Source organism: Jiella avicenniae (genome assembly GCF_021390325.1).
In the GTDB taxonomy this organism is placed as follows: Bacteria; Pseudomonadota; Alphaproteobacteria; order Rhizobiales; family Rhizobiaceae; genus Jiella; species Jiella avicenniae.
Genome location: NZ_JAJUWU010000006.1, coordinates 113,648 through 196,645, shown reverse-complemented (window position 1 = coordinate 196,645; position 82,998 = coordinate 113,648). Strand labels below are relative to the sequence as shown.

73 protein-coding genes, 1 tRNA gene, 1 pseudogene and 1 other annotated feature (1 of these 76 running past the window's edge) are annotated in these 82,998 nt (G+C 65.9%); of the genes and pseudogenes, 28 read left to right on the top strand and 47 right to left on the bottom strand.

What is annotated here, in order from left to right; all coding sequences use genetic code 11:
• Positions 1–127: 127 nt before the first annotated feature.
• A pseudogene (locus LZD57_RS07765) lies at positions 128–1,057 on the top strand (integrase core domain-containing protein); the annotation flags it as partial.
• Between the two features lie 44 nt (positions 1,058–1,101).
• Here the strand turns inward: LZD57_RS07765 and LZD57_RS07760 are convergent.
• Positions 1,102–1,178, bottom strand: a tRNA-Arg gene (locus LZD57_RS07760).
• 158 nt (positions 1,179–1,336) lie between these two features.
• Between LZD57_RS07760 and LZD57_RS07755 the strand changes: the two genes are divergently transcribed.
• On the top strand, positions 1,337–1,897 hold the full coding sequence (locus LZD57_RS07755) for a DUF1499 domain-containing protein (RefSeq protein ID WP_233719040.1): 561 nt from the start codon (positions 1,337–1,339) through the stop codon (positions 1,895–1,897).
• A gap of 221 nt (positions 1,898–2,118) precedes the next feature.
• Here LZD57_RS07755 and ureG read toward each other — a convergent pair whose 3' ends face one another.
• From ureG to LZD57_RS07740, 3 genes are read right to left on the bottom strand one after another with little or no spacing between them, the layout of a single operon-like run.
• Complete coding sequence (gene ureG, locus LZD57_RS07750; RefSeq protein ID WP_233719039.1) at positions 2,119–2,751, bottom strand: urease accessory protein UreG; 633 nt, start codon at positions 2,749–2,751, stop codon at positions 2,119–2,121.
• Positions 2,748–3,488, bottom strand: coding sequence for an urease accessory protein UreF (locus tag LZD57_RS07745; RefSeq protein WP_233719038.1), 741 nt, complete (start codon positions 3,486–3,488; stop codon positions 2,748–2,750). Before LZD57_RS07745 ends, ureG begins: the two co-directional genes overlap by 4 nt.
• Positions 3,489–3,507: 19 nt before the next feature.
• Positions 3,508–3,948, bottom strand: coding sequence for an urease accessory protein UreE (locus LZD57_RS07740; protein WP_233719037.1), 441 nt, complete (start codon positions 3,946–3,948; stop codon positions 3,508–3,510).
• Positions 3,949–4,170: 222 nt separating this feature from the next.
• Here LZD57_RS07740 and LZD57_RS07735 point away from each other — a divergent pair, with 222 nt between their 5' ends.
• The gene (locus tag LZD57_RS07735; protein ID WP_233719036.1) at positions 4,171–4,677 is read left to right on the top strand and encodes a putative pterin-binding protein; all 507 of its coding nucleotides are present in this window, start codon (positions 4,171–4,173) and stop codon (positions 4,675–4,677) included.
• Positions 4,674–5,807, top strand: coding sequence for a GGDEF domain-containing protein (locus tag LZD57_RS07730; RefSeq protein ID WP_233719035.1), 1,134 nt, complete (start codon positions 4,674–4,676; stop codon positions 5,805–5,807). Before LZD57_RS07735 ends, LZD57_RS07730 begins: the two co-directional genes overlap by 4 nt.
• A 75-nt stretch (positions 5,808–5,882) precedes the next feature.
• On the opposite strand, the gene ureC is transcribed toward LZD57_RS07730, so the two are convergent.
• Positions 5,883–7,595 carry an urease subunit alpha gene (ureC, locus tag LZD57_RS07725; protein ID WP_233719034.1) on the bottom strand — a complete coding sequence of 571 codons (1,713 nt, stop codon included), beginning with the start codon at positions 7,593–7,595 and terminating at the stop codon, positions 5,883–5,885.
• A 182-nt stretch (positions 7,596–7,777) separates the two neighbouring features.
• Here ureC and LZD57_RS07720 point away from each other — a divergent pair, with 182 nt between their 5' ends.
• On the top strand, positions 7,778–8,209 hold the full coding sequence (locus tag LZD57_RS07720; protein ID WP_233719033.1) for a hypothetical protein: 432 nt from the start codon (positions 7,778–7,780) through the stop codon (positions 8,207–8,209).
• Between the two features lie 178 nt (positions 8,210–8,387).
• A complete protein-coding gene (locus LZD57_RS07715) occupies positions 8,388–8,846 on the top strand; it encodes a hypothetical protein (protein WP_233719032.1) in 459 nt (152 codons plus the stop codon).
• A gap of 16 nt (positions 8,847–8,862) precedes the next feature.
• Here the strand turns inward: LZD57_RS07715 and LZD57_RS07710 are convergent, their stop codons facing one another.
• Together LZD57_RS07710 and LZD57_RS07705 are read right to left on the bottom strand one after the other, a co-directional pair.
• Positions 8,863–9,168, bottom strand: a complete 306-nt coding sequence (locus LZD57_RS07710) for an urease subunit beta (RefSeq protein WP_233719031.1) — start codon at positions 9,166–9,168, stop codon at positions 8,863–8,865.
• A 143-nt stretch (positions 9,169–9,311) separates the two neighbouring features.
• Positions 9,312–9,887, bottom strand: a complete 576-nt coding sequence (locus tag LZD57_RS07705) for a HupE/UreJ family protein (protein WP_233719030.1) — start codon at positions 9,885–9,887, stop codon at positions 9,312–9,314.
• 393 nt (positions 9,888–10,280) lie between these two features.
• Here LZD57_RS07705 and LZD57_RS07700 point away from each other — a divergent pair, with 393 nt between their 5' ends.
• On the top strand, positions 10,281–10,568 hold the full coding sequence (locus LZD57_RS07700) for a hypothetical protein (protein WP_233719029.1): 288 nt from the start codon (positions 10,281–10,283) through the stop codon (positions 10,566–10,568).
• A gap of 113 nt (positions 10,569–10,681) precedes the next feature.
• Here the strand turns inward: LZD57_RS07700 and LZD57_RS07695 are convergent, their stop codons facing one another.
• Positions 10,682–12,046, bottom strand: a complete 1,365-nt coding sequence (locus LZD57_RS07695; RefSeq protein ID WP_233719028.1) for an aspartate aminotransferase family protein — start codon at positions 12,044–12,046, stop codon at positions 10,682–10,684.
• Between the two features lie 390 nt (positions 12,047–12,436).
• Here LZD57_RS07695 and LZD57_RS07690 point away from each other — a divergent pair, with 390 nt between their 5' ends.
• Positions 12,437–13,159, top strand: a complete 723-nt coding sequence (locus LZD57_RS07690) for a hypothetical protein (RefSeq protein WP_233719027.1) — start codon at positions 12,437–12,439, stop codon at positions 13,157–13,159.
• A gap of 104 nt (positions 13,160–13,263) precedes the next feature.
• Here LZD57_RS07690 and LZD57_RS07685 read toward each other — a convergent pair whose 3' ends face one another.
• The 4 genes from LZD57_RS07685 to argH form a co-directional block, all read right to left on the bottom strand.
• Positions 13,264–16,101, bottom strand: coding sequence for a TIGR02302 family protein (locus LZD57_RS07685; RefSeq protein WP_233719026.1), 2,838 nt, complete (start codon positions 16,099–16,101; stop codon positions 13,264–13,266).
• A gap of 36 nt (positions 16,102–16,137) precedes the next feature.
• A complete protein-coding gene (lysA, locus tag LZD57_RS07680) occupies positions 16,138–17,412 on the bottom strand; it encodes a diaminopimelate decarboxylase (protein WP_233719025.1) in 1,275 nt (424 codons plus the stop codon).
• Between the two features lie 26 nt (positions 17,413–17,438).
• A complete protein-coding gene (locus LZD57_RS07675) occupies positions 17,439–17,705 on the bottom strand; it encodes a hypothetical protein (RefSeq protein WP_233719024.1) in 267 nt (88 codons plus the stop codon).
• A gap of 89 nt (positions 17,706–17,794) precedes the next feature.
• Complete coding sequence (argH, locus tag LZD57_RS07670; protein ID WP_233719023.1) at positions 17,795–19,198, bottom strand: argininosuccinate lyase; 1,404 nt, start codon at positions 19,196–19,198, stop codon at positions 17,795–17,797.
• 31 nt (positions 19,199–19,229) lie between these two features.
• Between argH and tlpA the strand changes: the two genes are divergently transcribed.
• Positions 19,230–19,901, top strand: a complete 672-nt coding sequence (gene tlpA, locus LZD57_RS07665; RefSeq protein WP_233719022.1) for a thiol:disulfide interchange protein TlpA — start codon at positions 19,230–19,232, stop codon at positions 19,899–19,901.
• A 3-nt stretch (positions 19,902–19,904) separates the two neighbouring features.
• Here tlpA and LZD57_RS07660 read toward each other — a convergent pair whose 3' ends face one another.
• Complete coding sequence (locus LZD57_RS07660) at positions 19,905–20,360, bottom strand: MarR family winged helix-turn-helix transcriptional regulator (protein ID WP_233719021.1); 456 nt, start codon at positions 20,358–20,360, stop codon at positions 19,905–19,907.
• Between the two features lie 193 nt (positions 20,361–20,553).
• Here LZD57_RS07660 and LZD57_RS07655 point away from each other — a divergent pair, with 193 nt between their 5' ends.
• The 3 genes from LZD57_RS07655 (at position 20,554) to LZD57_RS07645 (ending at position 21,815) form a co-directional block, all read left to right on the top strand.
• Positions 20,554–20,979, top strand: coding sequence for an organic hydroperoxide resistance protein (locus tag LZD57_RS07655; protein WP_233719020.1), 426 nt, complete (start codon positions 20,554–20,556; stop codon positions 20,977–20,979).
• A gap of 84 nt (positions 20,980–21,063) precedes the next feature.
• The gene (locus LZD57_RS07650) at positions 21,064–21,414 is read left to right on the top strand and encodes an AbrB/MazE/SpoVT family DNA-binding domain-containing protein (RefSeq protein WP_338034689.1); all 351 of its coding nucleotides are present in this window, start codon (positions 21,064–21,066) and stop codon (positions 21,412–21,414) included.
• Positions 21,411–21,815 carry a type II toxin-antitoxin system VapC family toxin gene (locus LZD57_RS07645; RefSeq protein ID WP_338034688.1) on the top strand — a complete coding sequence of 135 codons (405 nt, stop codon included), beginning with the start codon at positions 21,411–21,413 and terminating at the stop codon, positions 21,813–21,815. Before LZD57_RS07650 ends, LZD57_RS07645 begins: the two co-directional genes overlap by 4 nt.
• 11 nt (positions 21,816–21,826) lie before the next feature.
• Here the strand turns inward: LZD57_RS07645 and LZD57_RS07640 are convergent, their stop codons facing one another.
• From LZD57_RS07640 to LZD57_RS07610, 7 genes are all read right to left on the bottom strand, one after another.
• Positions 21,827–22,708: a 3-hydroxybutyryl-CoA dehydrogenase gene (locus LZD57_RS07640; protein WP_233719019.1), complete on the bottom strand. Its 882-nt coding sequence runs from the start codon at positions 22,706–22,708 to the stop codon at positions 21,827–21,829.
• Positions 22,709–22,786: 78 nt separating this feature from the next.
• On the bottom strand, positions 22,787–23,716 hold the full coding sequence (locus LZD57_RS07635; protein ID WP_233719018.1) for an electron transfer flavoprotein subunit alpha/FixB family protein: 930 nt from the start codon (positions 23,714–23,716) through the stop codon (positions 22,787–22,789).
• A 145-nt stretch (positions 23,717–23,861) separates the two neighbouring features.
• Entirely contained in the window at positions 23,862–24,611 is a 750-nt protein-coding gene (locus LZD57_RS07630; protein ID WP_233719017.1) for an electron transfer flavoprotein subunit beta/FixA family protein, read from the bottom strand.
• 262 nt (positions 24,612–24,873) lie between these two features.
• Positions 24,874–25,878, bottom strand: a complete 1,005-nt coding sequence (locus LZD57_RS07625) for a hypothetical protein (protein ID WP_233719016.1) — start codon at positions 25,876–25,878, stop codon at positions 24,874–24,876.
• Between the two features lie 115 nt (positions 25,879–25,993).
• Positions 25,994–26,566: a cob(I)yrinic acid a,c-diamide adenosyltransferase gene (locus LZD57_RS07620; protein ID WP_233719015.1), complete on the bottom strand. Its 573-nt coding sequence runs from the start codon at positions 26,564–26,566 to the stop codon at positions 25,994–25,996.
• A gap of 40 nt (positions 26,567–26,606) precedes the next feature.
• Positions 26,607–26,798: a twin transmembrane helix small protein gene (locus tag LZD57_RS07615; protein ID WP_233719014.1), complete on the bottom strand. Its 192-nt coding sequence runs from the start codon at positions 26,796–26,798 to the stop codon at positions 26,607–26,609.
• A 90-nt stretch (positions 26,799–26,888) separates the two neighbouring features.
• On the bottom strand, positions 26,889–27,785 hold the full coding sequence (locus tag LZD57_RS07610; RefSeq protein ID WP_233719013.1) for a DMT family transporter: 897 nt from the start codon (positions 27,783–27,785) through the stop codon (positions 26,889–26,891).
• A gap of 250 nt (positions 27,786–28,035) precedes the next feature.
• Here LZD57_RS07610 and LZD57_RS24235 point away from each other — a divergent pair, with 250 nt between their 5' ends.
• The 3 genes from LZD57_RS24235 to LZD57_RS07595 all read left to right on the top strand — a co-directional run bounded on the left by LZD57_RS24235 (position 28,036) and on the right by LZD57_RS07595 (position 30,648).
• Positions 28,036–29,436, top strand: coding sequence for a methyl-accepting chemotaxis protein (locus tag LZD57_RS24235; protein ID WP_233719012.1), 1,401 nt, complete (start codon positions 28,036–28,038; stop codon positions 29,434–29,436).
• A 253-nt stretch (positions 29,437–29,689) separates the two neighbouring features.
• Entirely contained in the window at positions 29,690–30,085 is a 396-nt protein-coding gene (locus LZD57_RS07600; RefSeq protein ID WP_233719011.1) for a hypothetical protein, read from the top strand.
• A 119-nt stretch (positions 30,086–30,204) separates the two neighbouring features.
• Positions 30,205–30,648 carry a hypothetical protein gene (locus tag LZD57_RS07595; protein ID WP_233719009.1) on the top strand — a complete coding sequence of 148 codons (444 nt, stop codon included), beginning with the start codon at positions 30,205–30,207 and terminating at the stop codon, positions 30,646–30,648.
• A 99-nt stretch (positions 30,649–30,747) separates the two neighbouring features.
• Here LZD57_RS07595 and mfd read toward each other — a convergent pair whose 3' ends face one another.
• Together mfd and LZD57_RS07585 are read right to left on the bottom strand one after the other, a co-directional pair.
• Positions 30,748–34,260, bottom strand: coding sequence for a transcription-repair coupling factor (mfd, locus tag LZD57_RS07590; RefSeq protein WP_233719007.1), 3,513 nt, complete (start codon positions 34,258–34,260; stop codon positions 30,748–30,750).
• Positions 34,257–34,592 (bottom strand): FAD assembly factor SdhE, encoded by a 336-nt coding sequence (locus LZD57_RS07585; RefSeq protein ID WP_233719006.1) that lies wholly within the window; start codon positions 34,590–34,592, stop codon positions 34,257–34,259. The genes mfd and LZD57_RS07585 overlap by 4 nt, the downstream gene beginning before the upstream one ends.
• A gap of 404 nt (positions 34,593–34,996) precedes the next feature.
• Between LZD57_RS07585 and LZD57_RS07580 the strand changes: the two genes are divergently transcribed.
• Positions 34,997–36,076 (top strand): jacalin-like lectin, encoded by a 1,080-nt coding sequence (locus tag LZD57_RS07580; protein ID WP_233719004.1) that lies wholly within the window; start codon positions 34,997–34,999, stop codon positions 36,074–36,076.
• A 169-nt stretch (positions 36,077–36,245) separates the two neighbouring features.
• Positions 36,246–38,351: an ATP-dependent DNA helicase RecG gene (gene recG, locus LZD57_RS07575; protein ID WP_233719002.1), complete on the top strand. Its 2,106-nt coding sequence runs from the start codon at positions 36,246–36,248 to the stop codon at positions 38,349–38,351.
• A 19-nt stretch (positions 38,352–38,370) separates the two neighbouring features.
• Here the strand turns inward: recG and LZD57_RS07570 are convergent, their stop codons facing one another.
• The gene (locus LZD57_RS07570) at positions 38,371–39,348 is read right to left on the bottom strand and encodes a hypothetical protein (RefSeq protein WP_233719001.1); all 978 of its coding nucleotides are present in this window, start codon (positions 39,346–39,348) and stop codon (positions 38,371–38,373) included.
• Positions 39,349–39,480: 132 nt separating this feature from the next.
• Between LZD57_RS07570 and LZD57_RS07565 the strand changes: the two genes are divergently transcribed.
• Positions 39,481–40,128, top strand: coding sequence for a hypothetical protein (locus LZD57_RS07565; protein ID WP_233719000.1), 648 nt, complete (start codon positions 39,481–39,483; stop codon positions 40,126–40,128).
• Between the two features lie 253 nt (positions 40,129–40,381).
• On the opposite strand, the gene LZD57_RS07560 is transcribed toward LZD57_RS07565, so the two are convergent.
• Positions 40,382–40,648 carry a helix-turn-helix domain-containing protein gene (locus LZD57_RS07560; RefSeq protein WP_233718998.1) on the bottom strand — a complete coding sequence of 89 codons (267 nt, stop codon included), beginning with the start codon at positions 40,646–40,648 and terminating at the stop codon, positions 40,382–40,384.
• Between the two features lie 1,419 nt (positions 40,649–42,067).
• Between LZD57_RS07560 and LZD57_RS07555 the strand changes: the two genes are divergently transcribed.
• The gene (locus tag LZD57_RS07555) at positions 42,068–43,015 is read left to right on the top strand and encodes a glutaminase (protein ID WP_233718997.1); all 948 of its coding nucleotides are present in this window, start codon (positions 42,068–42,070) and stop codon (positions 43,013–43,015) included.
• A gap of 3 nt (positions 43,016–43,018) precedes the next feature.
• Here LZD57_RS07555 and LZD57_RS07550 read toward each other — a convergent pair whose 3' ends face one another.
• From LZD57_RS07550 to LZD57_RS07490, 13 genes are all read right to left on the bottom strand, one after another.
• Entirely contained in the window at positions 43,019–43,714 is a 696-nt protein-coding gene (locus LZD57_RS07550) for a DUF502 domain-containing protein (protein WP_233718995.1), read from the bottom strand.
• Between the two features lie 136 nt (positions 43,715–43,850).
• Positions 43,851–45,677, bottom strand: coding sequence for a glutamine--fructose-6-phosphate transaminase (isomerizing) (gene glmS / locus LZD57_RS07545; protein WP_233718994.1), 1,827 nt, complete (start codon positions 45,675–45,677; stop codon positions 43,851–43,853).
• A gap of 180 nt (positions 45,678–45,857) precedes the next feature.
• Entirely contained in the window at positions 45,858–47,240 is a 1,383-nt protein-coding gene (glmU, locus tag LZD57_RS07540) for a bifunctional UDP-N-acetylglucosamine diphosphorylase/glucosamine-1-phosphate N-acetyltransferase GlmU (protein ID WP_233718992.1), read from the bottom strand.
• Between the two features lie 190 nt (positions 47,241–47,430).
• Positions 47,431–48,093 carry a cytochrome c biogenesis CcdA family protein gene (locus LZD57_RS07535; RefSeq protein WP_420844770.1) on the bottom strand — a complete coding sequence of 221 codons (663 nt, stop codon included), beginning with the start codon at positions 48,091–48,093 and terminating at the stop codon, positions 47,431–47,433.
• 456 nt (positions 48,094–48,549) lie between these two features.
• A complete protein-coding gene (locus LZD57_RS07530; protein WP_233718988.1) occupies positions 48,550–51,420 on the bottom strand; it encodes a valine--tRNA ligase in 2,871 nt (956 codons plus the stop codon).
• 131 nt (positions 51,421–51,551) lie between these two features.
• On the bottom strand, positions 51,552–52,424 hold the full coding sequence (locus LZD57_RS07525) for a PopZ family protein (protein WP_233718987.1): 873 nt from the start codon (positions 52,422–52,424) through the stop codon (positions 51,552–51,554).
• 349 nt (positions 52,425–52,773) lie between these two features.
• Positions 52,774–54,207 (bottom strand): TolC family outer membrane protein, encoded by a 1,434-nt coding sequence (locus LZD57_RS07520; RefSeq protein ID WP_233718985.1) that lies wholly within the window; start codon positions 54,205–54,207, stop codon positions 52,774–52,776.
• Between the two features lie 184 nt (positions 54,208–54,391).
• A complete protein-coding gene (locus tag LZD57_RS07515; protein WP_233719046.1) occupies positions 54,392–55,045 on the bottom strand; it encodes a protein-L-isoaspartate O-methyltransferase family protein in 654 nt (217 codons plus the stop codon).
• A 266-nt stretch (positions 55,046–55,311) separates the two neighbouring features.
• Positions 55,312–56,652 (bottom strand): dicarboxylate/amino acid:cation symporter, encoded by a 1,341-nt coding sequence (locus LZD57_RS07510; RefSeq protein WP_233718984.1) that lies wholly within the window; start codon positions 56,650–56,652, stop codon positions 55,312–55,314.
• Positions 56,653–56,960: 308 nt separating this feature from the next.
• The gene (locus LZD57_RS07505; protein ID WP_233718982.1) at positions 56,961–58,742 is read right to left on the bottom strand and encodes a B12-binding domain-containing radical SAM protein; all 1,782 of its coding nucleotides are present in this window, start codon (positions 58,740–58,742) and stop codon (positions 56,961–56,963) included.
• Positions 58,743–58,903: 161 nt separating this feature from the next.
• A complete protein-coding gene (locus LZD57_RS07500; protein WP_233718980.1) occupies positions 58,904–60,316 on the bottom strand; it encodes a cytochrome P450 in 1,413 nt (470 codons plus the stop codon).
• Positions 60,313–61,536 (bottom strand): hypothetical protein, encoded by a 1,224-nt coding sequence (locus LZD57_RS07495; protein ID WP_233718979.1) that lies wholly within the window; start codon positions 61,534–61,536, stop codon positions 60,313–60,315. The genes LZD57_RS07500 and LZD57_RS07495 overlap by 4 nt, the downstream gene beginning before the upstream one ends.
• Positions 61,537–61,744: 208 nt before the next feature.
• The gene (locus tag LZD57_RS07490; RefSeq protein WP_233718977.1) at positions 61,745–63,118 is read right to left on the bottom strand and encodes a cation:proton antiporter; all 1,374 of its coding nucleotides are present in this window, start codon (positions 63,116–63,118) and stop codon (positions 61,745–61,747) included.
• Positions 63,119–63,395: 277 nt separating this feature from the next.
• Between LZD57_RS07490 and LZD57_RS07485 the strand changes: the two genes are divergently transcribed.
• Positions 63,396–63,830: a DUF4112 domain-containing protein gene (locus tag LZD57_RS07485; protein ID WP_233718975.1), complete on the top strand. Its 435-nt coding sequence runs from the start codon at positions 63,396–63,398 to the stop codon at positions 63,828–63,830.
• 92 nt (positions 63,831–63,922) lie between these two features.
• On the opposite strand, the gene gor is transcribed toward LZD57_RS07485, so the two are convergent.
• The 4 genes from gor to wrbA form a co-directional block, all read right to left on the bottom strand.
• Positions 63,923–65,311, bottom strand: coding sequence for a glutathione-disulfide reductase (gene gor / locus LZD57_RS07480; protein WP_233718973.1), 1,389 nt, complete (start codon positions 65,309–65,311; stop codon positions 63,923–63,925).
• A 326-nt stretch (positions 65,312–65,637) separates the two neighbouring features.
• Positions 65,638–66,219, bottom strand: coding sequence for a DUF2059 domain-containing protein (locus LZD57_RS07475; protein WP_233718971.1), 582 nt, complete (start codon positions 66,217–66,219; stop codon positions 65,638–65,640).
• 199 nt (positions 66,220–66,418) lie between these two features.
• Complete coding sequence (gene rpiA / locus LZD57_RS07470; RefSeq protein ID WP_233718970.1) at positions 66,419–67,114, bottom strand: ribose-5-phosphate isomerase RpiA; 696 nt, start codon at positions 67,112–67,114, stop codon at positions 66,419–66,421.
• A gap of 177 nt (positions 67,115–67,291) precedes the next feature.
• On the bottom strand, positions 67,292–67,891 hold the full coding sequence (gene wrbA, locus LZD57_RS07465; RefSeq protein ID WP_233718969.1) for an NAD(P)H:quinone oxidoreductase: 600 nt from the start codon (positions 67,889–67,891) through the stop codon (positions 67,292–67,294).
• 212 nt (positions 67,892–68,103) lie between these two features.
• On the opposite strand from wrbA, the gene LZD57_RS07460 reads away from it, so the two are divergent.
• Complete coding sequence (locus tag LZD57_RS07460) at positions 68,104–68,853, top strand: competence/damage-inducible protein A (RefSeq protein ID WP_233718967.1); 750 nt, start codon at positions 68,104–68,106, stop codon at positions 68,851–68,853.
• A 302-nt stretch (positions 68,854–69,155) separates the two neighbouring features.
• On the opposite strand, the gene LZD57_RS07455 is transcribed toward LZD57_RS07460, so the two are convergent.
• Positions 69,156–69,539: a DoxX family protein gene (locus tag LZD57_RS07455; protein WP_233718965.1), complete on the bottom strand. Its 384-nt coding sequence runs from the start codon at positions 69,537–69,539 to the stop codon at positions 69,156–69,158.
• A 220-nt stretch (positions 69,540–69,759) separates the two neighbouring features.
• On the opposite strand from LZD57_RS07455, the gene gpt reads away from it, so the two are divergent.
• A complete protein-coding gene (gpt, locus tag LZD57_RS07450) occupies positions 69,760–70,260 on the top strand; it encodes a xanthine phosphoribosyltransferase (protein WP_233718964.1) in 501 nt (166 codons plus the stop codon).
• A 77-nt stretch (positions 70,261–70,337) separates the two neighbouring features.
• Here gpt and LZD57_RS07445 read toward each other — a convergent pair whose 3' ends face one another.
• Positions 70,338–71,471, bottom strand: a complete 1,134-nt coding sequence (locus LZD57_RS07445; RefSeq protein ID WP_233718962.1) for a sensor histidine kinase — start codon at positions 71,469–71,471, stop codon at positions 70,338–70,340.
• Positions 71,472–71,987: 516 nt separating this feature from the next.
• Here LZD57_RS07445 and LZD57_RS07440 point away from each other — a divergent pair.
• Positions 71,988–75,920, top strand: a complete 3,933-nt coding sequence (locus LZD57_RS07440) for a vitamin B12-dependent ribonucleotide reductase (RefSeq protein WP_233719045.1) — start codon at positions 71,988–71,990, stop codon at positions 75,918–75,920.
• Positions 75,921–76,034: 114 nt separating this feature from the next.
• Here LZD57_RS07440 and LZD57_RS07435 read toward each other — a convergent pair whose 3' ends face one another.
• Positions 76,035–76,652 (bottom strand): Uma2 family endonuclease, encoded by a 618-nt coding sequence (locus tag LZD57_RS07435; protein WP_233718961.1) that lies wholly within the window; start codon positions 76,650–76,652, stop codon positions 76,035–76,037.
• A gap of 244 nt (positions 76,653–76,896) precedes the next feature.
• On the opposite strand from LZD57_RS07435, the gene LZD57_RS07430 reads away from it, so the two are divergent.
• Together LZD57_RS07430 and LZD57_RS07425 are read left to right on the top strand one after the other, a co-directional pair.
• The gene (locus tag LZD57_RS07430; RefSeq protein ID WP_233718960.1) at positions 76,897–77,208 is read left to right on the top strand and encodes a hypothetical protein; all 312 of its coding nucleotides are present in this window, start codon (positions 76,897–76,899) and stop codon (positions 77,206–77,208) included.
• Positions 77,209–77,554: 346 nt separating this feature from the next.
• Entirely contained in the window at positions 77,555–78,046 is a 492-nt protein-coding gene (locus LZD57_RS07425; protein WP_233718958.1) for a cupin domain-containing protein, read from the top strand.
• Positions 78,047–78,095: 49 nt separating this feature from the next.
• Here the strand turns inward: LZD57_RS07425 and LZD57_RS07420 are convergent, their stop codons facing one another.
• From LZD57_RS07420 to LZD57_RS07410, 3 genes are all read right to left on the bottom strand, one after another.
• Positions 78,096–78,566 carry a ribonuclease toxin HepT-like protein gene (locus tag LZD57_RS07420; protein WP_233718956.1) on the bottom strand — a complete coding sequence of 157 codons (471 nt, stop codon included), beginning with the start codon at positions 78,564–78,566 and terminating at the stop codon, positions 78,096–78,098.
• Entirely contained in the window at positions 78,563–78,889 is a 327-nt protein-coding gene (locus LZD57_RS07415; protein ID WP_233718955.1) for a nucleotidyltransferase family protein, read from the bottom strand. The genes LZD57_RS07420 and LZD57_RS07415 overlap by 4 nt, the downstream gene beginning before the upstream one ends.
• 75 nt (positions 78,890–78,964) lie before the next feature.
• Entirely contained in the window at positions 78,965–79,981 is a 1,017-nt protein-coding gene (locus LZD57_RS07410; protein ID WP_233718953.1) for an LLM class flavin-dependent oxidoreductase, read from the bottom strand.
• 191 nt (positions 79,982–80,172) lie between these two features.
• Positions 80,173–80,225, top strand: a sequence feature (sul1 is cis-regulatory element that is thought to sense ions involved in sulfur or methionine metabolism; They are found in Alphaproteobacteria).
• Positions 80,226–80,284: 59 nt separating this feature from the next.
• On the opposite strand from LZD57_RS07410, the gene LZD57_RS07405 reads away from it, so the two are divergent.
• The 3 genes from LZD57_RS07405 to LZD57_RS07395 all read left to right on the top strand — a co-directional run.
• Positions 80,285–81,766: a SulP family inorganic anion transporter gene (locus tag LZD57_RS07405; protein WP_233718952.1), complete on the top strand. Its 1,482-nt coding sequence runs from the start codon at positions 80,285–80,287 to the stop codon at positions 81,764–81,766.
• A 10-nt stretch (positions 81,767–81,776) separates the two neighbouring features.
• Complete coding sequence (locus LZD57_RS07400) at positions 81,777–82,628, top strand: universal stress protein (protein WP_233718950.1); 852 nt, start codon at positions 81,777–81,779, stop codon at positions 82,626–82,628.
• A gap of 357 nt (positions 82,629–82,985) precedes the next feature.
• Positions 82,986–82,998: the beginning of a TSUP family transporter gene (locus LZD57_RS07395; protein ID WP_233718948.1), read on the top strand. 731 nt of this gene lie beyond the right edge of the window; the window shows 13 of its 744 coding nt (coding positions 1–13); it begins with the start codon at positions 82,986–82,988; its stop codon lies beyond the right edge, outside the window.

Sequence of the window (82,998 nt, the reverse complement as noted above, 5' to 3'; positions counted from 1 at the left end):
TAGCAGCGGCTCGATCACCGCCCATTCCTGATCCGTGAGTTCATGACGACGCATGGCATTCTCCTTTCAAGGAGAATGAATCAGATCGTGCCGCTCAGATGAACCCGTTTATGGAGACGCTCTCTAGGGCGCCAGAAAGATCAGGGAGCTGCTCGTCAGGAAGCTCGCCGGCGATGTGCGCATCCCCGCCACCTCGACAGTCCACGCGGTGCTCGACCGGCACGGCCTGGTGAAGCGCGCCCGTCAAAGGCGGCGCTTCACCGCCACGGGCACCGCGCTGTCACAGGCGCTCCAGCCCAACGACCTGTGGTGCACGGATTTCAAAGGCGAGTTCAAGACCGGCAATGGCCGATACTGTTACCCTTTGACGGTCACCGATCAGGCTTCCCGTTCGATTCTGTGTTGCGAAGCCTTGGAAGCGACGAAGGAAGATCCCGTCATCGAGGCCTTCGTGCGCCTGTTCAAGGAACGCGGCCTGCCGCAGGCGATGCGATCCGACAACGGTCTGCCCTTCGCCTCACCCAACGGGCTCTACAATCTGTCCAGGCTTTCCGTCTTCTGGCTGCGCCTCGGCATCGCGATCGAACGGATCAAACCCGGCCATCCGCAACAGAACGGCCGCCACGAACGCATGCACCTGACATTGAAGAAGGAGACGACACGGCCGCCCGGTGCAAATAGCCTGCAACAGCAGGCCCGCTTCGACGAATTCGTCAGAGAGTTCAACACCGAACGCCCGCACGAGGCTCTCGCAATGAAGACGCCGAGCGACGTCTACGCCCCTTCTTCAAGGGCCTATCGGGGCCTGCCCGAAATCGACTACCCGTTCCATGACAGGGATGTTCTCGTCACCGCCTGTGGCCGCATCTGCATGCACAGAAAGAAGATCAACGTCTCGACCGTCATGGCCGGTCAGAGGCTCGGAATAAAGGAGATCGAGGAAGGCATTTGGATCGTCAGCTTCATGAGCTACGATCTGGGATATATCGACCTGGAACAGAGAACCTTGCAAACTATCGACAATCCGTTCGGCACGAGATTGTCACCCTTGTCTTAGGAACGTTCTGTTACCCATGTGTCCGGGTCGGACAGAAAAAGGAATGGCGCACCCGACAGGATTCGAACCTGTGACCTTCGCCTTCGGAGGGCGACACTCTATCCAGCTGAGCTACGGGTGCGGATCGGCGCAGGGCGACGACGTGTATGGGGAGGTTCCCTATCGCATCTGGCCGGCGGCGGCAAGAGCGGGATTTGGGCGAGGTCGGCGCCATGGGAGAGGAACCCGGTCGACGCGCTGCCGTTCAGGGTCGGCGATGGCAAGACGACGGAGGGTTCCATGGGCCGGCTCAAGACGACGCGAAAGGGTCATGCGACCCGCCGGATCCTGATCGGCGTCGCCGCCGCGGCGGGCGTCGCGATAGCCGGGTTCTTCGCCATCGGGCCGCGGCGGATCTGGCGGTGGGCGGCAGGCCCGGCCGATCAGGGGCCGGTCGATTTCGCCCGCCTGCGTCGCCGCGACGCGCCGAACGACGCCCTCGCCTGTTCGAAAGGCGCATGCACCCAGCCCGTCGACCTGATCCTGCCGACCTATCGGACGTCCCCTGCGGCCCTGATCGAGGCGCTGGACGATGCCGCCCGATCGAGCGGACGGGCCGAACGCGTCGACGACGGCCGCGATCCGGCCTATCGCCGCTACGTCTTCCGCAGCCAGGTGTTCGAATTTCCCGATACGCTCGACGCGAGAGCCGTCACCGTCGCCGGCGGCCAGACCGCGCTGATGCTCTACTCCCGGTCCCTCGTCGGCCGCGGCGATTTCGGTGCCAACCGCGCCCGGCTGGAGGCGATCGTGCGGGCGCTGGGCCGCATCCCGGCGGTGGAGGCGATCACCGCGGAATGATGCCCTGGGCTCCGACGGCGCAGCCGCTTCCCCGCGTGTCGACGCTTGTAAGGGCGTCCGGTTCGAGGTCCGGCGGATCGGGATCCGCCGCGCGGCGCGCATGCATCGGGGGCCTGCGGCGGCCGGCGAATTGCGACGCCGCCAGCGCCTTCCGCCGGCCGGACCGGCATTGAACCCTCGCGGCGGCGGGACCTCGACCTCGACCTCGACCTCGAAGAAGATCAGGCCGCAGCCTCGATCCTCGCGAGCCCCCCCATGACGGCGAGGAAATCGACGATTTCGGCAAGGCCCTTTGCTCGCGACAGGTCGGTGAACACCGTCGGCAGGACGCCCCTGCCCGCTTCGGCGTCGCGTCGCATCCGCTCCAGATCGGCGCCGACGTAAGGGGCGAGATCGGTCTTGTTGACCACGAGAAGGTCCGACCGGGTGATCGCCGGCCCGCCCTTGCGCGGAATGTCGTCGCCCTGGCAGACCGAGATGACGTAGATCGACAGGTCGACGAGGTCGGGCGAGAAGGTCGCGGCGAGATTGTCGCCGCCTGATTCGACCAGGACGAGATCGAGGTCGGCGTGGCGCCGCTTGAGTTCGGCGATCGCGGCGAGATTGATCGAGGCGTCCTCGCGGATCGCCGTGTGCGGGCAGCCGCCGGTCTCGACGCCGATGATCCGGTCGGCGGCGAGCGCCTGCAGCCGGACGAGCGCCTCGGCGTCCTCGCGGGTGTAGATGTCGTTGGTGACGACGCCGATCGACCAGTTTTCCCGCGCCGCCTTGCAGAGCTTTTCGGTGAGGGTCGTCTTGCCCGAGCCGACCGGGCCGCCGATGCCCACGCGCAGGGGGCCGTTGGTGGAAATCATGACCGAAAGAGCCTCGTTGGGAGCGTTTCGTGCCGCATCGCGGCGATCTCGGAAACTAATGCGGACGAGCCCAGATCGTCCAGCGTCGCGGTGCGGGCGCGCCCGGCATTTCCGACGATCGCCGGCGCCAGGGCATGGATCACCCCGACCCATTCGCCCTGTCCGAGCGGCACCAGACGCACGGCGGCCGAAACCAGCGAATGCGCGAAGTTCTGGGCATGGGCGGTGAGCGTGTCGCCCTTGCCGAGACCGGCCAGCGCCGCGACGGCGCCGGCCGCGACGGGCATCGGCATCGCGTCGATCTCTTCGAGGACCGCCAGCCGATGGCCAGCCGCTGCGATCCAGGGCCGCGCGGCGGTGAGGAAGGCGCTGCCGAGGCCGACGGTTTCCGCCCGCCGCTCGGCGCTGCCGGACAGGGCGCTCGCGAGTTCGGCGAGGTCGGCGAGCGCCGCGTCGTCGCCGGTGGTGACCGCGCCATGGGCGAGAGCCACGAAGACGAGGTCGTTCCAGCCGCTGCCGCGCGACATCAGCACCTCGACCCAGCGCTCGACGTCCCGCGCGCGCTTGACGCGGCACTCGCGGACGGCCGTTTCGAGACCGTGGGAATAGGCGAAGCCGCCGATCGGAAAGGCCGGCGAGAACAGCGTCAGCAGCGTCGCGAGGTCACCCGGCGAGGCCCCGGCCGCGGCCCGGCTGCGGTGCGCGCCGTCTTCCGCCTTGCAAATTTCGCCCGGCATTCCCGGCGCACCCTTTCTCTCAATCGTGGTGATGGGCCTGATACGCCCCGCCTTCCGGATCGAAGGGTGCCTCGATCTCCTCGACCTCTGCGCCGAGACCGAGCAGCATGTCGCGGATGACGGGATCGCGGCGGATCGTCAGCCGGTCGGCGAAGATCTGCGCCGCCAGATGGCGGTTGCCGATCTGCCAGGCCAGCGCGACGAGATGGGCCGTGTCCCGGCCGCGCACCTCGTGGAGCGGCTCCGGCTTGGCCCGCACCGCAATCACCGCGCCGTTGTCGAGAAGGATGCCGTCGCCGTCGCGCAGCAGCGTCGTTTCCGGCAGATCGAGAAGAAAGGCGATGCCGCCATCGGAGACCATCGCCATGCGGCGGCGATGCCTGAGGCTCTCGTCGAGGGTGATGGTGTCCGCCGCCTCGGTCCAGTCCCCACGCCGCAGAACGGTGTTTCCGACGATCATGGGAAGCCCTTTCGATCCTGAAATCCCGGCAAGCCGGATGGAGCGCTTGCGGGCGGAAGATAATGCGCAAAACCGACCGGCGGTAGTCGGCACCCGCCGGTCGCCCGCCCGGTAAGCCGACATTTCGCACGGATTGCAATGCGCGGCTTCACGAAAATTTAGCTCCGAAACGCCAAGCTCTCCGTAACGTCAACTGCGGAAAGAAGCATCGTCGTGAGAAGCATGAGCCGCCGTTCCGTTCTCCTGGCAATCTCTGCGGCAGCGGCCCATCCGTTCTCTTTCGTGTCGGCGCATGCCGCCGGCGACTTCGACGATCCCGCCGAAAAGCTCGTTTCCGTCACCGCCGGCCGTGGCAGGACGACGCGCTTCAGTCGCGACGATCTGGCGGCGCTGCCGCAGACCCGCTTCGAGACGAAAGCCCCGTGGATCGCGACGCCCGCCGTCTTCGAAGGGCCGTCGGTCGCGCAATTGCTGCGGGCTTTCGCGCCCGAAGCGGCGTTCGAACGGGCCGAGATCGCCGCACTCGACGAATACGCGGCGACCGCAGACGTATCCCGGCTCGTCGCCGACGACGCGATCTTCGCCATCAGGCAGAATGGGGCGTTCATGTCGGTGGCTGACAAAGGCCCGGCCTTGCTCATCTTTCCCTTCGACGACAGGCCCGAGCTCAAGGACAAGCCGCATTTCGGCCTCTGCATCTGGCAGATATCGCGGATCAGGCTGTCATGATCAGGCGGTGGTGGACGACGATCCGCAACTTCGATCGCTTCACGGGCGCGTTGCTGCTCGCGACCTGCGCGCTTGCCGGGTTCGCCGCCGTGACGAGCGTGCAGATTCAGCGCTATCAGGGTCAGATCGTCGAACTCTCGAACTACAATCTCTCCTACGTCTATGCGCGAACGCAGATCGAGATCCTGAGGCTGCATGCAGCGATCAGCGACGCGATCCTCGACGACGAGGGCACCGGCGCGGCGAAGCTCAGATGGGCGATCGTCAAGGGCCGGATTTCCACGATACCGATCGCCTACGGGCCGATCGACGTGCCCGAGGCGGCGACGGCGCGCGACAACCTGGAAAAAACGCTCTTCGCGATCCGGCCGCTCATCGCCGCGCTCGACTCGACGGAGAGCGGCATCGAGGCGCTCAACGCCCTCGATCGAGCGGCCAACGAATTCACCCGGCTGACCGCCCTCGCCAACGTCCGTCAATCGGAAGTCGCGCAACACGAGCAGGAGCTTCTCGCCGCGACGATGGTCCGCCTGAGCTCGGCCATCTTCCTGACGTGCTGCATCGGTCTCGCTCTCCTCGTCGTCGTCTTCCGCCAGAAGCAGCGGCTGCGGCAGGCAGCCGTCACCGACGTCCTGACCGGTCTGCCGAACCGGGCGGCGATCTACGATTGGAAGCCGGCGGGCGGCAAGCCCGTGACGATCGCGCTTGCCGTGATCGACGTCGATCGCTTCAAGGACGTCAACGACGAACTCGGCCATGCGGAGGGCGACGCTCTCCTGCGCTGCCTCGCGGACGTCCTGCGCGACCAGGCCGGCGACGACGCGCTGGCGGCGCGGCTGGGCGGTGACGAATTCGTCGTGATCTTCACCGGCAAGGACGCCTGGAAGCGGGCGGAGAGTCGCTGTGCGGCAATCGAAGACGCCTTTCGCTCGGGTTGCCAGACGACCGACTTCGCCGGCGCGACGCTCTCGATCGGCATTTCCGTCGGAACGGTCGCATCGAGCGCCGACATCGAACTGCTGATGACCCAGGCCGACGGCGCGATGTACGGCGCCAAGCGCGACCATCGAAATGCCGTTCCGGATCTTTCGGGCCGCTTCCATCGGCCCCCGCAACTCGCCTGCGGCTGATGCCGTTCATGGCTGGCAGGCAGGGGCGCCGAAGCGCTCTCCGGACGGTCGCGCCGCGATGGCCGCCGCCTGCCCTCAGAAGAGGAAATAACGCTGCGCCATCGCCAGTTCCTTGGCCGGCTCGCAGGTGAGCAGGACGCCGTCGGCCCGCACCTCGTAGGTTTCCGGATGCACGTCGATCCTGGGCGTCGCGGCATTGTGGATCATCGCCGACTTGCCGATGCCGCCGCGGGTGTTCTTCACCGGAAGGAAGGTCTTCTCGCAGCCGAGCGCGTCCCGGAGGCCCCGGCCCATCGCCGCCTGTGAGACGAAGGTGACCCCCGTCGCGCCCACCGCCTTGCCGAAGGCGCCGAACATCGGCCGGTAGTGCACCGGCTGCGGCGTCGGGATCGAGGCGTTCGGGTCGCCCATCGGGGCGGCGGCGATCATGCCGCCGAGAAGCACCATCATCGGTTTCACGCCGAAGAAGGCCGGGTCCCACAAAACCAGGTCGGCGCGCTTGCCGACCTCGATCGAGCCGATCTCGGCCGACATGCCCTGCGCGATCGCCGGGTTGATCGTGTATTTCGCGACGTAGCGCCTGGCCCGGAAATTGTCGTTGTCGCCCGTCTCCTCCGGCAGCCGCCCGCGCTGGCGCTTCATCTTGTCGGCCGTCTGCCAGGTGCGGATGATCACCTCGCCGACGCGGCCCATGGCCTGGCTGTCCGAGGCGATGATCGAGAAGGCGCCCATGTCGTGGAGGATGTCCTCGGCGGCGATCGTCTCCTTGCGGATGCGCGATTCGGCAAAGGCGATGTCCTCGGGGATCGACGCGTCGAGATGGTGGCACACCATCAGCATGTCGAGATGCTCTTCCAGGGTGTTCACCGTGTAGGGCCGGGTCGGGTTGGTCGAGGACGGCAGGACGTTTTGAAGCCCGCACACCTTGATGATGTCCGGCGCATGGCCGCCCCCGGCGCCCTCGGTGTGGAAGGCGTGGATGGTGCGGCCCTTGAAGGCGTCGACGGTGTTCTCGACGAAGCCCGATTCGTTCAGCGTGTCGGTGTGGATCATCACCTGGACGTCGTGGTCGTCGGCCACGGACAGGCAGTTGTCGATCGCCGCCGGCGTCGTGCCCCAGTCCTCGTGGAGCTTCAGCGCGCAGGCGCCGCCCTCGATCATCTCGACGAGCGGTGCCGGCAGCGAGGCGTTGCCCTTGCCGGAAAAACCGAGATTCATCGGAAAGGCGTCGGTCGCCTGGAGCATTCGGGCAAGATGCCAGGGGCCGGGCGTGCAGGTGGTGGCCAGCGTCCCGTGGGCCGGGCCGGTGCCGCCCCCGAGCATGGTGGTGACGCCGGAAAACAGCGCCTCGTCGATCTGCTGCGGGCAGATGAAGTGGATGTGGCTGTCGAAGCCGCCTGCGGTGACGATCTTGCCCTCGCCGGCGATCGCCTCCGTCCCCGGCCCGACGACGATGGTGACGCCGGGCTGCGTGTCCGGATTGCCGGCCTTGCCGATCGCCGCGATGCGCCCGTCCTTCAGGCCGATGTCGGCCTTGTAGATGCCGGTATGGTCGAGGATCAGCGCGTTGGTGATCACCGTGTCGACCGCCCCGTCGGCGCGCGAATGCTGGGACTGGCCCATGCCGTCGCGGATCACCTTGCCGCCGCCGAACTTCACCTCCTCGCCATAGGTCGTCAGATCCTTCTCGACCTCGACGAAGAGTTCGGTATCGGCGAGCCGCACCTTGTCCCCGGTGGTCGGGCCGAACATGGCCGCGTAGGATGCGCGCGTGATCTTGGCTGGCATGGCGTGTCTCTCGTGCGAGCGGGACTGTCGATCGGGTCGTGAAGACGCAGCGCGGTGACGCCACGTGATCGGATCACCATATGTCGGTCGAGAAAGCTTGTCTTCACTCGAACCGGAGGATGCGCGCGGCTTTTCCATCCGACCGCGAGCCGGAGCCCCGCAGCGCCCTCGAAGGAAATCCGATGCGACGCCCGATCCCCCTCCTCGCCGTGGCGGCAGCCGTCCTCGCCGCCGCGCCCGCGGCAGCCCAGCCCTTCGATCCCGGTCCGGGAATCAGCGTGCCGGGCTCTTCCATGGCCGGCGCCAAGATCGGCGGCGCACCGCCGCGGCCGAACGTCGGCATCGAGAACGCGCCGGTCTTCGGCGATACGGTCGAGGAGCGCTATTACGGCCGCGACTACGACAACAGCTATCTGCGCCCGAAGATTCCGAACGGCGCAAGCGGCGCCGGCGAGACCGAGCGGCGGGCGACCGAGGGCAATTCGCGGCTGGACGGCATCAATTCCGGCACCTTCGCGCGGGAAGGGCCCGGCGCCATCGGCTCGAGTTCGGTGACCCGCGGCCGTTCGAACGGCTCGCACCGGGCGATCATCCGGCGCGCTCCGCCCCGCTGACGGGCGCTGGCGTCCAGCGTCCGCCTTTTTTCGCCGCCTAGCTGGCTCCAATCGATCCGGCAGCGCCGCGAAGCGGCTGGCGGGGGATGGAAATTTCCCTGCCGAAGGCCAGTTAGTTCGAAGGAACGACCGGAGCGTTCCGGCTGCTCCGATCGATCAGCTCCAATGGAGAACCGTCATGCGTATCTCAAGCTCCGCCCGCCTCTCGGCCGCGCTCGTTCCAGTGGCGCTCGGTGCCGCCATGGCGCTCGCGGCGCCGGCTTCGGCACAGTCGATTCGGACCAGTCAGCTCTCGGGGACGACGTCCACGACGGGCGGCATCGCCGGCACACCGACCGGCACCTCCTCGGGCGGCACCTCCTCGAGCGGCACGCAGCTTCGGGCGACGGAGGGGTCGTCCTCGATCGGCAGCACCAATGTCGATGCGCTCGCCCGATCGGGAGATATCGGGACGTCCCCCGTCGACACGCTCGGCACGTCCGGCGACCCGATGAACTCGAACTATTCGGCGCAGCTCGCGCCCGTGCAGACCCCGGCGCCCGAACTGCCCACCCCTCGGGTCGGCATCGACCTCGAGGCGATCCAGCGCGGTCTCGCCTCGGCACCGAGCGCGACGCCGGACGCGGCCGGGAACTGAGCGCCCCGGCGAGGCCTCAGAGGCTTCCCATCACCTGACCGTTGAAGCCGAACACCTTGCGGCTGCCCCCGAGCGGCACGAGTGTGACCTCGCGGGTCTGACCCGGTTCGAACCGCACGGCGGTTCCCGCGGCGATGTCGAGCCGCATGCCCCGCGCAGCCTCCCGGTCGAAGGACAGGGCCGGGTTGGTCTCGGCGAAATGATAGTGGCTGCCGACCTGCACCGGCCGGTCGCCGCCGTTGCTGACGACCAGCGTCAATGCGTCCTGGCCGGCATTCAGCGTCAGTTCGCCGTCCATGGTGATGATTTCGCCGGGAATCATGGGCGATAGGCCTTTCGCAAGATGGAGGCGTCCGCCCCGCGGCGAACCTCGAACCCGGACACCATCAAATCACGGGCGAGGCCGCAAGGCCACCTGCCCCCGCGCCGGCCTGCGGCACGGGGACGTCGTTCGGCCTTGGCCGCTCAGGCGGCGAACAGCGCGAGGCCGGCCACGGCACCGAAGAGGCCGGCGGCGCGGATCGCCATCGGCTGGGCATGACGGACTGCCGCCGAGCCGAGCCAGAGCCCCGCGCCGTGAAGGGCCGCGGTCGCCACCGCAAAGCCGCAGGCATAGGAGACGGCGCCGGCCGCGCCCAGTTCCGAGCCGTGCGCATGGCCGTGGAACACCGCGAAGACGCCGACGATCGCAGCGGCCGCCAGCGCCGGGACACGGACGGCGAGCGCGATCAGAAGACCGACGGCGACGAGCGAGGCGATGATGGCCGGCTCGACGAAGGGCAGCGCGACGCCGGCCATGGCGAGCCCGAAGCCGACGAGCATCATGCCGACGAAGGCGGCGGGGATGGCGAAGCGGGCCGGGCCCTTGAAGGTCGCCGCCCAGATGCCGACGAGCAGCATGACGACGATGTGGTCGACACCGGTGAGAGGATGCGACACGCCGGCGAGCAACGAGCCGTGTTCGGCCGGGTTGAGATGGGCAAAGGCCGGCAGCGGCGTTGCCAGGATGGCAGCGGCTGCCAGGAGAGTGCGTTTCGGCATGTTGTCCCTCGATGTTGGTCGACCGGCGCCCCGACTTGGGTCGCGCCCCAGCCGTCGAACGTATTGGAAATGACCCGGCCGTGCCGGCGGAGCCGACCACGGGCCCGGGCGGCGCGATGATGTTTCCGTGAGCTGCCGCTGTCAAAGGCTTTTTCGCAAATGCACAAGCCACGCCGCTCCGGGCGACGCGAGGCCCGTGATGGCACGACCGACGGCTGATCGCCGCCGACGTCGGCCCGACGCCGCCGCATGCGGACGTTGCGGGTGAAACCACTTCCTCACATTTTCGTTTTATTGCCATTGAGCCGCCATGACGGCAAAATGACGTATCGGAAGGTCAAGCACCGGCGGAACGGATCGGGGCAGCCTTCCACGACAGGTTGGAGCAATTCGATGACGCGACCAATCCTTTTCGGGATGCTCGCAGCGATCGCCGTCGCGGCCTTTGCAGTCCCGGCCGGCAACGATCAGCCGCTGATCGTCCGCGTGGTGACGATCGGCGACCGGACGGGACCGGCATTCTATTCCATGATCGAACAGGGCTATCGGTTCATCGGCTCGCCGGAACTCTTCGCCGCCGACCAGGTCATGGCCGGCGGATTCGCCGGGACCGGCAGGGCCGCCGGGTCTGCCGAGACGTCCATGGTCACGGCCGAGGTCGAGAACCGCCCGGCGCGATAGAATCGCGCCGACGGACGGGGCGACCGGCGAGGTTTCCCAACCGTGTGCATCTGCCGACCGCGGCAGCCGCCGCTCCGCCCGGGACGATCCCGAAACGGAGCGCGACACGTCCTCTACAGAGACGCCTGAAGCTCGTCGAGGCCGGCGCGGGTCGCCTCGACGATGGTGTCGACGTCGTTCCTCTGGACGATCAGCGGCGGGCAGAAGGCGAGCGCGTCGCCGATCGCCCGCGAGATCACGCCGTTCTTCTGCACCATTGCGAAGGCGGCGCCGGCCATCGAGCCCGGCGGCTGCATGGCGACCTTCGCCTGCTTGTCGGTGACGAGCTCGACGGCGGCGATCAGCCCGACGCCCCGCACCTCGCCGACCAGCGGGTGCTCGCCGAGAGACGCCAGTTGCTCCTGGAAATAGGGTGCGATCTCCGCCGCATGCTCGATCAGGCGCTTCTCCTCGATGATGGCGAGGTTTTCGAGCGCGACGGCGGCGGCGACCGGATGGCCCGAAGCGGTGTAGCCGTGGCCGAAGGTGCCGATCTCGGAGGATTGGTCGGCGACCGGCTGATAGACGCGATCGTTGATCAGAAGCGCCGAAATCGGCAGGTAGGACGAAGACAGCGCCTTCGACACCGTCATGATGTCCGGCTCGATCCCGTAGGTTTCGCAGCCGAAGGCCCGCCCGGTCCGGCCGAAACCGCAGATCACCTCGTCGGCGACGAGCAGGATGTCGTATTTCTTCAGGACCGCCTGGATCTTCTGCCAATAGGTCTTCGGCGGCACGATGACGCCGCCCGCCCCCATCACCGGCTCGCCGATGAAGGCGGCGATCGTCTCGGGACCTTCCGCCTGGATCATCGCCTCCAGATCGGCCGCGCAGCGGCTGGCGAACGCCTCCTCGCTCTCGCCGTCGCGGCCCTCCCGCCAGTAATGCGGGCAGGTCGTGTGGAGAATCCCCTCCATCGGCAGGTCGAAGGCGCGATGGTTGTTCGGCAGGCCGGTCAGGCTGGCGGAGGCCAGCGTCACCCCGTGATAGCCCTTGATCCGGCTGATGATCTTCTTCTTTTCCGGCTGGCCGAGGGCGTTGGAGCGATAGCGTACCAGCTTGATCATCGTGTCGTTGGCTTCGGAGCCGGAATTGGTGAAATAGACCTTCGACATCTTCACCGGCGCCATGGCGATCAGCTTCTCGGCGAGTTCGATCGCCGGGACGTGCGACTTGTGGGTGAAGGTGTGGTAGTAGTTCAGCTTCTCCATCTGGCGCGCCGCCGCAGCCACCAGCCGCTTCTCGCCGAAGCCGACGGCGACCGACCAGAGACCGGCCATCGCCTCGACATAGCGCTTGCCGTCCGTATCGGTGACGTACATCCCCTCGCCGCTCTCGATGACGATCGGCCCGATTTCCTCGTGCCGGCGGGCATTGGTGTAGCTGTGCAGGTGATAGGCGACGTCGCGCGCCTCGATCGAGTTGGGGTTGAGCGTCATCGACAGGCCTCCGGAAACAAAAACACCTACGACATTGAACGTCGTCGGACCAAGCAATCGACTGCGGCGACAACGCTGCTAGCAAAGCCGGCAAATCACCTTATAGGCCGCCCCGACGGGCTTCGCCACGGCCGAACCTCAAGCGACTTGCACGCTTCTCGTGGGTACCCACGTTTCCGAACCGCAGTCGATTAAAAATTTTGGCGGGTCAAAGCACCTGCGGCGGGAGACCTTGCGGGCGGGCCCCTGCCAACTCTTTCCGCATTGCTAGGATCGAGCGCTCGGTGATCGGCCTATTGATATGTTTCCCAAGGGAATTTTCTAATTTTACAACTCTGATGTATAATCATACGTTCAATAAATTCAAGCTGATGATCAGAGGCATATGCCATGGAACCATCGTTGCTAAACGCGGCGTCTGCGTCTTTGAACAAGACGGTGCCAACACTCGCTCGCGCCATGCAATCTTGGCTTGAGTCTGAAAATGGCGGTAAAATTACAGTCAATTCCGAAGATAAAGTACAAATTTCAGAAATTACACCTGATAATGTGTCCGACGTTATAAACATCATAAAGAATGGCATTCTGAGCGGCGTTTTTCAACCACAAGCAGACAACAAAGAACCTGGCAGGACATTCGATCACGATACTGAAATATTGAAGATTGCTCTGATTGAAGCGACTCTCAATCGGATGCAGAGTCGACTGACCGTGGAACTCCCTCGTGCTCGGTCCCGTGTAAAAACGGCCAAACGACTGAAATTGTCTGCTTCTCTTGTGGCCCTAGTCAGCAACGTGAGTGTGCTCGGGGCTCTCGGACTTGGAAACTCATCCGCATCGGTTGTGGCGGCAATCATTGCGCTTCTCGTTTCCGGCTTCAAAATCGTGGAGGATCACTTGATCGCTGGGTTTACGGGCAACGAGCCACATAAGTTACAGGAATTTCTTATCGAAACGAATCGCTTGCTCTTAGAGTGCGATAATGTCTCCCGGATTTTCGCCACCTTGAATCAAGCAAATGCATCCCCGAACGCATACCCCATCCAAGACGCAGAGAGAATCTGCAAAGATCTCATGAGAATAATTCCAGAAATTGAGTTGAAAGGAGATTGATTTACATTAGATTTCTACAAAGGCGAAATATTTAAAAAATCACGATTTTCTTAGATACATTAATTCACAGAAAAAATATCGGAGCCGATAGCACAAGCTGTTAATCACGGCGTCTGCAGCAGCCGCTCCAGATACTCCCGCTCCTGCTGCGGCGAGAGCTGGTTGCCGAGCCGCTTGCGGATCTGGTCGAGGATCCGGCGGGCGCGCTGGGTGTCGATCTCGTCGGGAATGCCGACGTCCTCGCCGAAATCGGGACCTTGCGAATTGCGCTGTCGGCCGAGCGGATCGCGGCTCGACTGGTTCATCTGCCGTCCGCCGAAACCCTGGCCCATCTGGCCCTGGCCGGGCTGCTGGCCCTGCTGCATCGCCTGCTGCATCTGCTGCATCATCGACTGCGCGCCGCGCCGCAGCGCTTCGAGGGCCTTGCCCTGATGCCCGAAGGCCTCGCCGTCGCGGCCTTCGCCGAGCGAGCCCTCGGCATTGCCCATCTCCTCGCCGGCCTCGCCGAAGTCCTCGGAGGGCTGCATGCCCATGCCTTCGAGTTCCTGGCGCATCGCTTCCAGCTGCTGCTGCAGTTCGCCCTGCTGCTGCTGCAGCTGCTTCATCATCTCCTGCATCTGTTCGGCGGTCATCTCGCCGCCCGGCTGCTGGCCCTGCTGCCCTTGCTGGCCCTCCTGGTTCTCGCCCTGCTGCTGCTCGCCCTGCTGCTGCTGGCCCTGCTGCTGCTGGCCTTGCCGACCCTGCTGTTGCTGCTGGCGATACATCTGGCGGCCGAGATCGTAGGTCTGGTCCCGCAGCTGCTGCTGGCGCTGCAGCATCTCGCCGAGCTTGTTCATCTGCTCCTGCATCGGGTTCTGCTGGCCCTGCCCCTGCCGCTGCTGGCCGGGCCGCATGGCCTGCAGGTTGTCCATCATCTGCTGCAGTTCCGACAGCAGCTGCTGGGCGGCGTCCTTGGAGCCGGATTTCGCCAGATCCTCGATCCGGTCGAGCATCTTCTGCAGGTCCTGGGGACGGATCTCCTGGAAGTTCTGCGACTGCATCTCCTCCTGGCTCATCGGCGGCATGTTCTTCATCTGCTCGGCGAGCGCCTGCATGTATTCCTGCATCGCCTCGCGCAGTTCCTGCATCAGCTTGTCGATCTCCTCGCCAGACGCGCCGTTTTCCAGCGCCTCGGCGAGCCGTTCGCGCGCGTCCCGGAGCCGGCGCTCGGCGAGCGACAGGTCGCCGTCCTCGATGCCGAGCGCGATCTCCCACATGAAGTCGACCGCCGAGCGCAGCGTCTCGTCGTCAGGGGCGGTCGCGATGCGCGTCCTGACGGCCTTCAGCGCGAGATAGTCGGTCGGATTGGCGATGAATTCGTCGCCGCGCAGCGTCACCGCGTCGAGCATGTCGACGACGCGGTCGGCCCTGTTGGCATCGAGGGCGAGGATCCGGCGCTGCTCGACCACGGCCTTCGCCAGCGGATTGAGGAAGCGGCGCTCGGGCAGGGTGATCGCCTTGGTCTTGGAGCGTCCGGTCTGGCCCGCATCGTCTTCCGCGACGAGGGTCAGATCGACCTTCGCGCCGGCATAGGGGCTCTCGGTGAGGTCGACGCTGGATTTTCCTTCCGAAACGCCCTGGCCGCGCCGCGGCACCGCGAGCCGCATCTCCGGCGCCGGATAGAGCGGCCGGGCGCCGGCCGCCTGCGCGCCCTCGACCTCGATCTCGCCGCGTGCCTTGCGCACCCCGTAGTCGTCGCCGACCTCGTAGGCGAGCTGCAGCGCGCCGTTGCGGGACTCGGAGGGTTCGTCCTTGAAGGCGATGGTCGGATCGGCGTCGGGCGTCACCGAAAATCGCCATTGCCCGAGTGAGGAGAAGCCGGTCTCGACGTCGATCGAACCGCTTTCGGCGACGGTATATTCGTAGTCGCGGGGCCCGTCGGCCGGCGCGGCCGTTTCGGCTCCGCCGCCGGTTTCCGCGGCCGGCTTCGTCTCGTCCGCGGCCGTCTCGTTCGCGTCGCCCGTCGCGGGAGCGGCGCCGTCTCCGGCAGCGGCCTCGGCCGCCTTCGCCTCCGCGGTCGAGAGAATCGCGACCGCATCGGCGCCCTCGCGCGCCGGATCGAACGTCACGTCGACGCTTTCGCCGTTGCTGACGCGAAGCGAGAACTTGCTGCCTTCCGGCACGGTGATCGGCTGGGTGTCCGCCGCCGTCAGGAAGATCGGCGCCCGCCGCGTATAGGCCGGCGGCGTCACCCAGGCGTCGACCCGCCGGCCTGCGGCCTCGACGCTCGCCGGCCGCAGGAAGGCGTCGGCGATGCGCCCGCCGTCCGGGCCGAAGGAAAAGGCGAAGGACGTGACGAGGAGAAGCGCGAGGACGGCGCGCAGGCCGATCGGGTCGAGCCGCTCGCTACGCGTCGCCGGCGCTCCGCCGGTGAGATGGCGCAGATTGGCCGACATCCGCCGCTGGTGCTCGCGCCACAGGGCGGCGGCGAAGGGATCGTCGCTGGACGGGCGCTCGCCCTGGGCCCGCAGCGGCTGATGGGTGAGCCGGCTGGTCGCCTCGATCCGCCGATCGACGTCGCCGGTCGAGGGAAACCGCAGCCGCCTCGATCCGACCGCCAGAAGGGCGATGGAGGCGAGCGCGCAAAGGGCGATGACGGCCAGAACGACGATGCGCAGCACGTCCGGCATCAGCCGGAACAGGCCGAACCAGGCGAAGACGAGAAACAGCGCGGCGCTGGCGGCAAGGCCGAGAATCGCCGGCCAGGAGCGCTCCAGCAGCATGGCGGCGAAGGTCGTCCGGCGCGTCCAGCCGAGCCGCCGGGTCGGCCGCCATGTCCTCGACGCGTCGTTGTCCGCCATGCCCTGCCCCAGTTCGCGCTCGTCGATCCCGACCCTAACAGGATTTGAGGCGAAGTGGAGGCGCTTGACGGGACTGTGAAGACGCTGCGAGGTCAGAGGCATGGCAGCACCACCCGGCGCCCGGGCAGCGGCCTGCCGTCAATCCTCGCCGCCGAGCCAGCCCGGCAGTCGGTCGAGGCCGATCAGCTCGTCGATCGTCTGGCGCGGCCGCACGATGGCGAAGTCGCCACCCTTGACCAGCACCTCTGCGATCAGCGGACGGGTATTGTAGGTCGAGGACTGCACTGCCCCGTAAGCGCCCGCCGAGGCGACCTGGACGAGGTCCCCCGCCTTCACCACCGGCATGTCGCGGTCTTTGGCGAGGAAGTCGCCGCTCTCGCAGACCGGGCCGACGACGTCGACGAGGAAGCGCTCCCCCCCGGCCGATTCGTGGACGGGTGCGATGTCGTGCCAGGCGTCGTAGAGGGTCGGACGGATCAGATCGTTCATCGCCGCGTCGAGGACGAGGAAGGTCTTGCCCTCGGTCTTCTTCACGTAGACGACGCGCGAAACGAGAATGCCGGCATTGGCGGCGATCAGCCGGCCCGGCTCGAACACCACCTTGCAGCCGAGATCGCGCACGTGGCGCTTGACGATCTCGGCATAGGCCGGCGGCTCCGGCGGCGGCTGGTTGTCGCGGCGATAGGGAACGCCGAGCCCGCCGCCGAGATCGACGTGGTCGATCCGGTGGCCCATGCCGCGCAGGTGCCTGACGAGGCCCGCCAGCCGGTCGAAGGCGCGGTCGAAGGGCTCCAGCGCCTCGATCTGGCTGCCGATATGCATGTCGATGCCGGTGACGGCGATGCCGGGCAGTTCGCGGGCGCGCTCGTAGACGGCGTCGGCGCGGTCGAAGGCGATGCCGAACTTGTCGTGCTTCTTGCCGGTCGAGATCTTGGCGTGGCCGCCCGCATCGACGTCCGGATTGATCCGGAAGGACACGTTGGCGGTGACGCCGGCGCCGACGGCGCGGGCCGAAATCGCCTCGAGTTCGGGCTCCGATTCGACGTTGAAGCAGAAGATCCCCGAAGCGAGCGCGACGTCGATCTCCGCGACGGTCTTGCCGACGCCGGAAAACATGATCTTTTCGGCGGGAATGCCCGCCCGCAGCGCCCGGATCAGTTCGCCGCCCGAAACCACGTCGGCGCCGGCGCCGAGCCCGGCGAGGGTGGCGAGCACCGCTTGGTTGGAGTTCGCCTTCACCGCATAGCAGACGAGCGCGTCGATGTCGGAGAATGCCCGGGCGAAGACCTGGTAGTGCCGCGTCAGCGTCGCCGTCGAATAGCAGTAGAACGGCGTGCCGACTTCCGCGGCGATCGTCTCGATCGCAACGTCTTCGGCATGGAGGCTGCCGTCCTTGTATCCGAAATGATTCATGGCGATGCCGGCACCGGATTTCAGGGTCAGTTCAACAGCGGATCGAGGATGAAGCCGCGATCGGCGGTCTCGTTCTTCGAGACTTCGGCGCCGCTGATGGCGACGTTGCGGCTCGACTGGGTGAGGGACGTCGGCCGGAGCGACGTTGCCGTGTCGCCGCTTCGGTTCGACTTCGCGTCACCATCGACGACCGGAGGAACCTCCCCGGTGGTCGGGCCCACCGGCAGGTTCTTGACGCCGCAGCCCGCCAGAAGACTCATGACGACGACGACGGCCGTCCATACCAGCTTCACCGCTCGATCTCCCATCTCGACTGTCCCGCGACTCCGATTGCCGCGATGGTGATAAACGGTTCCCACGGCAAAAGCACCCGCCCTCGCCGTCAAAGCCCCTCAGGAGCCAGCCGATGTCGCCAGTATGCCACTTGCTGGCGGACGTTGTCGGGCGCGGTGCCACCGAAACTCGTGCGGCTGCGCACCGAGGCGTCGACGCCGAGCACCGAATAGATCCCCTCGCCGATGCGTCCGTCGAGGGACTTCAGGACGTCGAGCGGCAGGTCCTCGAGCTTGAGCCCCGCCCCTTCGGCGAGCGAGACCGCCCGACCGGTGACGTGATGGGCCTCGCGGAAGGGCAGGCCGAGTTCGCGCACCAGATAGTCGGCGAGATCGGTGGCGGTCGAATAGCCGTGGCCGGCGGCCTTGCGCATCGCCTCGGCATTGACCGTGAGATCGCGGATCATCCCCGTCGCCGCCGCCAGAGCCAGGGCGAGCGAATCGATCGCGTCGAAGACCTGCTCCTTGTCCTCCTGCATGTCCTTGGAATAGGTCAGCGGCAGGCCCTTCATCACCGTCAGCAGCGAGATGAGCGCGCCGTTGATCCGGCCGGGCTTGGCGCGCACCAGCTCCGCCGCATCCGGGTTGCGTTTCTGCGGCATGATCGAGGAGCCCGTCGAAAAGGCATCCGACAGCCTGACGAAGCCGAACTGCGGCGTCGACCAGATGACGACCTCTTCGGCGAGCCGCGACAGATGGGTGGCGCAGATCGCCGCCACGGACAGGAACTCCAGCGCGAAATCGCGGTCCGAGACCGAATCGAGGGAGTTGCGCGTCGGCGTCGCGAAGCCGAGCGCGGTCGCCGTCGCATGCCGGTCGATGGCAAAGCCCGTGCCGGCGAGCGCCGCCGCGCCGAGCGGGCACTCGTCGAGGCGCTTCAGCGCGTCGCGGCAGCGCGAGCGGTCGCGCGCCGCCATCTCGACATAGGCGAGGCAGTGATGGCCGAAGGTGACCGGCTGGGCGACCTGCAGATGGGTGAAGCCCGGCATCACCGTTTCCGCATGAGCTTCGGCCTTGTCGAGCAGGGCTTCGATGAAGGCCGTCAGCCTCGCCTCCAACGCCTCGAAGGCGGTGCGCACATGCATGCGGAAATCGATCGCCACCTGATCGTTGCGCGAGCGCGCCGTATGGAGCCGCCCCGCGGCGGGGCCGATCAGCTCGGCGAGGCGCGACTCGACGTTCATGTGGATGTCTTCGAGCCGTCGCGAGAAGTTGAACGTCCCCGCCTCGATCTCGGCCTCGATCTGGGCGAGACCCTCGACGATCTTCTCGGCATCTTCGGCCGAGACGATGCCCTGCCGCCCCAGCATCTCGGCATGGGCCTTGGAACCGCGGATGTCTTCGCGATAGAGCCGCTTGTCGAAATCGATCGAGGCGTTGATCTCCTCCATGATCGCGTCGGGGCCGGAGGCGAAACGGCCGCCCCACATCTCGTTGCTGGTTTTCTGGCTCATCGGTACCGTAGGACGAAGGATTGGGAGTGAAATGACGGTGGAGAATTCGCTGCGCTTCGACAAGCGTCTCCTCGCCATTGCGGGTCTGGCGCTGGTCTTCGGCATCGTGGCCGGTGTCGGGGTGCTATACGTGACGGAAAGCGGGTCTGGCAACGCGGTCGCTTCCGCCTGCCCGCTCGACGAGAGTTTCGCTGCCGCCGTCAACGACAATGCCACCGGCGAAGTGGCGGCCGTGCGCGCCCTCGACGAGCCCTTCGATGCGAAGACCATCGCCTTCAAGGACGAGAGCGGCAAGGAGGTCTCGATCGCCGACTTCGCCGGCAAGAATTTGCTGGTCAACGTCTGGGCGACGTGGTGCGTCCCCTGCCGGGCGGAGATGCCGGCTCTCGACGCGCTGGAGCGCCAGGAAGGCGGCGCGGATTTCGCCGTGGTGCCGATCAATGTCGACATGGGCGATCTCGCCAAGCCGAAGACATTCTACACCGAGACCAACCTCGAGAGCCTGCCGCTCTATCACGACGGCTCGCTGGCGACGTTCAACGACCTCAAGTCCAAGGGCGTCACCCTCGGCCTGCCGGTCTCGCTCATCGTCGACCCGGACGGCTGTGCGAAAGGCGTCATCACCGGTCCGGCCGAATGGGCGAGCCCGGACGCCATCCGGCTGATCGAGGCGGTGAAGCGGGAGGGCTCCGCCGGCGCCTGAGGGCTATCGTTCCGGCGGCCGTTCCGTAGCGGCCGCGACGGCGTCCCGCAGCGCCCGGACCTCGGCGTTGAGGGCGCGAAACCGGTCGGGCGACATCGCGGAGGCAGCAAGGATCCGCTCGCCGAGCCGGCGTGTGACGGCGCGCATCGCCCGCCCCGCCTCGGTCATCGTGACCAGCACCTGCCGCTCGTCCTCGGCATTGCGCCGGCGGGCGACGAAGCCGTTCGCCTCCAGCCGCTTGACCAGCGGGGTGATCGTGCTCGATTCCAGCGCCAGCCGCTCGGCGATCGCGCCGATGGTCAGGCCGTCCCGCTCCCACAGCGTGCTCAACACCAGATATTGCGGATAGGTGATGCCCGCCTCGTCCAGCACCGGCTTGTAGAGCCGCCCGATCGCCATCGAGGCGCCGTAGAGCGCGAAGCAGAGGTGCTGGTCGAGTGCGAAAGTTTCGTCGTTCATCAGTCGGCATCGTCGCATTGGGGAACCGCGGGATACGGCCGGTGCCGCAAGAACCCATGTGGGAAACGCGTCGCAGCACCTCTACGCCGCAAGATCTATTATCACGATAATGTTTATGGCCGAAATTACCTCGCGCGGCCAGATATTACTTATCGCGATAATCAATATCGCCACACCGAAGGAGACGCATGCCATGCCCGTGGACGTCATCTACAAGACCAGCGCCACCTCCACTGGAGGCCGCGACGGCACCGCCCGCTCAGACGACGGCTCGGTGGACGTCAAGCTCGTCGTACCCAAGGAAATGGGCGGCCCCGGCGGTGTCGGCGCCAATCCCGAAAAGCTCTTTGCCGCCGGCTACTCCGCCTGCTTCCTCGGCGCCATGAAGGCGGTGTCGGGCAAGGTCGGCGTCAAGGTACCGGCCAACGCGACGGTCACCGCCGAAATCGGCTTCGGCCCGCGCTCGGAAGGCGGCTACGGCATCACTGCCCACCTCACCGCGACGCTTCCGGGCCTCGACCGCGAAGCCGGGGAAAAACTTCTTGCCGCCGCACACGAGGTCTGCCCCTATTCCAACGCCACCCGCGGCAATGTCGACGTCGGGTTGACGCTGGCGTAAAGGCGACCGCGCATCTCGATACCGCCCGGAGACGATCGGGCGAGACGATGAGGCGCGGCGGCTGGCGAGGCGCCGCGCCTTCCCGTGTCCGACACGTTGCCGCACGGCGGATCACCGCATATCTTTGCAAAGACATTCGGAGATTGCGTCATGAGCATCACACTGACGGTGACGAAGGACGGCGCGGTGGCACTCGGCCCTGAGCTGCTCGAGCATCTCGGCGTCGAGCCGGGCGAGGCTCTCGATGTAGACCTTGATCCGTGTGGAAAGATCAGCCTCAGCGCCGCCCGGCCCGAGGGCAGCCGGAACGACGAACGGCCGCGCGGTCGCATCGAAGATACGTTCGGGATGCTCCATCATCTCGCCAATGGACCGGCGCCGACGATCGAGGAGCTGAACGACGTCATTGCCGACGGCTGGGCCGGCAGGCGGTGAAGATCGTTGCCGATACCAACGTCATCATCCGAAGCTTGATCGGAGACGATCCGGGTCAGGCAAAAGCGGCCTCGGATCTTCTTCGGCGCGCGACGTCGATCGCAATCGCGCTCCCAACCTTCTGCGAGATCGCCTGGACCTTGAGCAGACGCTACAAGGCGACCTCCGATGAACTCAAGGCGGCGATCATCTCGCTGAGATCCGACCCCAAGGTCGTGTGCGACCGCGACGCCGTCGATGCCGGCCTCGCCATGATCGATCGTGGCGGCGACTTCGCCGATGGCGTCATCGCCTTCGAAGGCCGAAATCTCGGCGGCGAGGTCTTCGCGACATTCGACCGGAAGGCCGCGTCGCTCCTCGCGGCGCAGGGATACGCCGTCGATCTCCTGGCCGCTCCGTAAAACGTCGGCCGCTAACGCGTCGGCACCGGCTCCTCGCCGCGATAGTCGTAGAAGCCCCGGCCGGCCTTGCGGCCGAGCCAGCCGGCCTCGACATATTTCACCAGCAGCGGGCACGGGCGATATTTGGAATCGGCCAGCCCGTCATGCAGCACCTGCATGATCGACAGGCAGGTGTCGAGGCCGATGAAGTCGGCGAGCTGCAGCGGACCCATGGGATGGTTGGCGCCGAGCTTCATTGCCGTGTCGATCGAGGTCACCGAGCCGACGCCTTCGTAGAGCGTGTAGATCGCCTCGTTGATCATCGGCAGGAGGATGCGGTTGACGATGAAGGCCGGAAAATCCTCCGAGATGGTGATCGTCTTGTCGAGCGCGCCGACGAAGACCTTGGCCGCCTCGAAGGTTTCTTCTTCCGTGGCGATGCCGCGGACCAGCTCGACCAGCTTCATCACCGGCACCGGGTTCATGAAGTGGATGCCCATGAAGCGTTCCGGCCGGTCGGTGGCGGCGGCGAGCCTGGTGATCGAGATCGACGAGGTGTTCGTCGCCAGCATCGCCTCGGGCTTCAGATGCGGGCAGACCTCCCGATAGATCTTGCGCTTGACCGCCTCGTCCTCGGTCGCCGCCTCGATGACGAGGTCGCGGTCGCCGAGATCCTTCACCTCGACCGTGCCGGAAATGCGCGACAGCGCGTCGGCCTGGTCCGCCTCGGTGATCTTCTCCGAGGCGAGCTGCCGGCCCATCGACTTCTCGATGCGCTGCCTGCCCGCGGCGACCCGGTCCTCGGCGATGTCGTAGAGCTTGACGTCGAAGCCGGCGAGCGCCGCGACATGGGCGATGCCCGCCCCCATCTGGCCGGCCCCGATCACACCGACCGTCCTGATCTCACCCGTCATCGCGCGCTCTCCCATCGCCGATTATTGCTGCACTGCAGCATAAGCCTTCGGAGACTGCGGATCAAGCGATCCGTCGTCTCAGAGCTTGTCCTTCATCTCCGGCAGGATCTGGAACAGGTCGCCGACGAGGCCGTAGTCGGCGACCTGGAAGATCGGCGCCTCCTCGTCCTTGTTGATGGCGACGATGACCTTGGAATCCTTCATGCCGGCGAGATGCTGGATCGCGCCGGAAATGCCGGCGGCGATGTAGAGTTCGGGCGCCACCACCTTGCCGGTCTGGCCGACCTGCCAGTCGTTCGGCGCATAGCCGGCATCGACGGCGGCGCGCGAGGCACCGACCGCGGCGCCCAGCTTGTCGGCGAGCGGCAGGATGAACTCGTCGAACTTTTCCTTGGAGCCGAGCGCCCGGCCGCCCGACAGGATGATCTTCGCCGCCGAAAGCTCCGGTCGCTCCGAATGGGCGAGCTTTTCCTCGACGAATGCGGACAGGCCCGGATCGCCGACACCGGCCACGCTCTCCACCGCGGCCGCGCCGCCCTCGCCCACCGCCTGGAAAGCCGAGGTGCGGACGGTGACGACCTTCTTGGCGTCCTTCGACTTCACCGTCTGCACGGCATTGCCGGCATAGATCGGCCGCTCGAAGGTGTCGGGAGCGACGACGGCGGTGACGTCGGAGATCTGCATGACGTCGAGAAGCGCCGCGACGCGCGGGGCGACGTTCTTGCCGGTGGTCGTGGCGGCGAAGACGATCGCCTCGTAGTCGCCCGCGAGCTCGACGACGAGATCGGCGAGCGGCTCGGCGAGTTGGTGGGCATAGGCCGCGTCGTCGGCGGCGAGCACCTTGGCGACGCCGTCCAGCTTGCCGGCCGCCTCGGCGGCCGTGCCGACGCCCTGCCCGGCGACCAGCACATGCACCTCGCCGCCGAGCCTGGCGGCGGCGGCGAGCGCCTTGGCGGTCTGCTCGGACAGGCTGGCATTGTCGTGTTCGGCGATCAGGAGGGTGGTCATCTGGGTTTCCTCGGCTGGCCCGGTCTCTCCATCCCTTCGGGAGTTCGTCGGGCGCTCCATTGAGTTCGGCTTCGTCCGCTTCGGAGAAAGCCTCCGCCCGGGACGCGGGCGATCCTGCTGACGGGCGGGCCGCCCGGTCGTCTGGTCAGAGAATGCCGGCTTCGTTCTTCAGCTTGTCGAGGAGTTCGTCGACGGACGCGACCTTGACGCCGGCCTGGCGGCCCTTCGGCTCCTCGGTCTTGACGATCTCGAGGCGGGGCGAGACGTCGACGCCGAAATCGTCCGGGCTCTTCTCGTCGATCGGCTTCTTCTTCGCCTTCATGATGTTCGGCAGCGAGGCGTAGCGCGGCTCGTTGAGCCTGAGATCGGTGGTCACCACCGCCGGCATCTTCAGGTCGATCGTCTCGAGGCCACCGTCCACCTCGCGCGTCACCTTGGCGCGGCCGTCCGAAAGCGCGACCTCGTTGGCGAAGGTGCCCTGGCTCCAGCCGAGCAGCGCGGCGAGCATCTGGCCGGTCTGGTTGCAGTCGTCGTCGATGGCCTGCTTGCCGAGGATGACGAGGTCCGGGCTTTCCGCCTCGACGACGCCCTTCAGGATCTTGGCGACGGCGAGCGGCTCCGTCGGCTGGTCGGTCTTCACTAGGATGCCGCGGTCGGCGCCCATGGCGAGCGCGGTGCGGATCGTCTCCTGGGCCTGCTGCGGGCCGACCGAGACGGCGATCACCTCGCTCGCCGTTCCCGCTTCCTTCAGACGGATCGCCTCCTCGACGGCGATCTCGTCGAACGGGTTCATCGACATCTTGACGTTGGCGAGTTCGACGCCCGAACCATCCGACTTGACCCGGATCTTCACGTTGTAGTCGACCACCCGCTTCACGGCGACGAGAACTTTCATGGGCGGTTACTCTCCTTCGAGCTGTCATTCATGCGACGATTTTGTAGCGGCACTCTTCGCGCAAAGGGGTACCGCTTGGCAAGCGCCTGGAGTGGCGTGCCGGGAAGGTTTGAATCGGTCCAGTTAGGGCGATCGGGGAAGAAATCGCGCAAAAGGGATCGGTGGAAAGAGGGCGTCCGTCAACCGGGACAGCAGAGACCTGGCATGTCGCCTGCCTGCTTTGGTCGGCCTTCCATGGCGAGCGGCTTCTGCGAAGCGGCGTTCACTCGGCGACGCGGGCGATCATCTCGCCAAGGCCATCGGTTGCGACGTCATAGAGACCTTCGGCAACGGCGCCGCCGGCAATGCTGCCAGCGACGATCCCCAGGCCCATCACCACGAACCCGACGCCTCCCGTCCCGACGCCGACGAGAAGAGCGGCCGCCAGTGCTGAACCGGCACGCGCGCCCAGGAAGCCGGCCGCAGACTTGCCACCTGCCGCGACCGCCCCGCCGACGCCATCCTTCTCGTAGCCGGCATTGACCGCGCCGACGATTGCACCGGCGTCAAGAATCTTTCCGACAGTTCCAATGGGCTTGAGCTTCGACGCGAATGCCGCGCTTCGCTCCACGGCTTCGTCGATCGCCTTGTTGCGGGCCTGATCGCCATGGAGGCGATAGGACTTGGCGATGCTCTTGTGGCTGATGCCGAGCCCCTTCTTGATCGTCGTCGCCCCGCTGTTCCTGAGGATGTGCCTGCGCGAAAACCCGTTGATCTGTCGCTGCAGCGCTTCCTCGACTGGCCGGCGCAGCGCCTTTGCCTCGGCCGAATTGAGAGGCAGCCCGCGCTTCAGTGCTGCCCGGTATCCGTCGTCGAGCTTCTTCAGATCGCCTTCGATCAGCTTGACGCGCTTTTCGAGATAGTCGTGGAGCCCGCCGATCTCCGTTCCGGTGATGCCGATCGCCTCGCGATTCGAGGTCAGAAAATCGATAAAATCGAACTCTTCGTTAAATCGCTTCGCCTGGATCGGCGAGGCTGTGGCAGGCGACGCGCGACGGGCACCCTCGGCGAGGGAACGAAGGCTGGTTTCCTCCGCGGCGGAAGCGGTGACGTCGTGGGGAACGACCAGCAGCTGCCCGGGGCGAAGGATCTCGCTTCCGCGCCCGAAGGCGTTCAGGCTGCGGAAGGCGTCGATGCGCCGATCGCCGGGATCGGTGAAGAAGCACCGATGCGCGTCCTCCGCCCGTATGGGCGTTTCGAGCATGCCGAAGGACACGTCCTGAGCCATCTGCCTGTCGCCATCACGAGAGATCCTTGGCGATGATCGAAGAAGCTCCCTGGCGAGTCAATCTATAATTGTATCGAAGCGTCACGACGGATAACCACAGATAGCAGAGACATACCTACCGACTGCCACCCGGCACCCACAGAACGTCCCCCCTGCCCTCGTCATTGGCGATGCGCGCGGCGACGAAGAGGTGGTCGGACAGCCGATTGACGTAGCGGATGGCGGTGTCGGCGACCGGCTCGCCCTCTTTGGCGGCCAGCGCGATCATCAGCCGTTCGGCGCGCCGCGCCACCGTGCGCGCGAGGTGGAGATGGGCGGCAGCGGGCGAGCCGGCCGGCAGGACGAAGGACTTCAGCGGCGACAGCCGGGCGTTCATCGCGTCGATCTCGGCCTCGATCCGCTCGACCTGCGTATCGACGACCTTCAGCGGCTCGAATTCAAGCTTCCTGCCGGTGTCGGGCGTTGCGAGTTCGGCGCCGAGATCGAAGAGTTCGTTCTGGATGCGCGCCAGCATCGCGTCCAGGGCCGGGTCCGCATGCAGCCGGGCAAGCCCGATGACGGCGTTCAGCTCGTCGACGGTGCCGTAAGTCTCGACCCGAAGATCGGCCTTCGACCGACGCTCGCCGTTGCCGAGCGAGGTTTCGCCCCTGTCGCCGGTGCGCGTGTAGATCCTGTTCAGCCGGACCATGGACCCGCCTCCCTCGATAGCGTGGAAATGCCCGACGGCATCAGTGTTTGGCGAGCAGCAACACGCCGACGATGAGGATCACCGCCAGACCCTGGAGCATGACGCGGGCGCGCATCAGCTTCTGCGAGGTGTTGCCCGAGCCGCCGCGCATCATGTTGATCAGCCCCGCCAGCAGGACCCCGGCGGTGACGATCATCACCACGAGGGCGAGATAGGTCAAGAAACTGGACATGCCGTCCCTTCGGCTTGGAGGTGCGTGGTCGTTCGCGGCTCATATAAGGACCCGGGCGATTTCATCGAACCCCGGCGACGTCTCGACGCGTCAGCGCCGCGCTTCGGTCCGGGACCGGCCGGGACCGACCCGGCCCATCGCGGCAGCGACGCCGACGCCGGCGAGAACGAGCCCGCCGAGTTGGACCGGCGTCAGCGTCTCGCCGAACAGGAGATAGGCCATCACGGCGGTGACGCCCGGCGTCAGATACATCAGCGAGGCGACCTTCGACACGGCCCCTTCCCGGATCAGGATCATCATCAGGAAGATCGCGCCGATCGACAGGACGACGGTCAGCCAGACCAGCGCGAAAACCACCTCGCCGTTCCACGCGACCACCATCGTCTCGGTGAAGGCGGCGAGCGCGAATGTCGGAACGAGGGCGCCGAGATACTGGAAGAACGTCCCGGTCCTGACGTCGATGCCGGTGGCGAAACGCTTCTGCCAGATCGTGCCGATGGAGATGCCCAGCGCCGAGAGGCAGGCCGGCGCGACGTTGACGAAGTGATAGTCGCCACCGGCGCCGAGCTTCGGCAGGATGACCAGCGCGACGCCGACGAGGCCGAGGAAAAGCCCCAGCGCATGACGCGGGCGGATCGTCTCGCCGAGTGCCGGCGCGGCGATCAGCGCGGTGACGATCGGCTGCAGCCCGACGATCAGCGCGGCGACGCCGGCATTCAGCCCATGCCGGACGGCGAAGAAGACGCCGCCGAGATAGACCCCGTGAATGAGGCTGCCGGCGATCATCGCATGCATGGCGAGCCGCGGCTGCGGCCACAGGGCCCGCGCCGCGAGGGCCATCCCTCCGAGCAGCAGCAGCGCCAGGCCGTAGCGCATCGACAGGAAGGTGAACGGCTCGGCATAGGGCATGGCGTAGCGCGCGCCGATGAAACCGGTCGACCAGAGCAGTACGAAGACCGCAGGGAAGAAGGGAAGGAAACGCTGCACGGCGCACGCGAAAGCTGGGCGAATGGCGGAGCGCGGCGATGACGCCGGCTCGGAAGGCGCGCCTCTATAGGCCGTTTCGGTCCCGATGTCACACGCCATTGCAGGTCCGAAGACCTTTCGACGGACATCTCCGACGGACATCGGCGCTTCACGGCGGGACCGACGTCGCCGAAGGAAAGGTCAGTTCGTCCCTAACCAATTCTTGACCGTTCGCCGCTAGCCTCGAAATTCTACGAATTTGGGAGAAACTATGCTCTTCGATCGCTTCCGCCCCGCGTCTTCTTACGGCCAGCAAGTTGCCGATGCCGTCTATCGGCTCTCGCCCGACGCCTATTTCGTCGTCGAAAACGGGGTGATGACGGAATGCAATGCGGCGACGGAACGCATGTTGAAGGGCACGCGCAGCCAGTTGCTCGGACTGACCCCCGATCGCATCGCTCCCGAGAAGCAGCCCTGCGGCACCCCGTCGGCGGAAAAGGCCGCAAAGATCATGGAAGACGTCCTGCGCGACGGCATCGCCCGTTTCGAATGGGAGATGAAGCGCCTCGACGGATCGACCTTTCCGGGCTTCTCCACGCTGATCCGCGCCGAGGTCGACGGCCGCCCGGTGCTGGTGACCTTTCTGGTCGACATGTCGATCATGGTCGAGATGCGCGAGCAGCAGGAAAAGGCGCGCCTTGCCGAGGAAGCTGCGGCGAAGAAGCAATCCGATGCCTTCGCCCTCCTGGCGAGCAGCCTGACGAAGGTCGCCGACGGCGATCTGTCGGTCCGCGTCGGCGCGGCGATGCCCGCCGGCTTCGAGCGGATCGGCAGGGATTTCGACGCGGCGATCGGCTCGCTCGGCACGGCGATCAGCGAAGTCACCGATTCGGTGCGATCCGTCGCCGCCACCTCCAACGAAATCGCCGCGACGTCCGACGATCTCTCGCGCCGCACCGAGCAGCAGGCGGCGACGCTCGAAGAGACCGTCGCGGCACTGAACGAGATCTCGCGAGCCGTCGATGCGACGGCGCAGAATGCCAACGCGGCCCAGAAGACCGCCGCGACGGCTCGCGAAAAGGCGACGCGCGGCGGCAGTGTCGTCGCCTCCGCCATCGAGGCGATGAACCGCATCGAGGGTTCGTCCCAGCAGATCAACCAGATCATTTCGGTGATCGACGAGATCGCCTTCCAGACCAACCTCCTCGCCCTCAACGCCGGCGTCGAGGCGGCACGCGCCGGCGAGGCCGGCAAGGGCTTTGCCGTGGTGGCTCAGGAAGTCCGCGCCCTCGCCCAGCGCTCGGCGGAAGCGGCCAAGGAGATCAAGAACCTGATCTCCACCTCGTCCGAACAGGTGGAAAGCGGCGTCGAGCTGGTGACGGCTTCGGGCAAGAGCCTCGAGGAGATCGTCGCCGAAGTGTCCTCGATGAGCGAGACCATCAACCAGATCGCCAGCGCCGCCGGCAACCAGGCGACCAGCCTGCGCGAGCTCTCCAGCGCCGCCGACGCGATGGACAAGGCGACGCAGCAGAATGCCGCCATCGTCGAGGAAGCGACGGCCGCGGCGAGGTCTCTGGCGAGCGAAGCCGACAGGCTGGACTCGATCGTCCAGAAGTTCGAGGTGGACCAGAGGTCGGCGGCCGAATCGTCGCACCACCGCATGGCGGCGTGACACGGCGACGATCCCGCCCCCGCTATCGTACACCGCCATCTGATGGCGTAATCTCCGCGTCCGGCGGCCAAGAAGCCCCGAAGACGTCCGGACCGTTCCGGCATTATCGCACCAGCCATCCTCCCGGATTGGCTGGTGTTCTTTTGTGTCGCGACAGATTGAATAAGATCTTCCGAACGCCGAAAGGCTCGCCGCAACACCTTGCGGTTCAAATATGCCCGAAAGCAAGAATTCGGGAATCATCGACGTGACCATGACGAACGCACTGGCCTCCTTGGAGCCGACCGCGCTTGCCAGGACATCGGCCGCGACGCCGAGGATCGCGGATTCACCTGCCACGCCGGCGGCCAGGACTTTGCGGCAGATCCCGGAAGAACTGCGCGCGTCCCTCGCCGGCTCTCTCAGGTCTCCGACGATCAACGAGGCCTTCATCGAGCAGTTGATGGCAAAGGCTGCGGAGCGGGCCGAGCACTCCCGCGCCCTGCGCAGCCGCACCACGATCGACGCCTATGCCGCGCAGGCGGCGATCTCTTCCATGGCAGCATCGGACGGAAGCGGCGAAGCCATGTCGGCCACCGTCTCGCAAGCCCCTCCGGCGAGCGCCGCGTTGTCGGCGGTAAGGGAGGCCTATCGCAGCGACGGCGGATGAGATTCGCGGGCCGATGACCGATCGTTGATTAAAATTGTGCTATCGATCGATAATCCGCACAAAGAAATGGAAGAGCAGGATCACGGCAAGTCTCGCCCCGCCCCCGGAGGCCTTGCCCGATGTCCGTCACAACAGCCGCCCTGCCGCCTCGTCCCGAGCCGCCCGCGAGACTTCCCGGCGCCATGCCGGATCGGCCCGGCGCCGCCCCGCCGCAGAGCGCCGATCCCGCGATGAGCGGCGGCGACCGGATCACCGGGGGGCTCGTCGACCGGACCGCCGCCACCGTCGGCGCGGCCCCCGCCACCGCCTTTCCGGGGGCGGCGAACGGCGTCACCGGAAAGATCGACGAGGACTACATCGAGGGCCTGCGCGCGACGGTACAGGAGACGCTGGCCGACTATCTGGCGATCCGCAATTTCATTGCCCTCGAAACCCTCGCCTCGCAGACCTCGCTGCTCATCGTCGAGGGCTTCGGCGGGGTGCCCGTGACGAGCGTGCCCACACCATCCGCAGGCACGCCTGCGCAGGCGGTGACGGCAGCTTATCTCGACAAGGCCGGGTGACGCCGCCTGCGCCCAGGCGGGACTTGCACGGAAAGGCCGCCGCCGCCGCAAGGCATCGCGGTCTCCCCGATACGATGGCGAGGCCCTCGGCGCCCTCCCTCAGGCCGCCTGTTTCTGCCCCTCGTCGACGAACCGCGCGAGATTGGTCGCCACCGTCGCAGCGCCGTTCAGCCGCTTTTCCGGCGTCGGCCAGTCGCGGATGAGGACGATCGACTGGTCCGGCCGGATCTTCGCCGAGGCCCCCTGCTCGCCGATGTAGCGCACCAGCGCCGCCGGGTTGGCGAAGTTCTTGTCGCGGAAGGTGATGACGACGCCCTTCGGACCGGCGTCGAGCTTCTCGATGTTGGCCTTGCGGCAGAGCGCCTTGATGAAGACGACCTTCAACAGATGCTCGACCTCGGGGGGCAGCGGGCCGAAGCGGTCGATCAACTCGGCGCCGAAGCCGTCGATCTCGCGGGCATCGCCGAGATCGGCGAGCCGGCGATAGAGCGTCATCCGAAGCTGCAGGTCGGGGACGTAGTGCTCCGGGATCATCACCGCGGTGCCGAGGCTGATTTGCGGCGACCACTGGCCGTTGCTCTCGGATTCGGTGCCCTTCATCTCCGCCACGGCCTCTTCCAGCATCTGCTGGTAGAGCTCGAAGCCGACCTCCTTGATGTGGCCGGACTGCTCGTCGCCGAGGAGATTGCCGGCGCCGCGCTGGTCGAGATCGTGGGAGGCGAGCTGGAAGCCGGCGCCGAGCGTATCCAGCGACTGCAGCACCTTCAGCCGCCGGTCGGCGCCCTTGGTCGGCGTCTTGTTGGCCGGCAGGGTGAGCAGCGCATAGGCGCGCTGCTTCGACCGGCCGACGCGGCCGCGGATCTGGTAGAGCTGCGCGAGGCCGAACATGTCGGCGCGGTGAACGATCAGCGTGTTGGCCGTCGGGATGTCGAGGCCGGATTCGACGATGGTCGTCGCGAGCAGCACGTCGTACTGGCCCTCGTAGAAGGCGTTCATGATGTCGTCGAGTTCGCCCGCCGCCATCTGGCCGTGGGCGACGGCGACCTTCAGCTCCGGCACGTGGGTGTCGAGGAACTCCTTGACCGAGGCGAGGTCCGACACGCGCGGGCAGACGTAGAAGCTCTGGCCGCCACGGTAGCGCTCGCGCAGCAGCGTCTCGCGCACCACCATGGCATCGAAGGGCGAGACGAAGGTGCGCACGGCCATGCGGTCGACCGGCGGCGTGGTGATCAGCGAGAGTTCGCGCACGCCGGTGAGCGCCAGCTGCAGCGTCCGCGGGATCGGCGTGGCCGACAGCGTCAGGACGTGGACGTCCGACTTCAGCTCCTTCAGCCGTTCCTTGTGCTTGACGCCGAAATGCTGCTCCTCGTCGATGATGAGAAGCCCGAGCGACTTGAAGTTCACCGCCTTGCCGAGCAGCGCGTGGGTGCCGACGACGATGTCGAGCGTCCCGTCGGCGATGCCCTTCTTGACGCCGGCCAACTCCTTCGCCGTCACCAGCCGCGAGGCCTGGCCGACCTGGATCGGCAGGCCCCGGAAACGCTCCGCAAAGGTCTTGTAGTGCTGGCGGGCGAGCAGCGTCGTCGGCACGACGACGGCCACCTGCAGCCCGTTCATCGCCGCGACGAAGGCGGCGCGCAGCGCCACCTCCGTCTTGCCGAAGCCGACGTCGCCGCAGACCAGGCGGTCCATCGGCTTGCCGGCGGCGAGATCGTCGGTGACCGAATCGATCGCGCCGAGCTGATCCTCGGTCTCCTCGTAGGGGAAGCGCGCGGCGAATTCGTCCCACAGGCCCTCGGGCGGCAGCAGCCGCGGCGCGCCGCGCATCTCACGCTCGGCGGCGATCTTGATGAGGCCGCCCGCCATGTCGAGCAGCTTCTTCTTCAGCTTGGCCTTGCGCGCCTGCCAGGCGCCCCCGCCCAGCCGATCGAGGGTCGCCTCCGTCCCCTCGCCGCCATAGCGCGACAGGAGCTCGATGTTTTCCACCGGCAGGAACAGCCGGTCGTCGCCTTGATATCTGAGTTCCAGACAGTCGTGCGGCGCGCCCGCCGCCTCGATGGTCTTCAGCCCGACGAAGCGGCCGATGCCGTGATCGACATGGACGACGATGTCGCCCTCGTCGAGACCGGAGACTTCCGAGATGAAATCGGAGTTCTTGCGCCGCCGACGCCCGCGCCGGACCAGCCGGTCGCCGAGAATGTCCTGCTCGGCGACGACGACGAGATCGTCGCTCTCGAAGCCCGCCTCGAGCCCGAGCACCGCCGTGACGACGAAGTTCTTCGGCGCCTCGCGGACCTGTTTCAGATTCTCGACCGTCTTGATCGAGCCGAGGCCGTGTTCCTCCATCACTTGGGTCAGCCGCTCGCGCGAGCCTTCCGTCCAGCCGGCGAGCAGCACCCGCCGGCCGTCCGCGCGGAGCTTGGCCACGTGGTTCACCGCCTCGGCAAAGACGTTGACGCCCTCGGCGGTGCGCTCGGTGGAGAAGTTGCGGCCGCGCCTGTAGTCGAGATTGAAGGCCTTCCGCCCGATCACGTCCGACACGCCATAGGCCGACAGCCGCACCGGCTCGACGCTGGCGAGGCCGCCCGAAAGCTCGTCCTCGCTGAGATAGAGCGCGTCCGGCTCGACCGGATGATAGGGCACGCCCCCTTCGCCGAAGGATTCCGTGCCGCCGCGCTTCCTCGCCTCGTAGTGGTCGACGATCAGCGTGCGCCGTTCGGCGACGGATTCCATCGTCAGATGGTCGAGCACGAAGGCAAAGCCCCGGGCATAGTCGAACAGCGTGTCGAGCCGCTCGTAGAACAGCGGCAGCCAGTGCTCCATGCCGGCAAAGCGCTTGCCCTCGGAGATGGATTCGTACAGCGCATCGCCTCTTTGGGCGGCGCCGAAACGCTTGATGTAGTTCGTGCGGAAGCGGCTGATCGTCTCCTCGCGCAGCGTCACCTCGGACACCGGCGACAGCTCGAAGCGCTTCAGCTGCTTCGTCGTGCGCTGGCTCGCCGGATCGAAGGCGCGCACCGTCTCCAGCGTGTCGCCGAAGAAGTCGAGCCGCACCGGCTCCTCGGCGCCCGGCGCGAAGACCTCGAGAATGCCGCCGCGCACCGCATATTCGCCGCGCTCGCGCACCGTCGAGACCCGCTCGAAGCCGCCATGGGTGAGCGCCGTGACGATCTTTTCCATCGGCATCTGGCCGCCGGCCCCGACCGAGATCGCCTCCATTCCGAGAACCTCGGCCGGCGGCATCTTCTGGAGAAGCGCATTGGCCGTCGTCAGGATCACCGCCCGGTGCGGATCTTCGCGCAGCGAGGTCAGCGCCGCCATCGCCGCCAGCCGCCGCGCGGCCGCCTCGGAGGACGGGCCGACGCGGTCGTAGGGCAGGCAGTCCCAGGCCGGCAGCGTCAGGACGGGCAGCTCCGGCGCGACGAATTTCAGCGCCTCCTCGACCTCCGCCATCCGGCTGCCGTCGCGCATGACGAAGACCAGCGGCCGCTTCTTCGCCCGGTGGCGCGCGACGTCGGCGAGGACGAAGGCTTCGGAGCCCTCCACCACGCCGCCGACGTCGAGCGCGCCGTCCTTTTCCAGCGCCTTCTTCAGGGTCTCCGGCAGGCTCACTTCGACGCCTCCGGAATGCGCTCCGCGCCCACCGCCAACTCGCCCGGCTTGTCGCCGCCCACATGGAATTCGCGGATCTGCCGGAACACCGGCGTGTCGAAATTCTCCGGCGTTTCCGCCTCCCCCGTCAGCCACGAAAAGATGTCGCGATCCTGCGCTTCCATCAAAAGCTCGTAGTCGCCCAGCTCTTGCTCGCTCAGCGACGCGATCTTCGCATCGGCGAACTGTCCGAGCACCAGATCCATCTCCCTTATCCCGCGATGCCACGAGCGGAACAGCGCCTTGCGGCGGCGAATGTCGAGATCGCTCGATGAGCGCTGCATGCCTGTCATGATTGTCGAATGCCGAAAAGAGATGTGTGGACGGGTCGAAGTCGAGCCTTCGATATAGGCTCGGAGCTTCCGGCTGTCAGCCTCGCGATCGCAAGACGAGCCCGAGGAAACCCGCTTCCGGGCTGTCCGGGCCGCCACTCGCTGTCATGCGAGCTGATGCGATGCCCGTGACGACGGCCACCGCGGCATCCCGCCTCATACCGCAGAGTCAGATCGACGAATTATTGGACGACGCGAACGACGACTATGGAAAATTTGCGGTCTTCAGAAAAACATTCACATGACCCCGCCATATTGCCTCTTCTACGCGCGACATGACTTGCCGAAAACTCGAGCTTGCTCTAGTCTGAAAATTGCATGCAATGCTGCATGGTGGGGTGAAGACGCGCTAGAGGCTTGGGCCGATGACTGAAGGCATCAGCAATCTGAGTGACGTGACGAAGATCAACGAGGCGCTACTCGAGACGAAATACTCCGCCACGATCGGCGGCGACGGCGGTCGTGACTGGAGCGATCCGAATTCGACGATCGTGATGGGGCCGATCACGCGGATCGAGCTGCACTACGGGGCGCAGATCGACAGCATAAAAGTCTATTACGGCTGGATTCCCGGCGAGCCGCATGGCGGTACCGGCGGCGAGGAAGGCGTTTTCGAACTCGATCCCGGCAACGTGATCGATCGGGTTCAGGCGCGCGTCAGCGGCGTCATCGACCAGATCCAGTTCTTCGCCCGCATGCCCGACTCCGAGGGCAACGTGCAGCGATCCGAACTCTTCGGGCGCAAGAACGGCGTCACGCGGGAAGTCGTCGCGCCGCCGGGCCTGATGCTCCGATCGATCTCCGGCAAGGCGGACAAACGCGTCGACAAGCTGCGTTTCAACTTCGGCCGCGTCGCCACCATCGAAAACGTCCAGATCGATCCCTCCGCCTTTGCCGCAAGCGTCAAGGACCCGGAGCTGCGCGTCCTCGATCAGATGATCTTCGACAATCCCTCCCAGACCGAGGTCCTGCAGAGCTTCAAGCATTCGGCGACCGTGACGAACCGGACGGCCACCAATTGGGGCGGGACGACGCGGCTCCTCTACGGTCTGAGCGCGACGGCCAAGGCGACGGTCGGCGTCGGGGAATTCTCGGCCACCTCGAAGTTCGAATTCGAGCAGACCTTCACCTACGGGCGGAGCTCCGAAAAATCCGAAGCCGTCACCCTGGAATGGGCGATCAATTTCGCCTGCCCGGCCAACAAGAGGTCGATCTGCACGGTCTCCGTCTACACCAAACGGATCGAGCGGATCCCCTTCACCTATGACGTCGTCCTTCACGATCCGACGGCAGAAGACGAATCGAAGCGGCGGGAGGTCTTCACTCTGAAAGCGGAATTTTCCGGCGACGTCATCGCGCGAAACATCGTCGCGACCCAGTCGATCGAGGATATTCCGGAACGGGAGCTTCGGAAGCTGGCCGTCGCCAACACCGGCCGCAGTTGAACGGCACCGCATCCGAGGAGACGGGCGAGGCATCCCTCGCTCGCCCGTCGGCCGGCTTCGAGACGCGCATCGGACTTGCCGGGAACGAGGTCCGCCTTCCGCCGGACGCCTTGGAGAACGGCGGCCGCAGCCTTGCCATCCGGCATCGTTCGGACCAAACCTTCGGCCCATGCGCCCGTCCCTCCTCGACCCCCTGTTTGCATCCGTCACCACCCTCGACGGCGTCGGGCCGAAGCTCGCCGGCCTGTTGCAGACGCTGCTGGTGCGCCCCGGCGAGACGCTGCGCATCCGCGACCTCGTCTTCCACCTCCCCACCGGCCTCGTCGACCGGAGGAAGCGCGCCGAGATCGCCACCGCGCCAGAGGGCGCGATCGTCACTCTCACCGTGCGCATCGACCGGCACCAGCCGCCCGGCCGGGAGCAGCGGTCCCAGCCCTACCGGGTGTTCGCGCAGGACGAGACCGGCGAGATCGCGCTCACCTATTTTCGCGCGCAGCCGGCCTGGATGGACAAGCTGCTGCCCGTCGGCGAGACGATGATCGTCTCCGGCAAGGTCGAGTGGTTCAACGGCCGGCCCTCCATGGTCCATCCCGATTTCGTCGCCAGCCTCGAGCGGGCCGAGACCATGAGCCTCGTCGAGCCGGTCTATCCGATGACGGCCGGCCTCTCGGGCAAGGTGCTGCGCAAGGCGATCGGCCAGGCGCTGGAGCGCGTGCCCGCCTTTGCCGAATGGATCGAGCCGACGGTCGTCAGGCAGCAGGGCTTTCCGGCTTTCGGCGAGGCCCTGACGCGCCTGCACGACCCGGCGGACACCGCCGACATCTCCCCCGAAAGCCCCGCCTGGCGCCGCATCGCCTATGACGAATATCTGGCGAGCCAGCTCGCCCTCGCCCTCTCCCGCCAGAACCAGAAGGCGGTGCCCGGCCGGGCGATGACCGATCCCGCCGGCCGGCTCGCAAAAGTCCGCGCCGCCCTGCCCTTTGCCCTCACGAATGGCCAGGACCAGGCCTTCGCCGAGATCGCCGCCGACATGGCCGAGCCGGAGCGCATGCTGCGCCTCCTTCAGGGCGACGTCGGCGCCGGCAAGACGGTCGTGGCGCTGATGGCGATGGCGGTGGCGGCCGGCTCCGGCTGCCAGTCGGCGCTGCTCGCCCCGACCGAGATCCTCGCCCGCCAGCATTTCGCCGGGCTCTCCAAACTCGCCGAGGTCGCCGGCCTTTCGATGACCCTCCTCACCGGCCGCGACAACGGCCGCGCCCGCACCGCCAAGCTCGACGCCATTGCCAAGGGCGAGACCGACATCGTCATCGGCACCCACGCCCTCTTTCAGGAGGACGTCGCCTATGGCGATCTCGGCCTGGTCATCGTCGACGAGCAGCACCGTTTCGGCGTCCATCAGCGCCTCTCCCTGACCAGAAAGGGCCGCGGCGCCGATCTCCTCGTCATGACCGCGACGCCCATCCCGCGCACCCTCGTCCTCTCGGCCTTCGGTGACATGGAAGTCTCGCGCCTTGCCGAAAAGCCGAAGGGCCGCAAACCCATCGCCACCGTGGCGCTGCCCACCGACCGCATCGAGGAGGTGGTCGAGCGGATCGGCAACGCCATTGCCGGCGGCCAAAGGGTCTACTGGGTCTGCCCGCTGGTCGAGGAAAGCGACAAGAGCGACCTGATGGCCGCCGAGGAGCGCGGCCGCCAGCTTGCCGAGGTGTTCGGCCCGGAGACCGTCGGCGTCGTCCATGGCCGGATGAACGCCGAGGAGAAGGACGCCGTCATGGGCGCCTTCAAGCGCGGCGAAAAGCGCCTCGTCGTCGCAACCACCGTCATCGAGGTCGGCGTCGACGTGCCGGAGGCGACGATCATCGTCATCGAACACGCCGAACGCTTCGGCCTCTCCCAGCTCCATCAATTGCGGGGAAGGGTCGGCCGCGGCGACAAGCCCTCCTCCTGCGTCCTCCTCTATCGCGGCCCGCTCGGCGAAACCGCCGCCGCGCGCCTCAAAGTCATGCGCGAGACCGAAGACGGCTTCCGCATCGCCGAGGAAGACCTGAAACTCAGGGGCGAAGGCGACCTCCTAGGCACCCAGCAATCGGGCCTGCCCTTCTTCCGCATCGCCCGCACGGAGCACCACGCCGACCTGATGGAGGTCGCGCGGGACGACGCCCGGCTGGTGCTGGCGAAGGACCCGGCGCTGAAAGGCGAACGAGGCGAGGCGCTCAGGGCGCTGCTCTATCTGTTCGGGAAGGACGAGGCGGTTCGGTTGCTGCGGTCGGGGTGAGATAATCCTTCCCGCACTTTTACTGCTTTGGAGTAGGCAACACCCCAACTGCGATTAATCGAATTAGCTCGTCGGACCGGTCCCGGACAAAATATGTCTGTAGATACACTAAATCTTTTTTCATATTTTCGATTATGGTTGATTTTATTGCAGGCAGTATATCATACGGAATACTAAAACTCACCGCCTTAGCTACGTTTGCGATCTTTAGCTTTCCCCAACCGTTATCTTTATTAAATTGCGTAATATCACCCAGAAGCGGCGTTATATCCTTATCAACAGAAGCGGTCTCAATCTCCTGCGCCATCTGACGGTTCAAAAAAAGTACGGAATTATTTTCCGCTCCAACTGACGAAGTGACCTCAAGGGTATTAGCACTTTTGCGAAGCGCTGTAGCCATTTCACTCATCAAAGGGGCAGACATCGCGATTAGCTTTTGACTTCTGGCGAAGTCAATCTTAGAAATCGCTGCCTTGCTCTCTGATAACCTTCGTTCGCGATACGTTTCTGCAACTCGGCGCTTAACCAGCTCACGGACTTGTTCAGGAAGATCAGACAAGGAGGTCCGCCCTTCATCAACCTCTTGTATTAGCCTTGTAAGGATAGTACTAGAGTCACCATGATCAGAATCTGTTATATCACCAAGCTTCGCCAATGCCGAACTCGATACACTTGATTCGTCAATTTTTTCGATGACTCTCTCACTCACATAAGCCACTAAATCTGCAAGAGAAACATCGACAAATTTCTCTTCTTTTTGAGACTGCCCCTCATCCTCAATATTTATATTAAACGATCCATCTTCTTGGCTTTTCAGGTTAATGTTGAAGTTTGAATTATTTGTAATTTTCTGTACAAATTTTCCAGCCCGCCGGAATTGGGCTAACTTTACCATTAGGCGTGCAGCGGCATACTGAAATCGAGCGGCTTCATAAAAATTCATTTGATGGGTTTCAGCTAGCGCCCCCTCGAAATGGAACGTCAAATTTTCCGCCATATACCCATACCCCCCCTAACTCGGCACTATGTCAATGCGATTCTACCTAGCTCATACGCCTATTTGTGGACTGCAGCCCAAGCCTGTATCAAGGGTATTCAATCCGAAAATTCAACGTCGGCGAATTGATTTATGAGCGAGATAAGCATCGGGGCGGTCGGAGCCGCGATAATTGCAGGCCTTGTATCATTGCTAGGCTTGATCATAAGCAAAGAACAAAAAGTCTCTGAGTTTCGACAGATATGGATTGATGAATTAAGGAAATGTCTCGTCTCGTATTTAGCGAATATAAACGCCATCTCAGATGCAATCCGTTTGATGAAATCTAGAAAAGAGAACAATATTGATCTTATTCCGATTTATAAACTACTCAACGAAGCCAGCCATGGCATCATTTTGCGGATCAACATCGATGAAAAACCCGCAAAGCGATTGTTAAATTCTATGAAGAAATTTGAGGCTCTATCGACGTCCAACAACTCGCTTACGCCCGAGAACGTATCTCTTATCGAGGCCGAATTTTTGCAATCATCGAAAGATCTTCTGAAATTTGAGTGGAAGCGCGTGAAGAGAGGTGAGCCAATTTTTCGTTTCACGAAATACTTATCAATTTTTGCAGTGCTATGCATGCTAGCTCTTCTAACTTTCGTTCTCATCGCTCAAGATGCGAGCCATACAGTAAATAAAGGTAAAGAATATCCATCGGAATTGCAATTCATAAAAAAAATACACGTAATACCGATAGATTTCGCAAATATGGTAACGCTGCCTCACAAGTAAAGAAGGTCCGGAGGATGGCTCCCCGGCTCGCAATCTTCGTCCTGGCCAATTCAGGTCCATGGCTCAGCACTTCGTGATTATTCTGGATGCCGAATGAGCCTCTTTCATTATGCCGCTACGAGATGAGTTCCGTACCATGATGAACTTCATTCTTGCGCGAGAGTATGACGAAGGAGTGAGGACGGCGCTCGTCCCTTTTGACAACGCCGAACAGTATAATTGAGTTGGGTGCCGTATCTGATTAGTGAGCCCCTCACGCAACCCTCTTCCCTCGCAATCGCTCCGCCATCCCCTCCGGATCATCATAAACGAGATCGATCATCGCCAGCCCCAAAGCGTCCGGCTTCGTCCGGCGCTGCTCCCAGTTTCGGAGCGTCGCGGTCGGAACCTGAAGGAGGGCGGCAAAGTCGGCTTGGCTGGCAGCAAGCCGGGCGCGCGTCGCCTTCAGCTTGGCGGCATGGTCGAGCGGCGCGGCGGGAAAGTCGCTCCAGTCCGGGTTGTCGTCGTCGATATCATCCATAGCTCTTCACCTCGCCTTCGTTCGCCTTGCGAATCGAGATCACGCGAAGACCGTCCTCGCGCACGGTACAAACGCAGACGGTGAGCCGACCTCCCCGGCTCCGAGAGGACGCCACAGGCATGACAAATTGGCAAGGAGTTACCCAAGGTGGCGGTGTCGCATGGCTCGCATCAACTGTCCCGTGGAAGGACAGGCGCCGTCAACACCGCGTCGTCATTCTCGGGCCCCGTCCCGAGAATCCAGGGGCAACCGCCGCAAGGTCGGGGGCGTCCGCCCTTTGCGGTTGAAACGGAAGCAGCCCCACGATCTCTGGATTCTCGGGACGGGGCCCGAGAATGACGAAGCGGAGAGGGTCGCGGCCATCCTGCCCCGATGAAGCGCTTCGTCATCCTCGGCCCGCAGGGTCGGGGATCCTGTGCCGCTTTCCGAGCAGTTTAATTCCGGACAAAGCCCTCTTCAATGCGCCGCACCGGCCCGGTAACCGTTCCGGCATGGATCCCCGTGCTGGCGCACGAGGATGACGAAGCGGGGGAAGCCTGTGGTCTGTTCTGCCCTGCTCCTTCCAACAAGACACTGTCCTGCGAGGCCTTCGCGCCAGATCACATTCTCTTGACCGCCCAACTTATCCCCGCCCCCTCCCACCCCGCGCACAATCCCCTCGCCGTCTTCCCGGAGGGACACGGACGATCGCCGGGATCGTTCGGGAAGGCGGGCGGTGTCCGCGGTGCTACGTCCTTCCGGAGGATCGTCGCATCCCGGACGGGCTCTGGCTCCGCCGACCCCTCGCGTAATACGGCGCGGGTGCGGATCGGTCCGCTTGAGGTCGCCGTGCTGAAAAGGCGCGGCGGGTGAAGCGTCGGCAGCCGGTCGGACGCGTTCGAGGTCGGCGCTCTCGTGAGAGCGAAGCGCCGGACAGGATGCGCGAGGTTGAAGGGCCCGCAAAGACATCGCGCGGAACGCCGGAGGCGGGCCGTAACAATCGAATATTCGGAGGGCTCGCCTCCGGCGTTCCGCTGTCCGCCCGCCGGGTGGGCGGCGACAGGATCGGTCCCCTCCTTCGGGACGGGGCGCATCGCATGGGCGAAACCGGGGCGCATCGCGCCGCCGGGGGTTTTGGCACGGGATGCGCCGCTGGTCGCGGGCCGCGCCAAGGCACCCCCTCTGCCTCCTGAGCCTGTCGAAGGGCGGCATCTTCCCCGCAAGGGGGGAGATCAGGCGGCGTCGATGGCGGCGAGCCGGCGACCGTACGCCGGGATCGAGACGGGTGCGATTGGCCGCGGCGGCGACGCTCGGTCGATCTCCCCCCTTGTGGGGGAGATGCCCGGCAGGGCAGAGGGGGGTGAGCGGCGGGTCTCCTCCCAGGACGAGCAAACAGGGAGCTCGACGCCCGCCCCCGAAACGCCCCGAAGGGACACCGCCATGCCCCAGCTCGAAACCGTCGTCGCCGAGATCGCCGCGGAGATGGCCGCGCGGCCCGATCGCGGCACTGTGGCGACCTACATCCCGGAGCTCGGGCGGGTCGATCCGAACCAGTTCGCCATCGCCGTGGCGCTCGAGGACGGCAGCACCGTCTGCGGCGGCGATTGCGGGACGTCGTTTTCGATCCAGAGCGTCTCGAAGGTCTTCACCCTGACCCTCGCTCTGGGTCTGGCAGGCGACCGCCTGTGGAACCGGGTGGGCCGCGAACCCTCGGGCTCACGGTTCAACTCGATCGTCCAGCTCGAGCAGGAGCGCGGCATTCCGCGCAATCCCTTCATCAATGCCGGGGCGATCGCCGTCACCGACACGATCCTGTCCGGCCACCAGCCGCGCGAGGCGCTGGGCGAGATCCTGCGCTTCCTGCAGTTCCTCGCCGACGACGACGGCGTCCACATCGACCGGGCGGTGGCCGCCTCGGAGGAGCGCAGCGGCTTCAACAACCGGGCGCTGGCGAACTTCATGAAGGGTTTCGGCGTCATCGAGAACACCGTGGACTACGTGCTCGGGGTCTATTTCCACCACTGCGCCATCGCCATGACCGCCCGCCAGTTGGCGAAAGCCGGCAGCTTCCTCGCCCATCAGGGCAGGAACCCCGCCACCGGCCATTCGGTGGTGACGGCCGAGCGCGCCCGGCGCATCAACGCCATCATGCTGACCTGCGGCCATTACGACGGCTCGGGCGAGTTCGCCTACCGCGTCGGTCTGCCGGGCAAGAGCGGCGTCGGCGGCGCGATCCTCGCCATCGTCCCCGGCAAGGCCTCGGTGGCGGTCTGGTCGCCGGGGCTCGACGCTTCGGGCAACTCCCATCTCGGCCGCATCGCGCTCGAAAAGCTCACCGCCCGCATGGGCTGGTCGGTGTTCGGGGCGCCGACGATGGCGGACGGCTGAGGCCTATTCCGCCGGCTCGATCTCGCGCTCCCGGCGGTGGCGCGCGGCGACGATCTTCGCCGCCTCGTCGATCGAGACCTTGGCGGCCGGATCGTCCGGGCTGACGAGGCCGGAGGAGACGACGAGCTTCAGGGCGTTCTCGATGCTCATGTCGAGGATGCGCAAGTCCTTGCGCGGCACGAACAGGAGGAAGCCCGATGTCGGGTTGGGCGCCGGCGGCAGGAAGACGGCGATCATCTCGTCGGATTCGTCGGCCAGGACCTTGGCGATTTCGCCGCGCGCATCGGTCGCGACGAGGACGACGCACCAGACCCCCTTGCGCGGATATTCCATCAGCGCGGCGGTCTTGAAGGAGGTGGAGCGATCGGCGAGCACCGTCTCGAAGATCTGCTTCAGCGCCATGTAGACCGTGCGCACCAGCGGCGTGCGCGACAGGAGCCGCTCGCCCCACGAGATGATGGTGCGTCCGATGATGTTGGCGGTCAGAAAGCCGATCAGCGTGATCAGGATCAGCGCGACGACGAGGCCGAAGCCCGGAATGGCGAAAGGAAGGTAGGCATCCGGCCAGTAGCGCGCCGGGATGTAGGGCTTCACCCAGGAATCCACCCAGCCCATGAAGGACCAGGTGATCCAAGCGGTGATCGCCAGCGGCGCACAGACGATGAATCCCGTCAGGAAGTAGTTTCTCAGCCGCATCATGCCGTGATCGCCACCCTTCGGCCTGCATCCCATGCGGCCGCGCCGCACATCAACCGCCGGCCGGAATCATCGTTCCCCGACGAAGGGAATGCAAGCCGACTTTCGCAGCCGCAGCATAGGCCGGCAGCGATGACGACTATTCGACGGTGACCGACTTGGCGAGGTTGCGCGGCTGGTCGACGTCGGTGCCCATCTGGATCGCCGTGTGATAGGCGAGAAGCTGCAGCGGGATGGCGTAGACGATCGGCGTCAGGATCTCCGGCATGTCCGGCAGGACGATCAGCTCGGCCCCGTCGACGATGCCGCTCGCAGCGCCCTTGGCGTCTGTGAAGAGGACGATCTCGCCGCCTCTGGCCGCCACTTCCTGGACGTTCGAGGCGGTCTTTTCGAAGCTGCGGTCGTGGGGCGCGATGACGACGACGGGCATGGTCTCGTCGATCAGCGCGATCGGCCCGTGCTTCAATTCGCCGGCCGCATAGCCCTCGGCGTGGATGTAGCTGATCTCCTTCAGCTTCAGCGCGCCTTCCAGCGCCAGCGGATAGGAAAAGCCGCGGCCGAGGAACAAAGCGTGCTTCTTCGTCGCCATTCTGCGGGACAGGGCCTCGATCGCCCCTTCCAGCCGGATCGCCTCGTTGGCGAGGCGCGGCGCCTCGGCGAGGATGCGGGTCAGCTCGGTCTCCCGCTCCGGCGCGATGACGCCCCGGTCGACGCCGGCCTTGATGGCGAGCGCCGCCAGCGCCATCAGCTGGCAGGTGAAGGCCTTGGTGGAGGCGACGCCGATTTCCGGGCCGGCGAGCGTCGGAAAGACGTGATCGGCCTCGCGGGCGATGGTCGATTCCTCGACATTGACGATCGCCGCCGTCTCGAGCCCCTCGCCCTTGGCATAGCGCAGCGAGGCGAGCGTATCGGCGGTCTCGCCCGACTGGGAGACGAAGAGCGCGAGGTCGACGTCGGCGAGCGGGCTCTCGCGGTAGCGGAACTCCGAGGCGACGTCGAGATCGCAGGGGATGCGGGCGTAGCGCTCGAAATAGTAGCGGCCGACGAGGGCTGCGTAGAAGCCGGTGCCGCAGGCCGACAGCGCGATGCGCCGGACCTTGGAGAAGTCGACCGCCTGGTCCTTGGGCAGCCGCGTGCGGCCGGTGGTGAAGTCGACGAAAGCGCCGAGCGTGTGGGAGAGAACCTCCGGCTGCTCGTAGATCTCCTTCTGCATGAAGTGGCGATAGTTGCCCTTGTCGACGTAGAAGGCCTTGCCGCCGGCCCGCTTGACCGGCCGGGTCACTTCGGTGCCGTGCTCGTCGAAGATGGTGATGCGGCCGTGTTCGAGGACGGCGAGGTCGCCCTCCTCGAGATAGCGCACCGTGTCGGTGAAGGGCGACAAGGCAATGCCGTCGGAGCCGAGGAACATCTCCCCCTCGCCCTCGCCGACGGCAAGCGGGCTGCCGCGCCTTGCGCCGATCAGAAGCTCTTCTTCGCCGTCGAACAGGAAGGCGAGCGAGAAGGCCCCTTCGAGGCGCGCCAGCACCGCCTGCACGGCCTCCTTCGGCGGCAGGCCCCGGTCGAGTTCGCGGCTGACGAGATGACCGACGATCTCGGTGTCGGTCTGGCTCTCGAAGACGGCGCCGTCTGCTTCGAGTTCGGCCTTCAGTTCGCGGTAGTTCTCGATGATGCCGTTGTGGACGAGCGCCAGGCGCTTGGTCGCATGGGGATGGGCGTTGGCGACGCTCGGCACGCCGTGGGTCGCCCAGCGGGTGTGGCCGATGCCGATGGTTCCGTCCAGCGGCTGTTCGCCGACCAGCGTTGCGAGGTTCGACAGCTTGCCTTCGGCGCGGCGGCGGGTCAGCCGGCCGTTCTCCAGGGTCGCGACGCCGGCGGAATCATAGCCGCGATACTCCAGCCGCTTCAAGGCGTCGACCAGCCGGTCCGCGACCGGCTTCCGGCTGATGATCCCGACGATGCCGCACATGGAAAGACCCCGCTCGACCGGCCGACCGCATCGGCCTCGTGAAAACCCGAAAACCCGTTTCCTGCGCGGTCCGGATGGCGCTCCCCGACGCCACCCCCGCCGGCGCCCGCTCAACGTCGCCGCCTGCCTTGCGTGTATCCGAAGATAGACCTGCGCGGGATAACGATTGGTGACGGCGTGTTACGCCTGCCTGGCCTTTTCTGCCTTTTCGGCCTTCGCTGCCTTTGCGGCGCGGTTGCGCTCGGCGATCGCCGTGCCGCGCCCTTCCTTGTTGACCTGCCGCTCGCGGGCGATGGCGAGCGCTCCGGCAGGCACGTCCTCGGTGATGACGCTCCCCGTTCCGACATAGGCGCCGTCGCCGACGCTGACCGGCGCGACGAGGGCGGTGTCCGAACCGATGAAGGCGTCGGCGCCGATCACCGTGCGATGCTTCAGCGCGCCGTCGTAGTTGCAGGTAATGGTGCCGGCGCCGACATTGGTGCGCGCGCCGATCTCGGCATCGCCGACGTAGCTCAGATGATTGAGCTTGGCGTCCTCGCCGAGCCGGGCGTTCTTGACCTCGCAGAAATTGCCGACCTTCGATCCGGCGTCGAGTTCCGTGCCCTCGCGAAGCCGCGCGAAGGGGCCGACCGAGACTTCCGGTGAAATCTTTGCCCCGACGATGTGCGAGAAGGCGTGGATGACGGCGCCCTCGCCGACGGTGACGCCGGGCCCGAAGACGACCTGCGGCTCGACGACGACGTCCCGGCCGAGCACCGTGTCGTGCGCGAAGGTCACCGAGGCCGGGTCGATCAGCGTCACCCCTTCCTCGATCATCGCGTGGCGCCGCCGCAGCTTTTGCCACGTCGCCTCGACGGCGGCGAGCTCGGCGCGGTTGTTGACGCCGGCGACCTCGAAGGCCTCGGCCTCGATGGCGCGGACCTTCAGGCCCTCGCGACGGGCGATCTCGACGGCGTCGGTCAAATAGTATTCGCCCTTGGCGTTGTCGTTGCCGATCCGGTCGAGGATCGCCAGCGCCTTTTCGCCGGAAAGCGCCATGACGCCGGCATTGCAGAAGTCGATGGCCTTTTCCGTCTCGCTGGCGTCCTTGTCCTCGCGGATCGCCATCAGTTCGCCGTCGCGTTCGAGCAGCCGGCCGTAGCCGCTGGGGTTCTCGGGCCGGAAGCCGATGACGCAGATGTCGGTTCCAGCGATGAGCGAAGCCCGGGCGCGGGCGAGCGTTTCCGGCCGGATCAGCGGCGTGTCGGCGAAGAGGACGAGGACGTCGTCGGTCCCGGCTTCGATCGCGGCGCGCGCGGCGAGGACGGCGTGGGCGGTGCCGAGCCGCTCCTCCTGGACGAAATGCTCGGCGTCCTCCCGGTCCTGGCGGACCGCGGCGATCACCGTCTCGCTGTCCCTGCCGGAGACGACGGCGATCCGGTCGGATCCCGCCTTCGCGGCAGCCGCGACGACGTGGCGGACCATCGCGAGCCCCGCCACCTCGTGCAACACCTTGGCGCGGGTGGATTTCATCCGCGTCCCCTCGCCCGCGGCGAGAACGATCGACAGGCAGCGTCTAGCCATGGACAGCCTCTGAGCACTTCAGCGAAGATTGTCGGCGGCGCTTAGACCGAGATCGCATTTCTTCGAATCGCCATCCCACTCTAACTCTTTGCTCCGCATGATCTTTTTCCGAGAGCCGGCAACCACCTCTCGGGATCATGCTCTAGCATGGAAACCGGCGAAAACGCGAGCAAAGCCGCTCTTTATGGTTTCAGCCGATGGTCTGAAGCGCCGGGAAGGTCTCGAGCAACCAGAAGGACATGTCCTGCATGCCGCCGGTGAGAAACAGGACGCCGGTGACGACGAGGAGGCCGCCCATCGCCTTTTCGACCATGCCGAGATGACGGCGAAATCCGCTCAGCCAGCGCAGAAAGACGCCCGAAAAGGCGGCGGCGAGGATGAAGGGAATGCCGAGGCCGGCGGAATAGAAAGCCAGCATGACCGCGCCTTCCCCGACGGTTCCGCTGGCGCCGGCAAGACCGAGGATGGCGCCGAGGACGGGGCCGATGCAGGGCGTCCAGCCGAAGGCGAAGGCGAGGCCCATCAGATAGGCCCCGAGAAGGCTGCGCGGTTTGTCCGGCGCTTGCAGCCGCGCCTCGCGCGACAGGAAGGACAGGCGGAAGACGCCGAGGAAGTTCAGCCCCATGACGATGATGGCGATGCCGGCGAGGATGCCGAGCCAGTCGAGGTTCTGCCTGAGGAACAGACCGATCGAACTCGCTCCGGCGCCGAGCGCGACGAAGACGGTGGAAAAGCCGAGGACGAAGATCACCGAGGAGCCGATGAGCCGGGCATAGCCGGTCGTAGCGACGGCCGGGCCGGACTTCAGGTCGTCGGCCGAGACGCCCGCCATATAGCAGAGATAGGGCGGCACCAGCGGCAGGACGCAGGGCGACAGGAAGGACAGCGCCCCGCCCAGCACCGCCGTCGGATAGGATAGATCTGCGACCAAGGTTTCGCGCCTTCTTTCGATCGGCCAGCATCGCTGACATCGCAGTTGATGGCAGAGGGCCGCGCCGAGGCACCCCCCTCTGCCCTGCCGGGCATCTCCCCCTCAAGGGGGGAGATCAAGCCTTCATCACCCGCTGCGACAATTCATGCCCGCCCCCGCCCGTCGGATGCGACGGCGACGAACTGCCGCTTGCCGTGGCGTCTTACGCCAGACGATCTGCCCCCTTGAGGGGGAGATGCCCGAAGGGCAGAGGGGGGTGCCCCGGTTCCACATATGCTTCTTCGCAGATCCGGCCGCCGCCGTTACCTCGTGCAGATCGCCCCGACGACCCCTGCCTCCCCCGCGAAGGCGGCCTCACTCGTCACGGCCAGCCGACGATCACCCCAAACTCGCCAGTGCCGCGCCCAGCTTGTCGGCCTCCTGCCGGTAGCCCTCGCGCTTTTCGCGCTCCTGCTCGACGATTTCGGCCGGGGCGTTGGCGACGAAGCGCTCGTTGGAGAGCTTCTTGTCGATCCGGGCGATCTCGTCCTCGGCCTTCTTCTTCGCCTTGGTCAGCCGGGCGCGCTCGGCCTCGACGTCGATCATGCCGGCCAGTGGAAGCGCGAAGGTGACGCCCGCGACGATCACCTGCGCGGCCTGGGCCGGCGCCGAAGGAGCGGCCGAGACGTCGCCGAGCCGGGCCAACCGGCGGAGCTGCAGGTCGTTTCGCTGCAGCCGCGCGGCAGTCTCGGGGTCCGGATCGACGGCGACGAGCGCGGCTTCCGCGCCGGGCGGAACGTTCATTTCGGCCCGCACCGAGCGGATCTCGGAGACCAGCGCGACCAGCCAGTTGATGTCGCTCGCCGCTTCCGGATCGGCAAAGTCGAGCCGCGGCCAAGCGGTGTGGCAGAGGAGCTTGCCCCGCGCCGTCTCCCCGGCCGTCACCTGCCAGAGTTCCTCGGTGATGAACGGCATGAACGGGTGAAGCAGCGCGAAGACCTGATCGAGAACGAAGCCGGTGACGTGGCGAACCTCGTCGGCAGCATCCTCGTTCTCGCCGGACAGGGTCGGCTTGGAAAGCTCCAGGTACCAGTCGCAGAAGAGGTTCCAGACGAAGCGGTAGATGGCGCTCGCCGCGTCGTTGAAGCGATAGCCGGCCAGCGCCTCGTCGGTCTCGGCGATGGTGCGCGACAGTTCGGTGACGATCCAGCGATTGAGCGGGAGCTGGAGGCTCTGCGGGCTGAGCGCCGCACCATGCACGGCGCCGTTCATCTCGGCGAAACGCGTGGCGTTCCACAGCTTGGTGCCGAAGTTGCGGTAGCCGGCGATGCGCTGCGGGTCGAGCTTCACGTCGCGGCCCTGGGCCGCCATGATGGCGAGCGTGAAGCGCAGGGCGTCGGCGCCGTATTCGTCGATCAGGTCGAGCGGATCGATGACGTTGCCCTTCGACTTCGACATCTTGGCGCCGTCCTTGTCGCGGACGAGGGCGTGGACATAGACGGTCTCGAAGGGCTCCTTCTCCATGAATTCGAGCCCCATCATCATCATCCGGGCGACCCAGAAAAAGATGATGTCGAAACCGGTGACGAGAGCCGACGTCGGATAGTAGGTTTCGAGTTCCTTCGTCTCGTCCGGCCAGCCGAGCGTCGAGAACGGCCAGAGCGCCGAGGAGAACCAGGTGTCGAGAACGTCCTCGTCCCGCCTCAGGAAGCCGTCGCGCTTCTGCGGATCGGCCGCCATCTCGCGGGCTTCCTCGTCGGTGATCGTCTCGTTGACGACGTAGTGCGACAGCGCGGCGGCGACCGCCGCCTCTTCGGTCTTTTCGACGAAGATCGAGCCATCCGGCCCGTACCAGGCCGGGATCCGGTGGCCCCACCAGAGCTGGCGCGAGATGCACCAGGGCTCGATGTTCTCCATCCACTGGTAATAGGTCTTCGACCAATTCTCGGGCACGAACTTCGTCCGCCCCTCGCGCACCGCGGCGATCGCCGGCTCGGCCAGCGTCTTGGCGTCGGCGAACCACTGGTCGGTCAGCATCGGCTCGACGACGACGCCGGAGCGGTCGCCGAACGGCTGCATGATCGTCTTGTCCTCGACCTTGATCATCAGGCCTTCGGCATCGATCTCGGCGACGACCTTTTCGCGCGCGGCGAAGCGGTCGAGGCCGCGATACTCGTCCGGCACGAGGTTGATCTCGTCGACCGTCCCGGCATCCGGCGTCTCTCCCGACCGGACGATCTCGCCCGCCCTCGCGGCCGCCTCGGCATAGGGCTCGCCGTCGGCCCGCATCGCCGCCCTCTCGTCCATCAGCCGGTAGCAGGGAATGCCATTGCGCCTTGCGACCTGATAGTCGTTGAAGTCGTGGGCGCCGGTGATCTTCACCGCGCCGGAGCCGAAATTCCTGTCGGGATATTCGTCGGTGACGATCGGGATCAGCCGGCGGTGCTCCTTCGGACCGACCGGGATTTCGCAGAGCTTGCCGACGATCGGGGCATAGCGCTCGTCGTCCGGATGGACGGCGACGGCGCCATCGCCGAGCATCGTTTCCGGCCGGGTCGTCGCGATCGAGATGTAGTCCCGCGTCTCGCGCAGGATCTCGTTCCCGTCTTCGTCCTTCTCGACGTATTCGTAGGTCTCGCCGCCGGCGAGCGGGTATTTGAAGTGCCACATATGGCCGGCGGTCTCGCGGTTCTCGACCTCCAGGTCGGAGATCGCGGTCTCGAACTTGGGGTCCCAATTGACCAGCCGCTTGTCCTTGTAGATCAGGCCCTTGCGGTAGAGTTCGACGAAGACGTGGAGGACCGCCTTCGACAAGCCCTCGTCCATGGTGAAGCGCTCTCTGGACCAGTCGCAGGAGGCGCCGAGGCGCCGCAGCTGGCCGAGGATCGTGCCACCCGACTCGCCCTTCCACTGCCAGACCCGGTCGATGAAGGCCTCGCGGCCGAGCTCGCGGCGGGTGACGTTCTCGCCCGACGCGGCCATCTGCCGCTCCACGACCATCTGCGTCGCGATGCCGGCATGGTCGAGACCGGGCTGCCAGAGGACGTTCTTCCCGCGCATCCTCTGGACACGGATCAAGATGTCTTGAAGCGTGTTGTTGAGCGCATGCCCCATGTGGAGCGAGCCGGTGACGTTCGGCGGCGGGATGACGATCGAATAGGGCTCCGCCCCTTCCTTGGCTCCGGCGCCGGCCCTGAAGGCATCGGCGTCTTCCCAGCGGGCGGCGATCCGCGGCTCGATCGCGGCCGCGTCATAGGTCTTGTCGATCATCGGATGTCCAGAAAGCGTTTCTCGCGTCGCTCTCCGGTTAGCCACCGGACCTCGTGCCTGTCAACGCGAAGCGGGGCGCTACGCCCCGAGACGCCGCCCCGCCATCCGGACGATTTCGATCCCGTCGGGCGTCAGCGCACGTTGCCGCGGGCGATCCGTTCGATCTCTTCGCGCACGAGGCTTTCGACCAGCCGCGGCAGGTTCTCGTCCAGCCATTCCTGCAGCATCGGCCGAACCACCTCGCGCACGACCTGATCGGCATCGCGCAGATGCTCGTCGCGGATCGCCGCGGCGAGTTCGGAGAAGGAGGCGGCGACGCGCTCGCCGGATTCGCGGGAAATCAGGGCGTGAGCGGCCTCGATCTCCCGATCGAGCGGCGCGGCGGCTTTGGGCGCTTGCAGCTCGGGCTCCTCGTCGAGGTTCGCCAGGAGTTGTGCCGGCGGCGCTTCGGCATCGAGATCCTCTGCGTCGATCGGGGCGGCGGCTTCGACGCTCTCGTCGGGGAATTCCTCACCGACGACCGCGCCGCGCAGAAGCTCGTCGGCAAAGCCCTTCTCGTCGAATTCCTCGACGAACATCTCGGCGGCGACTTCGACATAGCGATCGTTGGCGGCGATCGCCTGGGGCCATTCCGGCATCTCGGCTTCCATTCCGGTCGCCTGGCGACGGATGGCGCGGGGCGCGTTGGCGGAAACCCGCGAGGCCTCGGTGACGGCACTGGAGGCGGACGCATCGTCATGGACCGGCTGTTCGCCGACGGTCGCGAGCTGCTCGGCCCGCCGCCGCGCCTGGGCGATGTCGTCGGCCTTGGCGTCGCGCTGCGGCCGGGCGTCGGCCTCGTCCTCGAAACCCGATTCCACCGGCGCCGCCGCGACGGCACGCACGGCGTTTCCGACGGCGGCGGAATTGCGCCCCAGGCGCTCGTCTCCGGTTTCGATGATCCGGCGGATCGAGGCGAGGATCTCGTCCATCGACTGGTCTCGGGCCGGCAGCGCGTTGCTCATGAAAGGCTCCCGCAGGTTTGGCGACGATCCGTTGGTATCGCCCGAATCATGCGCGAAGCCTATGTGCTTCGATCCCTGGCGTGAATCCCGCAAATCGCCGACACCGGCGCTTTCACCAGATTTTCAGATTTTTCAGCTCTTCGGCGGCGACTCGGCAGGCCCGCCGAGAGAACGCGGGAGGCTTTCCGAAGCGATCGCCCCTTTTGCCGTCATCGCCGGGCGCGCAGGTCTGCCATATTCGCGCGGAGGAAAATGGGACACGGGATGCATCACCGCCGCGTCTCGTCGTCGCCACGAGCGGGCCGAGCCCTCGATGCGACGACGACGGGCCGGCCGAGGCCGGCTGCCCTCAGCGGCCGTCAGGCGTGCGCAGGCCGAACCACTTGTCCTCGACCTCGATGTAATGGTCGTTCGGCTCGTATTTCGTCGCCGCGAGCTTCAGCGTGTCGAGCGACAGCAGGCCGACCGAGGACAAAAGGGTATAGGCCGCGACCACCTCGTCGCGTTGCGAGCCGACGAGCAGGATCTGCGCCGAGATGAGGTCGGCCTGGGAATCCAGAACGTCGAGGGTCGTGCGCTGGCCGACGTTGCGCTCTTCGATCACGCCCTCGAGCGCCAGGCGGGCGGCGCGGACCTGCGCTTCGTAACCGGTGATGTTGGCCTTGGCCGCCTCGAGCTGCGCCCAGGAGGAGGCCACCGCGGCCCGGACCTGGTCGCGGGTTCCGTCGACCTCGATGCGCCGCTGCCCGAGCGTTTCCTTGTACTGCCGGACGAGGGAACTCGCCGCGCCGCCCTGATAGATCGGGATGGTGATCTGGGCGCCGACCGTCGCCGAAATGTCGTTCGAAGTCCGCACATCGATGTCGACGCCCGGCAGGCCGCTCCCCGAGCTGGTGTTCGGATCGGTATCGCTTGCCGCGTAGCTGTTGGTGACGTCGCCGGAGAGCGTGACCTGCGGGAGAAACGCTCCTTCGGCCGACTTCACCTGATAGGCCGCCGCGTCGACGGACGAGAGAGTCGCGAGAATCGCCGGGTGCTGGCGCTGGGACAGGGTGTAGGCGGCGGCCACCGAGCGCGGCAGCAGACGCGAGGGCGCATTCGCCGGCGCGAGGTTTTGCGGGGCGTCGCCGATGTCCTGGAAATAGGAGGCCTCGCTCTGGGCCACCGCGGACAGCGCGCTGTTGAGAAGCGCGGTCGCCAGGGCCTGCTGCGATTCGGCCTGGGCGACGTCGGTCCGCGTCCCCTCGCCGACGTCGAACCGCGCCCGCGCGGCCCGCACCTGCTCGCTGAGGAAGTTGAGGTTCTGGCGCCTCAGATCGGCGATCTTCCGATCCCGAATGACGTTCATGTAGTCGGTGACGGCGCTGAGCAGGGTGTTCTGCGTCGTATTGGACAGGTTGTACTGGGAGGCCTTCACCTGGGCCTTGGCCGACCGGATGTTGTTGGGCGTCTGGAAGCCGTCGAAGATCGTCTGGTTGATCTGGATGCCGGTGCTCCAGGAATAGGTCGTGTTGCGCTGGCGGGGCAGATTGTCGCCGAAGGTCGTCTTGCTGGTCGTGGCACCGAGCGTGCCGACGCCGGACACGCGCGGCCGCAATCCGGCCTTCGCCTGGGGAACGGTCTCGTCCGTCGCCCGCAGCTGGGCGCGGGCCGCATTCAGGTCCTGATTGTTCGAATAGGCCTTGGCGAGAGCTCCCGACAAGGTTTCGGCGCTAGCTTGCGGCAAAGCTGCGAGCGTCACGGACGCCGACAGGAGCGCGAGGAGGGTAAACTTCTTCAGCACCAATCTGTACTCCGGGCTGGAACGCGATCCGGTCCGGGCCGCGACATCGTCAGAGCGATGAGTGGGCGCAGAACCGCGAAGCCAAGCTAATAGCCCAACCCGTGAATGAACTCGTCTCACTTTGACGCAACAGCGCCGGTTTTCCGCCGACCGGGGCAAATCTGCAACGCACCGTCTCAAATGTTCAGAAAACGAACTCGGCCTTCCGGCGGAAGCTCGGCAAAGGCTTGATCGAGCAGTTGAAGGCGAAGCGCTCCGAGACGACTCCTTCGTGGTCCTTGACGTAGAGCAGCGCCTCGGCGGAGTTGCCCGAGCCGCGAACGACGACCATCCGCCCGCCGGCCTTCATCTGGTCGAAGAAGGTGGACGGCAGGGTCTCGACGGAGCCCTGGAAGAGGATGACGTCGTAGGGTGCTTCGGCGCGGCAGCCGTCGAGAAGGTCGTTCTCGACGACGGCGCAGGTGACGTAGTCGAGCCGGGCGAGATTGTCCGTCGCCGCGGCAGCGAGCGCCGCATCCTCTTCCAGCGCGACGACGGAGCCGGCGAGATGGGAGATGATCGCGGAGGAATAGCCGGTGTTGCATCCGACATCGAGAACCACGTCGTCCTTGTCGATGGCGGCAAGCTGCAAGAGCTTGGCCAGCGGCGAGGGCTCCATCACGTAGCGCCCGTCGCCGAGCGGCACGTCGTCATCGACATAGGCGAGCGGTCGGCGCGAGGCCGGCAGGAATTCCTCGCGCGGCACTTCGAGAAAGGCCCGCAGGATCGCGTGGCTGGTGACGTCCGTCGTCCTGATCTGATTGTCGACCATCCTAATGCGGGCCGCTTCGAAATCCATCGCCGACATCCTGCTCTCGTCCATCCGCTGGCGCCTTCGGGGCGCCAACGTTCCTTAGTCGCGTGGCCGAATGGGCGCAAGCTTGGAAGGCGGCGGCAGTCACCGTTCCGAAAACGAGCGTTGCAGCCGCGGCATCCGGTCTCGATCGGCCCCGACCGCCGTGAACTATCCTCTCGAGCGAAGGGTACGACGACCCGAGCGGTGGGCGCCCCGATGCGGGGACGGCCCAGCCGGGGCCGGCTTCGGGCCCCGGCGCCGCGCTTTTCTCACTCGGCCGGTTGCGGACGGGCATGCGGCCGGGCCGCGCCGGCGAGACGCTCTTCCGCCGCAGGGTCGATGTCGAGATCGTGCCCGGTCTCGATACCGGCATTCGGATCGGCGAACACGGCCGGATCGAACTCGCCCTCCAGCTTGGCGACGATCGTCGAGACCACCGCGTCGCCGGTGATGTTCACTGCGGTGCGGATCATGTCCATCAGCCGGTCGACGCCGAGAATGAGAGCGATGCCCTCGATCGGCAGGCCGACCTGGTTGAGCACCATCGTCAGCATGACGAGACCGACGCCCGGAACGCCCGCCGTGCCGATCGACGCCAGCACCGCCATGGCGATGACCGTCAGATAGCCTGCGACGCCGAGCTCGATCCCGTAGACATTGGCCAGGAAGACGGTGGCGACGCCCTGCATGATCGCCGTGCCGTCCATGTTGATGGTCGCACCGAAGGGGATGGTGAAGGAGGCGACGGAGTTCTTCACGCCGATGCGCTCGGTGATGCATTGCAGCGTGACGGGGATCGTCGCGTTGGAGCTTGCGGTCGAGAAGGCGAAGATCTGCGCCGAACGCATCTTCTTCATGAAGGTCAGCGGGCTGAGACCCGTCGTCAGCTTCAGGAGGAGCATCAGCGTCACGAAGAGATGCAGGAACAGGGCGCCGACGAGGGTTCCGACATAGGCCAGCACTGGGACGAAGAGGTCGATCCCCTGTTCGGCGAAGGTCTTGGCGATCAGGCAGAAGACGCCGTAGGGCGCGAAGGCCATGACGATCGAGACGATCTTCATCATCACTTCGTTCATGTATTCGCAGGCCCGGACGAAGGCGGCCGACTGGTCCCCGAGCATCACGACCGCGACGCCGAGAATGATCGTATAGAAGATGATCTGCAGCATCTCGCCGGACGCGAACGCCTGGATCGGATTGGTCGGGACGATGTTGGCGAACACCTCCCACACCGACGGCGCCTCCTTGGCGGTGATGCCGCTGGCGTCGACGCCCTGCATGTCGAAGCCCTGCCCCGGGCCGATCAACAGCGCCAGAAGAATCGCCGTGGCGATCGCGACCGCGGTGGTGAAGATGTAGAGCCCGAACGACTTGGTGCCGACGCGGCCGAGGACGCGGATGTCGCCGATGCCTGCGACGCCGCAGACCAGCGAGAAGAAGACGAGCGGCACGACCAGCATCTTCAACGCGTTGACGAACATCGTGCCGATCATGGCGAAGAAGCCGCCGACCACGACGTCGTTGATGAACGCATTGTCGAGCGTGTTGATCGCAGCGCCGACAACGACGCCGGCGAGCATTCCGATCAAGATCTTCATGGTGAGAGACATGCGGGGGCGTCCTTTCCGCGATGAGGCGACCGATGTTTCACGGTCGCTCGGACAATCGCAGCGGAACGCCGAAATCTCGAAAGAAAGTCCCATCCGCCCAAAGATGGACGAACGGGACCACCTGCCCCGCTGCACAAACGAAAGGCATGCGTTTCATTTGAGCTATCGTGCTAGGCTTTTGTTTTCACGTCAACTCGATTTGGAGTTCGGGTGAAATTGCCGAAAGCTGCAATGGTCCGGTCGATGCCGCCTTGGCGGAACGGCCACGGCCCTCGACCCGGATTGCCGCGACGACCTCGCCGCCCTGCTCAGGCGGCTTCGACCTTTTTCGCTCTGGCATCGCGGATCAGCGTTTCGTGCCGGCGCATGCGGGCGATTTCCGCCGAGGTCCCGCGGGTCTCGGAATAGAGCGCCAGATTGAGTTCGTCGGCGTCCGGCGGGGTGATGGCGAGATCGCGATACTCCGTTGCGGCGGGATCGGACCAGATCTTGTCGGCCATCCGCTTCATCCGCAGATAGTCCCGGAACATCAGGACGACCGCCCGCGCCTCGGTGAAGGCATAGCGGGCATAGAAGGTCAGCGGGTTCTCGGGTTTCATGCCGTGCCGGCGGTCGCGCCGCGACTTGATCCGCATGTAGCCGCCCTCCAGCGGGTGGCAGCCATAGACCATGTAGTAGTTGCGGTAGCCGAGGATGCGGAAGAGCAGCATCATCTTGCGGGTCGAGCCCATCGCCCGCATGCGCTTCATGATCGTCGCGATGTGATCCCAGGAATAGAACCGGCCCCAGACCTCCGAATAGACCCGGTCCCATTCCGCATCCGACATCTTCTCGTGGTGGGTGACGCGGTGGTTGAGGTCGTATTTGTTGAGGTCGGGATCCATCCAGACGCCCTTCCTGAAGAGCCTCTGATGGTCCTCGCTGCCGGGCAGCGGCGTCAGGTTGGTGAAGTAGATGAGATCGATCGGCAGTTCGCGCTTGATGACGTCGACGTCGTGCAGGATCGATTCGCGCGTGTCGTTCGGAAAGCCGATGATGTAGCCGACGGTGATCATCACCGAGCGTTTCTTCCATTCCAGAAACATCTCGCGATATTCGATGATCTTGTTCTGGTTCTTCTTCACCGCGATGAGGTTGTCGGGATTGATGTTTTCCATCCCCACGAAGACCTGGTCGACGCCGGCGCGCACCGCCTTGTCGATGAAGCCCGGGATCTTGTGGCAGCGCGTATCCACCTGGATCTGCATGCGGATCTTGATCCCGTCCTTCTCCTGAAGGTGGATCAGCCGGTCGAAGAAGGCTTCCCAGTTGCGGTTGCGGGCGAGATTGTCGTCGGTGACGAAGAACAGGTCGACGCCGATCGCCCAGTTGGCCCGGACGATCTTTTCCAGATCGTCGGCCGAGCGGAAGCGGCTGACGCGGCCCTGGACGTTGATGATCGTGCAGAAGGAGCACTGGAACGGGCAGCCGCGACCGATGTCGAAGCTCGAATAGAGGCCGAAGGTCTTTTCCACCTGCGCCCGATCGAGGAAGGGAATTTCCGAGCCTTCGAGGTTCGGCAGGTCGGCGTCGTGGCGGTAGTAGGGCTCGAGCTTGCCGGCATGAGCGTCGCGCAGCACCTGATCCAGCCGCCCGCCCTCGGCCTCGCCGACGAACATCGAGATGCCCATGCGGCTCGCCTGCTCGATCTCCGGCGGGATGCCGTCGAGCATGGCGAGGGAACCGGCGACGTGGAAGCCGCCGAGACAGACCGGGATGCCGGCGTCAAGGAACGGCCGCGCGAGATCGACGGCGCGGGGAAACTGGTTGGACTGGACGCCGACGAGGGCGAGCATGCCCTTGCCGCCGTCGGCGGCGATCATCTCGATGATCTTCTTCGGTCTGATCCGTGTATTCGTCTCGTCGATCGTGTGGATTACAACATTCACGTCGCCGAGGACTTTCCTGCGGATGCAGTCCTGGGCGATGCCGTTGAGACAGGCGAGCGAATTGGCCGGGATGGTGGAGCGCCGCCACTGCAGCGGATAGCCCTCGTCGTCGTAATGCGTCGGCTTTACGAAAAAGAGATGGAACGTCTCCGCCTCGGCCATCTGTTCTCCCTAACGGCTGCAAGCCAAACCCCGGTCGATGACCTTTCGCTTGTGCGAAGATCATGTTGGAATTTGGGAGATTCCGCAAGAGACGGGGATTTTCCTCCGAGTTCTGCGCGTCAGAATTCGAAGTTCGACTTACGGACGCTCGGGCTTCGCAGCTATATCCGGTCGACCCTGTCGACGAAAAGCCGGATGCCGTTCTCCGAACGCACCGTCAGCCGCGAAACCGGCTGCGGCTCGTGGCCGGGAACCGGCCGCAATTCGAATCGCCGCATGATCTCGGCGAGCACCAGCGTCGCCTCCTGCATGGCGAAGGCGGCACCGACGCAGACCCGGGCGCCCATCGAGAACGGCATGTAGGCCAAGCGCTGGGCCTCGCGCGTCTCCGGCCGGGCGAAGCGCTCCGGCTGGAAATCGTTCGGATTGTGCCAGTACTGCGTATGCCGGTGCATCAGCCAGATCGGCACGACCACCGGCGAGCCGGTCGGCACGTCGTGCTCCAGCAGCTTTTCGGGTTTTTGCGTATCGCGCGACAGATAGGCGATCGGCGGGTAGAGGCGCAGCACTTCCCGGAAGATGTCGCGGGTCTTTTCCAGCCGCTTCATGTCGGAGAATACTGGCTGCCGATCGCCCAGGACCGTGGTGGCTTCGGTGTGAAGCTCCGTCTGCACGTCCTTGCGGTGGGCGAGGCAATAGAGCGCCCAGGCAAGGCCCGCCGCGGAGGTTTCATGGCCGGCGAGGAACAGCATGGCGATCTGATCGAGCAGTTCCTCGCCCTCGAACTTCGTCCTCGTGACCGGATCCTCCGCGGTCATCAGCACCGAGAGGATGTCGTTCGTCGGCACCGCCCGCCCCTCGCGCACCGCCTTCAGCCGGCGCTGCAACGGGCCGTTGAGGACGTCGCGGATCTCCTTGGCCATCTTCCGCGCCCGGCGGTTCGACCATAGCCAGTGGATCGGCACGCCGACGAGGCCGATCATGCCCTGCGCGAAGGCGATCGCCTGGAACTCGTCGAAGGCCGCGAAGATGCGCCTCGCGTCCTCCGCCGACATCGGCTCGGAGAAGATCGTGCGGAAGATCACGTCGCCGGCGAAATGCGTCATCTCGGCGTCGATCGCCACGTCCTGCCCCGTCCCCGCCTGCGCATCGAGGCGGGCGATGCTGGCGTCCGAGGCGTCGCGCATCAGCGGGAAGACGTTCTTGATGCCGGCGTGGTTGAAGGCCTGGTCGACGATGCGCCGGTGGCGCTCCCATTCCTTGCCGTTGGAGACGAAGATCGAATAGCCGGAGAGCTTCTTCATCATCCGTTCCATGAGCTTGCCCTTGGGAAACTCGCGGAACCGCTTGATCAGGATGTCGCGGATCACCTCCGGATCGCGGACGTTGTAGAGGGTGCGCCGCTTCATCAGCGGGATCTTCGGGATCGGATGGCGGCTGACGCCGATGAAGCCGTAGCTGCCCTTCAGAAACAGGCCGAGGCTCGAGCGAAGGTGGCCCCTGATGCGTTCGAGCGGCTTGGCCGGATGGGCGTCCTGGGCCTGGGGCAGGACGGGGCGAAACTCTTCGCTCATGGGACTGCGACACTCGTTTCGATCGGGCGCGGCCGGGTGACGAGTTCGAAATAGTCGAAGCCGTGGCCGCGCTCGGAAGGTTTCAGATACTGGAAATGGAATTCGAGCGGCCGCATGCGGATACGGCGGAAGGTCTCGGGTTCCAGGATGTCGTGGAAATCCGGCTCGCGGGAGATCACCCGCGACGGCCTCTCGCCGAGATCGATCCCCTCGACGAGCGGAATGCGGCAGCTCGATCCGGGATCGGAACCGGAGGTCACGTCGAGGAGGCGCAGCCGGTCGGTGGTGGCGATCACGGCGAGGTCGCGGCGAAACTCCGCGTCGCCGCCGAGGAGCGTATAGAGCGGCACCGTATGGCCGAGGGTCAGGAGCACGATGGTCGGCCCGCCCTCGCCTTCGGGCAGAAGCCGCAACAGGCGCGCGCCGGCCCGTACCAGGAATATCGCGCCGAGGCTGTGGCCGACGACGAGGATCTCGTCCACCTTTCCCGCCCTCCAGACCTCGAACATGCGCTCGGCAAACGCGTCCGCCCTTTCTTCCGACCGATCGAAGCGCCCGTCGGCGCAGCCGCGAAGATAGCCGAGAAAGCGGGTCACCCACCAGACGTTCAGCCACGCCTTCAGACGATTCCACCCCATCGACAGCCCCGCGAGGACGAGGAGCGCGACGGCGAGCGCCGCAGCGATCGCGGCCCATGGCGGGGCGCCGAAGGCCGTGCCGAGAGCCATGGCGAGCGCCGCGCCCGCAGCGATCGCCACGACAGTGACGAGGCCCCAGAGGACCAGCAGGGCCGGCGTCATCAGGATCGCCACGAACAGCGCCCAGGCCGGCCGGTAGAACCGCCTCAGGATGCCGCGACGCCACGTCGTCCAGGCGAAGCGGAAGGATTCGGCTGCCAGTCGCAGCTGCTTTCGGGGAAACCAGTATCGCCCGACGATGTCCGTCCAGGCGAGCATCTCGTAGCGGGTCTCGACGCGGGTGCCGGCTTTTGCGCCGCGCGAGGTCACGGTCCAGGCCCCGGCGGCCAGCGCCTCCGCCTCGCTCTCGACCACCGCGATGTCGCGCGACCACCGTGCCGACGCCGCCTTCAGCCCGGCGCGAAAGTGGCCGTGATAGACCGGCGCGCCGCGCGGATCGAAACCATGGATGTAGAAGACGTGCCTGCGGAAGTTGGCGCCTTGCGCTTCAACGCCTCGCGCCGTCTCCGACGTCTCGGTCATGTCAGGCGATACTCCCCTCGAAAGCCGGACTGCGGAGGGCCCGGCCCGGCGATGCCCCCCTCTGCACGCACGCGCAGGAGGAATCCGCCCCGGACCCCGCGATCCGTTCCCCGTCGGATCGCCGCCGGACTATGAACGAGGAGAGCCGATAATCAAGGCCGGGACCGGCCGCAGGTGCATGGGCCGGCGGCGGTGCGGCGCCCAGACGTCATTCGCCCGGAACCTTGCCGTCTGCAAGCCCTTCGGCACCCCGGGTGTCCGCGACCCGCGTGGCGCGCCGGCGCCGGTAGGCGCGGCGGAGCGCCCTACCCCGCACCTTCAGCCAGAAGCCGAAATCCTCGACGTTCTCCACCTGCCCCTCGTAGATTTCGGCCAAAGCCTCGCGGAATTCGCGATAGCCGAAACGCGCCTCACCCTCGATCTGGCGGGTCATCACCATCCAGGCCGGCGAGACGAGAAGCGTGATCGCCGTCACCGCCAAAGCGAGACGATAGACGTCGCTGCCGATCGCCTGCGAGGCGTAGGCAGCCGCGGCGAGGACGAAGGAGAATTCGCCGATCTGCGCCATCGACAGCCCGGCCTCCACCGCGGTCTTGTGCGGCAGGCCGGCGAGCCGGATCAGAACGACGTTGAGGATGGTCTTGGCGAGGATGACGAACACCGCGGCGATGGCGACGAGCTGCCAGTTGGCGACGATGTAGTCGAGATCGATCAGAAGGCCGATCGACAGGAAGAAGACCACGAGCAGGATCGACTGGATCGGCTCGACCACGTGGATCACCGGCGAGCGCAGTGTCGAGGCGCCGACGACGAGACCGGCGATGAAGGCGCCGTAGGCCGGTGACAGACCGATCCAGCCGGACATCGAGGCGGCGGCGAAACAGAACGCGAGGGAGCCGAGGGCGAGGATCTCGACATTGCCCTCCACGGCGGCGGCGAAGCGCGGCTTCAGCTTGGGCCTCCGCCCGAGCCACCACAGGAGGCCGGCGAGAACGGCGACGGCGACGGCGATCTTCACGATCAGGCCCGTCCAGGCGATCTCCTCGCTGCCGCCGAGCGACGTCGAGATCAGGAGCATCGGCACCACCGCGATGTCCTGGGCGATGAGGACGCCGACGGCGATCCGGCCGGGTTCGCCGCGCAGCTCGCCGATGTCCTCCAGCATCTTCATGGCGACGACGGTGGAGGACAAGGCGATGATGAAGCCGAGGATCAGCGCTTCGGCGAATGTCGCGTCGGAGATCGCCTTCAAGGTGAAGGTGATCGCCATGGCCGCTGCAAGCTGGCCGCCGGCGATCAGGAGGGCCGGCCGCAGCGTCGCGACGAAAGCCTTCAGCGAGAGTTCCATGCCGATGAAGAACAGCAGCATCAGGACGCCCATCTCCGCCAGCACCGTGACGTTCTCGTCGGAGGTCGAGACGAAGCCGAGGGCGTCCGGCCCGAGCAGCACGCCGGCGAGGATGAAACCGACCAGCGGCGGCTGCTTCAGCCGCATCAGCCCGAGGCCGGCCAGGACGGCGACGAGGATGACGAAGGCGATGACGGTGAGGTCGACGTGATGGGCGGCAGCCGTTTCTTCCAAGCGGGTCTCCAGTTGGACGCGGGTGGCTGTCCATCAGGGGCCAGAACATTGGTCGTGATTTGGCGAAAGGCGCGGCGCTCGAAATTTTTCCGGCATCGAAACCGGCGTCCGAAGTCTCGCTGGCAGCCCATCCGCGTCCGGAATGCATCATGGCAAGGAAACTCGGAGGCTTTTTCGAAGTCGTGCGGGATCTTTTTCCCCGGATCGCGCTTCACCATATCAGGTTCGGGTGGATCAGCCGCAGTCGTTGCGGCACACTTCGGGAGATTGACGAAAGATGAGCGCGACTTACGCCGAGGCGGACGTTTTCGACCGGGCGGACCACGTTCGCCGCCTGCGCCGGGTGGCGAAGGTCGCCCGGCTCATGGATACGGCCATCCGCATCCCCGGCACCGGCATCAGCTTCGGCGGCGATTCGATCGTCGGGCTGGTTCCCGGGGTGGGCGACGCGGCCACGGCCGCCGTCTCGCTGTGGATCGTCAACGAGGCGCGCCGCCTCGGCATGCCGCCCCACAAGCTGGCGAAGATGCTGGCCAATGTCGGCCTCGACTTCGGTCTCGGCGCCGTGCCGCTGGTCGGCGACGCCTTCGACCTGTTCTTCAAGGCCAACCGCAAGAACCTCGCGATCATCCTCGATCACTTCGGCGAGGACGGCCTGATCGACGAGCGCGGCGATGTGCGCCCGATGAAGGACATCACGCCGAAACGCTGATCTTCCTCCCGTCGGCGGAGCGACGAACGGCCGTCAGGGACCGACGTCTCCCCGACGGCACCACCCGGTTGCGGCGCTGCCCATCATAGGCGTCAAACCCGCTCGCCGCCCTTCACCCGGTAGCTCGGCGTATACATGGTGACGAGTTCCTCGGCGGCGGTGGGGTGGACGGCCATGGTCGCGTCGAAGGCGTCCTTGGTCAGCCCCGCCTTGACGGTGACGGCGAGGATCTGGGCGAGTTCGCCGGCGTCATGGCCGAGGACGTGGGCACCGAGGACGCGGCGGCTCTTCGCATCGACGACCAGTTTCATCAGCATCCGTCCCTCGCGGCCGGAGAGCGTGTTCTTCATCGGCCGGAAGGCGGCGCGGTAGACCTCGATCTCGTCGAAAATCTCCGCAGCGAGGCATTCGGTGAGGCCGACCGCGCCGATCTCCGGCTGCGAGAAGACCGCCGTCGCGATGGTGTCGTAGTCGGGCTTCGTCGGGCGGTCGCGATAGATCGTGTCGATCAGGCACATCGCCTCGTGGATCGCCACCGGCGTCAGTTGAACCCTGTGGGTGACGTCTCCGATGGCGTAGATATTCTCGGCGCTGGTGCGCGAATAGTCGTCGACCTTGATCGCGCCGCGTCCGTCGAGCTCGACGCCGGCCGCCTCGCAGCCGAGATTCTCGGTGTTGGCCGCCCGGCCGATGGCCAGCATCACCTGGTCGACGACCATGATCTCGCCGCTCTTGCAGGTCGCCGCGAGCGTTCCGTCGCTGCGCATGTCCACCCGCTCGAAGGTGTCGCAGCAGTGGACGCGCAGGCCCTTCTTGTCCATCGCCTGATGGAGTTCGTGACGCAGGTCGTCGTCGAATCCCTGGAGGATCTCCTTGCCGCGATAGACGAGCGTCGTGTCGACGCCGAGACCGTGGAAGATGTTGGCGAACTCCACCGCGATGTAGCCGCCGCCGAGAACGGCGATTCGCTTCGGCAATTCCTTTAGATGGAAGGCCTCTTCGGAGGTGATGCAGTGCTCGGCGCCGGGCATCGCCGGATGACGGTTCGGCCGCCCGCCGGTGGCGATGAGGATCTTGTCCGCGGTGACTCGCCGGTCCTCGGCAACGAGGCGGATCTCGTGGGGGCCCTCGAGAACGGCGCGGTCGGCGAAGATCTCCGCGCCCGCCTTGCCGACATTGGTCTGGTAGATGCCTTCCAGCCGCTCGATCTCCTTGTCCTTCGCGGCGATCAGCGAGGGCCAGTCGAAGCGGGTTTCGCCGATGGTCCAGCCATAGCCCTTGGCATCCTCGAAGGCTTCGTGGAACTGCGAGGCGTAGACGAAGAGCTTCTTCGGGACGCAGCCGCGAATGACGCAGGTGCCGCCGAAGCGATATTCCTCGGCGATCGCGACGCGCTTGCCCAGCGATGCGGCGACCCGGGCGGCCCTGACGCCGCCGGAACCACCGCCGATGACGAAGAGGTCGTAATCGTATGAACTCATGGCACAGTCTCGCTCGACGATCCGGCGGACATTCGCCCCCCGCGAAAAGCCCGCGCCCCAGGAAAAGGCCGACCCGCAACGGCAGGGTCGGCACAGAGTGATGCGACGCTTCGCCGCCGATCCGTGCGAGGGCGGCACTTGCGGGCTGACGACGGCGCGGCGCGGGAGCCTGCGCCGCATACTGACCCGTCCTCACCGTCGGAACGTGTCGTTCGCTTTCCGTCCGCGTCGCTCGCCGGCGCTCCGACCGTCTACCCGCAGGCCCCGACTTTCGGCGAATTGGCCGGAAGCCTCAAGCCTGCCCGGGACATTTCGAGGAGAACCGGTCAGTTCTGCCCGGTGGCGCCCCCGGCCGCGGGGGCCTGCCCGCCGTTCATCTGCCGGAAGCCGTCGAAGGCGGCCTGGCGAAGGTCGCGGACGATCCCGCGGCTCCAGACCTCGGCGGCTCGCAGCATGTTGCGCGTCGCCTCCGGTCCCTGCGCGAGCAGCTTCTTGCCCGCTTCCGAACCGTAGAAGCCGGCGACCTGGTTCAACTCGTCCTCGCTGAACAGCCGCGCGTAGATTCGCGCCACTTCCGTCTCGAGGTCGGCGCGACGCGGCGCCAACTCGACGGCCGCGTCGTCGACCAGATCGGAGATCTTCGATTCCATGTCGGGTCGATTGGCGATCAGCTCGGACTTGATCTGGGTGGCGGCGTTGAGAAGAATGTCGTCGAACTGGTCGGTGGCATGGATCGCCGCCACGGCGGCGCGAGCCGCATTCAGGTGGCTCTCGCCGATGTCCTCGTTGCCGGCCTGGGCGGCGGGCTGCTGGTCCCCCGACTGTTGGGCCATGACGGCGGCCGGGCAAAGAAGGATCGCGGCGGCGGCGGCAAACGCGCTGCGGCGCATCGACTGGCTGAAGGTCATCGGTTGATTGACTCCATTGGTTGATCTGCGCCCGGAGCAAACGTTTCGTCGGGCATGGCCCACGCACCGCTCGCCTCGCGAAGCACCGACGAAACGTCGTCCGAGCCCTCGCCAGCGCGACCTAGCGGCTTCGGCCACGTCACGCAAGCCGCCGCATCGGCAGGGATCGCGGCCCGCTCCGCGCGAGGCGCCCGCCGTCTCAGGCCTCGAGATGACGGACACCGCCCGCCGTCGCCACCAGGGCATCGTTCGACAGGCCGAGAAACAGGCCGTGTTCGACGACGCCCGGGACGTCGTGGAGCGCGCGCGACAGCGCTTCTGGATCGGGAATGCGGCCAAAGGATGCATCGAGGATGAGATGGCCGCTGTCGGTGATGAAAGGCGCATCGCCGCTTCGCCGCAGCGTGAGGTCGCAGGAAAGGTCGAGGCCCTTCGCCTTTTCCTGGATCGCCAGATAGGTGGCGATCATGCCGAAACCGTTGATCTCGATCGGCAGCGGAAAGGCTCCCAGCGTCTCCACCAGCTTCGTCTCGTCGGCGATCACGATCATCCGCTTCGACGCCGCCGCGACGATCTTTTCGCGCAACAGCGCCCCGCCGCCGCCCTTGATGAGCCGAAGCTGGGGGTCGATCTCGTCGGCGCCGTCGATGGCGAGATCGAGTTTCGGCACGGTCTCGAGCGTCGCTGTCGGGATCGCCAGTTCCTGGCACAGCCGCAGGGTCCGCTCGGATGTCGGAACGCCCGTCACCTTCATTCCGGCGCGAACCTTCGGGGCCAGCGCCCGGACGAACGCCTCGGCCGTCGTTCCCGTCCCGATACCGAGTAGCATGCCGTCCTCGACGAAGGCGAGCGCCGCCTCTCCCGCCGCGCGCTTCAGGTGTTCGATGTCCGCCATGCCGCAAGTTCCTCTGCCGTTCGATGTCCTCGTCTATCAGCCGCACCGCCGCACCGATAGGTCGACGGACGTTCGACGGGAAGTCCGGCAAGCAAAAAGGCCGCCCGTCGGGCGACCTCTCGCGAGTCTGGCGAGGCACTCCCTCGCAAGGAAAAGCTTCGCGCCGAGCCGTCGTTCTCAGCCGGCCACCTTGGCGGCGATCTCGGCGATGTGCCTGCCCTGGAAACGGGCGCCGCCGAGTTCGTTCTCGTTCGGCTGGCGCGAACCGTCGCTGCCGGCGATCGTCGAGGCGCCATAGGGCGTGCCGCCGACGATCTCGCCGAGTTCGACGAGGCCCGGATAGGCGTATGGCAGGCCGACGATCATCAGGCCGTGATGCAGCAGGACCTTGATCGCAGAGATCAGCGTCGTCTCGTTGCCGCCGTGCTGCGTGGCCGTGGAGGTGAAGGCGCCGCCGACCTTGCCGACGAGAGCGCCCTTCGCCCAGATCGGCCCCGTTTTGTCCCAGAAGGACTGCATCTGCGAGGACATGTTGCCGTAGCGGGTGGGCACGCCGATGATGATGGCGTCGTAGTTCGGCAGATCCTCGACCTCGCAGACCGGGTAGGGATGATCGGTCTTGAAGTGCGCAGCCTGGACGACCTCGGCCGGCGCCGTTTCGGGAACGCGCTTGATGTCGACGCTCGCGCCGGCGCTCTCGGCGCCCTCGGCGACGGCCTTCGCCATCGTCTCGATGTGGCCGTAGCTGGAATAGTAGAGAACGAGAACCTTCGCCATACCGTCAACTCCTTCGGTTTTGCGTCGTCCCCCCGTCGATGCGGAAGGCGTTTTCACGACATATCCGAGCAGGCCGCCGATGGCTCGTCTCTTTGCCGCGACGCACCGTTGCCCGTTGTGGAACGGTCGCGGATGCCGGAGCGCCGTCGTCCACTCTTGCTTTCCCAATGCGCCTCGCGCTTATTCGATGCAGATTCTGCCGGAGAAACCGAATGCCGCGCGAGACCCCCACGGCCGCCATGCTCGCCATTGGAGACGAGCTTCTGTCCGGCCGGACGAAGGACAAGAACATCGGCCATCTCGCCGACGTCATGACGCTGGCCGGCATCGACCTGAAGGAAGTGCGCATCGTCGGCGACGAACCGCACATGATCGCCGACACGCTGAACACGCTGAGGCGCAGCTACGATCTGGTGTTCACCTCCGGCGGCATCGGGCCGACCCATGACGACATCACCGCCGACGCGGTCGCGGCGGCCTTCGGGCTCGCCGTCGTCGAGCACCCCGAGGCCGTGGCGCGGCTCGAGGCGAACTATGCCGCCCGCGCGATGGAATTCACCCCGGCGCGCCGGCGGATGAGCCGCACGCCGCAGGGCGCCGGCCTGATCGACAATCCGGTGTCCGTCGCGCCCGGCTTTCGCATCGACAACGTCTTCGTCATGGCCGGCGTGCCGTCGGTCTTCCAGGCGATGCTGGCGTCGCTTCTGCCGACACTCCCCCTCGGCGAGCCGCTGAAGAGCCGCGCCATCGCCTGCCCCTTCGGCGAAGGCGACATCGGCGATCCCCTGAGACTGATCGCCAAGGAGCATCCGAACGTCGTGATCGGCTCCTATCCGAAATTCGACGGCACGCGCTATTCGACCGAGATCGTCATCCGCTCGCGCGACGACGCGGCGATCGCCGCCGCATCCGAGGCGGTGGAAGCCATGCTGGTCGAGACCGAGCGAGCCAAGACCGGCTGAAGCACTCGACCGGAGCCCCGGCCCGAACGGTCCTGCCGATGCACGCGTTCGAGGATGTCGATCACGCGGCGGGCTGCGCATGCCGAATGCGCTGGAGCGATGGCCCGTCCGGTCGGCCCGGAGGCGGCGGCCGTCGTCGGAGCGACGGGTAGGATCGACGGCGGCTTCGACGCCCAGCACCGCCGTAAGCTGCCGAGACGGCGCCGGCGCACCGACATGAATGGTCGAACCGGCACCACACCGGATCCCGCATGCGTCCGGAGGCCTCCCATGCCTCCAGCCGCGAAACGGCCGACGCCGCTCTATCCCCTTCGCGCGCCGTCGACGCTGAGCGTGCCTGCGCCGGCGAAGACGAGGAACAGGAAGACGAAGCAGTAGAGGATGGCCGAATCGCCGCCGTTGTTGACCGGGAAGAAATTCTGCGGCGCATGCGCCATCCAATAGGCGACGGCCATCTCGCCGGAGGCGATGAAGGCGGCGATGCGGGTGAACAGGCCGAGGACGATGAGAAGGCCGGCGACGAGTTCGATCAGTCCCGCAGCACCGGAGAGCGACATCAGCTCCGCGCCCGCCATGGCGCCGTCCGGAAAGCCGAGCAGCTTCTGGGTGCCGTGTTCCATGAAGATGAGCCCGGCGACGATGCGCAGCAGCGCGAGGGCGTGGGGCTGGTAGCGGTCGAGTGTCATTGGCCTGGCGTTCCTGAGGGTTTCGGATCCTTCAACCCATAGTCGGCCAACTGCCGCGATTCCAGTCGGGCCATGGTGACGAACCGTCGCCGTACCATCCCGTTGCACAGCCCTAAGGGTGTCCGACCGCGGCCTTGAGCGGCTGGGTTGAAGCTTGCGCTCACAGGCGAATCCGATCTATCGGAGCCTCTGTTTCGAGCAGGATGGAAAGAGCCGAGCAATGTCGATGGTGGAAAAGTCGTTTCCGGTTTCTTGGGATCAGTTCCACCGCGACGCGCGGGCGCTGGCGTGGCGGCTCGCCGGCCTTCGCCAGGAGGAGTGGCGGGCGATCGTCTGCATCACACGCGGCGGGCTGGTGCCGGCGGCGATCGTCTCCCGCGAACTCGGCATCCGGCTGATCGAGACGGTCTGCGTCGCCTCCTATCACGAGTACAGCGAACAGGGGGAGTTGAAGGTGCTGAAGGAGATCAGCCCGGACCTTCTCGCCGACGACGGCGACGGCGTCCTGATCGTCGACGACCTCACCGATACCGGCAAGACCGCCGGCGTGGTCCGGGCGATGCTGCCGAAAGCCCACTTCGCCGCCGTCTACGCCAAGCCGAAGGGCCGGCCGATGGTCGACACCTTCGTCACCGAGGTCAGCCAGGACACCTGGATCTTCTTTCCCTGGGATCTCGGACTGAGCTTCCAGGCGCCGATCGGTCGCGGAACGGAAGGCTGAGGCAAGGCGGGGCGAGGACCGGCCTTCGGAAGCGAGGACGAGCGGAACGCCGCCGGAAAACGCCGCCGTCCGTTCGACTAGGCCGGCACCTCCGCCAGCCTGACGGTGGCGGTGAACACGAAACCGCCGGGGGTGAGTTCGCGCGCCATTTCGCCGCGCATCTGCCGCAGAACGAGGGTTTCGAGCAGCTCCGTGCCGAAACCGAGGTGCCCCGCCGTCTGCACGACCTCCGGAGGCGCGCCGCCGCCGAACCACTCCTCCCAGCGGAACGTCATCGCCGCACGGCCGTCCCGCCGGGCCTTCTGCCAGCGAACGGCGACGCCGCCCTTGACCTGCGGCGCCAGCGCGCCGTGCTTGGTGGCGTTGGTGGCCAGTTCGTGGATCACCATCGCCACGGAGACGGCATCGTCCTTGCCGATGACGACTTCGGGGCCGTCGATCCAGACATTGGTGCCGATACCGAAATGCTGCAGTTCGGCGGTGACCATGTCGGCGAACAGCGCCCCCTTGCCGTCCCGGTCGGCCAGAAGCGACTGCGTCTTGGCGAGCGAGGCCACGCGTTCGAGGAGATCGTTGCGGATCTCCGAGGCGTTCTGGCCCTCGCGCACGGACAGAAGGATGAGCGCCTGGACCGAGGAGAGCGAATTCTTGATCCGATGCTCCATCTCTCGGGACATCAGAAACGTCCGCTGCTCCAGGTGCTTTCGCTGCTTGACCTCCTGGCGGAACGCCAGTTCCCCGGCGAGAACCGCCCGAAGCTCTTCGAGCAGCCGCCGGTCGGCTTCCGTCCATCGGCGAGGCCGCCGGTCGACGACGCAGAAGGCCCCGGCCGTCGAGCCGTCGGGCAGGCCGACGGGCAGGCCGAGGAAGGCGCCGATCTCCAGCGATCGCGACAGAGCGTCTCCGGCGAATCGCGGATCGGCTGCGACGTCGTCGACCGCAAGTGCCAGCCCGGTCTCGAAGACGTGCCGGAAGACCGATCCGCCGGTGACGCTCCGCAGGTCGTCGGGGCCGGCCGTATCCGCGAGCGGCGGAAATCCGGTCTCGCTCTTGAAGATCTGTCGATCCCCGTCGACGATCACGACGCAGCTGCCGGAAACGTCGAGCATGCGCGCCGCCAGCCGCGTCACGCGATCGAACCCTTCTTCCGGCCCGGACGCCGCCAGATCGGCGACGGACAGTCTCCACGTCGAATGCTCAGGCAGAGACAAACACGGTCCTTCCACAGATTTGGCAATCGATGAGCGGGCACCGGTTCTCGACGAGTGTGCTTCGCCATCCCGTTCCGGCGTTCGCTACACGAATTGCCTAAATTTCAACGTATGACGCCGAGGCGCTGGTTTACAAGGGCCTGCGCGGGTCCGGCTGGGGTTTGTACACACTTTGTCCGGGGTCTTCCTGCGAAGGTGTCACCGCAACGACATTGACCGCCGCAACAGACTCGCCCTACCCTTCGCAGTCGAAACGGGGACTGGCAGGTGCCGTTTTCACCGCGGCCCGACGGCGGCCCGGTGAATCCCGTTGATAACTCACGCAAATCGATAAAACCGCGCATATTAAGCTTCGCGAAACCCTTCGAAGCCACTATATATGGGGCTACGCGACACCGGCACCACAAGATGCTGACGGTGGCGCGAATCCTGAGAACAGCGCGCGAATCGTCCCTCCGGGATGCGAAAGGCGCGCGACAGTCGACGACAGCCAATCGAGGACGGGTTTCCATGGGCATGAAGTTCGAGCGCCGCTATACCAAGGCCGGCGAGACCCCCTACGCCGCGATCGCCTTTCGCAAGGCGACCAGCGAGATCAAGAACCCCGACGGCTCGATCGTCTTCCGGCTGGAGGGAATCGACGTTCCCGAACAGTTCAGCCAGGTGGCATCGGACATCCTCGCCCAGAAGTACTTCCGCAAGGCGGGCGTTCCGGCGAAGCTGAAGAAGGTCGAGGAACACGACGTCCCGTCCTTCCTGTGGCGTTCGGTCGCAGACGAGGAGGCCCTCGCCGCGATTCCCGAGGCCGAGCGCCATGGCTCGGAGATGGACGGCCGGCAGGTCTTCGACCGGCTCGCCGGCACCTGGACCTATTGGGGCTGGAAGGGCGGCTATTTCGAAACGGAGGAGGACGCCTCCGCCTTCCGCGACGAACTCGTCTACATGCTCGCCACCCAGAAGGTCGCGCCGAACTCGCCGCAATGGTTCAACACCGGCCTGCACTGGGCCTATGGCATCGACGGCCCGAGCCAGGGCCACTATTACGTCGACTACCGCTCCGGGACGCTGACCCGCTCGGCGACGTCCTACGAGCACCCGCAGCCCCACGCCTGCTTCATCCAGTCCGTCGCCGACGATCTCGTCAACGAGGGCGGCATCATGGATCTGTGGGTGCGCGAGGCGCGCCTGTTCAAATACGGCTCGGGCACCGGTTCGAACTTCTCGTTCCTGCGCGGCGAGGGCGAAAAGCTCGCCGGCGGCGGCAAGTCCTCCGGCCTGATGAGCTTCCTGAAGATCGGCGACCGGGCGGCGGGCGCCATCAAGTCCGGCGGCACCACGCGCCGCGCGGCGAAGATGGTCGTCGTCGACATCGACCATCCGGACATCGAAGCCTACATCAACTGGAAGGTCCGCGAGGAGGAGAAGGTCGCCGCCCTCGTCACCGGGTCGAAGACCGTGGCGAAGCACCTGAAGGCGATCCTGTCGGCCTGCGTGAACTGCGAAGGGCCGGGTGACGACTGCTTCGACCCGATGAAGAACCCGGCTCTGAAGCGCGCCGTCAAGGACGCCAAGAAGGCACAGGTTCCGGAGAACTACGCCAAGCGCGTCATCCAGTTCGCGCGCCAGGGCTACACCCAGATCGAATTCCCGGTCTACGACACCGACTGGGATTCGGAGGCCTATCTCACCGTCTCCGGCCAGAACTCCAACAACTCCGTCTCCCTCACCGACGACTTCCTGCGCGCCGTCGAGAACGACGAGGAGTGGCAGCTCATCCGCCGCACCGACGGCAAGGTCCACAAGACCGTCAAGGCCCGCGAATTGTGGGAGCAGATCGGCTATGCCGCCTGGGCCTCCGCCGATCCGGGCCTCCACTTCAACACCACGATGAACGACTGGCACACCTGCCCTGAGGCCGGGTCGATCCGGGCGTCGAACCCGTGCTCGGAATACATGTTCCTCGACGACACGGCCTGCAATCTCGCCTCCCTGAACCTCATCCAGTTCCAGGAGAGCGTGAAGGCCGAGGGCGGCAAGGACGTCAGGCGCTTCGACACGGCGGCCTTCGAACATGCCGTGCGCATCTGGACCGTCGTCCTCGAAATCTCCGTCCTGATGGCGCAGTTCCCGTCGAAGGAGATCGCCCAGCGCTCCTACGACTACCGGACCCTCGGCCTCGGCTTCGCCAATATCGGCGGCCTGTTGATGACCTCCGGCATCCCCTATGATTCCAAGGAAGGCCGGGCGATCTGCGGCGCCATCTCGGCGCTGATGACCGGTGTCGCCTACAAGACCTCGGCCGAGATGGCCGGCGTCCTTGCGCCATTCCCGGACTACGAGCGGAACGCCGAGGCGATGCTGCGCGTCATGCGCAACCACGCCCGCGCAGCCCACGGCATCGCCAATGGCTACGAGGCGCTCGCCGTCGATCCGGTGCCGCTCGATCACGCCTCGCTGAAGGACAAGCGCCTGTCCGGCCGCGCCAAGGTCGCCTGGACCGAGGCCGTCGAGCTCGGCTCCAAAAACGGCTTCCGCAACGCCCAGGTCTCCGTCATCGCGCCCACCGGCACGATCGGCCTCGTCATGGACTGCGACACCACCGGCATCGAGCCCGACTTCGCCTTGGTGAAGTTCAAGAAGCTCGCCGGCGGCGGCTATTTCAAGATCATCAACCGCGCCGTCCCGGACGCGCTGCGCACCCTCGGCTATTCGGAAAGCCAGATCGCCGAGATCGAGGCCTATGCGGTCGGCCACGGCAATCTCAACCAGGCGCCGGCGATCAACCCCTCCTCGCTGAAGGCCAAGGGCTTCACCGACGAGCTGATCGCGACGCTCAATGCCGCGATGGTCTCGGCCTTCGACATCAAGTTCGTCTTCAACAAGTTCACGCTCGGGGAACAGTTCTGCAAGGACGTCCTCGGCCTCACCGACGAGCAGTTGAACGACTTCAGCTTCGAGATGCTCCCGGCCCTCGGCTTCTCCCGCAAGGACATCGACGCCGCCAACATCCACGTCTGCGGCGCGATGACCCTCGAAGGGGCTCCGTTCCTGAAGGACGAGCACCTCGCCGTCTTCGACTGCGCCAATCCGTGCGGGCGGATCGGCAAGCGCTACCTCTCGGTCGACAGCCACATCCGCATGATGGCGGCGGCGCAGCCCTTCATCTCGGGGGCGATCTCCAAGACCATCAACATGCCGAACGACGCGACCGTCGAGGACTGCACGGCAGCCTACATGCTGTCCTGGAAGCTGGCGCTCAAGGCCAACGCCCTCTACCGCGACGGCTCGAAACTTTCCCAGCCGCTCAACGCCTCGCTGATCGCCGACGACGAGGACGAGGACGAGACCGTCGAGGAGGTCGCCGCCGCGCTGATCGCCTCGCCGCCCGCGGCCCAGGCGACCGAGGTCGCCGAGCGGATCGTCGAGCGCATCGTCGAGAAGGTCGTCCGCGACCGCGAGAAGCTGCCGAACCGGCGCAAGGGCTATACCCAGAAGGCCATCGTCGGCGGCCACAAGGTGTATCTGCGCACGGGCGAGTTCGACGACGGCCGCCTCGGCGAGATCTTCATCGACATGCACAAGGAGGGCGCCGCCTTCCGCGCGATGATGAACAACTTCGCCATCGCCATCTCGCTCGGCCTGCAGTTCGGCGTGCCGCTGGAGGAATATGTCGACGCCTTCACCTTCACCCGGTTCGAGCCGGCGGGCATGGTGCAGGGCAACGAGGCGATCAAGAACGCCACCTCGATCCTCGACTACGTCTTCCGCGAGCTCGCCGTCTCCTATCTCGGCCGGCACGACCTCGCCCACGTCCAGCCGGAGGACTTCGGCGGATCGACGATCGGCCGCGGGGTCGAGGGCGACAAGCCGGCACCGCTGCCGATCTCGTCGGGCATGGTGCGCGGCCAGACGGCGAAGTTCCGCCTCGTCTCCTCGGCCGAGCCGCAGGGCTCCGCCAAGACCGAGGCGCCGGCCAAACCGGCACCGGTGACGGCGGCCTCCCGCTCCCTCGCCACCGCGGCCAACTCCTCGGTGAAGAGCGGCGCGACGCCCGCCCCGGCCGCAACCGCCCAGGCGACCGGCACCCCCGCCACCGCCCAGCGCTCCGGCGCCACGGTGACGGCGCTCGGCGGCGCCCAGGCGACGGCCTTCAAGCGCGACTACGAGGCGGCGCCCCTCGACATCGAGCCCGTCGACGCCCCCGCCCCCGTCGCCGACACCTCGCCGGCGCAAGGACTCTTCGACCAGCCGCTGGCCTACGAGGCCACGGCCAAGGACAACGCCAACGTCTCGGAGGCCCCCAAAGCCACCAGCGCCGAACGCCGGTCGATCGCGATGATGAAGGGCTACACGGGCGAAAGCTGCTCGGAATGCGGCAACTTCACCATGGTGCGCAACGGCACGTGCTTGAAGTGCGACACCTGCGGGTCGACGAGCGGGTGTAGCTGAGGGCTGCGAATCTCTCTTGTCTCTGCGCGCTAAGTTGTAGCAGGAGGCGCTAAGTTCTGCGCGGCGGGGTCATCCCCGCCGCGTTTTCGTTTGCGGGCCGGCCAGAGAGATCCGTCATCGACCTGGAACCATGCCGCTTGCCTTCTCCACGACAGTGAGCCGGGGACGTGTTCGGGGTTCGAGAGTGTCGTAGATGTCCCTGAGTGCCAAGGAAGCGCCGATTTCATTGAGATCGATGATGTCGCTCAAATCCTCGTACTTTTCACTGTGCCAAGCACCATCATCGTCCCGCCTGTAGAGCTTCACCAAAACGACATCCGGATCGGCCAGCATGATGAGCTTGGTGCCATCGAGCCTTTGGTACTCTTCAAGTTTATCCGTTCGGTCGATCTCCCCGGTTCCGGGCGACAGAACTTCGACCAGCATAGTAGGTGTTCTCGCCTTGGTGGCGGACGTATCCGGCGGACTGCAATCTACCACAACGTCCGGAAAGCGGATGGAGTTCTCTCCAGTGCTGACGGCCGTGTCGCTTGAAGTGGTACGACATCCCTCCCGCTTTGCCTGTGGGCCGATAGTCATCACAATATTGCTGGTGACGACATTATGTCCTTCCCTGGCGCCAGCCATCATTTCGTAGACGAAACCATCCACAAGCTCGAAACGTCCCTCTTGCTCGAAAACCCATTCGAGGAATTCCTCGGAAGTGACAGGGGATGGGTTAAGGACGGCCATGGCGTTGTATCCGGAATTACCGCGAGGGGATCATTAACCCTTCATAGCACGCGGCGAGATGCACACGCTAACATATCTGGATCTGACTGATTGTGTCGTGATGACTGTCATCGCCGGTTAGCAACTCAAGCCATCAAGCGTCTTCGATTACGCGACGATACCTCCGGGTCCGCTTGCCATCCCACCCCCTACATCCGACGTTGTCGAAGTCCCAATGGTCGAATACCAATGAGACGATCCTCAAGTGCGCCATGCCCGAGACGACCGTCGATCTGACCTTTCTTGCCAAGCAGGTCCAGCCCCTGATCGAGGAGACGCGTCATCTGCGCAAGGACGTCGCGGATGGACGGCGGTTACGCTACAGACCTTCGAGTTCACGCGCCGCGTCGAGCGGTGGCAGGCGGAACTGCGCGACGATCTGGAAGTCACCATCAAGATGGAATTCGGCGGCGGCTTCGCCAATTTAAAGACCGCGGTCGAGACATCGGTCGAACGGATCGAAGGTCGGTTCGATGCACTCGCCGAACGGGTCGAAAGTCTTGAGGAGAAGGCCTGAACCTTTTGGATCCAGGCTTTTTCTCCCCGCTTCCGAAAGCAATTCGCGCCCCGGCCGGAAGGCTGCACCGTCGACCGCCTCCGAGAGCATGACTGCCGTGGCGAGCCTGGGGTCTGGCATTACGATGCTTCGCAGCCCCGCGTCGCTCACTCGAGCACCCTCCAGTCCGATGCGTTGCGCCCGAGGAAGAGCTTTTGGGGTAGCTGTGTTCGTGCTTCGAGGCAGCCGGCATTCGCCGACGCCGGGGCACGAAACTCCTGCCCTCACCCCGCCGACGCAACGCAGGCCTTTTGCCGAACCCACTCTCCCGCTACCATCCTCGACACATCAGGGAGGAGCCTTCGCCATGACCGACCACGACCACAACCACGCGGACGAACCCCGCTGGAAGCACGACGGCGTGCGCGTCATCAAGGGCGACAGGCTGGATTCCAACACCGCCCAGACCCCCGGCATGTTCCGTCAGGCGGCGATCAACCATGCACGTGTGGGCGCGCAAAAGATCTGGGCGGGGACGGTGACGATCGAGCCCGACGCCAAGACCGGCGTCCATCATCACGGCGAACTCGAAAGCGTCATCTTCGTCCTCCGCGGCAAGGCGCGCATGCGCTGGGGCGAGCGGCTGGAATTCGTCGCCGAGGCCGAGCCCGGCGACTTCATCTTCGTGCCGCCCTTCGTGCCGCATCAGGAGATCAACGCCGATCCCTCAGCGCCGCTCGAATGCGTGCTGGTGCGCTCCGACAACGAGGCGGTGGTGGTCAACATCACCGACGTCGATCCGGTCGAAAAGCCGGAGGCGGTCTATTGGGTCGATCCGATCCACAAGCAGCCGGAGTGAGGCTTCGGCCGCCCTTGGAGCCGTCTTCCGTACCCGTTCGTGACCCGAGTCATGCTGGGTCGATCCGATCGCGAAACGTCTCGATTTCGTTCTCCAGCCGATCCGCCAGCCTGCGGCCTGCAGCCACCGCGTTGCCGGCATCCAAAACCCTGAAATTGTTGTAGTTCTTGCGGGCGACATGGCGAAACCTCCGCGTTTCGTCGATGGCCTCGGCGAGATCTGCCGTGATGATCGCCGGCCGCCGGCCGGGGAACTCCCGAGCCACCCGCCTGATGAGATCGGCATGATAGCTCGACCCCGAAGGCTTCTCCTCGCTCAGAATATCGAGGATGCGCTCCAAAGCGCCTTCCAGCGAGGTGCAGCCGGACTGCATGGCCTGCAAGAAGGCCATGCGGTTGCGATAAGGGTCGAAGCCGTTTCCCTCGAGGTCCCCGGCGTCGTAGAGCCTGCCTGCCATGTTGAAATGATGCGCCGCGCTGCGGATATCGTCTGCGACGTCGAGCCAGCGCGCATCCTTCACGAGAGCACCACGCCTTCCGCCTCGAGGCGGGCGCGGAACCGGCCCTCCGTCATCGCCAGAGGAAGGATGTCGCAGGGAAGCCGATGGCGGTGGCAAGCCTTTTCGGCGAAACGCCACGCCTCCCCCTCCGCCGCAGACGGGAAATCGAGGACGAGATCGACGTCGCTGTCGTATCGCATCGCCCCCCGCGCCGCCGAGCCGTGCAGAATGTAGCGGCCGCCGAGCCGCCGCGCATGGTCGCGCAGTTCGGCGACAACAGCGGCGACCGCGGCCGAGCGGCGCGCCGCTTCCTCGCTCTTTCGCTCCGCAACGGTGACGATCATCCGCGACCTCTCCTGCCGTCGATCTCAGGGCAGCTGCCGTAGATAAACCCCGCGCGGCGAAAGCGCCACCATCCCCTACCGCCAGCCCATCGCCGGCGCCACATGGGTGAGGATCGCCTCGATCACATGGGCGTTGTAGGCGACGCCGAGCTGGCTCGGCACGGTGAGAAGCAGCGTGTCGGCCTCGGCGATCGCCTCGTCCCGCCTCAGTTCCTCCACCAGCCTGTCCGGTTCCGCCGCATAGGACCGGCCGAAGATGGCCCGCATGTTGTCGATGACGCCGACCTGGTCGCCATCCCGGTCGCGGCCGAAATAGGCCCGGTCCTGGTCGTTCACCAGCGCGAAGATCGAGCGCGAAACCGACACCCGGGGCTCGCGCCCGTGCCCGGCAATTTTCCAGGCTTCGCGATAGGCGCGGATCTGCTTGGCCTGCTGCACGTGGAACGGCTCGCCGCTCTCGTCTTCCTTCAGCGTGGAACTCTGGAGGTGCATGCCGCGCTCGGCCGCCCAGACGGCGGTCGCGTTCGAGGCCGAGCCCCACCAGATCCGCTCGCGCAGGCCCTCCGAGTGCGGTTCGAGGCGCAGCAGCCCCGGCGGGTTCGGGAACATCGGACGCGGGCTCGGCTCGGCGAAGCCCTCGCCCTTCAGAACCTGCAGGAACACCTCGGTATGGCGGCGCGCCATGTCGGCCTCGCTCTGGCCTTCCGCCGGCTGGTAGCCGAAATGGCGCCAGCCGTCGACCACCTGTTCCGGCGAGCCGCGCGAAATGCCGAGCTGCAGCCGCCCGCCAGAGATCAGGTCCGCGGCGCCGGCGTCTTCGGCCATGTAGAGCGGGTTCTCGTAGCGCATGTCGATGACGCCGGTGCCGATCTCGATGCGGCTGGTCTTCGCGCCGATGGCGGCCAGCAGCGGGAAGGGCGAAGCGAGCTGGCGGGCGAAGTGGTGCACGCGGAAATAGGCGCCGTCGGCGCCGAGTTCTTCGGCCGCGACCGCGAGATCGATCGACTGCAGCAGCGTGTCGGCGGCCGAACGGACGGGAGACCGCGACGACGGCGACCAATGGCCGAAGGAAAGAAACCCGATCTTCTTCATGGTGGTGGTCCTCGCTGCGTCTACGCCAAAGGGTGTGTATCGGAGCAGGACTTCGGATTGCCGGGCGCCGGCGTCAAGCAGGTCTCGCCGAGCCGGATGGTGACGGCCCGTTCGCCGATTGCGACGCAACGCGCGAAGGAGGCCTGCGCGCCCTTGATCTCGCAGCTGCGAAATGGCATCAGCATGGTACGCAAGGACCCATTCGATTGGGTGGCTACGCCGGGCGCCCATCCCCCGGCCAACTCCAGACCGCCTCGTCCCATCCGATGGGCGATCCGATTTTCCCCGCGTGACCATAAAAAGATGAATCTTGAAACGCTCCGCCGCGAGTGGTTCGGCAACGTGCGCGGCGACCTGCTCTCCGGCCTCGTCGTCGCTCTCGCGCTGATTCCCGAAGCCATCGCCTTTTCCATCATCGCCGGCGTCGATCCGAAGATCGGCCTTTATGCCTCCTTCTCGATCGCCGTCCTGATCGCCTTCGTCGGCGGCCGGCCCGGCATGATTTCGGCGGCGACCGCAGCGACCGCCGTCCTGATGGTCACGCTGGTGCGCGATCACGGGCTGCAATATCTCCTCGCCGCGACCGTGCTCGCCGGGCTTCTGCAGATCGGCGCCGGGCTTTCGAAGCTCGGCAACGCCATGCAGTTCGTCTCGCGCTCGGTGATGACCGGCTTCGTCAACGCGCTGGCGATCCTCATCTTCATGGCGCAGGTGCCCGAACTGATCGGCGTCCCGGCGATGACCTACGTGATGGTCGCCCTCGGCCTTGCCATCATCTACCTCTTTCCGCGCCTCACCACGGCGGTCCCCTCGCCGCTGATCGCCATCCTCGTCGTCACGGCCATCTCGCTCGCCTTCGGCATGGACCTTCGGGTCGTCGGCGACATGGGCGAACTGCCGTCGGAACTGCCCGTGTTCCTGCTGCCGGACGTGCCGCTGAACCTCGAGACGCTTGTGATCATCCTGCCCTATTCGGCAGGCGTCGCCGCCGTCGGCCTGCTCGAATCCCTGATGACCGCCCAGATCGTCGACGATCTGACCGACACCGGTTCCGACAAGAACCGCGAATGCGTCGGCCAGGGCATCGCCAACACCGTCACCGGCTTCTTCGGCGGCATGGCGGGCTGCGCGATGATCGGCCAGTCGATGATCAACGTGAAGTCCGGCGGGCGCGGCCGGCTGTCGACCTTCTGCGCCGGCATCTTCCTGTTGTTCCTGATCCTCGTCCTCGGCGACTTCGTCGCCATCATCCCGATGGCGGCCCTCGTCGCGGTGATGATCATGGTCTCGATCGGCACCTTTTCCTGGTCGTCGATCGTCAATCTGCGCAGCAATCCCCGGCGGTCCTCGGTGGTGATGCTGGCGACGGTGGTGACGGTCGTGTGGACGCACAATCTGGCGATCGGGGTGATCATCGGCGTCATGCTGTCGGGCGTGTTCTTCGCCTGGAAGGTCGCGCAGATCTTCCGCGTCACCTCGACGCTCTCCGAGGACGGTCTCACCCGGACCTACCGCGTCGAAGGTCAGGTGTTCTTCGCTTCCTCGGAGCGCTTCGCCTCGGCCTTCGACTTCAAGGAATCGCTGGAAAAGGTCGTCATCGACGTCGGTGCGGCACATATCTGGGACCTGTCCGGCGTCGCCGCCCTCGACCGGGCCGTCTTGAAATTCCGCCGCGAGGGCGCCGAAGTCGAGCTGCGCGGCCTCAACGAGGCGAGCGCCACCATCGTCGACCGGCTGGCGGTCCACGACAAGCCGGGCGCGCTCGATCAGCTCTCGGCGCATTAGGGAGGCGACAATGACCAGGATCCTGGCCTGCGTGGACGGATCGACCTATGCCGAGAGCGTCTGCGATCATGCCGCCTTCGCGGCGGAGCGGCTCGGCGTTCCCGTCGATCTCCTCCACGCGCTCGGGCGTCGAGAGACTTCGAGCCGAGCGATCGATTTTTCCGGCAATCTGGAATTCGGCGAGCGCGAGGCGCTTCTCGCCGAATTGTCGGAACTCGACGAGAAGAAATCGAAGATGGCGGTCCGACGCGGCCGGTTGCTGCTCGAACAGGCGGGTGCCCGGGTGAAGGAACGCGGCGTCGAGGTCGAGAAGCACCTTCGAAACGGCGACGTCGCCGACGCGATCGGCGACATGGAGGCCGACGCGCGCCTCGTCGTCATCGGCAAGCGCGGCGAGGCCGCCGACTTCGCCAAGGGCCATCTCGGCTCCAATCTGGAGCGGGTGATCCGGGCAAGCCACAAGCCGGTCCTCGTCGCCGCGCGCGCCTTCCGGCCGATCCAGCGCTTCCTGGTCGCCTTCGACGGCGGCCGCAGCTCGGGCACGATCGTCGAGAAGCTCGTCGCGAGCCCGCTGATGGCGGGCGTCGCCTGCGAGCTGTTCATGGTCGGCCAGCCCACCGGCGACGCCGGCGAACGGCTCCGCAGCGCCGAAACCCGGCTGAAGGACGCCGGCTATCCGGTCAGCGTCCGCACGGCAAGCGGCGAAGCCGACGAGGTCATCGCCGAGCGAGTGAAGGACGGCGGCATCGATCTTCTGGTGATGGGGGCCTACGGCCACTCGCGCATCCGCCGCCTGATCGTCGGCAGCACGACGACCAGTCTCATCCAGTCCTGCACGATCCCGGTCCTGGTCATCCGCTGACGCAACGGCGAGGGCCGCTGCTGCCGCGACAACCGGGCGGCAGATCCGGAGGCCGCGCGACGAACCGCCGCCCCCGCGCCCGGGCAATCGCCCGAAGCCGGGTTCGGGCTGGCGGTTGGCCTGATCTCCCCTCTTGCGGGGGAGATGCCGGCAGGCAGAGGGGGGTGACCTCGCTCCGGACTGCTCGAAGGTGGCGCGAGGCCCCCCTCTGGGTTGCCACCCATCTCCCCCGCAAGGGGGGAGATCGAGGCGTCACCGATGGCACTTGCCTTCAAGTGATCGCCTTGGGCCCCGCGCGGCTCGCTTGGAGGTCGCCGCGGCGCGTGCTAGGGGCGGCTTCCCTTCGAAGCGGCCTTCATGACAATCGACA

Bases quoted from the DNA above. Each gene is read 5' to 3' on its own strand.
- LZD57_RS07640 (WP_233719019.1), bottom strand. From the start codon at position 22,708: ATGACGGGTGAGATCAGGACGGTCGGTGTGATCGGGGCCGGCCAGATG.
- LZD57_RS07695 (WP_233719028.1), bottom strand. From the start codon at position 12,046: ATGACGCTCAACCCCAACTCGATCGAGGCGCGCGACGTCGCCTATCAC.
- glmS (WP_233718994.1), bottom strand. From the start codon at position 45,677: ATGTGCGGCATCGTCGGGATCATCAGCCGGAAGCCGGTCGCGGACCGG.
- LZD57_RS07745 (WP_233719038.1), bottom strand. From the start codon at position 3,488: ATGCCGGGCGAAATTTGCAAGGCGGAAGACGGCGCGCACCGCAGCCGG.
- LZD57_RS07705 (WP_233719030.1), bottom strand. From the start codon at position 9,887: ATGCCGAAACGCACTCTCCTGGCAGCCGCTGCCATCCTGGCAACGCCG.
- LZD57_RS07720 (WP_233719033.1), top strand. From the start codon at position 7,778: ATGCGACGCCCGATCCCCCTCCTCGCCGTGGCGGCAGCCGTCCTCGCC.
- ureG (WP_233719039.1), bottom strand. From the start codon at position 2,751: ATGATTTCCACCAACGGCCCCCTGCGCGTGGGCATCGGCGGCCCGGTC.
- tlpA (WP_233719022.1), top strand. From the start codon at position 19,230: ATGACGGTGGAGAATTCGCTGCGCTTCGACAAGCGTCTCCTCGCCATT.
- glmU (WP_233718992.1), bottom strand. From the start codon at position 47,240: ATGGCTAGACGCTGCCTGTCGATCGTTCTCGCCGCGGGCGAGGGGACG.
- LZD57_RS07415 (WP_233718955.1), bottom strand. From the start codon at position 78,889: ATGATCGTCACCGTTGCGGAGCGAAAGAGCGAGGAAGCGGCGCGCCGC.
- gor (WP_233718973.1), bottom strand. From the start codon at position 65,311: ATGAGTTCATACGATTACGACCTCTTCGTCATCGGCGGTGGTTCCGGC.
- LZD57_RS24235 (WP_233719012.1), top strand. From the start codon at position 28,036: ATGCTCTTCGATCGCTTCCGCCCCGCGTCTTCTTACGGCCAGCAAGTT.
- LZD57_RS07585 (WP_233719006.1), bottom strand. From the start codon at position 34,592: ATGACAGGCATGCAGCGCTCATCGAGCGATCTCGACATTCGCCGCCGC.
- LZD57_RS07410 (WP_233718953.1), bottom strand. From the start codon at position 79,981: ATGAAGAAGATCGGGTTTCTTTCCTTCGGCCATTGGTCGCCGTCGTCG.
- LZD57_RS07690 (WP_233719027.1), top strand. From the start codon at position 12,437: ATGGAACCATCGTTGCTAAACGCGGCGTCTGCGTCTTTGAACAAGACG.
- LZD57_RS07530 (WP_233718988.1), bottom strand. From the start codon at position 51,420: ATGATCGACAAGACCTATGACGCGGCCGCGATCGAGCCGCGGATCGCC.
- LZD57_RS07755 (WP_233719040.1), top strand. From the start codon at position 1,337: ATGGGCCGGCTCAAGACGACGCGAAAGGGTCATGCGACCCGCCGGATC.
- LZD57_RS07555 (WP_233718997.1), top strand. From the start codon at position 42,068: ATGCCCCAGCTCGAAACCGTCGTCGCCGAGATCGCCGCGGAGATGGCC.
- LZD57_RS07735 (WP_233719036.1), top strand. From the start codon at position 4,171: ATGAGCCGCCGTTCCGTTCTCCTGGCAATCTCTGCGGCAGCGGCCCAT.
- LZD57_RS07500 (WP_233718980.1), bottom strand. From the start codon at position 60,316: ATGAGCGAAGAGTTTCGCCCCGTCCTGCCCCAGGCCCAGGACGCCCAT.
- recG (WP_233719002.1), top strand. From the start codon at position 36,246: ATGCGCCCGTCCCTCCTCGACCCCCTGTTTGCATCCGTCACCACCCTC.
- LZD57_RS07625 (WP_233719016.1), bottom strand. From the start codon at position 25,878: ATGGCTCAGGACGTGTCCTTCGGCATGCTCGAAACGCCCATACGGGCG.
- LZD57_RS07495 (WP_233718979.1), bottom strand. From the start codon at position 61,536: ATGACCGAGACGTCGGAGACGGCGCGAGGCGTTGAAGCGCAAGGCGCC.
- wrbA (WP_233718969.1), bottom strand. From the start codon at position 67,891: ATGGCGAAGGTTCTCGTTCTCTACTATTCCAGCTACGGCCACATCGAG.
- LZD57_RS07715 (WP_233719032.1), top strand. From the start codon at position 8,388: ATGCGTATCTCAAGCTCCGCCCGCCTCTCGGCCGCGCTCGTTCCAGTG.
- LZD57_RS07700 (WP_233719029.1), top strand. From the start codon at position 10,281: ATGACGCGACCAATCCTTTTCGGGATGCTCGCAGCGATCGCCGTCGCG.
- LZD57_RS07550 (WP_233718995.1), bottom strand. From the start codon at position 43,714: ATGATGCGGCTGAGAAACTACTTCCTGACGGGATTCATCGTCTGTGCG.
- LZD57_RS07630 (WP_233719017.1), bottom strand. From the start codon at position 24,611: ATGAAAGTTCTCGTCGCCGTGAAGCGGGTGGTCGACTACAACGTGAAG.
- LZD57_RS07475 (WP_233718971.1), bottom strand. From the start codon at position 66,219: ATGACCTTCAGCCAGTCGATGCGCCGCAGCGCGTTTGCCGCCGCCGCC.
- LZD57_RS07425 (WP_233718958.1), top strand. From the start codon at position 77,555: ATGACCGACCACGACCACAACCACGCGGACGAACCCCGCTGGAAGCAC.
- LZD57_RS07615 (WP_233719014.1), bottom strand. From the start codon at position 26,798: ATGTCCAGTTTCTTGACCTATCTCGCCCTCGTGGTGATGATCGTCACC.
- LZD57_RS07455 (WP_233718965.1), bottom strand. From the start codon at position 69,539: ATGACACTCGACCGCTACCAGCCCCACGCCCTCGCGCTGCTGCGCATC.
- LZD57_RS07485 (WP_233718975.1), top strand. From the start codon at position 63,396: ATGAGCGCGACTTACGCCGAGGCGGACGTTTTCGACCGGGCGGACCAC.
- ureC (WP_233719034.1), bottom strand. From the start codon at position 7,595: ATGCCAGCCAAGATCACGCGCGCATCCTACGCGGCCATGTTCGGCCCG.
- LZD57_RS07440 (WP_233719045.1), top strand. From the start codon at position 71,988: ATGAAGTTCGAGCGCCGCTATACCAAGGCCGGCGAGACCCCCTACGCC.
- LZD57_RS07435 (WP_233718961.1), bottom strand. From the start codon at position 76,652: ATGGCCGTCCTTAACCCATCCCCTGTCACTTCCGAGGAATTCCTCGAA.
- LZD57_RS07620 (WP_233719015.1), bottom strand. From the start codon at position 26,566: ATGGTCCGGCTGAACAGGATCTACACGCGCACCGGCGACAGGGGCGAA.
- LZD57_RS07525 (WP_233718987.1), bottom strand. From the start codon at position 52,424: ATGAGCAACGCGCTGCCGGCCCGAGACCAGTCGATGGACGAGATCCTC.
- LZD57_RS07635 (WP_233719018.1), bottom strand. From the start codon at position 23,716: ATGACCACCCTCCTGATCGCCGAACACGACAATGCCAGCCTGTCCGAG.
- LZD57_RS07560 (WP_233718998.1), bottom strand. From the start codon at position 40,648: ATGGATGATATCGACGACGACAACCCGGACTGGAGCGACTTTCCCGCC.
- LZD57_RS07515 (WP_233719046.1), bottom strand. From the start codon at position 55,045: ATGGATTTCGAAGCGGCCCGCATTAGGATGGTCGACAATCAGATCAGG.
- LZD57_RS07730 (WP_233719035.1), top strand. From the start codon at position 4,674: ATGATCAGGCGGTGGTGGACGACGATCCGCAACTTCGATCGCTTCACG.
- LZD57_RS07405 (WP_233718952.1), top strand. From the start codon at position 80,285: ATGAATCTTGAAACGCTCCGCCGCGAGTGGTTCGGCAACGTGCGCGGC.
- lysA (WP_233719025.1), bottom strand. From the start codon at position 17,412: ATGAATCATTTCGGATACAAGGACGGCAGCCTCCATGCCGAAGACGTT.
- LZD57_RS07580 (WP_233719004.1), top strand. From the start codon at position 34,997: ATGACTGAAGGCATCAGCAATCTGAGTGACGTGACGAAGATCAACGAG.
- LZD57_RS07505 (WP_233718982.1), bottom strand. From the start codon at position 58,742: ATGGCCGAGGCGGAGACGTTCCATCTCTTTTTCGTAAAGCCGACGCAT.
- LZD57_RS07460 (WP_233718967.1), top strand. From the start codon at position 68,104: ATGCCGCGCGAGACCCCCACGGCCGCCATGCTCGCCATTGGAGACGAG.
- LZD57_RS07710 (WP_233719031.1), bottom strand. From the start codon at position 9,168: ATGATTCCCGGCGAAATCATCACCATGGACGGCGAACTGACGCTGAAT.
- LZD57_RS07685 (WP_233719026.1), bottom strand. From the start codon at position 16,101: ATGCCTCTGACCTCGCAGCGTCTTCACAGTCCCGTCAAGCGCCTCCAC.
- argH (WP_233719023.1), bottom strand. From the start codon at position 19,198: ATGAGCCAGAAAACCAGCAACGAGATGTGGGGCGGCCGTTTCGCCTCC.
- LZD57_RS07740 (WP_233719037.1), bottom strand. From the start codon at position 3,948: ATGATCGTCGGAAACACCGTTCTGCGGCGTGGGGACTGGACCGAGGCG.
- LZD57_RS07400 (WP_233718950.1), top strand. From the start codon at position 81,777: ATGACCAGGATCCTGGCCTGCGTGGACGGATCGACCTATGCCGAGAGC.
- LZD57_RS07565 (WP_233719000.1), top strand. From the start codon at position 39,481: ATGAGCGAGATAAGCATCGGGGCGGTCGGAGCCGCGATAATTGCAGGC.
- LZD57_RS07655 (WP_233719020.1), top strand. From the start codon at position 20,554: ATGCCCGTGGACGTCATCTACAAGACCAGCGCCACCTCCACTGGAGGC.
- LZD57_RS07570 (WP_233719001.1), bottom strand. From the start codon at position 39,348: ATGGCGGAAAATTTGACGTTCCATTTCGAGGGGGCGCTAGCTGAAACC.
- LZD57_RS07660 (WP_233719021.1), bottom strand. From the start codon at position 20,360: ATGAACGACGAAACTTTCGCACTCGACCAGCACCTCTGCTTCGCGCTC.
- gpt (WP_233718964.1), top strand. From the start codon at position 69,760: ATGTCGATGGTGGAAAAGTCGTTTCCGGTTTCTTGGGATCAGTTCCAC.
- rpiA (WP_233718970.1), bottom strand. From the start codon at position 67,114: ATGGCGGACATCGAACACCTGAAGCGCGCGGCGGGAGAGGCGGCGCTC.
- LZD57_RS07600 (WP_233719011.1), top strand. From the start codon at position 29,690: ATGACGAACGCACTGGCCTCCTTGGAGCCGACCGCGCTTGCCAGGACA.
- LZD57_RS07510 (WP_233718984.1), bottom strand. From the start codon at position 56,652: ATGTCTCTCACCATGAAGATCTTGATCGGAATGCTCGCCGGCGTCGTT.
- LZD57_RS07595 (WP_233719009.1), top strand. From the start codon at position 30,205: ATGTCCGTCACAACAGCCGCCCTGCCGCCTCGTCCCGAGCCGCCCGCG.